Here is a 115,343-nt window from a genome sequence, read left to right as displayed (position 1 = left end):
TGATTTTCTGCACGCAGAAATCGAGAAATAGTTTTCAGTTAAAATTCTTATGTGCTAATTGATATATTAGGCTTGGCAAAGTCTTTATATTTATTTCTGGCGGTCCGCATTGACGAAACAGGTGCTTCGCCTTATATGTGTGATATCGGTATTTGGTAGTTAGTTAACAGTTTTATTGCGTCTCAGGCGCTCTGAAAGATCCTTCTTCAAAAATCGAGCTAAAAACTGCATGGCGCGTCGTGCCCTGTATTAAGATATTTCCATTGAAAGGGTTCATCATGAGCACTGGAACAGTAAAGTGGTTCAATTCCACAAAGGGCTTCGGCTTCATTCAACCTGATGACGGTTCGGCAGACGTGTTCGTTCACATCTCCGCAGTTGAGCGCGCTGGTATGCGCAGCCTCAATGACGGTCAGAAGATCAGCTTCGAATTGGTCCGTGACAACAAGTCCGGCAAGATGACTGCTGATCAGCTTCAGGCTGGTTGATTATAATTCGTCTTCGCGGTCTTTGACCACGGATGTACTGGCACTGATAGCAAAGATGAATTTGAGAAGGTCGGGTTTTCCCGGCCTTTTATTTTGCCTGGATTTCTGGCGGCCTTATACCTACGGTCGGCAGACTTTGTTCAACCGTCATTGCCTCACGCAGAATTTGCGGTCACGTCGGCGATGGACAGGTTTATGAACCCAAGCGTCTCGCTAGCTTTGCACCATGGCGCCCCGCTTCAACACGCTTGACGCCGCAAACTCTGGGCATCCTGGGAAAAGGCGGCATTCTCCATGACATTTCAGCGCAAGCACCAAGAAAACACTGGAAAGACTGCGTTCTAACCCACAAGGTACGATTCGGTTTGACAGCCTGCTTTTCGCGGCTGATGTGTGGTTCGAAGGAGTTCCCATTCATGAAAGTTCTCGTCCTTGGCAGTGGCGTCGTCGGTGTCACGTCGGCCTGGTATCTTGCGCAGGCAGGACATGAAGTTGTGGTGGTGGATCGCCAAGCGGGACCTGCACAGGAAACCAGCTTTGCCAATGCCGGAGAAATTTCACCGGGATACTCATCACCTTGGGCAGGTCCCGGTGTCCCGGTAAAAGCCATCAAATGGATGCTGATGCATTTTGGCCCGCTTGTCGTGCGGCCGAAATTCGATCCCTATATGGCGTTATGGCTGGCAAAAATGCTGCGCAACTGCACATCTGCACGCTATGCGCGCAATAAGGCTCGGATGGTGCCTGTTGCAGAATATAGCCGCGATAGTCTCAAGGCGCTTCGCGAAGAAACCGGCATCACCTATGATGAGCGCACGCAAGGGACGCTGCAGCTTTTCCGCACCCAGAGCCAATATGATGGCACCGGCGGTGATATTGATGTTCTGAAGCAGTTTGGCGTGCCTTATAATCTGCTTGACCCAGAAGGCTGCATTGCAGCCGAGCCCGCATTGGCCAATGTGCGCGGAAAGTTTGTCGGCGGCTTGCAATTGCCTGGCGACGAAACGGGTGATTGCCAGATGTTTACCGAAAAGCTGGCGGCGCGTTGTGCCGAAGCGGGTGTGACCTTCCGGTTCAACACGACGATCACGTCCATTAATACGAGCACGAACAAGATCGCCAGTGTTTCGACGGAAACAGAAGAACTGACCGCTGATGCCTATGTGATCGCGTTTGGCAGCTACTCTCCCTTCCTGCTACGTCGCATCGGGGTGCATATTCCCGTCTATCCGGTGAAAGGCTATTCCATTACCGTTCCGATCACCGATCCTGCTGGCGCGCCGGTTTCGACCGTCATGGATGAAAGCTACAAGGTTGCAATTACTCGCCTTGGTGATCGTATTCGCGTCGGCGGCACCGCTGAGATTTCCGGCTATGACCTGACATTGCGCGAAGCACGCCGGGGAACATTGGCTCATTCGGTCGGCGATCTGTTCCCCAAGGGCGGCGATATTTCAAAAGCAAGTTTCTGGACGGGCCTGCGCCCAATGACGCCCGATGGTCCGCCAATCATCGGCGGCGGGACAAAATATTCCAATCTTTATCTCAATACCGGCCATGGGACGCTAGGATGGACCATGGCATGCGGGTCGGGCCGCGTTCTCGCCGATCTGGTATCTGGCAAATCCCCGGATGTCGACCCATCGCCACTTAACATCAGCCGCTACGGCTGATGTTAAGACCACGTTCAATCCGCACTAAGTGCTTTAAAACATTACAAATTGTTTAGGTTCACATTCAGTTTTCGTTCATCTCGCCAGAGATACAACCATTGCGTGTCTGAATAATCATGGTCTTTCCCAAACCATGCAGCTCACGAGGAAACGAAAATGAAAAAAATCGCTCTGGCAGCAATTGCCATATCACTTCTAGCCCCGCCCGCAGCTTTCGCCCAGCAGCGACACGACCAAGGTCGCCATTACGACCAGCAACGCGAACATGTCGTCAAAAAGCGCATCGTTACCAAGAAGGTCGTTGTGAAGAAAACACGCTGGTCGCGCGGTCATGCACTACCGTCAAGCTATCGTCGCAACGTGGTGCGCGACTATCATCGCTATCACCTGCGGACCCCGCCACGTGGTTATCACTGGGTAAGAGCTGACGATAATTACGTACTGATCGGCATCACATCCGGCATCATTTCGGCGCTGGTTCAAGCCCGATAAACAGAAGACTGAAAAGCGGCGACCTCCAGCGCCGCTTTTTCAGTCTATGAAAACGCGAACAGTAGCCGCCCGCCCCATCGAATCGACAACCGTCAAAGTCGAATATCCTCCACCATCCGGCGTCCATTGATTGACCCGTCTGCGCGACATATCCGGCAAAGGCTTGCCATTGGCCAGCCAACGGAACGGCGCTCTGCCGCCTTGCAGCTTCAATATGAGCGGGTTTATCTGGCCTCCGTGCTTGGCACCAAGATCGACTCGCGCACCTTCCGGTGGATAAATTATCTGCGGCGCGGGTTCCCGTGTTGAAGAGGCGAGAAGCCCGCTTGGCGTCATGGAAAACCGGCGTTGACTTATGGGCAATTCCGCCTGTGCAACTCGCGCTGCTCCAGCCGGTGCACGGGCCAAAGGCGTTATTGCAATGCCGGATTTGGCAAAACCCTCAAACAGGATAGGCGCTGCGGAGGCGAACCCTGTTATGCCCGGGACAGCCCCATTATCCGGCCGCCCTACCCAAACACCAAGTACATAAGCCCCATCAAAGCCCACTGACCAAGCGTCACGATAACCATAGCTTGTACCAGTCTTGTACGCGATGCCACGCTGGCCCGCGCCCAAAGGCGGCATGACGCCGGACAGGATATCGGCAATATGCCAGGCAGCGACAGGTTCAAGCAAAGGCTCACCCTCAATGACCGCGGGCTTTTCCCGGATACCGTCCCCTAACTGTACTGGCCTGCCCTGATTGGCCAGCGCAGCATAGAGCTGGACAAGATCTTTCAACGTCGTACCGACGCCGCCAAGTCCAATTGCTAATCCGGGGGCCTCATTGGCTGGCAGAACCGGACGCACGTCAGCGCGGCGGAAACGAACCATCAAACGCGTTGGCCCAACCACATCGAGCAGACGCACCGCTGGCACATTCAGCGACAATTGCAATGCCTGCCTGACGCTGACATCACCTTGATAGCTCATATCGAAATTGCGCGGCCGATAGCCGAAAAAGTCTGTGGGACGATCTTCAATCATCGTTTCCTGGCTGACCAGACCATCTTCAAAGGCAAGCCCATAAATGAAGGGCTTCAGCGTCGATCCCGGCGAACGATTGATGCGCGTCATATCTATCCAGCCCGAACGGCTGGCATTAAAATAATCGGCGGAACCAACTTCTCCAACGATTTCGCCAGTGCGGGCATCAGCCATCACCATGGCGACAGACAGTTTCGGACCGAGCTTCACAGCTGCATCACGCGCAACAGTTTCCAGTCCCTCCTGAACCTTACGGCGCAGGGTGGTCTGATGACGTTTGACTTGCGGTTCTTTTTTTGCGGCAGCTTCTGCAAGGTGAGCTGCAAGGGCGGGGAGTTGCAGACGGCGGGAGGAGACGGGGATCAAGCCTGCGCGTTCAGCCTCGCCCTCCCCGACAATTTTTTCCACCGCCATGCGTTTGAGAACGCGTTCTCGCGCATTTGTCGCCGCACCAGCATTACGGTCTGGCCTTCGCTTTTCCGGTAATTGCGGCAGGGCAACCAGCAATGCTGCTTCCGAAACGCTCAAGCGACGTGGTTCCTTGCCGAAATAGCTCAAGCTTGCCGCGCGAACGCCTTCAAGATTACCTCCGTAAGGAGCGCGCGTCAGATAGAGATCGAGAATCTGCGATTTGCTTAAGCGGCGCTCGATCTGCAACGCCCGCACGACTTGCTGAAACTTTGCCGTAAGCGACCGGCCTTCACGAGGCTCGATAAGCCGGGCAACCTGCATTGATAAGGTAGACGCACCAGAGACGATGCGTCCATTAGTGACCAGCTGGAAGGCAGCCCGTCCCAAGGCCAGAGGATCAACGCCCCGATGGTCCATGAAGCGCTGATCCTCATAGGCGATCAGCATACGCACAAATTGCGGGTCAACATCCTTGGTTTTTGTACCCAGTCGCCACCGGCCTTCAGTAGTTGCAAAGGCACGCAACAACTGGCCATCCGCGTCAACCACTTCAGTTGAGACCTCGCGCGCTTTTTCAAGAGGCGGCGGGAACGCATGATCCGCCGCGTCGAGTCCAAAGGCCAACAGGGTCGCCAACACAAGATTGGCAGAAACGCCGATGCAGAATGTCCGCCACGTAAGCATTATTGTGCTTCGACGACCTCCATGCGGCCAGAGGCAGTGCGGGCAGAAAATTGCGGGCGATACATGTCCTCGACGCTAGCGGCAGGATGGCTGTAATTGCCCGGTGTGACGGCGCGAACAACGTAAGCAAGCGTAATTTCGCTATTATCGCTGGCGACCCTATCAAACGCAGCAACGAAACGATCACTACGGAACTCCGTGTGAGCCGCCTCGACCTCACCTATCCAGTCAAAATTGGTCAAGCTGGCACTATTGACCAAGCCGGGATTGTCGATCTCAAAACCAGCGGGCAACAGATCCGTAACCAGAACACGCGAGGGCCATCTATTGTTCTCTGTTATCTTCAAAACAACGACATAGCGCTCATTCTGCTTGGCCTCTGTGACGTTGGCCTCGCTACCATCAAGCGTGTAATAGGTGCGTTCAATATTAAACCCATCACCGCCCGCCGGCAGGGGCTGCGACGGTGCAGCAACCGTAGTGACAACTGCGGAAAGCGGAGCGGAGCTAGTGTTCGTAACTGTCACGGGCGACGCAATCAGTTCTTCGCCTGTAAGCTGTGATGCATAACTACCTGCATGGGCTACACCGTTAATATCGAGCTTCAGATCGCTGTCTCCGTCTTGAATTGCACGCGCAGCAAGGAGCATCCATGTCTGTTCCTGGGTGCTGGTGTACCGAGCGCTTTCCCATTGTTCAGCAACGATTTTTGACAGTTGCGGAATGATAGCCGGAACCGGGCGGCTCTCGGCTGCCAGAGCAAGAACGGCAGCGCCATCACGCAAGGATGAACCATAATCGGAGCGCACCAGGCTGACATTGCTCAACAACGATGTCTTACCGACAATATCGGTGAAAATGCTTTGCGAGCGCTGACCATCGCCATAAAGCGAAAGCGCAGCAGCTATATGTGCTTTTGCAAGGGGCGTCGGAAACTCCGAAAGCATCGTATCGGCATAGTAGCGAAGATCGCTGATTGCGGCCTTGCGATTGCGGGCCAATACGTAGAGCGCATAGGCTATTTCATTTCCTTGATCCTTGACATTCACGTCATAGCTCAACGAATTCTGGAGATTATCCAGCGCCTGAACCAGCGCCTGTTCCGGCACGTCATATTTCTGTTCGCGTGCTCGTGTCAGGAAATCCGTGACATAGGCATCGAGCCAAAGATCGCCCGAACCTGGGCTCCACAGGCCGAAACTGCCGGACGAAGACTGATAGGCAAGCACGCGGTATATGGCTTCCTGAACGCGTTTTTGAACATCGCCATCATCAGTTATACCCGATTTCTTTGCCAGTTCGCTCATATATAGCAAAGGCAAGGCGCGGCTGGTGGTCTGTTCGGCGCAGCCATAAGGGTAGCGATCAAGCGTCATCAGCAGAGCAGGAATGTCGAACGCCGTTGATCGTGTAACGTTGAGGCTAACCGAAGCGCCCTGCAGGATACTCCCGGCAAGCAATTCACTGTCCACTTTGACACTGGCATTGGGTGCAAGCTTGATTGGCTTGCGCACAGTCATCGGCAATGTTGCTGGACGAACCGGAAGATTGAGCGTTTGTTCAAGCGACATGCCGGCGGTATTTGACAGTTTCACCGAGACAACGCCATCGCCGGGATGAACGCCAACAAGCGGCAAGGTAAGGTCGAATTTGCCGCCAGCGGTCAGGTTGATCGCCTGCGATGCGCCGGGCTGCTCTACCTCGACGGCAGGATTGCCGGTGACCTGCACCTGATATTCACCAGCAGGCGCGTCGGTATTGGCTATATCAAGCCGCAAGGATGCTTTGTCGCCAGGCGTCAGGAATTTTGGCAGGCTTGCTGTCACTACCACCGGGTCACGGATAATCACGTCAGAGGTGGCATGCCCAACGCCGGATTTGGACCAGGCGACAGCCATGACCCGCGCCGTGCCATTGAACTGCGGGATATCAAAACTGACGTTCGCCTTACCTTCCGCATCAAGCTTTACGGGCCCGGAGAAGAATGCGACGAGCTTTTCAGTTGGAGGATTACCCTGCATCGGCATTTGAGCGCCGTCGCCGCCGGTACGCAGTTTCCCTGTTGCGCCCTGCGAACTATCAATCAGACGCCCATAGAGATCGCGGATTTCGAGCCCAAGCTGACGCTGGCCAAAATACCAGTTATCAGGATCAGGAGCCTCGTAACGAGTCAGATTAAGAATTCCGACATCCACTGCAGCCACGGAAACAAATGCGTTCTCATTTGCGCCAGCGCCTGCAACCTGCAATGCGATGTTGAGTGGTTGGCGTGGCTCGGTTTTTTCCGGAGCTTCAAGCTTGACTGCCAGCTTGCGATCGCCGGGATTCACATTCAGCCACTTAATACCGATGGCTCGCATGGGCATATGCGTTTCCTGTGCATCGCCCGGACGGAACAACGTGGCCGTGACATAGGCTCCTGCACCCCAATCGGCGGTGACAGGAATATCAACTTCGCCGCCTTCCGCGCCAATGCTGGCTCTGGTCGTTGCCAGCAGGCTTTCAGCGCCGACTGTCACCAGCAATTCGCCAGCGAAACGCGAGGAAACTTTCAGCTTGGCGGTATCACCAGGCGCATATTGCTCCTTGTCCAGCGCAATTTCGAGGCCGTCAGGTGTTTCCGTCGATGCGGCTTCAACATAGTAACCAGCGTCGAATTCGACGCTTGATGTGGGACCATCCGCAGCAGCTGTTTCCACTTCCAACCGGAAACGTCCCCATGTCACGGGAACTGAAATCGCCCCGCCATCCGTGGTGGCATCAACTGTGCCATTGGCAACCTGCTTGGTCGACAAAATAGGCTCGTACTTCCACGAGCTACCGTCGCGATACCACTGATAGTTCCGCTCGACGCTCAGCAGCTTCCATGACAGACCTTGCATGGCCTGCTTCTGCCCATTTGCATCAAGCGCTATGACGTTAAACTTGCCAACGGAATTCTCGCTGAGATCGCCGGAAAACTCCGGCTTGATCCCAATCATCGAGCTTTCGGATTTGACTGGCAGCGTCAATGAACGCTCAACAGCGCGTCCGCCTGCTTCCTTCAATCGTACAACCACATTTGCATTCAATAATTGTGTTGTCGAAGGAGCATCGGCAATGGTCACGTCAAACGTCGCCTTGCCGTTTTCGTCCAATGCTTCGGCAGCTTCGATCGGCACGGATACTGGTTCACTTGCCTGTTCGTCGGCCAACCCGAAGAAGTACCCTTTGAAATCCTCTCTTTCGCGCGTGGGCTTGAGAATGACCTCGCCTTCCGCAAACAAACCCGCAGCAGGAGCGCCGTATAGATAGCGCCCGTCAATAGTGACAGATGCGGGCTGGCCGATCTCCAATGATTTGGCGTCGCTTGTCAGATCGAACTCGATACGGTCGGGCACGAAATCCTCGACCATGAATTGCTTTTCCGCAATTGAAGACCCCTTTGGGTCGGTGAATATCTGCATCGTCCACGTGCCGCGCATGGCATTGGCCTGCAAAGCCAGATCCAGCGTGTGGCCGCCCAAATTCTCTCCATCACTAACCATCCGGCGATCTTCTACGCCATCTGGACGCTTGAATACGAAAGTGAGTGGCAGTTTCTCGATAGCATTTGCAGCGTTGTCACGCGCGAGAGCCGAAACGTGGACCGTTTCACCTGCCCTGTAGATGCCACGCTCGGTCCAAGCCAGAATATCGATAGCGCCAGGAGCCGCGCGGCCCGTAACACCGCGATCCGAAAGGTCGAAACCGGCTCGGGTCATGTCCAGAAAGACATAATCGGCATCACCGTTGCGGGCGGTGATTACGGCGGGAACCATGGCCGCAGTGCCGCGCATTAGCCCCGCACTGAACGTTGCACGACCATCCGTATCGGTTGTCGCGGTGCCGAGAATTTCGTTGTTCTTGGCAAGCAGCTGCAACTCAACGCCGATAAGCGGCTGGGCACTGGCAAGCGAGCGCACAAATACGTTCAGACCATCAGTACCTGTATATGTCGACAAACCAATATCTGAAACGACGAACCATTGGGTTGCCAGCGCTGCCCAATCATCCTGCTTTGCTTCAGGTGATACGGCAGTTAGCACATAAACGCCGGGCTTGCGCTGCGGCAAGGCCTCATCGACAGGGAAGCTGGTGACAACGTCCTTGTTCAAGTCGGTCTGAATATCAATCGTGCCTTCCCAAATGGCTTCACCTGCCTCGTCCTGCAGTCTTTGAGCACTGTAACCTTCCAATTGCGTAAGGAATTGCGAACTCGTCAGCAAAGGCGCAATACCGCGATCGCCGATGCGGTAGAGTTTCAGCTTGGCGCTGCTGGTATTGACAGACACAATAGGAATGCCGCGACGGGCCGTGCTGGGCAAAACGAAACTGTCACCCGTAAACCGAACCATGGCTGTGCGGTCCTTGACGTAAATATCAAGGTCGACTTGCCGCTCCAAAGATTCACCCACCGATGAAGGAAGACCGGCACGCAGCGCGAGCTTGTAGCGTTCACCATGTGTCAGACCTTCGGCGCAGATCTCACTACCCTTGGCTTCAACGCTTTTCGCCGGCACGCCGTTCAGTGTGACGAAGGGCGTGTAATCCGTCCCCATTTTTACCAATGGTTCTGAGAACTGAACGCAGGCACGTGCTGTCGCACTGTCAGCATCAATTGTGTGATTGACCACGCGGAAGCCCTGACGCGCCTGCAGATCATTGAGTGCTGCCCGAACTGTCTTTGCTTCAACCAGTTCCAAGCTTGCCTTATAGGCATTGATTGCCGCCCGGTAATTTTGCGCAATCTCCAGGGACGTTCCCAAGACGGAAAGGTCTTCTGCGCGGCTTTGTGTGGTGCGTGACAATTGATAGGCATTAAAAGCAGCTAACGCAGACTGACCACCCCTGTAGCGATCGCCTCCAACATTTCCAGCTTTTGCAAGCTCCAGCCATATGTCTTCATTGCCGGGTGCGAGCGACAAGGCAGCCATATAATTCTCGAGGGAGGTAGGAACTGCGCTGTTTCTTGCAAGCTCGATAAGCTTGTCAAAACCCATCGCTTTTTGAGCATCGGTTGCCGACAGATTGGCTTTGATCTCACGTGCATCGGTGATGAACTGCTCCGAAACAAACTGCACTTTAGGAGCGGCGCCAATATCCGGTTCGACTGAGGTCTCCACGACCTTTCCGGCAAAGACACCCGGGAAGCTCTTGAGCTCCTTGAAGTCTGATTTCAGGAAGCACCACTTTACCTTGGGGTTGTAGGTGAAGGCTTTACACGCCTGATCTGCAAGACAGACGGTTTCGCATTGATCCAGCGTAACATCTTCCTCTGTGCGCAGATCAAACCCGAAATAATCGCTATCCTTCGTAGTGACGATATCGCGGTTAATTTCCGCGGCCCCCGCCGGTAAGATGGGGGTAAAAAATGTGAGGAGAAGAGCCAGAAGCCCAAACCTTGCGCGCACAGACATATCGTCCTCCCAACGCCACTACTGATCCTGATGTTGGGCACTCTTTAAACTTCGTCGTGACTTGTCAACAGACCATGCAACTTACGGCTGAAATCTATGACATTGTTACAGTAAAAAGGCCCCGAAGGGCCTTTTTACTTCGAGCTGGAGCAATTGCTCACTGGAAGAGAATGATGGCCTGTTTGATGGTAACCCAAACACCCCACAGGATCGGGATCCCAACAGCTGCCCAGGCAATTGCCGCCTTTACGTCGAGACCGCCATGACCTATGCCGAATGATCCGCTTGTGCCCGCTTCCACGACCTTTGTCTTGGCCTGTAGCGCAGCAACTTCTGCATCCGACATGAACCATTTGTCTGCCAATGGCCGCACGAACAGATTGGCTACCAAACCGAGCGCCAACATGCCAGCCAGGATATACATTGTTCGATCATAGACCTGATCACGCGGGACACCCGCACTGATCTGGAATTCACGGATGTAATTGACCACGACGGGTCCCACGATACCGGCAGTCGCCCAAGCGGTCAGCAAGCGGCCATGAATAGCTCCAACAAACTGCGTTCCAAATATATCGGCTAGGTAGGCCGGTATAGTAGCAAAGCCACCGCCATACATCGACAAGATCACGCAGAAAATAGCAACAAACAGCGCCTGGCTTCCCATATGTGCTGCGGTCGGTGCCAAGGCATACAGCGCTATGCCCAGCGCAAAGAAGGTGTAGTAGGTTGCCTTACGGCCGAGACGGTCGGAAAGTGACGCCCAGAAGAAGCGTCCGCCAATGTTGAACAGTGAAAGCAAACCGGTAAAACCAGCCGCGATAGCTGCTACCGCAGTTTTTTGCGATGCGTCCAGTTGCGTAAAACTGACATCGGGGAAGCCAATCAGCTTGCCTGCAAATATCTCCTGAAGCATTGGCGAAGCCATGCCGATCACGCCGATGCCAGCCGATACGTTGAGGCATAGTACGGCCCAAATGAGCCAGAATTGCTTGGTCTTGTGCGCATCCCGCAAATGGACGTGACGCGTGGTAATCATGGCCTTGCCGTTAACGGGCGGGGTCCAGCCCTCTGGGCGCCAATTTGCAGGAGGAATACGATAGCCAAATGCGCCGCACATCATGAAAACAAAATAACCGGCGGCCATGACAAGCAAAGTCTGCCAAACGCCAACAGATTCCGGTGTCTTGAAGTAATTCATCAGAAGATTGGCCAGTGGCGCTCCGATCATCGCACCGCCACCAAAGCCCATGATCGCCATGCCTGTTGCCATGCCGCGTCGATCCGGAAACCATTTGATCAAGGTCGACACCGGAGAAATATAGCCAAGCCCAAGGCCGATACCGCCGATAACGCCAGCGCCAAGCCACATCAGCCACAATTGATGTGTCATGATGCCGATGGCTGCTATGACCATGCCGCCGCACCAGCAGAGGGCTGAAACAAGACCCGCCTTGCGAGGGCCTGCGCGCTCCAGCCAACCGCCCCAAATTGCTGCGGAACAGCCTAGGAGCACAAAGAACAGCGTGTATATCCAGCCGAGATCGCTGACACGCCAGTCACAACTGGTCGTAAAGAGAGCCGTTACAAGGTTGAGATCAGCACAGGCGACGGATTGTTCAATCCCGATCGAGCGGGACAATGGCAGCCAGAAAACACTGAACCCATAGGCCATGCCGATACATAAATGAATTGCCAAAGCGGCTGGCGGGACGAGCCATCGATTGAAACCCGCCTTGGCGATAATGCGCTCGCGGTCGAGAATTCCAGCGGTTCCTACCGAACCTTCTGCTGTTTGGTCAATTGCCGACATACAATGCCCCTCCCAAGGTTTGCATTAGAAAACAAGCGATTAAATTGGATCAGGCCGAAACGGTGCCCGGCTTGCGTATCTGCTTTGCAGCTTCAAGGACCAAGGGATCCAGACCGTTGTCCGGCTGTTCCAGTATGCCGAAAAGCTGCTGGCGCATGCGCGGTTCCCAGAAGTGGTTGATATGCTCGGCAACACCCGCCGCTGCCTCATCCATCGGTTGAGAGTGAAAGAAGGTTGCAATCTGATTGGCCATATAGACCAGTTTTTCCGCCGTGGTTTTATGGCTTTCACTATCCATATTGCACCAATCTAACAGTTGGACTTTGTATAAGAGTCGAGGCAGCAGGATCGGGATTGAGATGCGGCCGCTGCGGCTTTTCATCTGTGTCGGAGCCGATTTGCGCTGCGGCGACCGGGATACGTTCCGGGCGCGTAAACACATCAAATTCATCGCCGCGAACCAAGGCAACGAGCGTTAGTCCGGCGGCATGGGCCGTGCGAATAGCAAGCGCTGTCGGGGCAGAAACCGCAATCAATACTGAAGCACCAATGATCGCTGCCTTCTGGACCATTTCAATGGAAACCCGGCTGGTTATCACAATAGCACCGCTGCTGCCTTCAATGCGCGAGCGGCACAGATTGCCAGCCAATTTGTCGAGCGCATTGTGTCTTCCGACATCCTCACGCGCCGCTACAATGCCTTTTCCCGGTTGATAGAAACCAGCGGCATGAACAGCTCCCGTTTCCTTGTGAAGAGGTTGTATTTCTGAAAGCAGCCTTACTGCTTGCGCAATGTCATCTGGTGCCAGTTCCAATTTCACCTTGTCGACAGAGGAGACCGGTTTCAATGCCTGCTCGATTGATTCAATTCCGCAAAGACCGCAACCAACGGGCCCCGCCATGCGGCGGCGGCGATCACTCAAATCCTGTCCTGCCTCGCCTGCAAGCCTGATCTGGATATCAATGCCTTCAGCATGGTCTTCAATGTTGATTTCATCGATCTGTTCAAGCCGCGAGATAATGCCTTCGGAAAGACTGAAACCAACAGCAAAATCTTCCATGTCAGAAGGGGTTGCCATCATGACCGCATGGGTCGTGCCATTATAGCTGAAGGCGACCGGTGTCTCTTCCGGCACGGCACGGTCGCCGCTGGCATAGCTGGCGACTGCGCCATTCAAGCGGCGAGTGATCCGCGGTACGAGTTGGCGTGCGGGGCGCTGTTCCACGTTTATTCTGCCGCGTCGAGTATTTTGATCCGGCGACTTTGGCGGGCCTGTTCATCATATTGAACCTGCCAATCGCTTGGTCCGTTGGACGCACCGACCTGAACCGCAGTAACCTTATACTCCGGACAGTTTGTTGCCCAGTCGGAGAAGTCGGTCGTGATCACATTTGCCTGCGTCGTGGGATGGTGGAAGGTCGTGTAGACCACGCCGGGCGAGACACGATCCGTAATAAGCGCGCGCAAGGTGGTTTCGCCGGACCGGCTGCTGATCTTCACCCAATCGCCATCACGGATGCCGCGATTTTCCGCATCATGCGCATGAATTTCCAAACGGTCCTCTTCATGCCACATGACATTGTCTGTGCGGCGTGTTTGTGCGCCGACATTGTATTGCGACAGAATGCGGCCTGTTGTGAGCAAAAGCGGGAAACGCGGTCCCGTCCGCTCATCAGTGGCAACATATTCGGTACGAATGAACTTGCCCTTGCCCCGTGCAAAGCCATCAATGTGCATGATTGGCGTACCAAGAGGGGCCTTTTCATTGCACGGCCACTGAACCGAACCTTCTTTTTCAAGCAGCTCATAACTGACACCAGCAAAACTGGGTGTGGTCATGGCAATTTCATCCATGACCTGTGACGGATGGGTATAGTTCCAATTGAGGCCCATCGCTTTGGCAAGATTTTGTGTAACTTCCCAATCCGCATAGCCATTGAGCGGGCTCATAACCTTGCGCACGCGATTGATGCGGCGCTCGGCATTGGTGAAAGTGCCATCCTTTTCGAGGAATGTAGAACCCGGCAGAAACACATGGGCGTAGTTTGCAGTTTCGTTCAAAAACAGGTCATGGACGACTACACATTCCATTGCTTCCAGACCGGCAGCAACATGTTTCGTATCGGGATCTGACTGCAGGATGTCTTCACCCTGAATGTAAATGCCCTTGAACGTGCCGTCGACGGCGGCATCCAGCATGTTTGGAATGCGCAAGCCCGGCTCGTCCTGAATTTTGACGCCCCACAGCTTGTCAAAAATATCTCGTGTCGATTCATCGGAAACATGGCGATAGCCGGGAAGTTCATGCGGGAATGAACCCATATCGCAGGAACCCTGCACATTATTCTGGCCGCGCAGAGGATTAACACCGACGCCCTTGCGGCCGATATTACCGGTTGCCATTGCCAGATTGGCGATGGCCATGACCGTAGTAGAACCTTGGCTATGTTCTGTTACGCCAAGGCCGTAATAGATGGCTCCATTGCCACCAGTGGCGAACAGGCGTGCTGCTTCGCGCAGGGTTTGCGGGTTCACACCTGTCAGTTCTTCAATGGCTTCCGGGCTATGTTCCGGGCTGGAAACAAATGCAGCCCAATCCTGAAATTCTTCCCAGTCGCAACGCTCGCGAATGAACTTTTCGTCGAAAAGACCCTCTGTAACAACCACATGAGCCAGCGATGTGACCACAGCGACATTCGTGCCCGGGCGCAGTTGCAGATGTTGGGCTGCAGAGACGTGGGGCGAGCGCACCAGATCAATTCGGCGTGGATCGACGACGATGAGTTTTGCGCCCTTGCGCAAACGCTTCTTCAGACGCGAGGCAAAGACAGGATGACCATCGGTCGGATTTGCACCAATGACCATAACGACATCCGTATGCTCAACGCTGTCGAAATCCTGCGTACCCGCAGATGTACCAAAGGTTGTCTTGAGACCATAGCCGGTTGGCGAATGGCAGACACGGGCGCAGGTATCGACATTATTGTTGCCGAAACCGGCGCGGACCAACTTTTGTACGAGGTATGTTTCTTCATTGGTGCAGCGGGACGAAGTGATGCCGCCAACGGAATTGCGCCCATATTGATATTGCAGACGGCGGAATTCATTAGCGACGTACTTATATGCCTCGTCCCAGCTCACTTCGCGCCAAGGATCTGTAATTTTCTCGCGGATCATTGGGTTGAGAATGCGATCCTTGTGTGTGGAATAACCATAGGCAAAGCGGCCTTTGACGCAGGAGTGACCACGATTGGCTTTGCCATCCTTGTAGGGAACCATGCGAACAAGTTCCTCACCACGCATTTCTGCCTTGAACGAGCAGCCAACGCCACAATAGGCGCAGGTCGTGACTTTGGAGTGCTCGGGTTGTCCTATCTGGATGACCGATTTTTCCGTCAGTGTCGCGGTAGGGCATGCCTGCACGCAGGCACCGCAGGAAACACATTCACTATCCAGAAAGTTTTCGTGCATGCCCGGAGAAACGCGACTGGAAAAACCACGGCCCTCAATCGTCAGTGCAAATGTGCCCTGCACTTCTTCACAGGCACGGACACAGCGCGAACAAACGATGCATTTCGTCGGATCATAGGTGAAATAGGGGTTGCTTTCATCCTTAGGCATCCAGCGATCATTGGCGACGCCCTCTGCCTTGGTGAAAACATGGTTGTCGCCTTCATAACCATAGCGAACATCGCGCAACCCCACCGCACCTGCCATATCCTGCAACTCACAATCGCCATTGGCAGCGCAAGTCAGGCAATCGAGCGGATGATCGGAGATATAAAGCTCCATCACGCCTTTGCGGATATCCTTCAGGCGCTTGGTCTGCGTATGGACCACCAGACCTTCCATTGCAGGCGTGGTGCAGGAAGCCGGAGTACCGTTGCGGCCTTCGATTTCAATCAGGCAAAGACGGCAGGAACCAAATGCATCAACCATATCGGTGGCGCAGAGTTTCGGCACCTGAATGCCTGCTTCCATCGCAGCACGCATCAGGGAAGTTCCTTCGGGAACCGTCACCTCATTGCCGTCGATGGTAAGCGTGACCATCTTCTCCGAAAGGGAAGCTGGCGTGCCGTAGTCGATCTCGTGAACCAGTGACATGGTGAACTCCTATTCCGCCGCAACGGCAATTGGTGCCGGGCGAAAATCTTCAGGAAAATGATTAAGAGCGCTCAAAACGGGATAAGGCGTGAAACCGCCCAAGGCACAGAGCGAGCCGAATTTCATCGTATTGCAAAGATCAGTGAGAACCGCGATTTGCTTTTCCGGCTCGATATTGGCTGAAAGGCGATCCACAACCTCAACGCCGCGGGTAGAACCGATACGGCATGGCGTACACTTGCCGCAGGATTCCACAGCGCAGAATTCCATGGCAAAGCGTGCCTGTTTCAGCATATCGACACTGTCGTCAAAGACGACCAATCCGGCGTGACCGATAAGACCGTCCTTGGCTGCAAAGGCTTCGTAGTCAAACGGCGTGTCGAAAAGCGAACGTGGGAAATAAGCACCCAGTGGACCGCCGACCTGCACCGCTTTTACCGGACGGCCCGTGGCAGTGCCGCCGCCAATATCATCCACGATCTCACCAAGAGTAAGACCAAAGGCAGCCTCAAACAGACCGGCATATTTGACGTTGCCAGCTATTTGCAGCGGAATGGTGCCACGTGAGCGGCCCATGCCGAAATCTTTGTAGAACGCCGCCCCCCTGTCCATGATGACAGGCACCGAGGCCAAGGAAATCACATTATTGATGACGGTAGGTTTGCCAAACAGGCCCTTATGCGCGGGAAGCGGTGGCTTGGCGCGTACGATACCGCGACGCCCTTCAAGACTTTCAAGCAAAGCCGTTTCTTCGCCGCAGACATAGGCCCCGGCGCCGACGCGAACCTCGATATCGAAAGCATATGACGAACCGAGCACAGAGGCTCCCAGTACTCCAGACTTCCGCGCAACTTCGATGGCTTCATTCATTACTGCAATGGCATGCGGATATTCAGAACGAATGTAGATGTAGCCCTTGGTCGCCTCAACGGCGATGCCGGCAATCGCCATGCCCTCGATGAGAACAAAGGGATCGCCTTCCATGATCATACGATCAGCAAAAGTGCCGCTATCGCCCTCATCCGCATTGCAGACAATATATTTTTGCGGTGCCAAAGTATCGAGCACCGTTTTCCATTTGATGCCGGTCGGGAAGCCAGCACCTCCGCGTCCCCGCAATCCGGATTCGGTTACCTGAGCCACGATCTCGGCCCGCGATAAGGTCAGAGTGTTCTGCAGCCCCTTCAAGCCATCATGGGCGCGATAATCATCAAGCGAGACTGGATCAGTGATGCCACAACGCGCAAATGTCAGGCGTGTCTGTTTGGACAAGAACGGGAGATGCTCTGTAAGACCAAGCCAAAGCGGATGCACCCTGCCCTCGGCCAACCCGCCATCGAGCAAGGCTGCAACGTCAGAGGCCTTGACCGGCCCATAGGCTACACGGCCGCCGGGCGTTTCGACCTCGACCATCGGCTCAAGCCAGTACATGCCACGCGATCCATTGCGTATGATTTTTGCATCCAGCTTGCGTGCGGTGATTTCGTTTTCGAGCGTCTTTGCGACTTTTTCAGCGCCGAGTGCCAAGGCACCGGAATCACGCGGGACATAGAAGGTGATGCTCATAGCCGCACCTCCGCAGCAATTTCATCGAGGCGCTCAGCGTCCAGGCGACCAATAACTTCGCCATCCAACATCGCGGCCGGCGCACAGGCGCACAGGCCAAGGCAGTAAACCGGTTCGAGCGTTACCGCGCCATCTGTCGTGGTGCCATGCCAGTCAATGCCAAGCAACTGGCGCGCGCGGTCCGCCAATGCATCGCCGCCCATTGATTGACAGGCTTCAGCCCGGCAAAGCTTCAGGACATGTCGGCCACCTGGATGATCGCGATAATCATGATAAAATGAAAATACGCCGTGAACTTCGGCACGGGAAATATTGAGGGCATGTGCGATCAAAGGAAGCGTTTCCTGTGGCACATAACCAAACTCACCCTGCAACTCGTGCAAGATGGGCAATAGCGGCCCTTCTTTGCCCTTGAATTGATCGATAATGCCTATCGCTCTAGCTGCGATATTGGTACTTGCGCTCTGCATTTTGTGCAGCGCCCTCCCTAATTTCTCCTCGTGACTTAGAACAGATCAAAAAACTGATATATAATCAATATCATTGTCTCGTTGAACGATAGAATATTTCTATCAAAAAACTTCCATTGTGAGTGCCAAAGCGCGTGCCTCATGAAGGAGGGCTGATACAAGCGGCGTGTGAGGCTCCCGATCTGCCGTGACCAAACCCACCAAATGACGCGCATCCGGCTCCACAATCGGAATGGACCGGATTGGCTCGGCAAAACCCAAGGTCTCAGAGAGGTTAAGCGGCATGATGCTAACCCATTTTCCGGTGCGGATATGGGAAAAGAGGACAATCATCGAATTGGATTCGAGTGTCGGGTGAACCTCCACGCCAGCATCCTGCAAGTGCTTGTTGATAAGCCGGCGGTTCTGCATATCTTTCGTAAGCAAACATAGCGGCAGTTGACCCACCTCGGCCCATGTGACGGACGTCCTGTCCGAATAGGTATTGCCCGCTGCAGTAATCAATTGATAGCGCTCGGAATAAAGCGGGACCGAGGTCACACGCCCGAGAGGTTCATTATCAAGATAACTAATACCGGCATCGATCTCGAAATTACTGAGCAGCGTCAAGACTTCCAATGATGTTCGCGACGTAATGGAAAAGGTGACATCGGGGTGCTTCTCTCTGAAAGGCGTGGTGAGCTTGGACACCATGGCCAATGCGGTTGGAATGGCGGCAATCTTCAGGTGTCCGGCCAGTCCAAAATGCGCTGCGCGGATTTCTTCACGCATTGTTTTCGTGTCGCCAACAATTCGCCGCGCCCATTCGAGCACGCGCTGGCCTTCGGATGTCAGACCGTTGAACCGCGAGCCGCGCTGAACAAGAACAGCGCCCAGCGTATTTTCAAGCTGACGAATTGCTGCTGAAAGCGTCGGCTGTGTTACACCGCATTCTTCCGCAGCGCGGCCAAAATGCTTATGGCGAGCCAATGCGATAAAAAATTCCAACTTGTCGATCATCCAGACTCTCCTCCACAAAGACTCTAGAGCAAATGAGCAAGCCTTCTAATGCTGGGCCGCTTTGGTCTGGCAAAGAGTTTTGTTTGATGTATGTTGCGCTCAACATCCACGATTTCCAAGGACATGAAAATGGATATTCGTCAGATTGACGATCGCTACGCCGTGACGGGTCAGATTTCACCAGACGACGTTCGCGATATCGTTGCCGCTGGCTACGGCGCGCTCATCTGCAATCGGCCGGATGGCGAGTCGCCAGACCAGCCAGATTTTGCAGAGATCGCCAAAGTCGCAGAAAAGGCCGGTATTCCCGTTTATTACGTACCGATTATAGCCGGACAGCTAACGCAAGATGATGTCGATGCCATGGCTTCCGCGCTTGAACAAGCTGAAGGCCCGGTTCTCGCCTATTGTCGCTCAGGCGCCCGCTCAACCAATATTTACGGGATTGTGCAACAGCAGAAGGGTTAGAGTTGGTGCGCCTGTTCGGCACGCTGACTGTGGTCTTCTTTATGACGCTGCCCGTTGTTGCTGGCAGCGCACAGGAGAAACCATTTTCTGCCGACGATATAGATAATATGCTGGAAAACAGCGCTCCAATGCCGCTGGCGAGCGGCACTGTCGAAGATCGGTTGAAGCAAGAGATTCAGGCGTGCTGGGTTCAGCCCATCTTCAAGCGGGGCGATACTCTGCCAGAAATAAAGGTAGCTGTGAGCGTCGGGAAAGACGGGACGCTACTCAAAGACCCCAAAGTTTTGAAGACCGGAAAGGGCACCATGGGCAAACAGCTTGCTTTAAGCGCCGTGCGTGCCATCAAGCGCTGCGCACCCTTCAAAACGGTAAAAGATAATCCCGGTTCTTATGAAAACCTTCGAAGAATTATACTCAACTTTCAGCCGTCTTCGCTGTAATTGCTCACTGACTAGAAAAACGCCTGAATGCCAGTCTGTGCACGACCCAGAATGAGAGCATGCACATCGTGCGTACCTTCATAAGTATTCACCGTTTCGAGATTTTGCGAGTGCCGCATGACATGATAGCCGATCTGGATTCCATTGCCGCCATGCATATCGCGAGCCATGCGCGCGATGTCCAAGGCCTTGCCGCAATTATTGCGTTTAACCAGGCTAATCATTTCCGGCGCCATGCGGTCCTCGTCCATGAGACGGCCAACGCGCAATGAAGCCTGCAAACCAAGCGTAATTTCGGTCTGCATATCGGCAAACTTCTTCTGGAAAAGCTGTGTCGCAGCCAGTGGTCGACCGAACTGCTTACGGTCGAGGCCATATTGTACCGTGCGCTGCCAACAATCTTCAGCGGCACCCATGACACCCCAGGAAATGCCGTAGCGAGCGCGATTAAGGCATCCGAATGGACCTTTCAGACCAGCCACATTCGGCAGCAACTGTTCTTCTCCAACAATAACGCCATCCATGACAATCTCACCGGTGATCGAAGCGCGAAGGGAAAGCTTGCCGTCAATCTTTGGTGCGGAAAGCCCCTTCATGCCTTTCTCCAGCACGAATCCCTTGATCTGGCCGTCATGCGCGTCGGACTTGGCCCAAACGACAAAAACGTCGGCAATAGGGGAATTTGAAATCCACATCTTCGAGCCGGAAATACTATAGCCATCCGCAACTTTGGTCGCACGGGTCTTCATACCCGCCGGGTCGGAGCCTGCATCCGGTTCTGTCAATCCAAAGCAACCAATCCATTCACCGGACGCCAATCTCGGCAGATATTTCTTGCGCTGTTCTTCCGAACCATAGGCATAAATAGGATACATGACCAAGGAGGACTGCACGCTCATCATCGAACGATAACCACTGTCCACACGCTCCACCTCGCGGGCAACAAGTCCGTAAGCAACATATGACGCACCTGCCGTGCCATATTCCTCCGGCAAAGTGACCCCGAGTAATCCTGATTGTCCCATAAGACGGAATAATGCAGGATCAGTCTTTTCCTGCATATAGGCTTCCTCGATACGCGGCTGAAGTTCGCTTTGGGCAAAGCTACGCGCGCTGTCGCGAATCATCCTTTCGTCTTCTGTCAGTTGGTCTTCCAACAAAAAGGGATCCGTCCAGACAAAGGATGGCTTGGAGTTTGCCATAGGTATTCTCCTCAAATAGGCGACAAGACCTAGCATCAAATCCGCACCGGTGACCAGATCGCGGCATTGCTAAAATTTGCTTGGATGATGAGCGACGCGCATGATTTGCGCATTTCGATACGCAGCCGAATCCACTATATCTGTGTAATGGCCATTAAACATCTCACCGAAACAATCATCAATCAGATCGCGGCGGGCGAAGTTATCGAGCGGCCAGCCAGCGTGGTGAAAGAACTCGTTGAGAATGCAATCGATGCCGGCGCAACACGCATTGATATTGTCACTGCGGGCGGTGGAAAGAACCTTATCCGCATAATTGACAATGGTTCTGGCATTCCCGCCGATGAACTTTCATTGGCGGTTTCCCGCCATTGCACGTCGAAACTGACCGATAATGTGCACGATATCAGAGCGCTTGGTTTTCGCGGCGAAGCACTTCCTTCCATTGGTTCAATTTCGCGATTGTCACTAAAGTCGCGTGTGGCCGATGCCGATTCTGGATTTGAGATCTCCGTTAATGGCGGGCGCATGGACGGCCCGCGCCCGACGGGCATGAATGGCGGAACAATCGCGGAGGTGCGGGATCTTTTCTTTTCCACACCCGCACGCCTCAAATTCATGAAAACGGACCGCGCTGAAGCCTCTGCGATCAGCGATGTGGTCAAACGTGTTGCCATCGCCTTTCCGCATATTCGCTTTTCCATGACCGGGAGCGACCGGACACCATTTGAAATGGCCGCAACGGGGGTTGGCTCAGAGGGGATGCTGGAGCGAATCTCGCAAGTGTTGGGCAAAGAGTTTCCAGAAAATGCCATAGGCATTGATGCAATGCGCGATGGCGTTCGGCTAAGCGGTTTTGCCGGTATTCCTGCTTTTAATCGTGCAAATAGCCTTCATCAATTCGCCTATGTGAATGGCCGCCCGGTTCGCGACAAGCAGATATGGGGCGCAATTCGCGGAGCTTATGCGGATGTTATGTCGCGCGACCGTCACCCCGTTGTCGTTCTTTTCCTCAATCTCGATCCGGAACTCGTCGATGTGAATGTCCACCCAGCAAAAGCCGATGTGCGATTTCGCGATCCTGGTCTTGTTCGCGGCTTGATAGTTGGAGCAATACGGGAAGCGCTCGGGCAATCCGGTATTCGGGCGACGACCACGGGTGCTGAAGCCATGCTGCACTCTTTTCGACCTGGCGGCGGATTCGAACCTCGCTCAACAGCGCCAATATGGGGCAAGGAAACTGTCTCTCCCGGTAATCTGAACTATTCGGTGCAGCAATCGCCGTTCCGTCCTTTTGAGAGTGTCGCCAGCGCCTCGAGTCACGGCAACGGGTTTGCTGAAACCGTGCAGGAATTCCTCTATGATGGCGCTGCCGCTCTAAGCGCTGATGCCCGCGCCAGCACGATCAGTGCTCCGCCAGAATTGCTTGCCATGCCGCTCGGCGCTGCCCGGGCACAGGTTCACGCAAATTATATCGTCTCACAAACTGACGACAGCCTCGTTATTGTTGACCAGCATGCAGCGCATGAGCGCCTTGTCTATGAGGCTTTAAAAAACGCTCTGCACTCACGTCCTTTGGCGGCGCAGATGCTGCTTATCCCGGAGATTGTCGATCTTCCCGAGGAAGATGTGGGGCGGCTTGTTGCCCATGCTGAAACGCTGCAACGCTTCGGGCTTGGTCTGGAAGCTTTCGGCCCAGGTGCTGTCGCCGTTCGCGAAACCCCCTCCATGCTGGGCGAGATCGATACGCAAAAGCTGGTGCGAGACCTTGCAGATGAGATTGCAGAACACGACACGTCGGATGGCTTGAAAGCCATACTCGACCACGTGGCTGCTACCATGGCGTGTCACGGTTCAGTCAGGGCTGGACGGCGGCTTAAGCCCGACGAGATGAATGCGTTACTTCGTCAAATGGAGGCAACGCCGGGTTCAGGTACGTGCAACCACGGACGCCCGACCTATATTGAACTGAAGTTGACGGATATTGAACGGCTGTTTGGCCGGCGCTAAAGCGTTTTCCATTCTATGGAACCATTCAGGCAGACCTTGACCGCGAAAGTCGCAAAGCCGTAAATAGCGGTAAATGAACGAACTGGAACAAATGCAATGAACCGATTTGAAGGCCCCGGCTCTCGCGAAGCCAAAATTCGCTATCTAGACGGTGACTTTCAAGTCCTGTCTCCGGGGGCCTATGTCTTGTGCGCCGTCACTGGGGAAAAGATTGCTATTGATGAATTGAGGTACTGGAGCGTCGCGCGGCAGGAGCCCTATGTGGACGCACATACTTCTTTCAATCGGGAGTTGCAGGAAAATCCTGACCTGCGTCAGCGGAACAAGGCTTGAGCGTGTATAATCGTCGAACCCTCCTGCTTTCGCTCATCGGCATTGGCCTTACCATTAGCGGTTGTGCCACCAGCAAGGAGCCGCCGACCTATAGCGGACCAACCAAGACTATTCGCGGTTATTTGCAGGGACCGCCTTATGCCCGGCTTGGTGCAAGCACCGTTGTTTTCATAACGGCTTATGATGCGACAGGTGGCGCTACAGGTTCCATGCCAAAGATCGGCGCGACAAGCTTTACCCTGAATCGCAATGGCTATTTCCCGATTGCCTATGAGATCGAGATTCCCGCGAGTCATGCCGCTCCCCGCATTTCGCTTGCCGTTGAAATGCGCCAATATGGCAGGGTAACATTCACCAATGATCGACAATATAGTCAAACGACCGGACGTAATCTCGACATACCCGTGAGAGAAGCACCGCCAAGGGTCAGAACGCGCAACTATCTATAGAGTTTTAAGGATGCGCGCCTTAGCGCGTTCCCTTGTATCGCGAACAATATTATGCGCGGTTTGCGGATGGCTGAAAACAAGTTCCACATCCAGAACGAGCGTTTGCGTCGCCAATTCCTTGGTCACAGCACTTCCGTCAAACAATCTGACATGATCCTTTGCGGTCGTGATCAAGGTAAGTTGCTCTTTGGCTGCGTCCTTCATCAAATCAGCAGCGTCCTCATCCGTATAGGGATGGTGATCTGGAAAGGATTTGGTCTGTGCCACATCTAGTCCGGCTTCGTGCAAGGTCCTGAAAAACTTGGACGGATCGCCGATGCCAGCAAAAGCCAATAAGCGCCCCTGGCTTATCTGCGCAATGTTTTGTGGTTGAAGCACAGACTCATAAATCGGTTTTGCCGCCCTCGCAGCGCTGCGAACAAGCTGGTCGGCACCGCTGGCAGTGCCTATTCTGAGCAAGGCATCGGTTCGGACCAATTGGTCCGTGAGCGGTGCTCGTAGCGGCCCGGCAGGCAGGACTTTCCCGTTGCCAATTCCCCGGCCCGCATCGACCACCATAAGCGCATAGTCAAAATGCAGGCGGGCACTCTGAAAACCATCATCCATGATGATGAAATCACAACCCGACGCGATAAGCGCTTTCGCGCCAGCCACACGGTCGGCGCACACGACAACGGGTGCATGACGCGCCAGCAGAATCGGCTCATCGCCAACATGGCGCGCGCTGTCTTTATCCGGGTCGACTTTGTGCAAGCCGGAGAATGCACCGCCATAGCCACGCGATACAATTCCTGGCTTCAGGCCCATTGAGGTCGCTGCTTTGGCGAGAGCAATCGATGTTGGTGTCTTGCCCGCACCGCCAACAGTAAAATTACCGACGCATAGCACCGGAACAGAGACGGATGGCGGCTTGGCGCGCCGAAGACGGCGACCGGCAACTGCGCCGTATATGTTGGCAAGAGGACTCAAGGCTCGCGCACGCCAATCCGGCTTTTCCCACCAGAATGGAGGCGCTTCTGACGTCATTTCCAAGCGCTTTCGCGATTGGAGAGTCGAGCCTGCAGCACCAAAGGCTGCAAATAGGGCTCAAGGGCTGTCATGGTTCGCGACAGTGATCCGCGCATGTCCTCGACTGTCTTCAGCCCCGCATCAATCATAATCTGCCGTTCTGCCGGATTGTTGAACAGGTAGTTTACCGCCCCTGCCAGCATATCCTTGTCGCGTACAAGTTTGGCAGCGCCATTTTTGATCAAGCGTTGATAGGAGTCACGGAAATTCTGCACATTGCGACCCGAGAGAATGGCCGATTTCAGCATAGCCGGTTCAAGAGGATTTTGGCCACCTTGCGCAGTCAGAGAGCGGCCAACGAAGGCAATCTCTGCCATCCGCAGATAAAGACCCATATCGCCGATTGTATCGCCTATGAATATATCGGTGTCCGCATCGATCGGATCATTGCGGCTGCGCAATGCAACCTTCATTCCCATCGTTTCTATCAGAGCTGCTACCTCAGCAGCGCGATCCGGATGCCGGGGCACCAGGATCGTCAGTAAGTCGCGATGCCGGGCCTTGAGCATCTGATGCACCTGAGCGACGATTTCCTCTTCGCCCTGATGCGTAGAGATGGCAGCCCATGTCTTGCGCGGGCCGATCATCTTTTGAAGTGCGGCCAATTGCGAATTGTCCACCGGCGGAACGGCCGTATCAACCTTCAAATTGCCTGATACTGTCACCGGCCGTGCGCCAAGCGTACGGAACCGCTCACCGTCAACATCTGACTGCGCGACAACGTGAGCGAGATTTTCAAACAGCGCCTCTGCGATCGATGCACGCTTGTTCCACGCCGCGAAGGAACGGTCCGACAGGCGTCCATTAACGAGAACCTGCGGCACACGTCTTGTTCCAAGCTCGAGGATCGTCATCGGCCATATTTCAGACTCGCATATTACCGCAAGATCAGGCTGCCAGTGGGTCAGGAAACGGTCAACCGCAGGCTTGAGATCAAGTGGCACATACTGGTGAATGACACGATCCCCAAGACGATCCTGAACCATTTTCGCCGAAGTCACCGTGCCGGTGGTCAAGACGACATGGATGCCCATTTCGACGATTGCTTCGACCAATGGCGTGACAGCCGATGTTTCGCCAACGCTGGCGGCATGAACCCAGACCAATGGTCCAGAGGGTCGAGCCACGCTGGCAACACCATAGCGCTCGCCTTGACGACCGCGCTCTTCCTTGCCCTTGCTCGCACGGAAAGCAACATAGGCTCCCACTACGGGGAAAATTATAGCACCCGCCCACCGGTAGGTGCTGAGTGCCAATCTGGCCCACTTCTCACTCATATCGCGCCATCCACCAGTGTGTGAACGCGAAGCGTATTCGCATTCAGGCTGTCCGTCAGTTCAACGCGCTTAGCTTCAAGCATGGCATCATCAGCATCCTGGGGAACGAAAATCGGATCTCCGACAATCAGTCCTGACTTGCCGAAAGGCAATGGAACAGTTGTCTTATCCCAACTCTTTTCAAGAACTTTCCGTCGCGAGGTCAGGTAGCAAATTGGGAGAATTGGACGGCCCGATAATTTTGCAAGCAGAATAACGCCTATGCCTGATTGGCGAGGCGTACCATGGGGGATATCAGCAATCATTGCAGCAGTCTTGCCATCCTTCAATGCCTTTTTTAGGGCAAGCAATGCACGTGCACCGCCTTTTTCAGCCCCCTTTGCGCGGTCCCTACCGCCTGAACCGCGAATGATCTCAACACCGAAACTTTCAGCGACGCGCGCGTTCAATTCGGCATCCTTGCTGCGCGAAAACATTGCAACAAACCGGACATTGCGGGGCATGAGAAACGGCGCCATCAAATGCTGGCCGTGCCATGCAACCGCAATAAAAGGTTCGCCGCCACGCTTCATATCTTCGACATCAGACGAACCGGCGAGCCGAGGATTTGTAGCATTCACCAGCCGGAAAAACTGGGTAATAAGCCAAACTATCATCGTCCGCACAACCGGCGAATTTGCCAAAGGACCACGGACAGAACGCCAGAACCGCTTCAGCAACCCGTTTTTCTTCTTAGGCGAAGATTTGGAAGCTAACATAATTTCGCTGGTCGGCATTTCATCGTTTTGTCGTGTCACACGATCAACCTGATTTGCCCGTTACCGGATCAAGCAGCTTGTGCATATGGACGATGAAATAACGCATATGCGCATTATCGACTGTTTGCTGTGCCTTGGATTTCCAGGCGCGCTGTGCGGTTTCGAAGTTCGGATAAATTCCGACAATATCGAGATTGTCGAGATCGCGGAACTCGACGCCGCCTAACTTCTTAAGCTCCCCGCCGAAAACCAGATGCAGCAGTTGTTTTGTATCCGAGGTTTCTTCGCTCATAATTATTATCCAGATGATTTGCCAGATTGGAAGATGTCAGTCTGTTTAACCGAAGGCAGTGTCCGCTACAATGTTCAGCATGTTATCCATTAGTAGACCACTTGCCGCAACCAAAGCGCCGTGCCGGTAATCGCCTCTTTGAGTATTGCGCAGACCGTAGGTGAGTGCTTTGCCTTTTGCTGTCAAGACATTACCGCCCGCTTCAGACAAAATGAGATCGGCAGCCGCCAGATCCCAATCATGGGAGTTCGGTCTTACGAAGGTCCCAGCAAGGTCGCCCCGCGCTACCATCGCCAGCCTATAGGCAAGCGACGCTATATGAGGGGCGCGTTCAATAGAGCCAAGAAATGATTCCGGCAGCTTATTGAGAAATCCTCCCGGCGCAGCAACTTTGAATGGCCGGCTTTCCGCCTGGGCATGGATGGGACTGCCGTTCTGATCAGCGCCCTCACCCGGCAAGGCACTTATCGTCTCATGACGAGCCGGACACTCAAGAACGCCCGCCACCGGACGGCCATTCTCAATGACGGCGACACTGACGCACCAAACATCAACACCTTCTATGAAAGCACGGGTTCCATCTATTGGATCGACAACGAAAAAGCGTTGCCTGGGTGAATCTATACGCTCATCAAGCGTCTCTTCAGATATCCAGCCATAATCAGGCCGTGCGGTCAGCAGCACATCCTTGAGATATTTATCCGCGGCAAGATCCGCTTCGGTAACAGGGGAATTACCGGTCTTGAGCCATATCTGGGGCGATTGCCCATAAAAGGACAGGGCTACGCGGCCAGCGCCTATTGCTGCCTCACGAATCAGGTCAAGATCTGCTCTGTTTTGGTCATTTTCCGGCAAGAGTCATGCCTTCTATAAGGAGCGTTGGGCTGGCAACACTGAAATTGCGATCAATATCATTGGCTACCGTTAAATTAAGGAACATTTCTTTCAAATTCGATGCCAGTGTTACCTCGCTTACCGGGTAAGACAGCTCACCGTTTTCAATCCAGTATCCGCTAGCGCCACGGCTATATTGGCCAGTTATCATGTCAACACCCTGCCCAAACAGTTCCGTGACATAAAACCCTGTGCCAACGGCGCGGATTAATTCGTCCGGCGTTTTTTCGCCAGGCTCGATAGCAAAATTGGTAGATGACGGCACGACAGTCGAGCCCGAGCGTGTGCCGCGCCCGTTCGTGGTCAAATCCAATTCTTTGGCTGTAGACGTGGAGAGCAACCAGTGCTTCAGCACCCCATTTTCAACCATGTTCAATGGAACGCCCTCAAGGCCTTCGCCGTCGAAAGGGCGAGATCCAGAGCCCCGCACCCGCAATGGATCATCAGAGACGTAAATAGCGTCGCTGAGAATTTTCTCTCCCATGCGATCTTTTAGAAAGCTGGTTTTGCGGGCAACCGATGCTCCGTTGATGGCGCTCGCCAAATGCGAGGCAATGCCACGCGCCACGCGCGGATCGTAGACGACATTGACGCGCCCCGTCTGCGCCTGACGTGCATTCAGCCGCTTGACAGCGCGCGCGCCAGCGGAGCGTCCGATAGCGGCAGCATCTTCCAGCTCACCATAATAAATACGCGACGAGAAATCATAGTCGCGTTCCATCGCGGTTCCAGTGCCTGCGATAGCACTCACCGAACGTGAAAAACGTGAGCCATTATAATACCCGGCAAACCCTCCCGAAGTGACCAGAACCAACCCGCCCATGCCGGCAGATGCCGAGCCACCGCCAGAATTGGTAACGCCTTCGACGCTGAGCGCTGCTTCCTCTGCGGCAAGCGCAGCTTCAGTCAATTGTGCGGCATCGACATTGGTTGGATCGTAGAGCTCAAGATCACGAATATTGCGCACGAGCTGTTCTGTTGCCGCTAATCCTTCGTAGGCATCATCCGGCGAAACCTTGGCCATTGCGACAGCTCGTTCAGCCAGAATCTTGGGATCAGAGCCCGTATTTGCGGAAATGCTCGCGATCTTGCGGCCGACAAAGACCCGCAACGAAAATTCGTCACTTTCCGAAGATTCGGTCGACTCCACTTTGCCCAACCGCACGTTAACGCCAGTCGAGCGGGAGCGCACCACAACGGCATCTGCCGCATCAGCACCAGCACGCCTTGCGGCCTCTACCAACGCTGTGGCACTGTCTACAAATTCGCGGGAATTTACCGGCTCGACCATATTCATCTCTAAGGTTGATTGCATGAGAGGATGCGAGGACTTATCTGACAAAGCCAGACGATGTACTCCACCCTATATGGTGCAAATCAGGGTCTATCAAGGCAAACGCGCGCAACATTTTTTAAGGTCCGGATCACGAGCACATGCTTTCACAGAGCGGCAACCTCTACTATCAGGCACTTGCACTTCTTGCAGGGGCGATTATTGCGGCCCCGCTTTTCAAGCGTCTCGGTCTGGGGACCGTGCTTGGCTACCTTGCCGCCGGGCTGCTGATAGGCCCCCTTGCCAATCTGATCACGGATGGCGAACAGGTCCTTCACTTTTCAGAACTCGGCGTGGTTTTCCTGCTTTTCGTCATCGGCCTTGAACTCAAGCCATCTCGTCTTTGGACATTGCGACATGCAATTTTTGGTCTCGGCGCAGCGCAGGTAATCGTTACCGGCGCTCTTTTGACCGGCTTGATCGTTGCGCTTGCCCTTATGAATTGGCAGGCCGCCTTGATCACGGGATTTGGCCTTGCCCTCTCATCGACAGCCTTTGCCATGCAGATTCTGGAAGAGCGCGGCGAAACGACCATGCCTCACGGACAGACATCATTTGCAATTTTGCTGTTTCAGGACCTGGCAATCGTCCCGCTTTTGGCCATGGTGCCTGTCCTTGCACCGGGCTCAGCAACGCATGAGGCAGATCCGCTGGGCAAATTTCTCATCGCCGTTATCTGCGTTGGAGCGATCATTGCCGTTGGTCGCTATCTGCTTAATCCACTTTTCCGGTTTATTGCCAATACCGGCGCACGCGAAGTCATGATCGCAGCAGCCTTGTTCGTGGTTCTGGGGGCGGCGACGCTGATGCAATTTGCCGGTCTATCAATGGCTATGGGTGCATTCATTGCCGGTGTACTCTTGGCTGAATCTTCCTATCGCCATGAGCTTGAAGCCGATATCGAACCCTTTCGCGGCGTGTTCCTCGGCCTTTTCTTCATGGCTGTCGGCCTGTCTCTCGACCTTGATGTCATTTTGCAAAATTGGCAGGCAATTCTTTTGGCTGTACCGGTTTTCATGGCAATCAAAGCTTTGGTAGTTTACCTGCTCGCCCGGATATTCCGCAACAATCACAATGATGCGATCCGTGTCGCGTTTTTCCTGCCACAAGGCGGTGAGTTTGGTTTCGTCTTGTTTTCGGCAGCAGCTGCCGCAGGCCTTATGACCGGTTCGGCTGCCTCAGAACTCGTTGCGGTAACAACGCTTTCCATGGCGGCAATGCCTTTATCGGTTGCCCTTGGGAATCGTTTTCTGGTCGATCACAACAAGAAGGATGAGATTGACGAGGACTTTGACGGGGCTGGTGCCGACGTCATGATGATCGGCTTCTCGCGCTATGGGCAGATTGCAGCGCAAATTCTTCTGGCGGGCGGCAGCGACGTTACTGTTATCGATGCCTCAGCCGACCGTATACGCGCGGCGAGCAAATTCGGATTCCGCATCTATTTCGGCGATGGAACCCGAAAGGAAGTGCTGGAAGCTGCCGGTATAAGACGGGCCAAGATTGTGGCAGTCACCACGCATAAGAAAGAAACGACAAACCAGATTGTTGAAATGATTCAGGCCGAGTATCCGGATATAAAGCTTTTTGTACGATCTTACGATCGCGTACATACGCTGAAGCTACGCGCTCGCGGCGTCCACTATGAGCTGCGTGAAACCTTTGAATCCGGCCTGGTGTTCGGGCGGCGAGCGCTCGAGGAACTCGGCGTTAGCGAAGATCTCGCCTACGAAATAGTGCAGGACATTCGCCAACGCGATGAGGACAGGCTACACCTGCAGGCGGCAGAAGGCCTGTCTGCAGGTAATGATCTTCTTCTTACGCGACCGGTAACACCCGAGCCTTTGGTCAAGCCAACACGTGAGGCTCAACGTATAGACACAGTTCCGGACGAGGAGATCGACGCCAAACCTGTGCCAACGCCGGCTGAATAAACTCAGGATTGCGGCGGCCCGACGATCAACACGGCAGGGCTCGTCAAAAGCAGTTTTTGTGCCGCAGCCTTGACCTGCTCAAGCGTTACAGAGTTGATAAGATCAGCGCGTCTGTCGATATAATCACGACCAAGCTTTTGATCCTGCAAACCAACAAGAGTGCTGGCCACCGCTGACGATGAATCCAGATTGTTTACGGCATAAGAGCCAACCAGATACTTCTTCGCCTCAACCAGTTCTTCTTCTGTCGGCCCATCCTTGGCCATGCGCGCAACCTCATCTTTCAGAATTTGCAAAGTCTCATTAGACCGATCAGCACGTGTCGCGGTCGAGATTATCAGCGCGGACATATGGTCCTTGGTCGCAAGGGTCGAACCCGCGGAATAGGCAAGGCCACGCTTTTCACGAACTTCATTGTAGATACGTGAAGAGAATGTGCCGCCACCCAGAATATGGTTCATGATGAAAACCGGAAAAAAGTCCGGATCCTGACGGCGGACGCCCGGATAAACCATTGAAATTGACGTCTGGGGCAAGACATAATCCACCCGCGTGGTTCGATCCAAGCCCAGCTTTGCGTCGCTGACGGGTTCAAGCTGTGCCTTCTCAGGAAGATCGCCAAATACCTTGTCCAGCAAAGCAGCGAAATCCTCAGGGCTGATGGAGCCGACCGCTGCAACAATCAGATTATCGCGGGCAAAATTACGTTTGTGGAACGTGGCAAGATCATCATGCGTGATAGTACCCAGCGTCTCCACTTTACCTTCCGACTGACGGCCATAGGGATGCGAACCATAGAGGGCTTCAGCAAATTTGCGCCCTGCTATAGTGTTGGGATCGCGCTCGGACGCCTTTATTCCAGCCACAACCTGCTGGCGGATACGGTCAATAGGAGCTTGATCGAAGCGTGGCTTATTGACAGCGAGAGCAAGCAAGTCGACAGCAGCATCACGTCTGTCCGAAAGCATACGTACTGTGCCGGAGATCGCATCATCATCGGCGCTGAAACTCATTTCAGCACCGACATCATCGAGCTGTTGCTGAAATTTTTCGGAATCCAGATCGCCCGCGCCTTCGTCAAAAAGGCCGGTCATCAGATTGGCTATCCCATCCTTACCTGATGGGTCTTGCGCAGAACCGCCTTTGAACGAAAAGCGCATGGAGATGAGCGGGACGAAATCGTCCTGCACCAGCCATGCCCGAATGCCTTTGGGCGATACTACTTCCTTGATTTCGACGGCATAGGCAGGCGCGATGGTAATGGCGGCGAGCACAAACGCAGCGGCAAATCGCTTCATGATGGATGCACTCATTGGACAACTCCCTGCGCTGGTGCTTCACCCTCGCCTGCATTCTGCGTCTGGTTTTCAGTTTTTTTATCGGGCGTGCCCGCTTCCGGCATCAGATAGCTCGTGACTGAACGGCTATCGACGAGATATCGCTTGGCCACGTCCTGGATATCCTGAACTTTCACCGCCTTTATGCGATCCGGCCACTCTTCGATATCTTTGATGGTTTGGCCCGTAGATAGTGTCGAGCCGTAAATGCGAGCCATACCGGTTTGACTGTCTCGCGCGAAAATAACGCTTTTCAAAAAGCGGTTTCTGGCTTTTTCCAGTTCGTCTTCAGTAACGCCATCCTTGATAATCCGGGCAACCTGCGCATCGATGCCATTTTCGACATCTTTTAGTGTGGCATCGCCACGGGGCGATCCATAAACGCCAAAACTGCCATCATCGAGCGAAGAGCCCTGATAATATGCGCCAGCGCTCGCCGCTGAGCCATCCTTGACTACCAGTGTCTGGTAAATACGGCTGCGCGCAGAGCCACCAAGAATTTCGCTGAGCAAATCAAGTGCCTCTGCTTCGCCGGGTTTTGCATTGGTATAGGACGGAGCAAGCCACATCTTCTGGAAGCTGGGTTGAGAAACACGCGGGTCGGCCAGCGAAACCGTACGTTTGGTATTCTGTTCAGGTTCCTGCGGACGCTCGCGCTTGCCGGGCTCTGCCCGCCGGGGAACCTTGCCATAGGTCTTTTCCGCAAGTGCCTTAACGGTAGCGCTGTCTACGTCACCAGATACAACAAGCGTCGCATTATTGGGTGTGTAATATTTTTGATAGAAGGCCAGAGCATCTGTCAGATTGAGCTTCTCCATCTCATGCAGCCAGCCGATTACCGGCATCCGATATGGATGGTTCTGATAAAGCGTGGCATTCACTTCTTCCGAGAGCAATGAAGACGGATTGCTATCAACGCGCGATCGGCGCTCTTCCAGAACGACATCCCGTTCCGTCTTGACCACTTCATCGTTCAGGATGAGATTTTCCATCCGGTCAGCTTCATAGGCCATAGCCATTTCCAGAGCCTGTGGAGCGAGCTGCTGGTAGAAGGCCGTATAATCGTAGGATGTGAACGCGTTTTCCTGTCCGCCAATCTCGGCAACCTTGCGCGAGAACTCACCGGCCGGATAGGTCTTGGTCGCCTTGAACATCAAATGCTCAAAGAAGTGGGCAATACCAGATTTTCCGGGCTCCTCGTCGGCAGATCCGACATGATACCACAGCATGTGCGTGACAACGGGAGCACGGTGGTCGGGAATAACAACAACTTCCAGCCCATTTTCGAGATGGAACGAGCTGACATCATTCTTGATCGAGGCGTTAGCTGCAACCAATGTTGCAGTCTTTGTTTCCGCTCGCACTGGAAGGGTTGAAAACGAGGCGAAAACCACGCCCGACAAGACAAATGCCGCAACAAGGCGGCCTTGAACAAGAAGCATTCAGATCAATCCAATTCTGTTTTGCAGACACTGCAATGATGGACTTCCCAAGCTATTACGACTTCAATGTGACAAGCCTTATGATTGTTCCGCCGTAAGAACGCTCTTCGATGATTTCAAAGCGGGCGTCAAAAGCAATGACAGCTTCAGCTTCTTCTTCGAGGATCAGCAACGCGTCCGGCTTTAACCACCCGCCATCAAGAGCGGCCTTGAATGCACGCTCGCCCAAACCTTTGCCATAGGGCGGATCAGCAAAGACCAGGTCAAAGGGCTCGACATTGCCTGCATCGCCAAGCTTGGTTGCATCACGGCTGAACACTTTGGTGTTTCCGTTGAGTCCAAACGCCTCAATATTCGTGCGAATCAAACCACGCCCTTGGGCAGATTCTTCAATGAAGATTCCATAGCGTGCGCCGCGAGACATAGCCTCCAGTCCCAAAGCGCCTGTGCCGGCAAATAGGTCGAGCACACGCGTGGACTCGAACTTTTCCGGGTAGTTATGCGCCAGTACATTGAAAAGGCTTTCACGCGTCCGGTCCGTTGTCGGCCGGATCGCGTTTGTTTCTGGGGTCGCCAAGCTGCGTCCGCGAAATTTTCCGCCAACAATCCGCATGTGAGGCCTTAGCTTTTAGGCTTGCCGCCGCGTGGTGGCCTGCTTCCGCCACCAGGGCCGCTACGCGGTGCACCCCTGGGTGCGGCTTTCGGTCCACCATAGGGGCGGTCGCCGCTGCGGCCATCCTGCCTGCCGGGCGCGCGCGTTGGCTTGCCGCTTGCACCATAGGGGCGTTCCGAGCGGTTTGGCCGGTCACCGTGTGCCGGCACGTCGCCGCGTGCTTCACGTTCCTTGAGTTCCGCACGCTCGCGCTTGCCAACCCGTGGGGGACGCGGTGCATTGCGGGAACCTTCTGGACGGTCTGAGCCGAATGAACGCTTCGGACGTTCCGCATTATCGCCGCCTTCACGCGGTGGACGCGGAGAATAACTGCGCGGCTTGTCACCGGAATACCCCCCCGGCGCACGAGCACCTGGCCTTTCACGGTCTTCCCGAGGACCATCCGAGGCCGGACGATCAGAGCCCCGAGCTGGCCGGCTCGCGCCTTCGCCAGCACGCGCCGGTCTTTCCGACCTTGCGCTTTCCGCGCGATTTCTTGCTTCACGCGATTCTACCGCCTTTGCCCTCGCACTGCCCATGGGACGGGCACCCGGAGCCATCCACACATTCGCGGAACGCGAACTGCGCGGTGCCATAGCCTCGTCTTCCTTGCGCTCCCGATCCGCTTTCGAGCTAATGCCGCGCGGCTTCTGATCGTTGTCACGAGCCGCGCGAGTTGGGCGCTCTTCGCGTGGTCCACGTGCAGGCCGTTCGTCACGACCGGTTCGCGGTGTGGCTGGGCGGTCAGTACGATCTGTCGACCAGCGGGAAAGGTTTTCTTCGCGCTGTTCATCCTTGGATTTACGAGGCGCGCGTCGTTTTTCTACCGGTGCGCTGGAAATCCACTCCGAGCGGCGTGCCGGAGCCGGACGTTCGGCGGGCTGCTGAACAGCTTCGCCTTTCACGGCATCATTCGAGAATACATTGATGATCGGCGCATCAAAATCAGCGCCGGATTCTTCGATCAGGCGTTCGCCAAGCTGGTCGCGAAGCGTGCGGCCATTCATTTCGCGAACAGAACCTTCCGGCAAATCGCTCAACTGGAATGGACCATAGGAAATACGAATGAGCCGATTAACAGACAGACCCAACGCACCCAGGACGTTCTTGACTTCGCGGTTCTTACCCTCACGAAGCCCCATCATGATCCAGACGTTAGAGCCCTGCTCACGTTCCAGATGGGCCTCAATTGCACCATAAAAGACGCCGTCAACGGCAATGCCATCCTTCAATGTATCAAGCTTTTCCTGGGTGACACTGCCATGAGCCCGAACGCGGTAACGGCGAAGCCAACCAGTCGACGGCAATTCCAGAGCGCGCGACAAGCCACCGTCATTCGTGAGCAAAAGCAGCCCTTCGGTGTTGATGTCGAGACGGCCAACGGACAAAACGCGCGGCATATCTTTCGGCAAGGATTCGAAAACGGTCTGTCGGCCTTCGGGATCGCGATTGGTCGTCACAAGACCAGCTGGCTTGTGGTAAAGCCACAAGCGCGTCCGCTCTTTTTCAGGCAATGGTTTTCCATCAACCTCGATGCGATCACTGCGCATGACGTTGATAGCGGGACTGGAAAGTCGTTTGCCATTGACGGAAACACGGCCCGCCGCAATCATCGTTTCGGCTTCGCGGCGGGATGCTATTCCCGCGCGTGCCAAACGCTTGGCTATGCGCTCGCCCTCTTCGAGCGGCGCTTCTTCTTTACGCGGTTCAAAACCGCGCTTTGCCGGAGCAGCATTGTCGAACTTGCGGGGTCCTTTGGGACCATCATTACCGCGCTTGTCGAAACTGCGCTTTTCAAAGGGGCGTTTGCCGCCCTTGCCGTCATCATTTGAGCTTGTCATGGAATGTTTGCCTTTCAGCAGGGCTCACTACCAGCTATGGAGTGTGCTTGCGAGTAAATTCTGGATGATGAGCCGCCCGTGAACCAAAAAACTGATCCTATGAGCCTGGCTTTGGCACAAGCACACGCGGCAGCGGCCCGAGGAGAGGTACCAATTGGAGCCGTCCTGGTCAAAGACGGAGCCATTATTTCGGCAGCTGGCAACCGGACCCGAGAGCTTAATGACCCGACTGCACATGCTGAAATTCTGGTTATTCGGGAAGCTTGCCAGATCCTTGCAGATGAGCGCCTGACCGGATGCGATCTCTTCGTTACCCTTGAGCCTTGCACCATGTGCGCTGCCGCAGTTTCCTTTGCTCGAATTCGCCGACTTTATTATGGCGCACAGGATATAAAAGGTGGCGGCGTCGAAAACGGGGCTCGCTTCTTCACGCAACCAACCTGCCATCACGCCCCAGAAGTCTATTCTGGTTTTGGCGAAGCCGAGTCAGAAGCTATGCTAAAAAAGTTTTTCAAGGCAAAGCGTCTCTAGTGCCGTTAATCGCTGCGTATTCTTGCCGAAAAATCAGGTGACGTGTCTGCATTTATCGCACGCTGATTGCTCAAGGCAGACTTTTCCACCTCACTTAAAGGCTTCTGATTATCTATCGCGCCAAGATCATAAAGATAGCTTGGCAGATAACCGGAGAAAATGACCCGATAATCAATGGGAATATCCGGCGTGATGGCCCGTATCATATCAAAAATAACCGTCGTGCAATTCGCGGTCACGGTGTTATAGAAGCTGGCTTTTTCCGCCAGGCGATTGGCATTGTCGACATAGGACAGGAACAATGCCTGGCGCATCTCCGGCTTCATATTGATACGATAACGATACACATCTTCCTTGCGTATATTGGTGCGCAACCGAACGATATCGCGTTCGTCGGCTGCGATCATTGCCAGTTCAAATTCTTTGAAAAAACCGCCGATCTCAGAAAACGCTTCGTGCCGCTCCTTCCGGATTTCAGCAGAAAAGACAACATGCTCGCCATTATTAAAGCCAAAACTGACAAGCGTATGCGCGATGGCGGGATTGGACCAATAGGAAAGGAATACATCGACCGATGCCAGATCTTCCATATTATACGTGCGCACTTCCCAGCGCGGCGTGAAATCCTCGCGCGTTCTCCATTCGAAGTTGCGCACATTGGACAAGGTGACCTGATTGCCTGACAAAGTTCCGGTGACCGTCTGTGCAACATCGTCAGCCCAGATGCGCGTGAGCGATGGTGTAATCGTGCTCCACCAATAGAGCAGTCCAAGCAATATTGGCACAAGAACAATTAATGCCCTAAATGACCGGCCCTTTATTTCCAGCCAAAGCACAGAAAAGGCAATCGCTATCCAGACTATAAGACAGCCGATGGTGCCGAAAACGCCAAAGGGAAGCTGATACCAAAGGGCAAGCCCGCCCCATATAAAAACCAGAACCGAAACAGGGACGAGGATAATCCGTCCGATCAATCTTAAAATGAACAATTGGGAGAATCCTCGACTGGCGTAGGTTAACTTAACGAAACGCAAGCATATCTGTTCCCAAACTTTCGGAACAGATTGCGGAAACACGCTTTAAGCGGCAACCATTACGACAGGTAAGGAGCAGTAATTCTGGATCAGTTCCAGGGAATCAAGTTTTTGAAGCTGAAGCCCTTATCCTTCCGGGCTGCAGCTTTCCGCTCACGTTCTTTCTTGACCTCGTCTTTGCCAAGATCATCCGTGGCCGCAGTCGGTGCGGGCGCCCTATATTCCAACGGTGGTTCGCTCAAATATCTGCGTGTGGTCGGTGAGCCAGCCGTTGAGGCGAGCTTGCGCGCACGAAACTCGCTGCTCTGATCGGTTTGCGGCGAGCCGGCGGGCACAACCTTCGGTGCCTTATCATTGTAAACGCCATACTCATCCCATTTTGACGACTTGGTAGCGGCAGGAATATCGTTTTCAACTTCCGGAACAAAATTCGGGTTGTTCTGGTTGGCAGTTGCGGTATCGCGAATGCGCTTGCGCCGCTGTTCTGGCGATTCTGGCCAGTTGGCGCTGTTTTCAGATACAACATTGCCCTGCGGCTGCGGCAACTGGGCGTTTGCAGAAGCGCCAGCGGGTGGACGAACAAGCTCCGGCCTTGGATTATACGCGATCGTATTTTTCTTTTTACTGAACGAAGCAATGTTTGATACGTCGTCAAGCAATTGCGCGCCGGACGTTTTGTCGGTGCCATAGGTGGGCGATGTGCTGCAGCCAGCTATTGCCAGCGATGCAAACAATGCACTTAGAACCGTGATGCGTCCGTTCAAATTCATACTCGCCACTTCCACCCAAGCCTGAGCACTGATGCCCGCCAAAAAATACGCTTGATCTATGCCCTGCCTCTAAATTCAGGCAACTCAATGGCAAGCCTTTTACATGAGGCCTGTAGCATTAAGCAAGTCGAGGCTCTTTCTTGTTAATAAATCCGCGGATTATCTCAAGGGATAACCCGCAGATTTGATTCAGGCATCAAGTTTTCCCAACTTCGCCAGTTCATGTAGCGCCGCTGCATCCCGCGCCGATACATCAGGATAGGCCGGATCTGATCCAACATCATGTGTGTATCGCCATGACCGTGCGCATTTTGTGCCGGTTGCCCGTTGCGATACGACCGCGACGCCTTTGACGTCATCAGCAACAAAGGCATCTGCTGGCGCTGCTCCGTCCGTGATGGTTATGGCACTGGTGATGCATATCTCGGCCATATCAAGACCCTTCACCGCTTCGAACAATTCAGAATCGTTGATGAAAACCAGCGGGGCAGCCTCAAGTGATGAACCCAACGTTTTCTTGGCGCGCTCCAACTCCAGCGCACCCGTAACTACGCGGCGAACATCGCGCACCTTGCGCCACTTTGCGGCCAGCGCTTCGTTCTTCCACTCTTTTGGCGTGTCCCTGAACTGCTCCAGATGAACAGAAACGGCATTCTTGTGCAGATCAAGCCATGCTTCCTCCGTTGTAAATGGCAGCATGGGAGCCAGCCAAGTCACGATACGGTCGAACAGATGCCTGACAACTTGCAGTGCAGCTTTCCGCTTGATGCTGGAAGGCGCATCGCAATAGAGTGCGTCTTTGCGGATATCGAAATAGAATGCTGACAATTCCACATTGAGGAAATCGATCAATGCGCGCGTGATCCGCTTGAATTCGAAGGCATCATAGCCCGAACGCACAAGTTCATCGAGTTCCGCGAGTCGATGCAGCATTAGCTGCTCGAGTTCTGGCATATCCGCATAGGCAACTTCATCGCCTTCGTCATGAGCCAAAGTCCCTAGCATCCAACGGATCGTATTACGCAGCTTGCGGTATGAGTCGATATTTGTCTGGATGATGTTTTTACCCAGACGTTGATCTTCCCAATAATCGGTTGTCATGACCCAAAGGCGAAGGATGTCTGCCCCGGAATCCTTGATGACATCCTGCGGCGTGACAGTATTGCCGAGCGACTTCGACATCTTGCGCCCCTCTTCATCCATGGTGAAGCCATGGGTGACAAGAGTATTATATGGAGCGCGTCCGCGTGTGCCGCAGCTTTCAAGCAAAGACGAATGGAACCAGCCGCGATGTTGATCGGAACCTTCGAGGTAAACATCCGCTGGCCATTTCAGATCAGGGCGATCCTCGAGAGTGAAGACATGGGTCGAGCCTGAATCAAACCAGACGTCGAGAATATCGCGTACTTGTACCCAGGGTTCATTGGCTTTTTCGCCAAGGAACCGCTCACGGGCACCTTCGGCAAACCAGGCGTCAGCGCCTTCCTGCTCAAAGGCCTCAAGAATGCGGGCGTTGACCGCTTCATCCTTCAAGACATTGCCATCTTCGTCGGCAAAAACGCAGATTGGCACGCCCCAGGCGCGTTGGCGCGAAAGCACCCAATCGGGACGGTCCTCAATCATTGCACGCAAGCGGTTTTGCCCACCAGCAGGGACGAAACGTGTCTCGTCGATGGCGGCAAGAGCGCGCGAACGCAATGTCGTCTGATCGCCAAGATCTTTGTCCATATAGACAAACCATTGCGGCGTATTGCGGAAAATGACCGGCTTTTTCGAACGCCACGAATGCGGATAAGAGTGTTTGATACGACCGCGTGCAAACAGCATGCCGCGATTGATCAGCTCTTCAATAACAGCCTTGTTGGCATCGCCCTTCTTGCCATTATCGTCGATGACGCGCGCGGCACCTCCTTCACGGTCCGGCCCAAATCCCGGTGCATCCTTGGTGTAGTAACCCGCATCATCAACGGTGAAGGGGATTGCCGAGGAAATACCGCGTGCTTCAAGATCGCTGCGGGCATCCATCCACGCATCGAAATCCTCACGACCATGGCCGGGCGCTGTATGGACGAAGCCTGTCCCTGCATCGTCGGTTACGTGATCCCCGCCAAGCATCGGCACTGCAAATTCATAACCACCGCCAAAACCTTTGAACGGGTGGGAGAGAGCGATGCCTGCAAACTCATCGGCTGTTATGGCTCTGATACGCTTGAAAGTCAGCTTGGCTTTCGTGGCCGAATCTTCCGCCAACGCATCTGCAAAAATCAACATCTCGCCCGGACGCGGGCCGAAATCATTCTCTGCCGTTTCAACCTCGTAAAGTCCGTAGGCTACGCGAGGTGAGTAGTTGACCGCCCTATTTCCAGGAATGGTCCAAGGGGTCGTCGTCCAGATGACGACATAGGCCGATGCGAGATCACCTTCGCCATTGACGATCGGAAACTTGACCCAGATCGTATCGCTTTCAACGTCGGCATATTCCACTTCGGCCTCGGCCAAAGCGGTGCGCTCAACAACCGACCACATGACAGGCTTGGAACCGCGATAGAGCTGGTCCGACATGGCGAACTTCAGGAGTTCCCCAGCAATGCGGCTTTCTGCATGAAATGCCATCGTTGTGTAGGGATTTTCGAAATCGCCTTCGATACCAAGCCGTTTGAACTCGGCAGATTGGACCTTGATCCAGTTGGCGGCAAATTCGCGGCATTCCTTGCGGAACTCGTTGATCGGCACCTGATCCTTGTCTTTGCCTTTGGCGCGGTACTGTTCCTCGATCTTCCATTCGATTGGCAGACCGTGGCAATCCCAACCCGGGACATAATTGGAATTGTAACCGCGCATCTGGAAGGAGCGCGTGATGACGTCCTTGAGAATTTTGTTCAGTGCATGGCCGATATGGATATTGCCATTGGCATAGGGAGGACCGTCATGCAGCACATAAAGCGGACGATCTTTGCCGTCTTCACGCAGCTTCCGATAAAGGTCCATGTCCTGCCAGCGCTGGACGAATTCCGGTTCCTTGGCTGGCAAACCAGCACGCATCGGAAAATCCGTCTGCGGCAGATATAGAGTTTTCGAATAGTCGATTGGCTTAGGCGTATCGTTCATTTTTCTTGGCTTTTCTTGGGCCCGCGCGTTATCGCTGCAAGCAAGGATTTGAAGAAATCGAAATAAGGCGCAAAGGCGCCGCCCGGACCTTCAACACCACGAAGCAAATAGCTTCAGGTTCAGGTGAAGGCCGGGCCAGTAATTCGTATCTGAATCGGTACGGACTTGGGAAAAGCCCCGCAAACGGTTTTCATGACCGCGCTTTTAGCAACCACGCTCGCGAGAATAAAGGGGCAGATGCAATAAACTTCGTCTGTATCTGCCATAATGCTTATAACGAGAAGTCGAAGCGATAAGTCGCTTGCAGGCCGAACGTTGCCTGATTGGCTGACCCACGCTCTTTGACCAGACTTGAATCGGCCGCGGGTCCCATCAAACGGTTATACTCCGCATAGGCGCTTGTCGTGATCTTGTCTGTGGTCTTCCAGGTAATTTGTCCGCCGATTCCGAGCGACTTCAGCCCCCCTCCTGGCCGGTATTCCTTAAGGCCAGACGCAGCAGACTCTGCTGGATTAACACCGTAATATTCACGGAAATAATCTTTCGTCGCGACAGTAGCGCGTGGACCGGCGGACACACGCACCGTTGGAGTAATATCCGTAAAGGCATCAACAGCGAAATCTGCAACCACGCCATCATGCGCGCCAATGCCACGGCGAACTTCAACGCGGCCGCGGACATTATCTGTCGGATAGAATTCGGCAAACCCGCCAACTTCTACGCCCCAATCGGTATCATGCAGTCCCTTCAAATCGCGGGAGTCATCATCGTCGCGCCCGGAAACCAGCTTGCCCGTCAGACCGGCGCGAAACACGCCGGTATCGATAAAGCCGATGGAAGCATTGTCATTCAGGGACGAGAATTTTTCAGACTTGCCAGCGCGTCCAAGTGAAATAACCGGAGCGGCCAGCAGGCGATAATCGCTTGCGCCATCATAGCGCGGCGCAACAAATCCCTTTGCTCCCAATGTCAGATACCAGTCGCCCGACCACCAATGATCGCCTCTTGAGCTGCTGGCCGGTGTTTCCGCATCACTATAATATTCATCCGCAAGCACTATGGCGGGGGACGCGAAAAATACTGCGCCAGCAAGGGCGCCAATCAAACGAACAGACATATCTTGACTCCGAAATTTGCCTTGGGAGACGGCAATTCCAGGCCAAGCTACGAAAGGATAGATAAAATTGGATTTATTCTTATGGTAAACGATTTGCCATTTCAGACAAAATTAATCGTGTTATCCAGCGGCGAGAGCGGCTTCACACCCTGTAAAAGTCCCCGTGCCTCTTCTTCATCCCTTCTGATCTGAAGCATCATAGGCTCCAGCCCATCGAATTTTTCTTCGCCACGAAGGTATGCAAAGAAGGAAACAGCGCAGATCTCACCGTATAGATCGCCGGAAAAATCGAAAACGTACGTTTCCAAAAGTGGCTCGCCATCCGTGTCAACTGTGGGTCTGCGTCCGAAGCTGGCCACGCCATCGTAAAGGGTGCCATCAGCCCGGCGAAAGCGAACCGCATAGATGCCGTGCTTCAAATGAGTTTCCGGGGGCAGAACCATATTGGCAGTAGGATAACCGATGGTCCGACCAAGCTGCTTGCCGTGAACCACTTTTGCCCGAATGCGATGGCGATATCCCAACAGGCTGGCCGCCTCTACAACGTCGCCCTCCCCGAACAGCGAGCGAATGCGGCTGGATGATACGGCCTGTCCGCCTTCATCGCGAAACGCATCAACCAGCGTGACATGGAAACCGCGCTTGTCACCGGCCTCCATGAGAAAAGCGGGGCCGCCTTGGCGATTTTTGCCAAAATGAAAATCAAAGCCGGTGACGATGCGGCTTGCATGCAGGGCACTGACCAGAATCTGGTCAACGAAGTCATCGGCAGTCAATTGCGAGAATTCGCGCGTGAACGGGCATTCCACCACGGCGTCGAAGCCCAAAGCCTCCAGAATAGTAGCTTTTTCAGCTGCCGGTGTCAGCCGGTCCACGGGTTGGTCCGGCACAAAGACGCTGCGTGGATGCGGCTCGAACGTTAAAACCAGCGAGGGCCTGCCCGCAGCCTGAGCCGCTTCCAAAGCGCGTTCGAGAACTGCTTGATGCCCACGATGCACCCCGTCAAAGTTACCAATCGCGACTACAGCGTCTCTTAAATCAGCTGGCAGCTGCGTGGGGTCCGTCAAGCGCAAAATTGGCATAGCTGCTTGTCCTCAAGCCAGAGCAGGCATCGTAGCAACAGGATTGCTTCCGTGTTTCTTCAGGAATTCCAGCAGCTTTTCGACATCGTGAACGCCACCATGGACATAATCACCCGCGTGAATGCCACCGGATATATATAGGACATCTATGCCAAAGAGATCAGCACCTTTGACATCCGTCAGCATACCATCGCCTATCGCAATGACACGGTTAAGGTCCACAGGTTTACCACGCACCTCTTCAGCTGCGGCAATGGAAGCCTCATAAATCGGTCGATGCGGCTTGCCGGCGATCAAGGTCCGGCCACCAAGCTGGCCATAATCGCGGGCCAAAGCACCGGCACACCAGATCAGACGATCTCCGCGCTCAACGACAATATCAGGATTGGCACAGATAAATGGCAGATCGCGCGAACGGAAACGCGTCAGCATTTCGGCATAATCAGCCGGTGTCTCCGTTTCGTCATCAAAATAACCAGTACAGACGACGACATCAGCCTCCCGCTCTTCCACAAGCTCAACGTCCAGTCCTTCGTAAAGCGTTTCATCACGCTCCGGTCCAAGATGGAAGACCTTACGCGGCGAATTGCGGATCAATTCACGCGTAACATCGCCTGATGTAACGATCCGGTCATAGGCATCTTCGGGCACACCCAAGCCATGGATTTGCGCTGCCACGCTATCGAAGCGTCGCGGGGCGTTGGTTATCAGGACCACGGTCAAACCAGCGGCTCTCGCGCGAGCCAATGCTTTTGAAGCGGAGGCAAACGAATCGACACCATTGTGCAAAACACCCCAGACATCGCAAAGAAGCACGTCATAACGATCCATCAAGTCGTCCAGACTTGCCAAATGTACCATGTCGGTCATGCCGCTCTTCTCCATGCCAGTAATCGAGTTGCACCTCGCTTACCTGATTGCAGGAAAACTGTCACTCGGGATCATCATCAAAAGCTGCATCGACCGGTTGACAGTAAACACATGAACAAATATTGATATGTTTGTTATCAAACGAGGTTCAAATGGCGCATTCCCACGGCACGCACGGGCACGATCACGCACATGATCATGCTCCCAAAATAACGGCTGACAATGAGCGCAAGGTCCTGATCGCCTTCCTGATCACATTCACGTTTATGATTGTGGAAGTCATTGGGGGCCTTTTATCGGGTTCCTTGGCATTGATTGCCGACGCCGGACATATGTTGACGGATGCTGGGGCTCTCGCACTGGCCTATGCAGCATTTCGTTTTGGCAAACGCGCGGCTGATGAACGCCGCACATTTGGATATCTGCGCTTTGAGGTCATTGCCGGCCTTATTAATGCGCTCGCACTTTTCGCCATTCTTGTCTGGATCGCCATCGAAGCCTTTGAGCGGTTTCGCAATCCCGGCGAGGTCCTCGCGGGTCCAATGTTTATCGTCGCAACGATAGGACTGCTCGTAAATATCGGCGTCTTCTGGATTTTGACCCGCGGCGACAAGGATCACGTCAACATCAAAGGTGCGATCTTGCACGTTCTTGGCGACCTGCTTGGTTCCGTAGCTGCCATTACGGCATCGGTCATTATCTATTATACTGGTTGGACACCAATCGACCCGATCCTTTCGGTCTTCGTGTGCTTGTTGATCCTGCGCAGCGCTTGGGCACTTCTGCGCAATTCCCTGCATATTCTGCTTGAAGGCGCCCCGGAAAATGCCAAGCCGGAAGAAATCGAACAGCACTTGATGAAAACGGTCTCCGACCTGGCTGGCGTACGCCATGTCCACGTCTGGATGATCACATCCGGCAAGGCGCTGGCAACCTTGCATGTGAAGCCAAAAGAGGGCAGCGATCCGCGCCTGCTGGTGAAAGCCGTCGAGGCGGAGCTGATCAAAAAATTCGAGATCGAGCATTCGACCATTGCCATCGATTTTGCCGATGCTACCGGCGACTGCTGTCTTGGCATCGACACCTCCGGCGAACATGACCACGATCACGGGGAGGATGACCATAGCGGCCACGGTGATCATGATCATGCAGCGCATGACCATAGCCATGAAGGTCACAAACATTGAGCAAAATAACGATACCATCCCAGCTTGATACGACCATCCTCGCCGAGACATTCAAACTGCTTGGCGACCCGACGCGACTACGAATCCTGTTCTTTTGTCTCGAACACCCACGCTCCGTCGGCGACATTGCGGCAAGCCTGGATTTGTCGCAATCATTGGTCAGTCACCACTTGCGATTACTGCGTGGGGCGCGTCTGGTGCGCGGCAACCGGCAGGCAAAGCAGATTTTTTATGAACTTGCTGACAAACATGTCAGCGACATGCTTGTCGATATGGCGCATCACGTATGCGAGGATAGTGACGACTAAAACTGCTTCATCGGATCGTTTTATACTTCAGGTAAGGCGCTCACCAAAGTTCTGGGCTCTTTTTCAAAGGACAAGTTGCCGCAATGGCGCGCAATCAAAGACAGCACATGCACATTGCTCGAGCGCTGGATGGTGAAATAGCGATGGAGCCTACCGGGGCCCTGCTATCTGAGTATGACGGCGTCCAACCTGGAACTTCGAATCCACCAATGTCATGAAAATTTCATCGCCTTTCCCTTGACTCTTTCGACCCCTCCCACTATCTCCGGCTCCAGTTAGCACTCACTATCAACGAGTGCTAATAACGCGAATGGCACAACTGTTTGCGAAACCGTTTTGACACCAACATCAAGGGTTCTAACCATGGCCAAGACCAAGTTCCGCCCGCTTCACGACCGCGTCGTAGTACGCCGCGTTGAATCGGAAGCAAAGACTGCAGGCGGCATCATCATTCCGGATACTGCCAAGGAAAAGCCACAGGAAGGCGAAATCGTCTCCGTAGGCACAGGCGCTCGTGACGAAGCTGGCAAGCTCATACCGCTCGATGTCAAGGCAGGCGATCACATCCTGTTCGGCAAGTGGTCCGGCACGGAAGTCAAGATCGGCGGCGAAGATCTGCTGATCATGAAGGAATCCGACATTCTCGGCATCCTCGGCTAATCACCGTCACCCAATAATATTTCGATCAAACCGGGTTAAATCCCAGGAGAGATAAAATGGCTTCTAAAGAAGTAAAATTCGGCCGCGACGCGCGTGAGCGCATGCTGCGCGGCGTTAATATCCTTGCAGATGCAGTCAAGGTAACGCTCGGCCCGAAAGGCCGTAACGTTGTCATCGACAAGTCCTTCGGCGCTCCACGCATCACCAAGGACGGCGTGACTGTTGCCAAGGAAATCGAACTTGAAGACAAGTTCGAAAACATGGGCGCACAGATGGTCCGTGAAGTCGCTTCGAAGACGAACGACATCGCTGGCGACGGCACCACGACTGCTACTGTTCTTGCTCAGGCAATCGTTCAGGAAGGCGGCAAGGCTGTTGCTGCTGGCATGAACCCGATGGATCTGAAGCGCGGCATCGATCTTGCTGTTGCAGAAGTCGTCAAGCAGCTCGGCAAGAGCGCCAAGAAGATCAAGACTTCGGAAGAAGTTGCGCAGGTTGGCACGATCTCTGCCAATGGCGAGACCGAAATCGGCGAAATGATTGCCAAGGCAATGCAGAAGGTCGGCAACGAGGGTGTCATCACCGTTGAAGAAGCCAAGACCGCTGAAACCGAACTGGAAGTCGTTGAAGGCATGCAGTTCGATCGCGGCTACCTGTCGCCATACTTCGTCACCAACCCTGAAAAGATGGTTGCTGATCTTGAAGATGCTTACATCCTTCTTCATGAAAAGAAGCTCTCGAACCTTCAGGCTCTTTTGCCAGTTCTCGAAGCTGTTGTTCAGACTTCCAAGCCACTCGTCATCATTTCTGAAGACGTAGAAGGCGAAGCTCTTGCTACGCTCGTTGTCAACAAGCTGCGCGGCGGTCTGAAGATTGCGGCTGTAAAGGCTCCTGGCTTCGGCGATCGCCGCAAGGCAATGCTTGAAGACATCGCTATCCTTACTGGCGGTCAGGTTATTTCCGAAGACCTCGGCATCAAGCTCGAAAGCGTTACGCTCGACATGCTCGGCCGCGCCAAGAAGGTGTCGATCACCAAGGAAAACACCACGATCGTTGACGGTCATGGCAAGAAGGGTGAAATCAACGCCCGCGTCGGCCAGATCAAGCAGCAGATCGATGAAACAACTTCCGACTACGACCGTGAGAAGCTGCAGGAACGTCTTGCCAAGCTCGCTGGCGGTGTTGCAGTTATCCGCGTTGGCGGTGCAACGGAAGTTGAAGTGAAGGAAAAGAAGGACCGCGTTGACGACGCTCTCAACGCAACGCGTGCTGCTGTTGAAGAAGGCATTGTTCCTGGCGGTGGTGTTGCTCTTCTACGTGCCTCTGCGAACCTTACTCTTAAGGGCGCAAATTCCGATCAGGATGCAGGCATCAACATCGTTCGTCGTGCTCTGCAGGCTCCGGCTCGTCAGATCGCAACAAATGCTGGCGATGAAGCTTCCATCGTTGTTGGCAAGATTCTTGAAAGCAAGAAAGAAACCTACGGCTACAATGCGGCCAATGGTGAATATGGCGATCTGATCGTCATGGGCATTGTTGATCCAGTCAAGGTTGTTCGTACTGCTCTGCAGGACGCAGCATCGGTTGCAGGTCTTCTAGTCACCACCGAAGCCATGATTGCCGAAGCTCCTAAGAAGGACAATGGCGGTGCTCCCCAGATGCCAGGCGGCGGAATGGGCGGCATGGGCGGCATGGACTTCTAAGAAGTCCTCTCCCTATAGAATACGGAAAAGGCGGGTTTCGACCCGCCTTTTTTGTTGTACGAGTAAGCGTTTTTATTCGGCAGCTTGAGCGAAAGGCGGAGTGATTTCCGTAGCCTTGTTCGCGGAATCGAAGCTGGCCCGCGCATTGGCGATACGCGTTTCATTTTGGATGGCGAAGTCAGCAAGGTTGCGCACCGGCACAAGCAGATCGCGTCCAAGATCGGTAAGCTCATAATCCACACGCGGCGGGATTGTCGGAAACACCGTTCTCGTTACAAAACCGTCGCGCTCCAAGCCACGCAAAGTGCTGGTAAGCATTTTTTGAGAAATGCCATCAATCGAGCGTTTCAACTCGTTGAACCGCATTGAACCAGCGCCCAAATAATTAACGACCAGCACGGTCCACTTATCTCCGACACGGGAAAGAATCTGGTGGACCGCACCACAGGCAGGAGTTACCTCAAAGTGCTTCGGTTTCAAAAAAGTGCCTCCTTGCTAGAACTTTTAACAGTCACCTATATAGCTCCGGTCACAAATAGTTACCATCCCAAGATAAGGATTTCTGAAAATGGCAAAACTAAAAATCGGCGTCATCGTCGGCAGCACGCGCATTGGCCGGTTCGCCGAGTTTCCTGCCAAATGGATCGCTGACGTTGCAAGCCAACGCGATGATTTAGAGGTCGAGATTGTCGACCTGCTAGACTATCCTATGCATTTCTTTGGTGAAGAACGCAGCACGACGGCGGAAAGCGAAACCGCCGAGCGCTGGAAGAAGAAGATGCGCTCTTTCGACGGATTTATTTTCACTGTCGCAGAGTACAACCACGCGCCAACTGCCGTGCTGAAGAATGCGATAGATCTTGGTGAGTTCATTCAAAAGCCAGTCGCTTTTGTGGGATATGGTGGTGTCGGCGGTGCACGCGCCGTTGAACATCTGCGTCTTATATTCGTTGAAATGGGTGCGGCATCTGTCAAGACCGGCGTCCATATTTCCTTCCCCGAATATTTGACTGTCGTTAAAGGGGAAAAGAAGCTTAGCGATTATCCGCACCTCAATGAGGCGGCAGGCGCCCAGCTTGATCAGCTTGTCTGGTGGGGCAACGCCTTGAAAGCTGCACGCGACGCCTAATGCTATTCGGCGGCTGCTTGTGCAGCCGCCTCCTTACTTGTCCGACCAGACCGCCAATTCGTAGCCTTCCGGATCAACAAAATGGAAGCGCTTCCCTCCGGGAAATTCAAATATCTCTTTTGAAATTTTTCCGCCCGCTTTTTTGACACGTTCCAGCGTATCCGCAAGATCATCGGCGAAAAGAATAACCAATGGGCCGCCAGATCTCACCCCCTCAGAATGAGCAAAACCGCCCTTGAGATTGCCGTCCGAAAACTCGCAATAGGCCGGGCCATAATCGGTGAAGGTCCAGCCGAATGCGGTGCCGTAGAAATCCTTCGCGCGCGAAATATCCTCGACGTTGAACTCGATATAGTTGATCTGTTTGTCTTGACCTGAACTATTGCTCATCCCTTACTCCAGCAATTGCGCTTCCAGCAAATCTCTCAGTTTCTGTAAGTCGCGCATAACCCATGCTGCGTCCGCAGTAAACTTTTCATCGTCAATGCCGGGCAATCGAAACAAGGTGAATATCACTTCGGAAGCATTGCCATTGGCAACGACGCGCAGGGGAATATAAACATTCTCTCCGGTTTCCGTTATTACCCAATGGTCTAACACGCCAAACTCATTATCGGGCGCAAACCGAAGACGCAGCTTTCCGGCGGGACCGTCAGCCACCCATTCATTTCCGGACTTCTGCAGGCCCGAAGTCAATCCCGATGCCCACTCCGGCAAATGCTCAGGCAAGCTTGCATAGCGGTAAACATCCTTCCAATCGCGTTGAATGGCGATCTGAAGAGTTCGTGCTTCCAGTGCTGTCATAGCTTGACCTCCCACCAGTGCTATAATCGATTTTATCTTAGCACCTTACGAAATCCAGACCAACATTCCGTGCTGGAACCTTGCCTCCCGGACCGCTTCGCAGTAGTCATTGCGCCAACTGTCACAGGAAAAATAGACGATGACTTCTACACGCACCGAAACAGACACGTTTGGTCCAATCGAAGTAGCTGCCGACAAATATTGGGGCGCACAGACCGAGCGCTCTTTGCATAATTTCAAGATCGGCGGCGAACGTATGCCCATCCCATTGGTTCGGGCACTTGGTATCGTAAAACGCGCTGCGGCAGAAACCAATATGGCTCTGGGCAAACTGGATGAAGTCACCGGCCGCGCAATTACAGTTGCCGCCGAAGAGGTTATCGAAGGCAAGCTCGATGATCATTTCCCGCTCGTCGTATGGCAGACTGGTTCCGGAACACAGTCCAATATGAATGCAAACGAGGTTATCTCTAACCGTGCTATTGAAATGCTCGGCGGAACGAAGGGCTCGAAGAAACCGGTCCATCCGAACGATCACGTCAATATGAGCCAGTCGTCAAATGACACGTTCCCGACGGCCATTCACATTGCAACGGCGGTCGAAGCGACCGAGCGTCTCTATCCTGCCCTGGCCCATCTGACAGCAGCGCTTGCCAAAAAGGAAAAGGCCTTCGCCGACATTATCAAGATTGGCCGTACGCACACTCAGGATGCGACACCTGTAACACTTGGACAGGAGTTTTCGGGGTACCGCGCCGCGCTTGAATACGCCCGCAAACGCATCGAACAGAGCTTGGCGGACGTTTTCCTGCTGGCGCAGGGCGGTACTGCCGTCGGCACAGGGCTCAATGCTCCGGCTGGCTTCGATACCGGCTTTGCTGAAGCTGTGTCAGACATAACGGGATTGCCGTTCAAGACGGCTCCAAACAAATTTGAGGCTCTGGCGAGCCATGGCGCGTTGGCGAATTTCCATGGCAGCCTGAATGCGCTTGCTACTGATCTTTTCAAGATTGCCAATGATATTCGCTTTCTCGGATCGGGGCCCCGTTCGGGTCTCGGTGAGTTGAAATTGCCAGAAAACGAACCTGGTTCCTCGATTATGCCAGGCAAGGTCAACCCGACCCAGGCAGAAGCACTGACGATGGTTGCAGCACAGGTTTTCGGTAATCAAACTACCGTTACAGTGGCAGCGAGCCAAGGCCACTTTGAACTGAATGTGTTCAAGCCTGTTATCGCGCTCAATGTACTCCAGTCCATTCGCCTGCTTGCCGATTCGATGGTGTCCTTTGCCGACAATTGCGTCGAGGGCATCGAAGCCGACGAAGTTCGCATCAAGGATTTGCTCGAACGTTCGCTCATGCTCGTCACTGCGTTGGCTCCGGCCATCGGATACGACAATGCGGCCAAGATCGCCAAGACAGCGCATAAGAACGGGACGACTTTGCGTGAGGAAGCGCTTGCCAGCGGACATGTGTCAGCCGAGGACTATGATCGTCTTGTGCGGCCGGAACGGATGATCGCTCCGGAATAAGCAGTGGATTTGATGAACAATCTGTTGTCGAAAAAGTGACTTTAGTAAACAGTATGCATCGCGTACTGACCGCGCAGTCACTTTTTTGGAGAAAAATCTATGTCTAACAATGGCATTCTGGTTCTGATCGGTCGCATTCTGCTTTCGGTCATGTTTATCATGGCTGGCTGGGGCAAGCTAACAGCTATCGGCGGTACTGCTGCCTATTTTGGCGGCATGGGTTTGCCAGCGCCAACAGTTGTTGCGGTTCTTGTCGGTCTGCTTGAATTCTTCGGGGGCATTGCAGTTCTCGTTGGCTTCCAGACCCGTATTGCGGCTCTCTTGCTTGGCCTCTTCACTTTGGCCGCCACGGCGACTGCTCATCTAAACTGGGCTGGCGATGCCGGCATGACCCAATTCATGTTCTTTCAGAAAAACCTGGGCGTAGCTGGTGGTTTCTTTGTCCTGGCTGCTTATGGAGCTGGTGCACTTTCAATCGACGCAAAGCGCGGTTAAACGAAAATATCATTCGCTTATAAAGGCCGCTTCACGCGGCCTTTATTTTTATTGTTGCGTCAATTGGTAGGCTGGACTTCACTCACAAGCACCGGCTTTTCCCGATATTCCTGCGGAAAGAGCTTGCTCAAGTTTTTGATCTTGGGCAGATCATTGTAAACGATATAGGGCTGCGTCGGATTAATGGTCGCATAATCCTGATGATAGGCTTCTGCCGTGTAAAAAGCCTTGAGAGGCTCGACCTTGGTCACTATCGGATCTGAATAGACCTTGGCTTTGTCGAGCTGGTCTATATAGGCCTTCACCACTTTTTCTTGATCTACACTGGTCGTGAACACTGCAGAGCGATATTGCGTGCCCGTATCTGGTCCTTGCCGGTTCAGTTCGGTTGGGTTGTGAGCGACAGAAAAATAGACCTGTAAAATCTTGCCCAGGCTGACGGTCTTTGGATCAAACGTGACCTCAACCGCTTCCGCATGGCCGGTATCGCCGCCACTCACAAGATCATAATTCGCAGTGCCCTTTTCTCCACCCGAATAACCTGACACAGCGTTTGTGACGCCCTTCATGTGCTGGTAAACACCCTGAACGCCCCAAAAACATCCGCCGGCAAGCACGATTTTTTCAGTTCCGGCCGCTATTGACTGATCCATCGCTGGCGGAGGCACCATCGTGACGCTTTCCGCGAATGCCATAGCTGGGGCAAATAGCAAGGTGGTTGCAAGTAACAAGTAACGAAGTTTCATTTGTTTTTCCTTCGAAATAGCTTAGGCAGCAGCGGGCATGAATTTCATGGCAACACCGTTCATGCAGTAGCGAAGACCGGTGGGTTGCGGACCATCGTCGAAGACATGCCCTAGATGGCCACCGCAGCGATGACACTCCACCGCCGTACGCACCATGCCGAACGAGTTGTCGGATTTCTCGATCACCGCACCTTTTATCGGCTGCCAGAAGCTGGGCCAGCCAGTACCACTGTCAAACTTCTTTTCGGATTCAAAAAGCTGCTGATCACAGCCAGCGCAGGCAAATATGCCTTTACGTTTTTCATGATTTAACGGGCTGGTGAAGGGCGCTTCCGTGCCTTCCTGACGCAGCACATCATACTGCTCCGGCGTCAGAAGTTTCTTCCATTCAGCATCCGTGTGTTCAATTTCGAATGTACCCGTAGCGTGAGCCTTGGGCATGGTCGCAAAGCGCGCGGCAACAACTGCACCAAATGTGGCCACAGCGCCTCCGAACAGGGTTCGACGTGTCATCATGGATAAGCTCCCTGCATGATGATACCGAATTATTTCGGCTTCATGCAGGGAAATACGAAGGAAGAACCCAAAAGGTTACGTTCAACCGGACGGATCACAGAGAGTTGATGGATTTACAGCTAACCGAGCGCTGCCTTTATGCGCTGCGATAGTTCTGATACAGCCTTGGCGTCTGCTGCCGCACGCGAAGAAATCAAACATGCCTGCGACTTCAGGATGACGCCATCTTCCAGAATTTTGAGCTGATTGGCACGCAGCGTAGACCCTGTCGATGTAATATCGACGATGATATCTGCCGACCCGGAGGCAGGAGCACCTTCGGTTGCGCCAAGGCTCTCAACGATGCGATAAACCTGGATACCGTGCATCTGTGAGAAAAATTGCTGGGTTAACCGCCAATATTTTGTTGCAATACGCAAACGACGACCGTGGCGCTGACGGAAATCGGCAGCAACGTCATCAAGGTCCGCCATGGTAGATACGTCGTACCAAACCTCTGGCACAGCGACGATCACATCCGCATGGCCAAAGCCAAGCCGTGCCTCGATTTGCACCCGATCATCGGCGGAAGACAGGGTTTCACGAATGAGGTCTTCGCCGGTTACACCAAGATCGACGCTGCCATATCCCAGTTCACGGGCAATCTCGGAAGCAGAAAGGAAAAGAATGTCAATTTGGCCCTCGCCCGCTACCTGCGCCCTGTAGTTACGCTGATCACTCGGAAGGAGGACTTCCAAACCGGCTTTCCTGAGTACTTCAAGAGCCTGCTCCTTAAGCCGCCCCTTTGATGGAAGTGCTAATGTGATGGTCATTTGGCATCTCCAGCTATCTGCTCGAGACGGTCAAGCCAGATGGAAAAGCCCACACCCGGGATCGAACCGACAGCACCAAGCATCGTCAGCAGCCGATCATAACGGCCGCCGCCAACGATAGCACCAAGTTCGGCATTGCTCACTGCACGGGTTTCGTAGACCAGACCCGTATAATAATCGAGCGGACGCCCAAACGAAGCGTCGTAGATAATGGTTTCATCTCCGATACCCGCTTCCACGATCGATACAGAACGCGCCTCGAATTGTTCCAAAGCTGGACCCAAATCGAATTCATTTGCGCGCGCATATCGCAACAGATGCCCCGCTGCTGATTGCAAAGGAATGCGGATCGCCAGAAAATCCTGAAGTGCCGAAATCGCCTTGGGCTGCAAGCGCACGGAAGCAAGGGCCACTTTTTCGATGAGACGGCGAGCAATTTCAACAGGTGTACGACCGGCCCCTGGAGAAATGCCAGCCGACTCCATATCCTTTTCCAATTCGGCGGCGAGCGCGGCCTCGTCACCTTTGGCAACCAGCGCTGCAAGATGGACCGGCAGATCGCCATTTTGTCTGTCGGATGACAAATCCTTCAACAAGCCCTTGAGCTGATCAGGATTGCCGAAAGCCCGGACAAGCTTTTTTTGCCAGCCGCGTGGCAGGCCGAGAGCTGCCAGAACCGCTTCAAAGATCGCTTGGTCTCCAAGCAAGGTTTCCAGCTGGGCATCGGGCGCAACGAGCCTTATAGAAGCCAGAGCGTCCGCTAGAGAGCGTGCATCGGCTCGGGCGCGATTGGCATCGCCCAAATCTTCAATACCCGCTTGGAAGAACTCATTGCCACCATCGCGCCGCTGGCGGAATACCTCGCCTAGATAAGCATACCGTTTTGGCGTCGCAGCATTGAGTTCGATATGATTGCGACAGACCGGGATTGTAAATTCAGGGCGCAGACACAGGCTTTGGCCTGTTTCATTCTCCGTGAGGAAAATCCTTCGGCGCAAATCTTCACCAGCCATATCCAGAAACTGGTCCGCAGGCTGGATGACAGGAATATCGACAAGTTCCGCTTCCCTGCTCGCGATCAACGCGGCAAGTCTATCGCTAAATAAAGGAGCACGGGAAGCAACCATTCGAGCTTACGAGGCCTTTACTGCGTTGACGCGATCTTGGGCCTGCGCATCGAGAATCTTACGCACCTCCGCGATAATATCGCCTTCCTTTGCCGTGATCTGTGCAGGGCGGCTTTCCCGCCAGGTAATATTATCCTCGATTTCGGCCGATAAACGTGCACCTTCGATCAAATCCTTGATCTGCACCTCGCCAAGATCACGTTCCTGCGAACCCTGAATGATGACGCAGGGAGCGCCGCGACGGTCCGCATATTTCATCTGCGGCTTCATGCCTGAGCCACCAAGATACATTTCGGCACGGATCCCGGCCTGCCGCAGATCGGATACCATTTTCTGGTAGCGGCCAAGGCTTTCCGTATCGCGGTCCATGACCATCACGACAACAGGTCCGATATTGTCGGACATATCGAGCTTTCCGAGATTTTTGAGCGCGGTCATCAGGCGGGAAACACCGATAGAAATACCTGTTGCCGGCACGGGTTCAGAGCGAAAACGCGAAACAAGTCCATCATAGCGTCCGCCGCCTCCCACCGAGCCAAAACGGACAATCTGGCCATCTTCGTTTGGAATTTCAGCAAGAAGCTCCGCTTCGAAAACGGGGCCGGTATAATATTCAAGACCCCGCACGACGGATGGATCAATCTTGACGCGGCCATCATAACCAGCGGCAGAACAAAGCGCTTCTATTGTACCCAGTTCAGCGACGCCCTCTGCGCCTTTATCATTGCCGGTGACAACTTTTTCCAGATTGGCAATAGTAGCACTGCCCGTCGCAGCGCCTGCCGCAGTGAAATCAAGAACCTGCTTGATAGCGGCCTCATCCAGGTTTGCACCTTTGGTGAAATCGCCGCTTTCGTCTTTGCGGCCTTTTCCAAGCAACTCACGAACGCCCTCGACACCGAACTTATCAAGCTTGTCGATGGCGCGCAGCACAGTCAGGCGTCTGCCTGCATTCTCATCGCCGCCGAGCCCAATCGCCTCAAGCACCCCATCAAGAACCTTGCGATTATTGACCCGGATTACGTAGTCGCCGCGCTGAATGCCGAGCGCCTCCATGACGTCAGCCATCATCATGCACATCTCGGCATCGGCCGAGACATTGGGCGCACCCACCGTATCCGCATCGAACTGCATGAACTGACGGAAGCGGCCGGGGCCTGGCTTTTCGTTACGGAATACCCATCCAGCCCGGTAGCTGCGATATGGCTTCGGGATGCTTTCGTAATTTTCGGCGACATAGCGCGCCAACGGCGCGGTCAAATCATAGCGCAGCGAAAGCCATTGCTCATCATCGTCCTGAAACGAGAACACGCCTTCATTCGGGCGATCCTGATCAGGAAGGAATTTTCCAAGCGCATCGGTATATTCAATCAATGGCGTTTCAACTGGCTCAAAACCATAAAGCTCATAGACTTTGCGGATTTCCGCCATCATTTTTTCGGCGGCGCGCAAATCATCCGGTGTCCGGTCCACGAAACCGCGCGGCAGCCGCGCTTTTACCCTGTCTGCCTTGGTTGCCATGATGATGATCCGATATCCTGAGATGAAGCTGATTGCCGAAGCGGGTTTGCTCTAGCTTATCAGGCTCCCAAGGGCAAGGATTGAACGTTATTTGGGCCTTTTGAAACTTGCACGGATGGTTTCAATTTCCTGACGACATTTGCAGCCCTCGATATGATCATTCACGAGACCCATCGCCTGCATATGCGCATACATTGTTGTTGGCCCCACGAAACTCCAGCCGCGCTTCTTCAAATCCTTGGAAAGACGCGTTGACGTCGGTGATGTGGGATTGGCCACGAGGGTTGCATAATCGACAATCTTGGGGCGCTCGTCTGCGGGCGGCTCAAACGACCAGAAATAGGCGGCAAGCGAGCCGGTTTCTTTAACCAGTTCGATAGCGCGATTGGCATTGTTGATAGCAGAATTTATCTTGCCGCGATGGCGGATAATGCCAGCATTACCAAGCAGCCGTTCGACATCCTTATCGGTATACCGGGCGATCTTGTGATAGTCGAAACCATCAAAAGCTTCGCGAAAATTCGCGCGCTTGCGCAGAATTGTCAGCCATGAAAGCCCGGATTGAAAACCTTCGAGGCATATTTTTTCAAACAGTCGCGTGTCGTCCGTTACCGGCCTGCCCCATTCATTGTCGTGGTAGCGAATATATTCAGGCAAAGCACCAGGCCAGAAACAGCGCGTAGCGCCGTCATCACCTTTTATCAGGCCGGTCTTCACGGGAACATCTTCAGTCATAACCAGTCCTCTTTACTTTTTACCGGCGATTAACCAGCTTGCAACACGCTTCGGTAACCATACCAAATGGTTTCCGCCCAAAATTGCGCTTTATCGATTCTCGTTCACTTTTTTCTACCCTGCCACTGGCAAACTCAATCCGAAACCTGACAAAACCTGTCAGCAGAGTTATATTACGAGACTGAGTTCCATGAAGTCTGCGCGCCTGCTTTTGCTATCCTGCATTGGCCTTACCATCGCCTCCGGCGCATTTGCCAGCGAACGTTATGCTACCCGCCCGCCTGTGGTCATGAGTCCTGACTTATCGGCTCCATGGGTTATGCAACTACGCCAGCGACCTGTCGGCACACCAGTCAATCCGCGCGGATATGTTGTCTTTGACGAGCAGCCCAGCCCGCGTGCCAAGCAACGCGAACGCCGAGCAGCGCGTAAAAGCCTTAGCTCCAATCCTGCTGTGCGCGAAGTTTCGTTTCAGCGCCCCACCGCTCCATCAACTGATGCTAAACCAAAAAAACGGGAAATGGACGCGAAGTTCCTGCCGCAGAGCGTAGCTTATGATGGTCCTGAGCAACCCGGAACAATTGTCATCGATACGGCGCAACGTTTTCTCTACCTGGTCGAAGCCGGTGGAACGGCGCAGCGATACGGCGTCGGCGTTGGCAAAGAAGGCTTTGGCTGGTCCGGTACGAACACGATAAGTCGCAAAGCAGAATGGCCGTCTTGGTACCCGCCAGCCGAGATGATCAAACGTGAGAAACGCAAGGGCCGTATTCTACCTGCGCATATGGAGGGTGGCGTTGAAAATCCTCTTGGCGCCCGAGCGCTCTATCTAGGATCCACGCTTTACCGTATTCACGGGACAAATGCGCCATGGACGATCGGTCAGTCCGTGTCGAGCGGCTGTATTCGCATGCGCAACGAAGACGTCACCGATCTCTATGAGCGGGTGAATGTTGGTACAAAAGTTATCGTCAGATAAGGTTACGGGGGCCGGCATCAGGGGTGGTGCCGGAAAAGGCAGCGGCGCATTTTTGAATGCGTCGCTGCCCTTTATTCAGCAATGTTAAGCACAGGCTTGGCTTGCGGGACGCATGAAGGTTGCGGACCGCCATAAGCCCAATCCAGCAACTCTACCGTATGGACAATCGGCAATCTGGTTCCACTCGCAATCTGGGTAATGCAACCTATATTGCCCGTTGCAATCAAGCTGGCTCCGGTGGCCTCTATATTCTTGACCTTGCGGTTCCGAAGCGTGCGGGCGATTTCGGGCTGCATGATGTTATAGGTGCCAGCCGAACCGCAACAGAGATGACCTTCAGCGGGTTCCTTGACAATAAAACCGGCGGCCTTCAGCAAATCCTTAGGCTGACGGGTAATTTTTTGGCCATGCTGCATGGAACAGGCTGAGTGATAGGCGACTGTGACCCCCGTTTGATACGCAGCCTCTGGTAAATCCAGCATTGTCAGATACTCGGTAACATCTTTTGCCAAGGCAGAGATGCGTGCGGCTTTCTCTTTATAGGCAGCGTCAAGTCGCAGCATATAACCATAATCCTTGATCGTCGTCCCGCAGCCTGAAGCCGTGATGACGATCGCATCAAGGCCACCATTCTCAAGCTCGCGCGTCCATATATCGACATTCCGGCGAGCATTTTCCAAGGCAGCTTCCTCGCGTCCCATATGGTGCACGAGCGCGCCACAACAGCCCTCGCCTTTTGGTACAGTTACCTCAATGCCAAGCCGGGTCAGCAGCCGGATCGTTGCCTCGTTAATTTCGGGGGCAAGGACTGGCTGCGCGCAGCCGGTTAAAATGGCGACTCGTCCCCTTTTTGCTGTTTTCGCCTTGTGCGTACCCGCTTCTGCATAGGACGATTTTGCAGCAAGCGATTTGGGTGCAAGTTCCAGCATTGCAGCCATGGGCTTCAAAGCCGCAGCAGATTTGAACAGAGGGATCAACGGCCTGCCAAATCTGGCTGCCGTCACTGCAAGGCGGAAACGCGACGGATAAGGCAGAACCAGCGCAAGCAGGGCGCGCGTCAGACGATTGATGAATGGCCGTTTATAGGTTTTCTCGATATGCGCCCGGGCATTGTCCACCAAGTGCATATAATTTACACCGGAAGGACAGGTTGTCATGCAGGCAAGACAGGACAGACACCTGTCCACGTGCTTGACGATCTGCTCATCCGCCGCCCTCCCATTTTCAAGCATGTCCTTGATCAGGTAAATGCGCCCACGCGGGCTATCGAGTTCATTGCCAAGCGTGACATAGGTAGGACAGGTCGCGGTACAAAATCCGCAATGCACACATTTGCGCAGTATCTTTTCCGACTCTGCGACACCGGGATCAAGCAATTGCTCGGGAGTAAAGTTGGTTTGCATCCTACACTCCTGCAACCATGCGACCGGGATTAAATATGCCGCTGGGGTCAAACTGTTGTTTCAACCTTTTCGACAGGGCTGCCAAGGGCGCGGGTTGCGGTTCGAATACGGGCAATGCGGCACGCAGAGCCACTGAAGCACGCACCAATGTTGCGTGACCTCCGCCATACTTTGCAACAAGCGCACGGACAGCCTCTGCCTCCGGATCGCCTTCCATCCGCAGCCAGATCAAGCCGCCCTGCCAGTCATAAAACGCGTCGACCGCCGCGCCCATGCGAAGAGAGGCAACCAGTTTGTAAGCCTCCATCGGCGCCATCGACACCCGCCAGACCGGATGCTCCGTTCCATCCGCGAATGGTATGACATCGCGGATTTCGCGCCACAGGTTTCGGGATATATCTTCGCTCAACGTGTCAACCGTTCCCGCTGACGCCAATAGTTTTTTTAGCATTTCCGCGCGATCGGCGACGGAAGGCGCAAAACCTTCAAGACGAAGCAAAGTCGAGGCTTCACCTTGAAGGGTACCGCCAATCACACGGCTGGCGACATTGCCGGGTAGATGCGCCGCGGAAGCCACCTCTCCACTTGAACCCATTGCAATCGCCATCGCCCGGGCGGCTTCATCGTCGGCTAATCCGCGCAGTACCAGAGTGGTCTCAGCTTCGGGCTTGGGCAGAACTTTAAATGTGATTTCTGTTGCAACACCCAAGGTTCCCCACGAATGTGCCATGCCTTTCGAAAGATCATAACCCGTCACGTTTTTGACGACACGGCCACCTGACTTGAACAATTCGCCTCGCCCAGAGACAACCCGCACACCCAAGACGTGATCGCGCGCTGAGCCCGCCTTAAGGCGGCGGGGGCCGCAAAGATTTGTCGCAAGCAGGCCGCCAAGACTGCCCTGCCCCGCAGCTTTACCAAGCAATGGCCCATAATCCATTGGCTCAAACTGAAATACCTGACCGCTGGCAGCAAGCAGTGCTTCCAGTTCAGCCACCGGTGTTCCGGCCTTTGCCGCCAGCACGAGCTCGTCGGGCTCGTAGAGTGTCACGCCCGAATAGGTTGATAAGGCGATCGTGTGTTCCGTTTGCAAAGGACGTCCGAGTTCGCGCTTGGAGCCCTGACCGATGATCTCAATCGGGGCTTGTTCAGACAGCGCCCATTGCACGATCTCAACAATCTCATCTTCAGAATGGGGATTGAATGTGCTCAAGTTCAGAATCTCGGTATATCTGGAAATGGCACCTGACCTCGATGCACATGCATCCGGCCAAGCTCCGCACAACGATGCAGCTGCGGAAAGACTTTGCCGGGATTTAACAAGTGCCGTTCATCGAAAGCGCACTTGACGCGGATCTGTTGATTGAGATCGATTTCGTTAAACATTTCCGGCATGAGGTCACGCTTCTCGACACCGACTCCATGTTCGCCGGTCAATACGCCCCCGACTTTCACGCAAAGCCGCAATATATCCGCACCAAAGCTTTCTGCCTTGTGCAATTCGTCCGGGATATTGGCGTCATAAAGGATGAGCGGGTGGAGATTGCCATCGCCTGCATGGAAAACATTGGCAACGCGCAAGCCATATTTCTCGGAAAGCTCGCGCATCCCGGCAAGGACTTTCGGCAGCTCTTTTCGCGGGATTGTGCCATCCATGCACAGGTAATCGGGCGAAATACGACCAACCGCCGGGAAGGCAGCCTTGCGCCCTGCCCAAAATGCCATGCGCTCCTCTTCGCTCTGCGATATGACGCAAGTCGTCGCGCCATTCTTGCGCCCGATGGCTTCAACCATAGTGATGAGGTGGTCAACCTCGACGGCCGGCCCGTCCAATTCGATAATGAGCAATGCTTCAACGTCAAGAGGGTAGCCCGCATGAACGAAATCTTCGGCTGCGTGGATCGCCGGCCGATCCATCATTTCCATACCACCTGGAATTATCCCCGCTGCAATAATTTCTGCCACGCATTGCCCGGCCTGCTCGCTTGTAGGAAAGCCTACCATAAGCGCACGTGCTGTCGTTGGCTTTTGCAAAATGCGAACGGTAACTTCAGTGACAACCCCGAGCAAACCCTCCGAACCGGTCATGAGTCCCAAGAAGTCATAGCCTTCGCTATCGAGATGCTTACCGCCAAGCCGAATGACTTCCCCGGTTATCAGCACCATCTCCAGACCCAGAACATTGTTTGCTGTCAGCCCGTATTTCAGACAGTGAACGCCGCCGGAATTTTCTGCAACATTGCCTCCAATCGAACAGGCAATTTGCGAAGAAGGATCAGGCGCATAATAAAAACCTTCATGTTCTACTGCCTTGGTTATTCCCAGGTTGGTGACGCCCGGCTGCACAACAGCGGTTCTGTTGGGGTAATCAATCTCAAGAATGCGGTTGAAGCGGGTCATGACCAGAAGCACCGCATCTTCTAGGGGTAAAGCCCCACCAGACAATGATGTGCCAGAGCCGCGCGGAACAACCTTCACATTGTTTTCATAGCAATATTTGAGAATGAGCGAGACCTGCGCCACGGTCTGGGGAAGTACCACAACAAGGGGCAACTGGTGATAAGCAGTCAGCGCATCCGATTCGAATACGCGCATTTCGTTCGTGGCATCAACGACGCCTTCGCCCGGAACAATTGCCTGCAGGGCTGCAACAATAGCTGCACGACGCGACATGGTTGCTTCGTCAGCCTTTGGCATAACAAGTCCCGGCATTGTTCCTCCCAGTCACAGTCTTCTGAAAGAGCTATAACATCCCAATGATCCGCTTAGACTGCGTCATGCTGTTCCAGTGGTCAATTCAGACATTCATATTTGTCAAAGCATCAAACCGTGCCAAGATTTGATTTCGAAACAGCTTTCAATGACGGATCATGAAAACAGTCGATTTCAAACATGCCCGGGGTCCCGATAAATTGCGCATCTATGCCATAGGCGACGTGCATGGCAGGCTTGATCTTTTGCAAGAGATGCATCGACGTATCTACATGGAGAATGAAAAGTCACCGCCCTTTGATTGGGTGGTTGTGCATCTTGGCGATTATGTTGATCGGGGACTACACTCCTGCGGCGTCATCGATTTCCTGATCAATGGACAACGCAAAAATCATCGAATACTTGCCCTGGCCGGTAATCACGAAGTTGGTTTTGTTGATTTTCTCAATACTGGCGACGCTTACGGTGTTTTTGCTCGCTGCGGCGGTCGCCAGACGGGGTTGTCCTATGGTGTGAATATTGATTTCAACAATGAACTGTCGGTCGCATCAGGTCATGAAGCATTGAAGCGCGCTGTGCCGAACAGCCACGTGGATTTTATCAGACGGCTACCCCGATCAATGATCTTTGGAGATTTTTTCTTCTGCCACGCCGGTATTCGCCCCGGCATTGCGCTTGAACGACAGAGTCAGGAAGATTTGATCTGGATCAGGTCCGAATTTTTGGATGATCAACGGCCTCATTCCAAAATCATCATCCACGGGCATACGCCAGCGACCGAGGTCGAAATCAGGCCAAATCGAATTAATTTAGATACTGGTGCTTATGCCAGCGGACGGCTTAGCGCAATTATGATCGATGGGCCGAACAAGACGTTTCTTGAGGCGACCGTATAATCGAGGCTATCGGCGAAACGACGTGCTGATCCCGTATCCATCGCTCGATACCGGATGCCCGCCAGCATCAACGGAAAACAAACCAACGCCCATGAACAAAATAGCTGACAGCATAAAGGCGGTCAAAAGGGCGGCACTTTTGGTGGTCATCTTAGGCGTTTCCATTGCTAGCTTTGTTCTGGCTTGATGCCAGTTGTGCGTGTGCCCACTAAAGGACACACTCGTTACCAACTAGTGAATTGAAGACACGTTCCACATATTTGAGCAGCGTTGAAGCGATTCAGGATACACATGTTGCATAGCTGCAACTAAAGCCGGATGCCCGCTATCGGATCAGCGCTACCCACGCACGAGCCAGAGCGAGCCCTGCTGCGTCTGCAGCAGCACCATCCTTCGCAACGTTACCGGCATAATTAGCAAGCCAATCCGGATAACTTTCAACTATCTGGTCATGGAACACGTGTTTCCATTCGTCGACAAGGCGCGTGTCAGCCTCAAAGTGAAATTGGATACCGTAGACTGCCCGACCAATCCGGAAGGCTTGATTGGTTGTCATCTGGCTTAGGGCGAGATGTGTTGCCTGCTCCGGCAGCGTAAAAGTATCGCTGTGCCAATGAAAGATCGGAAACCGCTCTTCGACGGCGGAGAGCACCGGATCCGACGCAGCCTCAGCCGTGCAGATCACGTCGTGCCAGCCAAATTCCGCTGGACGGCCAAGAATGTTGGTAGCGCCATAGCCCCGCGCCACCAATTGGCTACCAAGACATATGCCAAGAACCGCCTTGTCCGCATCGCCAAATTTTTTGATGAGATCAGCGAGTTGCGGGAGATAGGGATATTCTTCGTCAGCCAGGGCATTTTGATCACCGCCAAGGACGACAATCGCGTCATGATCGTCATGGCTGATCGGCAAAGCTTCGCCAAGATAGGCGCTGCGAAGGTCAATCGAGGCATTGGCCTCATTTAACGCGGTGCCAACCTGTCCAAGTCCGGTATTGTGATAATTCTGAACGACAAGAACGTGCATGGCGACCCTGATGTGTATTGACTATGTTCCCGGATAGCATGAGGACTCAATGACCGGAAGCCGCAAGATGCCCCTGCAAAATCGTGTCACACCCTTTGGCGACATTATTGCTGTAACACAACGCGGCTCGCTGATGGGAAACCGCGGCATTATCCATGACCCCGCTACGAAAACGCTCTTAAAAAGGCGATGGTCATCGCGCGCCTGGATCATCTGCGTTTGCCAGTTCAAGAATGTACGGCGCGATGTGATGGCGCGCCGAAGCTGGACTGAGCTGTTCTTTCTCGATGAAGCTACCGCTCTTAGCGCGGGGCATCGCCCCTGCTTCTACTGCCAGCGGCAAAGAGCCAAAGAGTTTCAAGCGGCCTGGGCTGATGGAAACGCAACCGAGCTGCCATCTGCGCCACAGATGGATGCAATACTCCACGGCGAAAGGCTTGATCAAAAGGGCCGCAAAAGACACCACCCACTCAAAAGCGCAGTTCGCGACCTGCCCGATGGAACCATGCTGGCCAGCGGAGCCAATGCTTTTCTGGTCAGAAAGGGCGAGACCCTGCTCTGGTCTTGGGAAGGCTATTCATCGGCTGAAATCGAATTATCCAAGGCAAGCTTGCTCACACCGCCTTCCACAGTTCGGGCTCTCAGAGCAGGCTTCACACCACTTGCGAGATAAGACTTCAAATTTTTGCATTGACAATCACCAGCCTGCGAAAGCTCCAGCCCAGACTTGTTCCGGCGGCGGCAATCAGAATTATCGCTGAGCCTAGTAGCTGACTTGCCTGCAAGGCATGACCGAAGGCAAAATAATCAACCAGAATGGCGGCCACCGGATAAATGAAGGATAGCGAGCCAGTAATGTGAGTGGGTAGTCTTTGTATAGCGCTGTAGAGCAGGATATACATCAGCCCAGTATGCACGATGCCTATGGTTATGATGCTCGCCCACTCGCCCGTACTTTGTGGCAGAGTAGTAAAATCGGCAAGGGGCGCGAGCATCACAATGCCGACGCTCACTTGGATCAGCGCTATCAAATGCGGCGGGGTGCCTCTCAACCGTTTGGCGACGATCGCTGCTATGGCATAGAGAAATGCCGCGCCGAGCGCCAAAGCAATACCGGCCATGTAGTCAGATCCGCTATAGATTCCGCCTGGCTTCGCCTGCACGATCAACAACATGCCCGCAAATGCGAGTGCCAGCCACGCCAGCTTTGTAACTGTGAGCTTTTCCTTGAACATTAAGGCTCCCAAACCGACGAGCATGAACGGCTGTACATTATAAACTGTGGTGGCGATTGCGATGGATGCGCGCGGGTAGGCAGCAAACAGCAGAACCCAATTAAGCACAATTGCGACACCGCCTATCATGGCCAATCCCAGAATTTTCAACGAGATCACATTAGGGCGAAGCAAACCCAAAGCGCTGCAAATAAGCAGCAATGTCAACGCGCCTATGGCGCAGCGCCAGAACACCACGGAGAAAACAGGTTGACCTGACATCAATACGAACCAGCCAATCGTACCGGAAATGACCATTGCTGCAGTCATTTCCAAACTGCCTCTGACGATATCTCTTTCCATTGCCTGTTCTCCTTAGCTGTTAAGGAACAGACTATGCGGCGGCTTCGAGATTTGATATGATTTTGAGACAGGAATATTGGCGTTCAACCTTTTTAATGAAGGCTATTTTAGCTAAGAGCCTTACGGAAGAAACATGCTTGATGAACTCGACAGGACCATTATCGAAATTCTGGTTGACGACGCGCGTATCTCTTTGAAAGAGCTCAGCCAAAAAGTGGGTCTATCATCGCCGAGCGTTTCAGAACGACTGCGACGACTGGAAGAAAGGAAGGTCATCCGCGCCTTCACTGTCGATATTGACCCACAGACATTAGGCTATAATCTGACTGCAATTGTGCGGGTACGGCCGCTCCCCGGCATGATCCACATCGTGGAAAAGCTGATCCAGGAAACACCGGAAATTACCGAATGCGATAAGGTCACGGGTGATGATTGCTTTATCGGCAAATTACAGTTCCGAACAATGCAGCAATTGGACAGCATCCTTGACCGCTTGGCCGAAAAGGCTGAAACAAACACTGCAATTGTCAAATCCTCGCCGGTAAAACGCCGCTTGCCACCCCTCGCCTGACGCCCGGAGCCAATGATGCGCGCAAACTATAAGATGCAACGGCTTTTTGTTGCTGCGGACTTGAGAACGGGAAGCAAGGCTGATGCTGCACCGGAAGCAGTCAACTATCTAGTCAATGTTCTGCGGATGACGGATGGCGATGAGATTCTTATCTTCAACGGCCGCGACGGGGAATGGCGTGCCGTCTTGCGGTTCGAGAGCAAGAAAAAGCTGTATTTTGAGCCCGTAGAATTGACCCGTGAACAGCCCGCAATCCCTGATTTGATCTACTGTTTCGCTCCACTGAAGCAGGGGCGGCTCGATTATCTGGTGCAGAAGGCCGTTGAAATGGGTGCCGGCATTCTGCAACCAGTGATAACCCAACATACGCAAGTGGCGCGTATCGGCATTGAGCGCATTGAAGCAAATGCAATTGAAGCAGCTGAACAATGTGGAGTTTTGGCGATACCTGCAGTGCGCGAACCTTTGAAACTGGAAAGATTGCTCGATGAATGGGACCCCGCGCGGCGGTTGATCTTCTGCGACGAGGGACACGACACACATAATCCCCTACCTCTGTTGGAATCATTGCCTAAAACACCTCTTGGCGTGATCATTGGACCAGAGGGCGGCTTCTCCGATCAAGAGCGGCAGAGATTACGCACCTTGCCTTTTGTAACGGCAATTCCGCTTGGTCAGCGCATCTTGCGGGCAGACACTGCGGCGGTAGCTGCACTCGCCCTGATTCAGGCGACAATCGGAGATTGGTGAGAAGCAATTTCTGTTGATCGATCTATCAATGAAATTTGCTTGCGCTCTCATGCAAAAAATGGCCAATCACGCCCAACAATATTTCAATAATGGAAACACCAGTCATGGCGCGGGACACGACAGACGAAACACGGATCGCCAATACAGAAGAATTGGCTGCGCATCTCGCGGAAGGATCAAAGCCGGAATCTGCCTGGCGGATCGGGACGGAACACGAGAAATTCCCCTTCTACACCGAGCATAACAGCCCGGTTCCCTATGACGGGCCACGCGGCATTCGCGCGATTTTGGAAGGCATGCAGTCTAAACTCGGCTGGGAACCGATCATTGACGAAGGTAATATTATCGGCCTGGTTGAGCCAACAGGACAAGGGGCAATTTCGCTTGAACCGGGCGGGCAGTTCGAGCTTTCCGGCGCACCGCTTCTTTCCATCCATCAGACTTGCCGCGAATCCAACGCTCACCTGGCTCAAGTCCGCGAGATTGCCGAACCACTCGGCATTCGTTTTCTGGGTCTTGGCGGCAGCCCGAAATGGACGCTTGCCGAAACACCGCGCATGCCCAAATCCCGGTACAATATCATGTCCAATTATATGCCAAAGGTTGGCAAGGATGGACTGAACATGATGTACCGCACCTGTACTATCCAGGTAAATCTGGACTTCTCATCAGAAACCGATATGCGGCGCAAGATGCAGGTTTCGGTCAAACTGCAATCCATCGCTACCGCACTGTTCGCCATGTCGCCTTTCACGGAAGGCAAGCCAAATGGCCTGCTTTCGTGGCGTTCGGAGATATGGCGGGATACCGATAATAATCGCTCGGGCGTCCTGCCCTTCATCTTCAACGAAAATTTCGGCTTTGCCGACTATGTTGAATGGGCGCTGGATGTCCCGATGTATTTTGTCATGCGTCACGGGCGCTATCACGACTGTACCCATGTGACGTTCCGGCAATTCATGAATGGTGCGCTTAAGGATTCGATACCGGAAAGCACGCCCAATATGGGTGATTGGGCCAATCATCTTTCAACGCTTTTTCCCGAGGTTCGGCTGAAACGCTTCCTCGAAATGCGCGGCGCAGATGGTGGACCATGGCGGCGTATCTGCGCCCTGCCCGCGTTCTGGGTAGGTTTGCTCTATGATGCCGAGGCTCTCAATGCAGCGGAAGCCATGACGCGTGACTGGAGCTACGAAGAAGTTCAGGCATTGCGCGATGAGGTTCCCGCCAAGGGCCTTCAGGCCAAATTACGCAATCGTTCCGTCCACGAAATAGCGCGCGACGTGCTGGCTATTTCGAAGCTTGGCCTTCGAAACAGAGCGATGCTCAATAGTGAAGGTTTCGACGAGACGCACTATCTCTCTTCGCTGGAAGAAGTCGTTGCGCGTGGTACAACATCAGCCGAACAGATGTTATCCCAGTACAACACAGTTTGGGGCAGTTCCGTCGAACCCGCATTTCTGGAATATGCCTACTGAGCAGAGGAAAAAGCCCGATGGCAAAGACAATTCTGATCACAGGCGGGAGCCGCGGTATTGGTCGTTCAGCCGCAATTCTCGCTGGTCAAAAGGGCTGGTCCGTTGGCGTAAACTACGCAAGCAACAAAGCTGCTGCTGACGAAGTGGTGGAGGCCGTCATCGCAGCTGGCGGCAAGGCATTAGCCATTCAGGGAGACGTAGCCGTTGAGGCTGATGTCATTTCAATGTTCGAGCAGACCAAGCAGCTCGGCAGACTTGATGGCGTTGTGGTCAATGCGGGTATCGTGGCTCCGGCTTCCAAACTCATGGATATGGACAGCGACCGCATGCGGCGTGTCTTCGACGTGAATGTATTTGGAGCCTATTTGTGTGCCCGCGAGGCTGTACGCTATCTCGCACCGTCGCGCGGCGGCAATGGTGGCTCCATAGTGCTTTTATCTTCGGCAGCGGCCCGCATCGGTGGCCCTTTCGAATATGTGGATTATGCCGGATCAAAAGGCGCAATGGACAGCCTGACACTTGGTCTTGCAAAAGAGGCTGGCTCTGAAAATATTCGCGTCAATGCAGTGCGTCCGGGATTGATCGAGACCGACCTTCACGCCAGTGGAGGGCAACCCGACCGTGCGCAACGGCTTGGAGCCACAGCCCCACTCGGCAGGGCTGGAACCGCAGAGGAAGTTGGGGAATCGATCGTCTGGCTACTAAGCGATGCATCATCCTATGTCACGGGCGCATTGCTCGACGTGACGGGTGGACGTTAAACGTTCATATCGACAATTAGGACTCCCGTTGCGCGCTATATGTGTTATGCGGAGCAATCTCATTCACGCGGATTGACGAACCATGGCAAAACACAAAGCGCTGTCCGAAGCCTTTATCCCCGAGCTTCCAAATTACTATAAAGGCAAAGTTCGCGAGAATTACGATCTTGCGGATGGCACGCGCATCATTATCGCTACGGATCGCATCAGTGCGTTTGACCGTATATTGGCCTCGATACCGCTCAAAGGGCAGGTTTTGACGCAAACGGCGCGTTTCCAGTTTGAGCAAACGCAGGATATTTGTCCCAACCACGTTATTGAATATCCCGACCCAAATGTTTTGCTCTGCCGCAAGCTTACTATCTTGCCGGTCGAAATCATTGTGCGTGGCTATCTCGCCGGAACAACGGGCACGTCAATCCTGACACTATACAAGTCCGGCCGACGTGAAATGTACGGCTTCACCCTTCCGGACGGCATGCTGGACAATGAAAAGCTGCCGGAGCCAATCATCACGCCAACTTCCAAAGCATTTGATGGCGGTCACGACGAGCCTTTGACTGCTGAAGATATAATCGAGCAAAAGCTGCTGACCAAAGAACAATGGGAGACAATCTCATCCTACGCTTTGAAGCTCTTTGCACGCGGCCAGGAAATTGCGACAAGCCGGGGTCTGATCCTTGCCGACACCAAATATGAATTCGGTACGGATGAAGCAGGAAATATCGTTCTTGCCGATGAAATCCATACGCCCGATTCCAGCCGTTACTGGTTTGCCGATAGCTACGAAGCGGGCAAGCGCCCTGTCAGTTTTGACAAGGATTTCGTGCGAAATTGGGTCGTTGAGCGTTGCGATCCATACAAGGATGATATTCCGGAAATTCCTGAAGACGTCATTGATGCGACGACCAAGGTCTATATTCAGGCCTATGAGAAAATCACTGACCGTAAATTTGAAGCCGGTGATGCTGCAACAGATCCATTGCAACGCATCAGGGAAAATCTGAAGCGCTTTTTCTAGACTCACAAATCAGTTGATGTTCGCATTATTACGGCGGTAGTCTTCCTCAACACCAAGTGTGAGGGAGGACAGCGTTATGAATCTCGTGGACATGTTTCTAAAGGGTGATGGGGGGAAAAATATTGAAGCGCTTTCCCGGCAATTCAATCTTTCCCAACAGCAAACGCTTGCCGCTATCGAAGCGTTGATGCCCGCATTTTCGCAAGGGCTGCAGCGCAACACTGCCGATCCCATGGGCATGGGCGCTTTCGTGCAGGCACTTTCATCGGGTCAGCACGCCAATTATTTTGATGATCCTTCTGCGGCATTCAATTCGTCTGGTATAGCTGACGGCAATAATATTCTGGGCCATTTGTTTGGCTCCAAGGATTTGTCACGGGCTGTAGCTGACCATGCCGCTGCCACGACCGGCCTAGCGACTACGACGCTAAAGGAGATGCTTCCCGTTATCGCTTCCATGCTGATGGGCGGGCTCTATAAGAAGTCTACGGGCCAATTTGCCGCCTCCGGTCTTGGCGGCGGAAATGTAATCGGCGATCTGATCGAGCAGATGATGCGGCAAGGGGGCGGAGGCCAGACTGCCAGCACGCAACAAAATGCACCCAGCGCCAATCCTTGGGGGCAGATTCTCGAAGGAATGCTGGGGGGCGCAACGCAGCAACCACAAGGGCAAGGTGGTACCACCGGTAATAACCCGCTCGGAAAGATCTTTGAGGAAATGATGCGTGGGGGAATTCCTGGCAGTGCAGCTCCAAAAACCTCACAGCAAAACCAACAGCAGCCGGGCGCAGGCCAAAATCCCTTTGGCGATAATCCTTTCGGCAAAATCTTTGAAGAAATGCTTGGTGGCGCGACGCAAAAGCGATCGACTCCGCAGCCAGAACCCGCGCCAGAGCCGGAAACTGCGTCTGCGCGTCCTTCCGATAATCCTTTGAAAGATATTTTAGGCCAGATGTTCGATACGGGCCGTAAGACCAACGAGCAATATCAGAAGGGCATGGAATCCATTTTCGACCAATATATGCGGGGAATGGACCGCCACAAATAGGTCAGGCGCGATAAGAAAAAGCCCGGCCAAATTGCATATGCAAAATGGGCCGGGCAGGAGGCAGGCGGAGCGCCGGGAGGGGATTCCGGCGTGAATGGGCGCCTGCTAAACAGTCAAATCATACTATCTGGTTGCACTACGAACGCGTGAGCGCACGTCTGCAAGCGCTCCCAGCCTTTCGCTCGGATCATCCAGCAGCGATGTTCCAATGGCGGAATGGAGATCCGCACGCGTGACACCAATGTCATGCAGCATTGAATCGTTCCATTCGCCAAGACTCAAAATCGTTTTACGGTTCCGGCGGGCAACAATCATTCGGTTGACAAAGCTGACAGCCAGCGACGCAAGCGATGCGATCGTGCCGGTGAAACCAGTTACTTCAGTCATTCTCGTTGTTGTTGTCATCGCCCGTACTCCTTTGAACGGCAGCGATCAGAAGTTAAATCACGCGAAAAACCATTTTCCGCGCAGCACGCTCAATGTCCGTTAGACACCAGCGTTTCCTGAACATCTTTAGAATGATACAGAAGGATTGATTATTCAAACGAATGTTTTTAATGTAAACGTTCAATAATAATGATGAGTCAACAGCCTTGGGAACCTGTCATGAGCGCACCGCTTGATCTCGACCAGTTGCAGACATTCACAGCCATAGCCGACTTGGGAAGCTTCACCAAGGCAGCCGATAAGGTCAACAAGACTCAATCGGCTGTATCGATGCAGATGAGGCGCTTGGAAGAACGTGTTTCGAAGGCGCTTTTCGAACGCGATGGCCGCACGAACCGTCTGACCGAGGATGGCGAGCGGCTTCTTGCATATGCACGGCGCATGCTGCAGCTAAACAATGAAACCATTGCAGCTTTTGATGATACGCAGTTGCAGGGTCATATCCGCATCGGCACTCCAGACGACTATGCAGATCGTTTTCTGCCCGAAATCATGGCGCGTTTCTCGCGCTCGAATCCGCGTGTCGAACTATCCGTTGTCTGTGAGCCAACGGTCAATCTTGATGAGATGATCCGCAAGGGCCAGTTGGATATTGCGCTGGTTACTCAATGCGACGAACAGCGCCGCTCTGAGGTCGTGCGTAGCGAACAGCTCCTATGGGTGACGTCCGCAAATCATAATGTGCATGAGGAGGTGGTTCTGCCGCTGGCAGTGGGTCGACCCACCTGCATATGGCGCGCAGCAGCTGTCGATGTGCTCGACTCGATGCATCACGACTATCGCATTCTCTTTACCAGCTGGTCCGCAACAGTTCTTGCCGCGGCTGTTCTCGCCGGGCTTGCCGTGTCAATTCTACCGGAATGTGCGTTGCGACCGGGTATGCGGGTTCTAACGGAGGCTGATGGATTTGGCCGTCTTCCAGAGTTTGGAATCGGCATCATGCGCGGTCACACGAAGCCCTCCGCCATTGTTGATGCGTTGGTGCAGCACATTGTTGAAAGTCTTGATAATCTGTCCATGCCAACGCCGGTCAGCATGACACAAGCGGCAGTTCCAGTGCCGGTCAATCAGCGCATGAGACAAGTCCGCTCGACCGAACTTGTCCCGGGTTGGTAATTATAATCCGCCCTGCCAGGCTTTGATTGCATCAAGCGGATAGAGCAACATGACAATATTAAGGGTGAGGTTGTCGCGGATAACCCACCCAGCCAGCAACTCAAATATGATTGCCAGAACGATTGTCAGCCAGATTGGCGCACGCGCGGCAAAGAAAAAGCCGAGCACCATAAACAGAATATCGCTGACGGAGTTCAGCACGCTGTCACCAACATAGCCAAGCGCAATGGTCGCTTCGCGATAGCGGCTTATGACCATCTCGGTATTTTCAAATATTTCCCAGGCTGCCTCTATGAAAATGGCTCCGAGAAGACGCTGACCGACTGGCCTTTTGCGGGCTGCAAGCCAGAGAATCCCGTAAAACAGAAAGCCGTGAATGATATGGGAAAGCGTATACCAATCGGCGATATGCTGCGAATTGTCCGAAGAGTTTGTGTCACTGACCCATAATTTTACAGTCCCACAAGTGCATATCGGATTGCGGCCCATGAGCAGCAAAATCACCGCAGCACCCGCAATCATGAGCGCACCCAACAGCAAATAGTAACGCAAATTCGGGCTTTTTTTCTGTATATATGCAACTGCAGGCATATGGTGTTCCCTCTTTCCCCTATACATTCTCCCATAGGCGTTATTCGTCTGCCGCTGAGAATGCAATCGGAGATTATGGAAGGTTGATTTCCGCCATCGTCCCGATAGGAATGGAATATGACTGAAAAACTCGAAACCACATCCAATGTTGCCGAATATACCGTGTCTGAAATTTCGGGGGCGTTGAAGCGTACCGTCGAGGATACATTCGGCCATGTTCGGGTTCGGGGTGAGATTTCCGGTTATCGGGGACCGCATTCTTCGGGGCATGCCTATTTTTCCCTGAAGGATGACAAGGCGCGTATTGAAGCTGTTGTTTGGCGCGGCTCCATGAGCCGTATGCGCTTTCAGCCTGAAGAAGGCATGGAAGTGATCGCTACCGGCAAATTGACCACTTACCCCGGTTCTTCAAAATATCAGATTGTCATCGAACAAATGGAGCCAGCCGGTGCCGGGGCTCTGATGGCGCTTCTTGAAGAGCGGAAACGCAAGCTTGGTGCAGAAGGACTTTTCGACAGTACCGCCAAGCAGCTTTTGCCTTATATGCCACGGATTATCGGCGTCGTGACGTCACCTACAGGTGCAGTCATTCGCGATATTATTCACCGCATAACAGACCGCTTTCCGCTGCACGTTCTGGTCTGGCCGGTGCGCGTACAAGGTGAGACTTCCGGCAATGAGGTTGCCAATGCTGTCAATGGTTTCAATAGCTTAGCCAATAGCGCTGTTTTCCCGCAGCCGGACGTCCTGATCGTGGCGCGCGGAGGAGGAAGCCTTGAAGACCTTTGGGGCTTCAATGATGAGGTGGTGGTGAGAGCCGTCGCTGCCTCGCATATACCTGTCATTTCCGCTGTTGGTCATGAGACCGATTGGACATTGATTGACCTGGCCGCCGATGTTCGCGCCCCGACACCCACTGGGGCCGCAGAGATGGCAGTGCCTGTAAAAGCCGACCTGGTTGCCCATCTTGCAACGCTTGGCGCAAGGCTTTCCTCAGGCATGTCGCGCTATCTCGACCGGCGGCGGCAGGCTCAAAGAGCCTTGGCGAGAGCCCTGCCCTCGGCAGACCAGTTACTGGCATTGCCAAGACGGCATTTCGACGAAACCGCGGCGCGCTTAGGCCGTGCGTTGCAAGCCAATACGCAGAAGAAACGCGGAGAGTTCGATGGTGCCGCGCGGCAATTATCACCGCGCCTTCTCGAACAGCGCTTTCGGGAAAAGCGACGTGAAATCAGCGTGTTATCTGCTCGCCTGCCGCGTGGTCTTGCAATTCTTATTCGTGACCGAAGAGCCTATTTTGAACGGCGTTCGGTAAGACTGTCGATTGAACAGACAGCACGTCTGGCGGAGCGCGGCAGGCAGCATTTGCAGCAGCTCGACCGACGCCAGATCCAAGCTGTAAAGCTCCTGCTTGACCGCGCCAAACGCCGCAGGGACGAACAATGGCGGCTGCTGAACGGCTTGTCCCACACGAGCATTTTGGAGCGTGGTTTTGCCATCGTTCTCGATCCTTCCGGAACGCCGATCAAGCGCGCCTCGGGTATCGCTGCTGGCGATGATTTGACGCTCCGGTTTCAGGATGGAGACATTCAGGCATTGGCAAAAGACGGCGCTGCAAAGCCCGCACAGCCAAAAATCGAGAAGCCCGCAGCCATCAAGAAAACACCTGTTCCGGGCGGTTCGCAGGGATCACTTTTTTAGCTCTACTCGCGTCGCCACAACTATTTTACTCGCCATGATGGAAATTTTTCAGCAAAAATCAGCCATTCTTCGGCAAAAAGCTTCGAACTTTGTCTGAAATGTAGTTGTTTGGCGCAAAACCTGTGTGAGACAGGGCTTACAGCTAGCTAAAAGCCAAACATTGATTTTCCAAAACCGTTTTATCTATTCCCGATTCCATGAAGGGCTGTTCAATTCAATCAGTGATTGCGACCAATCATCAATGAAACGCTGCCGTTGCGCTCTGTCCTGCACCGCCAGCAAGGCAGGTCCAATGCGGATCGGCTGCGCAATACCCGACTCCTTCAAGTTTTGCGGGCCATCAACACCGGGCGGCAGGCTGCCGGTTTCGGTAAAGTAAAACGCATTGTTTTTTGCAACCGATTGCCCCTGCTGCGAGAGGAGATAATCCAGAAATCTTGCGGCAAGATCGGCACGTTTCGCGCCTTTCGGAATCAGGGCACCACGACTCAACACCAAAGTGTAATCACGAGGAACGACAACTTTTAATTGCGGATAGCGGCGTGCCGCCTCATAGGCATAGGAACCGAGCATATTATAGCCGATATAGAGATTGCCCTTGGCAACTTCCTCAAGAATTTCGCCCGTGCAGCAACGAGCCACGGCAGAGGCGCGCGCCATGCCTTCCAGCAACCGGCCAAACACGGCTGTTGTCTGACGGGCATCATTAAATGCCAACAAATATCCAATGCCGGACAGGCGGATATCATAGGTTCCGACACGTCCACGATAGGTATCGAGTTTCTCGCGCAGCAGATCTGCAAGCTCGACATGGGTGCGCGGCACGTCGCCCGGCGGCACCTTGACATTATTATATACAAAGACGGCCGGTTCGTAAGTGAACCCAAAAACCTCATCCCTCCAATTTGCCCAGTCGGCAACGCGAGCGGTTTCGGGTGAGGTATGGGCCGTTGCACAGCCATCATTGGCCAGTTTCACAAGTTGATCCACGGATGATGACAGCAGAAGATCGCCGAGCGGTTGCTGTTTGCGGCAGGCCTCGGCAGCACGCACGCTGAGCTCATTGGTCAGGTAATCGATAACGTCGACAGTTACGTCCGGCCAAATGGTTTGAAAGTCATCAATCAACGGCTTCATGACAACAAGGTCTGTGGCCGAATAAATGGTCAAGCGACCGGTTTCTGTCTGCAAGGCAGGAAAGCGGATTGTGTTATCTGCGGCAAAGGCGGGCGCCGCAATGAATGCTGCGGCTAGCGCAACACATAGGCGTTTGATCATCTTCCGGCTCCCAGCCAAGTTGCCAATATAGGCATATACGAGGTTGCTGTTCAAAAGCGCAAGACAAGCTCAGGATGGCAAGGGCGTTATGCGTGGTTCGACGGAGCCCACCATGAGGAAAGTGGAGATTGGCAAGGAACTCGTACTGTTAGCGCATAGTACAATCCCAATCTCGCTCATCAGTTTGGCGAGAACTTTAATTCCGCATTGAATACGGTTTTTGCAGTCCTCAACCTTCCTCATGGTGAGCCCCGTCGAACCACGCACAAAGTTGGAGCCAATGGCAGATTTGAAGGTGGCTGTATGATCCCATCTCAACTCCCCCGCAACCTGGTCCCCGCTGCGGCAACTTGGAGGCCCTTCGGGGCCTGTCTTTTTTATCAGCAATGGTGAGGACTAATCTGCGGCTTGCTCTTTCTGGTGGAGCGGCAGTGTTAAAACCACAACGAAACCGCGTTCATTGCGTGGACGGAAACTCAGGCTTCCGCCATGGGCCTTGGCAACTTCCTGTGCGATCGCGAAGCCGAGTCCGGAGCCGCCTTCGTGGGATTTCGATGTAGAGAAACGCTGCATCGCCTTTTCCCACCCTTCCGGTGGGATGCCTGGCCCATCATCTTCGACCTCGACAAAGGCGTGCGTTTGGTCCGCATTGACCCGCACTTCCAGACGATTACGAGTGCCATGACGCAGCGCATTATCAATGACGTTGACAATCGCCTCGCGAAGGCTGACCGCATCGCCCAGGACAAAGGGGCGATCCTCCGGCGCCTCGAAGGAAACGACAATATCCGGATCAACAGTAATGGGCACAGCCGCACGCCAAGCGCGCCGAGCCACATCAACGAGACTGATGGGTTCCAGTTGCACAGAATCGGCGCGGTGAACAACCATGGCATGACTGAGCAATTGATTGGTCAAGCGGGATAACTCGTCCGTGCGTTCCTTGACGCGATCAAAATGCTGGCGGTCGGCTTTACTCATTTTCCCTGAACCAAGCAGATCAATCTGGGCATTAAGTGCGGTAAGCGGGGTGCGTATCTGATGAGCGGCATCGGCGATGAAGCGCTGCAGCAGGTCGACCCGCTCACCAAGACGACCCATAAAATGATTGATTGAACCGACAAATGGATCAAGTTCGCGCGGCACATCGACAGAAACTGGTGTCAAATCATGGGGATCGCGGCCGCGGACTTCCGTCCCCAAATGTTCGACAGGCTTGAGCGCATAACGAATGGCAAGCATGGCCCCGACAAATGCCAGAAGGCTCATGACGATCACCAATATAGTCGCGCGCAAAGTGAGTTCGCGGGTCAATGCCGATCGCGCTTCATTTGTCTGTGCGACGATGACATAGGCGCGGCCCGTAACGGCTGGATCAGCGAGAACGCGGGTGGCGCGGGTAATACGAACATCCTCTCCCTTATAAGTGCCCTCTTCGACACGCATTGCATCATCATTGCCTTCCGGAGCGCGCGGACTCTCAAGGTCGTCATAGCCGGTAAGCGTTTCGCCATTGGTATCAATGACGCGGTAGAAAATCCGGTCACGATCGGCAAGACCTAGGAGCTCGAAAGCCGAGGCCGGAAGGCGAACACTGAGCTTTCCATCTTCAACTGCCAGGCTTTCCGCCATTTGCAGCGCAGCGCCCACAAGCAGACGGTCATAGGCCTTGTCCGCGGCGGTGTCGGCATAATACCAGGCGGCGCTGACCAGCAGAGCTGCCCCAACACCAAGAACCAGCGAAATGCGCCTTGCAAGGCGCGCGAACAGCGAAGGTTGGGTTGCGCGCATTTCAGGCAGCATCGCCGGACACCAATTGATAACCCAAGCCGCGAACAGTGACGATGCGGGCTTTGGCTCCATCAAGTTTTTTGCGCAAACGGCCAATATAGAGTTCGATGGCATTGGCATTGGCCGCCTCATCGAATCCGAAAATCTGGTCGAGCAATTCATCCTTGCTGAAAACGCGGCCCGGCCTGGCGACCAATACCTCCAGCAAAGTCAGCTCGCGCCGCTTCAACTGTATTTCACGCTTGCCCACATGGACAGAACGCGTGGCGCGATCCACGGCAATATCGCCGCATTTGATAAGGTTGGTCGCTTCCCCGCCACCATGGCGACGCATTAAAACGCGAGCACGGGCCTCCAATTCGCGGAAGTCGAATGGCTTGACCAGGTAGTCGTCCGCGCCAAGATCAAGTGCGCTCACGCGGTCATCAATTTCCGATCTGGCCGTGAGGATCAGCACGGGAACGGCATTTCCCGACTTGCGGATGGATTTGAGAATTTCAAAACCGTCCATGCCCGGCAGCATGACGTCAAGAATGATGAGCGCGTATTCGGTAAAATCAATTATTTCCGCCGCATTGCGCCCGTTGGTTTCCCAATCGACGGCATGGCCAGTCGCTTCAAAGCGCTTGACGATCGCTTCTCCCACATCGTGCGTGTCTTCTACCAGCAATATGCGCATGGTGTTTCATTGGCACGAAACAGGAAAGCCCGCAAACAGTATCGATTGCCGCCCGCGCAACTGCTCAACCCAGCCAGCATAGATGATTGCAACCCTGCATTCGTTGCAGCACGTGTGAATTCAGGCGATGGGTCAGACGCTTATTCGATTTTGAGCGCAGAAGCAGCAGCATTGAGCCAGCCAGTGCATCAAGGAAGATAGGCTTCCTTGACTGCGGCATCAGCCTTGCTCTCAAACTTGGAGGTAAGCTATGTGGCCAAAACCGCTTAGCATTACCCTCATCGTAAAAAGAACCCGGACCGGCTGGCAGCTGGTGATCCGGGTTCACTTTACGAAATGAGGAAAGGGGCGGACGAAAGTTCGCCCCACTCCAAGAACAAATATAGCATCTCATCGACCATTGCTAAAGTGTCAATTCGTCTAATGCGAAACTCTTCAGGGCTGGACGGCGGCAGGCAGAGTATTATTCTGCAATTTCAAAACAGGCTAGGACTCACAGACAATGCACATGAATTTGAGCAGCCGCACGCCAGGGTTGCAATGGCTGGCTCTGCTTGCCCTATCCCTGCTCTTTTTTGTAATTTTTCAGGCCATGCGCCTCCCCGCAGCGCTGCTTCTTGGCCCCATGGCAGCGGCGATTGCGATTGCGGCGGCTGAAGGCGCCATTCGTGTTCCGGTACGTCCTTTCATCCTATCTCAAGGTGTAATCGGTTGTCTTATTGCCCATAGTATCGAACCCTCGACGCTGAAAGAAATGGTGCATGACTGGCCGATTTTCCTGATGGTCATTGCATCTGTAATTTTTGCCAGCAACACGCTCGGCTGGTTTCTCGCACGTTGGCAGGTACTGCCAGGTACGACGGCAGTCTGGGGTTCGTCGCCGGGTGCAGCTGCCGCGATGACCCTGATGGCCGAAGCCTATGGCGCGGATATCCGCCTCGTCGCCTTCATGCAATATCTGCGCGTTGTTTTCGTAGCAGTGATCGCCTCGCTCGTTTCCCGCATGTGGATAACAGGTCCGGCCGCCGCAGCACCTGAATTCATCTGGTTCCCACCACTCGACTGGTTAGGCTTTGGCCAGACCTTGATTCTGATCATAGGAGGAAGTTGGCTCGCGGTCAGGTTGCGTATCCCGGCTGGACCAATGCTGGTGCCGATGATTCTCGGCATTATTCTTCACAATACCGGCCTGATGACCATCGTACTGCCGCCCTGGATGCTTGCAGCCAGCTATGCGCTGATCGGCTGGAACATCGGCTCACGGTTTACGCGGCCGATCCTCGTTCATGCAGCGCGCGCCCTGCCCCGCGTGGTTGCATCCATCCTTACACTCATCACCATATGCGGCGGCATTGCAGCCTTGCTGGTTTATTTCGCCGATATTGACCCGCTAACAGCCTATCTTGCAACCAGCCCGGGCGGTGCCGATTCCATCGCTATTATTGCCGCCTCAAGCGATGTGGATTTGCCATTCGTCATGGCCATGCAAACAGCGCGTTTTCTCATCGTGCTTGTAACAGGCCCAGCCATCGCCCGCTTCATAGCAAAGCGCACGGGGCTGACCGGCAGGAATGATCTTTGATAATGTGGGAAAAATGGTACGGACGGGTGGATTCGAACCACCGACCTCAGGAGCCACAATCCTGCGCTCTAACCAACTGAGCTACGACCGCACACCGTCAAGTTTTTGACTTGGCGTCACATACGGAGAATTGATGCTTTTTGCAAGCGCTTGATGCAACAAAAGGCAGGGACATTCCCAAAAAAACGCCAAGCTACCTCCAGAAAAGAAAAAAGGCCGGGGGGAGGACCCGGCCTTTTCCATAAATGCGAGAATGGCTGGGAGGAGATGCCGGTTCTCGCGTCTCCGGCGGCTGGGAGGAGGAATGCCGCTGGAGAATATCTGGATCGCCTAACGCCTTTGCAGGCAAAAATTGCGATCCGCAGGTGCCTGATCAGGCTACCTTTACGTCCTTGATTGCCTTCTCTACAGCCGACTTGACCGGTGCGGAGATTTCTTCAACTGCCTTGGAAGCAACAGCCTGAAGCTCTTTGGCCTGGCCGGAGATTGCTTCAGCCTGCTTGCGAACAAATGCAGTCTGCAGTTCGATAACTTCGCCGAACGACTTTACGCCGAACAGAGCTTCGATATGTGCAAAGCCAGCTTCTGTGTTGGTGCGCAGGGCAGCAAGCGCCTTCAACGAAAGAGCCGTGCCATTGGACTGGGCAGTTTCGAAAGTTGTTTCAAGAGTCTTCTGTGCAGCTTCAGCCTGATCCTTGATCTTGGCATAGGCTTCCTTGGACTGGGCAACACCCTTTTCAGTGAATTCGCGAACCTGATCGGTTACAGCGGTAGCGTCGAAGGCAGGCATTGCAAATGCGTCGGCAGTCTGTTTAGCAGTCTTGCTCATAATAAAGCCCTTCCTTGGTGCAGATGTTTGTCTCTGCAAGTGATTTGATAGGCCGAATATAATACATTTATTGTGCATTGCAACATTTTTCTTGCAGCGCACCATTTCCCGTTGATTTTCCAAGGAAATTATTCTGGGGACCATTAAAAGGCGCTGATCGAAGTTAACTAAACCAAGAGAAAGAGCTGGCAGATAAGAGGCAGCCAGTGGACGCGCGCCGTTGTGGCTATTATTAATAAAGTATTAAGGACGTCGCATGGATGCGGTGGTCCGCTACGGAGCTGCTAAACAATAATGGCGTCTGGAACATACCCGTTCATCGACATTGCCGTTCTCGATGAAATTCGCGAGCATTTTGCCAATGGCGATGCGCTTGTGGTCATTTCACCCGATCTTGCAAATGTCATCTGGGCCAATGGCCAGGGCGCCTCCATGCTTGGATATGCGACAGTCGATGACATATTGACTGCTGGCACGGTGCTGGGCGTTCAGGCACAGCGGCAGTTGAAGGCGCTGGACGGCTTTCCTTCCATCGGGCATGGGCGCAGTGTTTCGCTTCGCATTGCATTCGGGCTGACCAGCCGCATTCTAACCTTTCAGGCCAGCGATATTATTCTGCCGCGCGGCGAACAGGCTATCGTGCTTTCAATCGCCAATAATGACCGCGTGAGTTCCGAGGAGCAGATCGCAGCTCTGGCGATAAAAGGCTTTGGTGACGAAACAACCCATGCCGCCATGGTCGATGGATCAGGCGTTATCATCGCAGCATCGCAACAATTCTCAACGCTTGGCTTTAATGACAAGAGCCTTGGCGACCTGGTGCGCGAAGTCCGCCATGAGCGTAATCGGCTGGTGAAGCGCGCTGTCACGACGATAAAGGGTATCGTGCCGACAGGTATAGCCCGGCTGACTGATAGCCCTGCCCTGCATTTATTGCTGGCTATCGAACCTGAGAATGTCGGGCTGGTGGCGCCTGCCGAGAATGTAATCCCCGCCGCACCTGTTCCAGATGCCGAAGTGAAGGACATGCCGCAGGCAAGTCTGTCATTCGAACCGATTGCGCCTGCCATAACTGCCGAAGATAAACAGACGGCAGTAAGATCAAGCGAGAGCGAACCAGTTTCCGAGACGTTTCAATATAGGCCCAGTGACACATCCGCCCGTTTTGTCTGGAAAGTGGATGCGCAGGCCAATTTCAGCGAGATTTCGCCGGAATTCGCGGCAGCAGTCGGGCCGGTTTCAGCCGATATTATCGGCAAATCTTTTCGCGACGTGGCCGCCCAATATGGTTTTGATGCGGATGGCGAAATAGCCGGGCTGCTTGAACGGCGCGATACATGGTCAGGGCGGGCCGTGCTTTGGCCAATCGAGGGCACCAATCTGCGCGTGCCAATTGAACTTGCAGCATTGCCCATCTATTCGCGTGAGCGGGTCTTTTTGGGCTTTCGCGGCTTTGGTGTAGCCAAAATGGCAGAGGTCGTTGAGGACTTGACCGTCATCGACACGCCATTGGACTCGAGCGGGCTGGAAACTTCGGTCGATCCGATAGCTGCCAGCGAGCCCGATTCATTTGGGGGCGAACCGCCGGCTCTTGCCACCGCATCATCAGAGCCCAGCAATGTTGTAGCGCTGAAAACCCAGCGGCCCTTGCAGAATGATGGCCGCTTGAATGATGCAGAACGCAATGCATTTCGTGAGATTGCCGAGAGGCTGCGCCGGGAGGTTCTTGCAGAGCCCGCTTCTGTTAACGCAGAAGAAGCCGTTACTGATCGGGAAGAAAAAGCGAAGCCTGTAGCCGCGAAAGCCAAGGTGCCTGAAGCCGAGATTGTTGGGCCCGGATTTGCCGCTGACGCGCCGTCGAAGAGTTTTGCCAGCGACATTCGCGAGCAGGTGCGCCAGGGCGTCGACACATCGATTCTGGCAGCCTTGCCGCTTGCTGTTTTGATCCATCGTGAAGGCCAGATTCTTTATGCCAACAAAGCCATGCTTGATGCGACGGCTTATGAGAGTGCAGAAGAAATCAATGTCGCTGGCGGATTAAGCACCCTTTTCGCCGACGGCCCTGAAGGCGAAGACGAGGATGAAGGCGGCATGAATTTGCGCCGCAATGACGCTTCGACGCTCCGTGTTGAAGCACATTTACAGGCTGTGCGCTGGAATGATGAAAACGGCGATGGGTCACGCGCCCTGCTTCTGGCTTTGTCGCCCCAAACAAAGGCCAATCATTTCGACGAAAGCGAACGACTGCTGCTGCAGACGCGGATCGATGAGCTCAACGCCATTCTCGATACGGCTACCGATGGTGTGATCCTGCTTGACTCCGCAGGTTCCATCCGCTCGATCAATCACTCTGCTTCCGCGCTGTTTGGCTATGAACCGGAAGAGGTCAACGGCAAAGCATTCTCGCTCCTGTTCGCTATCGAAAGCCAAAGAGCGGCGATGGATTATCTCAACAGCCTTTCCAATAATGGTGTTGCCAGCCTGCTGAATGATGGGCGCGAAGTGATTGGCCGCGAATGTCAGGGGCGTTTTATTCCGCTGTTCATGACAATCGGCAAGCTGGACGCTTCCAAAGGATATTGTGTCGTGCTGCGCGACATAACCCACTGGAAACGCGCGGAAGAAGAACTGCTAAGCGCCAAGCGCGAGGCTGAACGCACGTCCACCCAGAAAAGTGAATTTCTGGCTCGCATTAGCCATGAGATCCGCACGCCGCTGAACGCCATAATCGGTTTTTCCGAATTGATGGCGGATGAAAAATTCGGTCCCATCGGCAGCGAGCGTTACCGCGACTATCTGCACGATATCAGCCGCTCGGGTAATCACGTGCTTTCGCTGGTCAATGATCTTCTGGATATTTCCAAGATCGAGGCTGGCGCTGTCGAGATGAATTTCGAGGCAGTCTCCTTGAACGACGCCCTGACGGAAGCTGTCGCGATCATGCAGCCACAAGCCAATCGCGAGCGCGTCATTATCCGGTCAAGCCTGACCTCGCGCTTGCCGGACATCGTGGCGGACAACCGCTCCATCACGCAGATCGCGCTGAATTTATTGTCAAATGCCGTGCGTTTTACCGGCCCCGGCGGGCAGGTCATCGTTTCGACAAGCTATGAAGCCAGCGGCGATGTTTTGCTGCGGGTACGCGATACAGGCATCGGCATGACCCGGCAGGAGGTCGAGCAGGCTCTGCGCCCCTACAAGCAGATTACAACACCGGGGAATGTTCGCAGCGACGGAACAGGTCTCGGTCTGCCGCTCACCAAAGCGATGGCGGAAGCAAACCGGGCGAGTTTCAATATTGATTCCAGCCCGGGCCGCGGAACGATGGTCGAAATTACGTTCCCTTCAACGCGGGTGCTGGCCGAGTAATCTTCCATCTTCGAATAAAGACACCCCTGCTGATATGCAGGGTATGGTCCTTATTGATCAGGCGACGATTTCAACGGGGCCATGATCATCGCAATGATCGCCATGTGGATGATGCAAATGCCCATCCACGAGATAATCAATATGATCCCCGTGGGGTACGGCCTCGTGGCCGCAGCCAGGACCATGCACATGGTCAGCATCGTGGCCCGAGCAATGATGTTCCGGTGTGCAGCGATCAGGATTCTTAGCGCTTACCTCAAGCACGTGCTCATCAATATGGTCGCCATGAGGGTGATGCAAATGGCCATCGTGAAGGTAGTCCACATGATCGCCGTGACGAATGGCGGTGTGGCCGCAATTAGGCTCATGCTTGTGATCATGATCGTGGTGATGCGGAAAAGAGCAGTTGCTCATAATTCATTCCTTTCAAAAAAACTTGGTGGTTAATGTTGCTCGATCGCATTCTCGATAAGCTTCAGGACGTGATCGTCGGCAATTAAATAGATCACGGTCTTACCGTCCTTACGTTCTCCGACCAGACGCGCGCCTGTCAATTTGAAAATGCGCGCGCACGGGATTAAACAGGAGCTTAGGCAATAAAATTGCGCCAAAGCCGTTTTATCGACTTGAATTGCTGCCCATGATGGCTAAACCGTTGATAGATAGTGCAATAGCACCATGAGCTTTGGCTCACTGGCTGTAAATCGGAATACTCATGTTCTGGCTGAGACCGAGAAACCTTTTGGCGACAATCCTGCTATTGGCATTTATCGCCGGTGGGATACTCGTTGCTTTGCCCAGCCTTGTCAGCACGGATCTCATTCGCGAGCGTTTGGCTCAAGAAATCAGCAACTGGACTGGCTACAGCGTCGAAGCAAGTCAAGAGCCTCACATTTCCTTCTTTCCAACATTCACCGCGTCAATGGGCAATGTGACCATCCGCAACCCATGGGCTACGGAAGGCCAACCCTTCATGCAGGCAGAGCGGATCGAGGTTGATCTTTCCCTGCTCTCGGCGTTGATGGGAAAAACCGAATTCACCGAGACCAAAATCATCAGGCCACGGTTTGTCCTCGATGAGCCAATTAAAAGCCTTGCAGATATTGGTGAAGCGCTTGCCAGGAGCGATGGGCGCATCGGCGATGTCGTGCGCGAGGCAAAGGCCGCTATCGTGGCCAACCCTGCCAAGCCGGATATGAGCACAGTGTCGTCGCAGCCATTCGGGCGTGTGCGGCTGGAAGATGCAATGGTCACGTTCAAAAGGCCCATCAACGGCGCTGAAGAACAGATTTCAAGCATAAGCGGTGTGTTTGACTGGCCGCAGACATCTGGCATTGCCAGCTTTCAGGGCAAAGCAATCTGGCATGGCGAAGAGACTGAAATCGACAGCTCTGCCAGCAAGGCGCTGCTGCTTCTGGCGGGCGGGTCAAGCCCGATGCAGATCAATCTGAGTTCGACGCCATTGACCCTTTCTTTCAATGGCTCCGCCAATATTGCCAAGGACCGTTTTTTTGAAGGGACACTATCCCTCACCTCACCATCGCTGCGACGCACGCTCGAATGGTCCCGAATGGCGGAAATCCCGACGGCGCCCATTGGCAGCTTTACGCTTGATGCTTCCGTTACCGGCTCCTCTTCCCGTGTGAAACTGGATAATCTGACGGCCACGCTGAACGACAATCCGGCAAAGGGTGTGATCGAAATCACGCTGAATAACGCGGCAACGGGCACTCCGCTTGGTATCAATGGAACGCTGGCATTCGAGACGTTGGACCTTCGCTCGGTTTTCTCCGGCATCATGCCGCTGCCGGATGGCTCAGCCAATTCCGACGCTGAGATAAACACGGCCTTTCTTAAACAGCTCAATCTTGATCTGCGGGTTTCGGCGCAAAAGGCAACGGCGGGCAATGTCAGCCTGACAAAGGTGGCGGCGACTGCACAAGTGCGGAATGGCCGCGCCATATTTGACATTGGCGATGCCACTGCTTTTGACGGCTCGGTTGCCGGAAGCTTCCAACTTGCCGACGAACCTGAAGCCGGGACAACCGGGGAGTTGCGCTTGAATGGAACCGATGTAAACAGCGCTTCCATTGCCTCGCTGCTCGGACTTGGAAATCGCTTTGAGCTTGGCAAGGGCACCGTGTCACTGGTGCTGAAGGGGCCGATAACACGCTGGTCCACAGCCTTGAGCAGCGCCAAGGGCACGCTATCCATGCGCTTCGGCAATGGTCAAATCCGTAGTCTCGATCTCAATCGCTTGCTTAGCAAAGCAAAGACAGATCGATTTTTCAGCCTGAACGAAAAGACCGATGCATGGCTTAGTCTCGACAGGCTGGAGCTTAAGGCAAATATCATGGACGGAGTCGCGGCGCTCGAAACGGCGCAGATCCAGAACAAGCTTGGCACCTTTACCTTTGCAGGCATTGTAACGCTTGTGAGCAAGAGCCTGGCACTCACCGGTGACTTCGCAGCACCGATCGCTACGCCCGCGCCTGCGGAAGGCGCGCCTGCTGATGCGCCAAAGCCGGAACCTATGTTCAATCATACGCGGTTCTTCATCGGCGGCTCGTGGGACAATCCATTCATCTCGCCAATCATTTCACAATAATTCGCCTATCCCTCTGGTGGAGAGAGAAAGGTTCGCGCTTTTTTTGCTGTTTACTTACGCTGCAAACAACAGCATTTCCTGCATCAATTCCGTGCGGCGGCCTGTTCATCGCGGGCGCGGTTGACCTCACGGCGCTTATTGGCAATCGAAGCGATGATTACTCCCACAGCAACAATGGCGATAAGGATCGTGCAGGCAGCATTGATCTCCGGTGTCACGCCAAGACGCACCTGCGAATAAATGCGCATCGGCAAGGTGGTTGCCCCTGGTCCAGAAGTGAAGCTGGAAATAACCAGATCATCAAGCGAGAGGGTGAAAGCAAGCATCCAGCCAGAGACGACAGCAGGAAGGATAACGGGCAATGTCACCTTGAAGAACGTCGTGACGGGCGTTGCGCCAAGGTCCATCGCCGCTTCTTCCAGCGAACGATCAAAGGTGACAAGGCGCGACTGAACCACCACGGCCACGAAGCACATGGAAAAAGTGATATGCGCGAGCGTGACTGTCAAAATGCCCCTGTCGAGACCGATGGCGACAAAGAGCAACAGCAGTGACAGACCTGTGATGACTTCAGGCATGACCAGCGGCGCATAGATCATCGCGGAAAAGAGCATGCGCCCCCGAAAGCGCGTGTAGCGGGTCATCGCCAACGCACCGAGCGTGCCAAGAATGGTAGCAAAGGTCGCCGAAATCAGGCCGACACGGATGGTAACCCAAGCCGCATCGATAAAGGCTTGGTTGTGGAAAAGCGATACATACCATTTGGTCGAGAAACCGGCCCAAACGGTGACGAGACGGGACTCGTTGAACGAATAGATCACCAGCAGAACGATGGGCAGATAAAGAAAGGCAAAGCCCAAAACCAGCGAAGCAATGTTAAAGCGGGACCAGGTTGTGTTCATTTTATTTCCCGCTTTCCTGGGCTTTGGCTTCGGACCGCTGGAACAGCACAATGGGCACGACCAGCAGCAAAAGCAGGACAACCGCAACCGCCGACGAGACAGGCCAATCGCGGTTTGAGAAGAATTCGCTCCACAATGTCTTGCCGATCATCAGCGTAGACGAGCCGCCCAAGAGATCAGGAATGACAAACTCGCCGGTAGCCGGAATGAAAACAAGGAAGCAACCGGCAATGACACCGGGCATTGAGAGTGGAAATGTGATCTTCCAGAACGCCATGAGCGGCGGGCATCCAAGATCTTCGGCAGCTTCAACCAACGAATAATCCATCTTTTCCAAAGCCGAATAAATCGGCAGGACGAGGAACGGCAGATAAGAATAGACGATACCGATGAAAATCGCCGTATTGGTGTTGAGAATATTCAGCGGGGTATCGATGACATTGGCCCACATCAGAAACTGATTGAGCAATCCTTCGGGCTTCAAAATGCCTATCCACGCATAAACGCGAATAAGAAAACTGGTCCAGAATGGAAGAATGACAAGCATAAGCAGAGTCGGGCGAACGCTTGCAGGCGCGCGCGCCATGCCATAGGCGATTGGATAGCCTATGATGAGTGTCAGAAGGGTTGAAACCGCCGCTATGAGCAGGCTGGAAATATAGGCCTTATAGTAAAGCGGATCCTCGACCAGCCAGATATAATTATCCCAGGAGAACTGCGATATGCTGTTGAAGACAGACCTGATACCCGCCGTAATATCAAGCACGGGCGTATAGGGCGGAATGGCCATCGCCACTTCGGACAGGGAAATCTTGAATACGATGAGGAATGGAACAAGAAAGAAGACGAGCAGCCACAGATAAGGGACGCTGATGACCAACCGGCTTGTGACGGATGCTATCAATTTTTGCATCGGATAGCCCTCCTCACGCGGTTAAAAGAATACCGGCATCGGTATCGAAATTGACCCAGACCATATCCTCATATCCAAGCGGGTCTTCCACCGTGCGCACTGCATTCAGGCTTGCCGCCTTGATGATACGGCCATTTTCAAGCCGCACATGGAAAACTGTCATGTCACCGAAATAGGCAATGTCGTAAAGCTCGCCATAAGCGGTGTTAACTGAGGAGTTTGCAGGCTCCTTACGGCTGATCCTGATTTTCTCCGGCCGGATTGCGAAACCGACCGTTTGCCCGACAGAACAGTCGCGCGTCGCCTCCGTTCGGATCGTCATTTTATCGGTCGCAACGTCAATATCGATCTTGCCCTTTTCGACCGCCGCCGCCGTACCCTCGAACATATTCACATTGCCGATAAAGTCTGCGACAAATTTCGAATTAGGTGCTTCGTAAACTTCTGCAGGGGTCGCCACTTGCTTGACCTTGCCCTTGTCCATGACCGCGATGCGATCTGACATGGTCATTGCCTCTTCCTGATCATGCGTTACCACGACGAATGTCAGACCAAGCTTCATCTGCAGGTCCATGAGTTCGAACTGGGTTTCCTCGCGCAGCTTCTTGTCGAGTGCGCCCAGAGGCTCATCCAGAAGCAAAACCTTTGGCCGCTTGGCGACACAACGCGCCAAGGCAACGCGCTGGCGCTGCCCGCCAGAAAGCTGGTGCGGCTTGCGCTTGGCAAATTGTTCGAGCTTGACCAGTTTGAGCATCTCGGCAACGCGGGCTTCGATCTCGTTTTTGGGCATGCCATCCTGCTTGAGGCCAAAGGCGATATTGCCCTCGACTGTCATATGCGGAAACAGCGCATAGGACTGGAACATCATATTGACCGGACGCTTATACGGCGGAATGCCGCTCATATCCTGGCCATCAATCAAAATACGGCCCGATGTCGGTGTTTCAAAGCCAGCCAGCATGCGCAGCAGCGTTGACTTGCCGCAACCCGACGCGCCGAGCAGCGCAAAGAACTCACGATTGTAGATATTCAGGGAAAGATCGTCGACCGCGGTGAAATCGCCGAATCTCTTGGTAACGTTCTCGACAGCGATGAAGGGCTTTGCTTCCGGATCATTCCAGGGTGCAAATTTGCGGCGAAAACTTCCCAATGACTTCATAATATGCCCCGATATTCTGTCGCTTTTGTTAAAAGACCCCGGCAATTGCTGCCGGGGTCTTTGTTGATTATTGGCCTGTGACGACTTTGGTCCACAGGCGCGTCACCACACGCTGAATTTTGGTATCGTAGGGCGTGACGGTAAACAGTTTCGACAGAACTTCAGGCGTTGGATAAATCGCCGGATCATCCATGATTTCCTTGCTGACGAATTCCTGCGAGGCCTTGTTGCCATTGGCATAGAAGACCACGTTGGAAGCCTTGGCGGCTACATCCGGACGCATCAGATAATTGATGAGTTCGTGTGCTTCGGCCACATGCGGCGCATCGGCAGGAATGGCCAGCACGTCGAACCACATTTGCGCAGCACCCGGAATGGAATAGCCGACTTCAACACCGGCCTTGGCTTCCGCTGCGCGGTCGCGGGCCTGGAAAATATCGCCCGAATAGCCAAGTGCAAGGCAGATATCGCCATTGGCCAGTCCATTAATATATTCTGACGAATGGAACTTGCGGATATTGGGGCGGGTCTTTTCCAGCAACTCGCCGGCCTTTGCCAGGTCGTCTGGGTTCTTGCTGTCCGGATCAAGACCAAGATAGGCAAGAACGGATGGCAGGACATCGGTTGCCGAGTCGAGAACATGAATGCCGCAATCCTTGAACTTGGCAGCCAGTTCCGGCTTAAACAATGCATCCCATGTCGGCGGCTCATCATTGCCCAGGATTTCCTTGGCTTTGGCTACGTTATAACCAAGGCCCGTGGTTCCCCACATCCAGTCAACCGCATATTCATTGCCGGGATCGTATTTCTGGACGCGCTCGGAGATGACGTCCCACATATTGGAGAGGTTTGGCAGCTTTGACTTGTCGAGCTTTTGGAATACCCCGGCAGCAATCTGGCGCTGGAGAAAGGAGGCTGTCGGAACAACAACATCATAGCCGGTTCCGCCCGCCAGAAGCTTGGTTTCCAGAATTTCGTTGGAGTCGAAGGTGTCATAGACGACCTTGATCCCTGTTTCCTTGGTAAAATCTTCAAGAGTGGTCGGGTCAATATAGTCTGACCAGTTGTAGACATTAACGACGCGTTCCTGCGCCCACACGGATGTGTTCAGCCCCAGCGCAAGCGTTGCGGTTAACAATATAGTTTTGATACCCATTATTTTCTCCATGCTGCCAGCACCTTCTACAATGCCGCTCGTTCCCAGATCGACGCTTTACTGTATCTTTGTGCATCCGCGAAGGTGCACCGCACAGGTAAGTTTCCCCTACCTTTTTAGATTGCGATGACTTCGTCAACTGGGATCGCGCAGGTCTTATGCAGAAAGTTGTTTGGGCATGAATTTTTTTGCATCAAACTCCGTGGTGTTACGCACCTTTGCCCCGGAAAAACACAGAACGTATCAGTGTAAAAAAGCGATTAAGCAACAGGGAAAGCCGGCTTGGTGGTCCACCGTACTTTTCATAAAACTCATCCTCCGACATCCGGCACCTTTGATTCCGGCTTATTAGCTGATGGGCCGTACCCCACAACAGGTAAAAATCGCCACTCATATTTATCTCCAGTAAAAAACCGTTTGCACATGAGAGAAGAATGGGCAGATTAATGGCTGTTTTCTACGAGCAACGATGAAACAGATTTTTCAAAAATGAAAAACGAGAATTGGGATGACCTGAAACTTTTCCTGCATGTTGCGCGCGAGGGTGGCTTAACCGGCGCATCGGAAAAAACCGGTGCAAGCCCGGCGACAATAGGACGGCGGCTATTGGCTTTGGAGCGCCAGATGGGGCGCAACTTTTTCATACGGCGGCAAACCGGTTATTCGCTGACCAAGGACGGACAAGCGCTGCTCACACATGTTCTGGCGATGAACGAAGCCGCCCGGTCTATCGGCGCCTGGAATGAAGGCGTCAATGAGCTTCCGACGGTGCGTATTTCAGCTGGCAGCTGGATGTCGCATTTCATTGCGGTCAATCTGGCGCAGCTATGGACGCCTGACGACCCATTCCGTCTTTGTTTCAAGACGGCGGAAATCCGTCTTGATCTGGCGCATCGCGAAGCGGAAATCGGCATTCGCAACAGCTTTCCGGAAAGCAGCAATCTGGCGGCGCGACCGATCGGCGATGTTGCCTATGCACCCTACTGCGCCAGCCATTTCAACATGGTGCGTGACTGCAACTGGGTGGGGATCGGGGCTGATGACGCGGTCGCACCTTCTGCGCGCTGGCTGCTTGCTCAGACAGACCTATGGGTGACGATCTGGGCAAATAATCCGCGCATGCTGCATGATCTTCTGCGTAGCGGAGCCGGACGGGGAGTGCTGCCGTGCTTTGTTGGCGATACTGACCCTTCGCTGGTGCGGGCCGGCGAGGAGATCAAGCCGCTTTATCACCGGCAATGGCTGGTGATGCATGATGATGACAGGCGGCGCCCGGAAATCCGCACCTTGGTCGAGCGGCTTGCGCAACTGATCGAAAAACAGCAGCCGCTGTTTCGTGGCCAAAGGCCGAGAGGATGATTACTGAAAATCAAACGCGCTCAAGCCTGTGACCATTTCATCAAGGCCGAGCGGGCGTGTAACCGGTGGTTCGGCACGGGAAAGACAGGCCGAACGCTCGCACAGGCGGCAGGCGGGCCCGACAGGCGTGAGGCCAACAAACTTGCCAAGAGGCGCGGCACTAATGCTGCGATTTCCCAGCGCGCTGCCATAGACTGTCTCATCGGCAAAGCTGATGTCACATCCCAGCAGAAGTGCAGTACGACGCGGACGCTCATTGAAAGCGCCTTGCGGACCTTCGAGCGTGCGCGCGATGGTCAAAAACTCTGCACCATCCGGCATTTCCACCGCCTCAACCAATATTTGACCGGGCTGCGCGAAGGCCGAATGAATGGCGAGTTTGGGACAGTCGCCGCCAAAGCGCGATTGTGGAAAACCCTGCGCGCCCGCCCTGCGGAAACGGTTTCCCGCATGATCGACTTCGAGCATGAAAAAGGGAATGCTGTTACCGGGTGCGGCAAGCGTGGTGAGCCGGTTTGCCGCTTGTTCGAACGAAACGGAGAAACGAGAGCGCAGCACATCAATGTCATATCTGGCGCGTGCAGCGGCTGTCTGGAACGCCTGATAGGGCATCATCAGCGCATGGGCGGCGTAGCGGCCAAATTCAAAGCGGGCGATACGGCGGGCTTCGTCGGATGAGAATTTGAGATCCTGAATTTCGGCGGCAATGACCACCTGCATGCGGATCAGCGCCGCCTCCATGGCCAGTTCACGCAACTGGTCGAAAGGCGACAGGCGCTCTGACAGAAACAGGCGCTGCGAGTGACGATCATAACGACGGCGCCAGTTGGGCATGGTCGCGACCGGCAGGATGCGAACTGTGGTGCCATATTCGCTTTTCAGCCAGGCCTTCAGCGCTCCTGAAAGATCATCCCCGGGCTTTATCAGACTGAGGAAGCTATCTACCTCTCCTTCAATGCGCGGGAAATAATTGGCGCGGCGCTCCATCACCTCGCGCACTTCATTGAGCGGCAGGCGCGTGCCGGAAAGCGATGGCGCCTGCCCGTCCTTGGCCAGAAGCGCCGAAAGATCCGACAGGCGCTCTTGCTGTTCGCGATAGGCGCGGTAGAGCTTGATCATGCCGGTTGCAGCATTGGGCGCAGCGTTGGAAATCTCGATCAGTTCCTGATCACCCGGCAGTTCTCCATTCAACAGCGGATCAGAAAATACCTCTTTAAGCGACGCCATGGATGATCCGGTTTCAAGCTGCAGCGTATCCAGCTCGATCTTATAGGTGGAGGATAGCTTGAGCAGGAGTTGCACGGTGAGCGGACGTTGATTGCGCTCGATCAGATTGAGATAGGAAGGCGAAATGCCGAGCGCCTCGGCCATGGAGGTCTGCGTTAAACCTTGCTCATTGCGGATGCGCCTGATGCGCGGACCTGCGAAGATTTTCCCCTCAGCCATCACAACTCCCGCATTCTGTGACAATATTTACATTAAAGCGCTCTTTGCAGCCTATTACAACATTTACAGATTTACAATCGCGATCTGTAAATCCCATTACAAGATAACTCGAAATATCGGCATAAAATGGCGATATTTCTCGCTTTCATCGCAGTGCAATGTAAATTTAGTCAAACAGAAGCGGCTATCTTGCTTCCTGATTTGGTCGCCGTGAGTGTTTACATCTATTTTTGGAGACGACAATGACTGATTTTTACAACCTTGTACCGAATGCGCCAGCTGGCCGCTTTGACAATATTGAGCGTCCATATACCGCTGAAGACGTCAAGCGGCTGCGCGGTTCGGTTCAGATAAAGCACACGCTGGCGGAAAACGGCGCGAACCGGTTGTGGAAACTCATTCACGAGGAGGATTTCGTCAATGCGCTTGGCGCGCTCTCCGGCAATCAGGCCATGCAGATGGTTCGCGCCGGGCTGAAGGCGATCTATCTCTCGGGCTGGCAGGTTGCCGCAGATGCAAATACAGCCTCATCCATGTATCCGGACCAGTCACTTTATCCGGCGAATGCGGCTCCCGAACTGGCAAAGCGCATCAACAAGACGTTGCAGCGTGCCGATCAAATCGAAACCGCCGAGGGTAAAGGTCTTTCGGTCGATACATGGTTTGCGCCGATCATCGCCGATGCGGAAGCAGGTTTTGGTGGCCCCCTGAATGCTTTTGAGATCATGAAAGCCTTTATCGAGGCAGGCGCGGCGGGCGTTCACTATGAAGATCAGCTCGCTTCGGAAAAGAAGTGCGGCCATCTTGGCGGCAAGGTTCTCATCCCGACAGCAGCGCATATTCGCAATCTCAATGCAGCGCGTCTGGCTGCGGACGTGATGGGTACGCCAACACTGGTTATTGCCCGCACGGATGCGGAAGCTGCAAAGCTGCTGACTTCAGATATTGACGAGCGCGATCAGCCTTTCGTTGATTATGATGCGGGGCGGACAACAGAAGGCTTCTATCAGGTCAAGAATGGCCTCGACTCCTGCATTGCCCGTGCTGTCGCCTATGCACCACATGCGGATCTTATCTGGTGCGAGACATCCAAGCCTGATCTGGAACAAGCACGACGCTTTGCCGAAGGCGTGCACAAGGAACATCCGGGCAAGCTACTGGCCTATAATTGTTCACCTTCCTTCAACTGGAAGAAGCATCTGGATGAAGCAACAATTGCCAAATTCCAGCGCGAACTCGGTGCGATGGGCTATAAATTCCAGTTTATTACGCTGGCCGGCTTCCATCAGCTGAACTTCGGCATGTTTGAACTGGCACGTGGCTACAAGGACCGGCAGATGTCCGCCTATTCGGAACTGCAAGAGGCTGAGTTTGCCGCTGAAGCAAATGGCTACACCGCCACCAAACACCAACGCGAAGTTGGCACAGGCTATTTTGATGCGGTTTCACTGGCGATCACAGGTGGCCAGTCTTCAACAACTGCAATGAAGGAATCAACGGAAACCGCGCAATTCCGCCCGGCTGCCGAATAGAGATAACAAGAGGAGAACGATCATGGCTTCCATTTCACGCGTAAAAGAACGGGCTGAGGAACAGGCTTCCTCCATGAATACAGACCAGCAGGCTGTTATTCGTATGGTTGCCAATGATCTCCATCGCCTCAACCAGTCTGTCATGAAGGCGGTTGATGCCGGAGTTTCGGTCGAGCTGGTCCGCTCTGCCCGTCATCATGGCGGCGATGGAAACTGGGGAGACCTTTTGATCCCCGTCGTTGTAACCCGGCAGTAGAGATCAGGACCGTAATTCTGATCGGTAAACCGGTTCCCACTTTTCCTGGAAATAAGCTTTGTCTACGCAATTCCGGACGGAAAACCGGTTCCCACTTTTCCTGGAATTGCTCTGCTGTGGCCTTCTCTGGTTTCGGTCTGGGGACCAGCACGGCAGCGCAGAACCGCCCGCGAGAAATTGCGGGCGGTTTTGTTTTAACGGTTTCCAAAACGCATCACCTCGCCCGTCATTCTCTGGCTTGACCCGCGAACCCTAAGAACAGGAACGGCGCTATCAATGTGTGGATCCTCGGATATCCGCGCCACTTGCCGTGAGAACGCCGAGAAAATTGAAGAAGCCGGACCAGATGACGGCAATCTCGGCGGGAAGCGAGTTTGTATAGATGACTGTCGCGACGGCATTGGCAGTATCGTGGAAGCCGTTGACGAACTCAAAGCCCAATGCTGTGACCAGCGCCAGCCCCAAAAGTATCCATGGCACAGCGACAGAGCTCGTTAGATCCTGCGTCAGCGACCAGCCCACGTAGAACATGCCGCCAATGAAAATGGCAACCACGGCATAATTGGGCAAATTTCCGAGCTTTGCCAATGGGTGATCAACGCCCATTCCCATGTTGGTTGTATCGGGTCATTGTCATCATGAAAATTCCTCATCGAAATGACAAATCACTAGGACAATGGCATGAAGCTTTAATGACAATGGGTCTCATTTGCTCTATCGCTTTTTGAAGAAGAAAAACTCTGGAAACGCCCATGCATAAAGTCGTCATCAGCGGTACAGGCGTTTTCACGCCGGACCAGTCCATCAGCAATGCCGAACTTGTTGAGGCGTTCAACACTTATGCAACGCGGCAAAACGAGCTGTATGCGGGCGAAATCGCTGCTGGCACGCGCGATGCGATGACTATGTCAAACGAAGATTTCATTGTCCGCGCCTCGGGCATTGAAAATCGGTATGTGCTCAATAAATCGGGCATTCTGGATCCCGACATCATGCATCCCGTCTTGCCCGAACGCAGCGATGAAGATCTTTCCGTCATGGCGCAAATGGCCGTCCATGCTGCCACTCTGGCTTTAAAAAAGGCCGGGCGTGAAGCATCGGAAATTGACGCCGTCATTTGCGCGGCGTCGAACCATGAACGCGCCTATCCGGCGATCGCCATCGAAGTGCAGCAGGCTCTTGGTATTGAAGGCTTCGGTTTCGACATGAATGTGGCTTGCTCATCGGCAACATTCGGTATTCAGGCGGCCGCCGACATGATCCGCTCCGGCTCCGCTCGCGCAATTCTCATGGTCAATCCGGAAATTTGCTCGGCGCATCTTGAATGGCGCGATCGTGACTGCCATTTTATCTTTGGCGATGTTTGTACGGCAGTATTGCTCGAACGCGACGATCTGGCCACCGCAGAAGATCGGTTTGAGGTCGTCTCAACGCGCTGTCTGACGCAGTTCTCCAACAATATCCGCAACAATAATGGCTTTCTGCGCCGTACACGCGAAGGTCACATGAGCGATCGCCGCGATATGCTTTTCAAGCAGGAGGGCCGCAAGGTTTTCAAACAGGTCGTGCCTATTGTTTCCGATCTTATCCTGACACATCTCGCCGATGAGAATATCGCGCCTGCGCATCTTTCACGCCTGTGGTTGCATCAGGCAAATAAGGGAATGAACGATTTGATCGGGGTGAAAGTGCTTGGCCGTGAACCGGAACCTGGCGAACAGCCCAATATCTTGCAGGATTACGCCAATACATCATCGGCAGGCTCGATCATCGCATTTTCGAAATATTCCGATGACCTTGCGCCGGGAAGCCTTGGCGTTATCTGCTCATTTGGAGCGGGCTATTCCGTGGGCAGCGTGATTGTGCGGAAGATTTAGGCTACTCTTGTTGCAAAAGCACGTTAAATCCGGTCCACCAGAGCGTACCAGCTGAGCGCCAGAAACAGCATGGGCGAACGGAATGTTCGCCCACCCGGAAATGCCGGGACTTTGAGGTCTTCCAGAAGCTTCAGCCGGTCGCGATTGCCAGCAACAGTTTCCGCATAGAGCTTGCCGACGAAATTGGACAGCATGACGCCATGGCCCGAATAACCGCCGGCGGAAATCACATTGGGCATGACCTCCCGCACAAAAGGCTGGCGTGGCATGGTGATTCCAACCGATCCGCCCCAGGCTTGAGTCATCTCCACATTGGCAAGCGCCGGATAAATCTCGGCGATCTGGCGGCGAATATGGGTGCTTATATCTAGCGGATTGTCGGCTGTATAAGCCTCACGCCCGCCGAACAGCAGGCGGCCATCCTTTGAGCGGCGAAAGTAGCGCACTACGAAACGCGAATCGTCCACGCTTTCGCCACCCGGCAGCACCGGGCTATCGTCACCCAATGGCACTGTTGCGCCTATGAAGGAGCGTATCGGCATGACATGCGACGCGCTGATGGGTTCAAGGTTACCGCCATAGGCATTGACCGCGATCAAGGCCTTTGCCGCAGTGACGGTACCGGTCGCAGTGGTGACACGCACCTTGCCGTTCTCGGATTTAATGCCGGTAACCTTGGTGTTCTCATAGAGATGAGCACCTGCCCTTGCCGCTGCGCTGGCGGTGCCGACAACAAGTTTCATCGGCTGGATATGCCCGGTTCCTTTGTCGTAAAGGCCGCCGAAATAGCGGTTGGAGCCCAGCCGTTCGGCAGTCTCATCGGCTTCCATATAGTGAATATGCGGATAATTGAATCGTGTCGTCATAAGCTCCGCATGTTCGCGGTAGCTCTTGAGGTAACGCTTCTTGTGCACAACGGACATCTGGCCGGGCACATATTCAATATCGATCTGATGGGTTTCAGCAAATTCCAGCAAATGGCTCTTTGCCTCTTCGGCAAGCTCGAACAGGGCTTTGGCGCGTTCAAAACCATATTGAGCCTCGAGCTCTTCCGCCCATGCACGCTGACCCGTACCAAGCTGGCCGCCATTACGCCCCGACGCCCCATCACCAAACCGGAACGCTTCCAGCAGAACAACATCAACACCTGAAGACGCCAGATGCACGGCTGCCGACAGGCCGGTGAATCCGCCGCCAATAATCACAACGTCAGCCGTGCGAGAGCCATCCAGAGGTGGATATTCCGTACGATCAGAAATCGTCGTTTCGTACCACGATATGCCGGGCGAGATGGGAGACTGGTAAGCCATATATTGATGCAATCTTGTTCACTCTTGAGGCAAAAACGCCGTGCGTGGTTCGACGGGACTCACCATGAGGAAGGTATTGCCCTGCAAGTTAATTGCCGAACAGTTTCAGCACCGCAATCAATCACTTCCCTCATGGTGGCCCCTCCCCAGCTTGTCGAATGGCGGACCACGCACGAAGATGCTGCTGCCAAACTCAAACGTTCAGCAGCAGAAATTCACGTTCCCAAGGACTGATAACCTCCATGAAGGTTTCGAACTCTGCACGTTTGATGGCGGCATAGGTGATCGCGAAAGACTCACCCAGCATGGCAATCAAATCCTTGTCCTGCTCGAACAGCAAGGTGGCCTCGATCAATCCGCGAGGCAGCTCGATCAAATTGTCATTAACCGTCGTGGAAGCGGGTGCGTCGGGCTCAATCCGGTTGTTCATACCGAGCAACCCGCAAGCAAGCGATGCTGCCAGCGCCAGATAGGGATTGGCATCGGAGGACGGAATACGATTTTCCACGCGACGCGCCGCCGGGTCGGAGCGCGGCACACGGAATGCCGTGGTGCGATTATCATAGCCCCATTTGACGTTGACTGGTGCCGAAGCAGCCGGTGTCAGGCGGCGATAGGAATTCACATAGGGAGCAAACATGACCAGCGAAGCCGGAACGTGCTTCTGCATACCACCGATGAAATGCCTGAACGCTTCGCTTTCCGTACCATCCGGATTGGAGAAGACATTGCGTCCGGTCTTCTTGTCGACGATGGACTGGTGGATATGCATGGCAGACCCCGGTTGTCCCTGAATGGGCTTGGCCATGAAAGTCGCATACATATCGTGCTTCAGCGCCGCTTCTCTGATCGTGCGCTTAAACAGGAAAACCTGATCGGCAAGTTCGACCGGATCGCCATGACGCAGGTTGATTTCCAGCTGCGCTGCACCTTCTTCATGGATCAATGTATCGATCTCAAGGCCCTGGCTCTCGGAGAAATGGTAGATGTCATCGATCAGTTCGTCGAATTCGTTGACGCCCGCAATTGAATAGCCCTGTCCGCCGCCGATAGCGCGGCCCGACCTGCCAACTGGCGGTGTCAGCGGATAGTCAGGATCGGGGTTTTTCTTGACGAGATAAAATTCGATTTCAGGCGCAACGACGGGCTTCAGCCCCTTCTTGTGATATGCCGCCACCACGCGCTTCAATACGTTGCGCGGCGTAAACTCGACCGCATGCCCATCCTTGTTTACCAGATCACAAATGACCTGAGCAGTAGGGTCGCTTTCCCATGGCACCTCCGACAGGGTGGAAAGGTCTGGCATCAGTTTAAGATCGCCATCATCTTCAGGATAGGCGAACCCATGGCCATCTTCCGGATAAGAACCGGAAATCGTCGCCATGAAAACAGCCGATGGCAGTGCAAGCGATGTGTTTGAAGTGAATTTCTTCGAGGGCATCATCTTGCCCCGCGCCACGCCAGCTTGATCGGGCGTGATGCATTCTATGTCTTCGATATCCCGCCAGGCCAGCCATTCGGCAGCTTCACGCCAGTTTTTTACTCCGCGTGTGGCTTTGACATAGGCAGGCGTACGCGGCCGCTTCGCTGAGGTTCGCGCGGATTTCTTTTCGGGAGTTTCGGAAGGCATCAATCACCAGGATTAGTTTCGGTGACAGGATGATAGCGCATAAAACAGGCCGATGGGAGGCTGGGCCCGAAAATTGTTTTAGCAAACTCGTGAAGGATGCGGCCACGCGAATATCTCGTCCGAAATGCGCGCGTGGCCCTTCAAACTATTGCTTTGGCGCGTCCGCGCCTATGCTCACTTCAGCCCAAGCATCGAAATCGCGTTGCATTTCCGTGATTTTTTCGCGAGCGCCATCAAGGGCGATCTTGCCAAGCAACAGACGCAGCGGCGGATCGTTCGCCTCAACCGCCTTGACGATTGCCTGCACGGCTTTCACCGGATCGCCCGGCTGATTGCCGCTCGCTTCCCTGATCTGGCGCATACGCTCCCCGGCAGAGGGGCGATAATCTTCGATGGTTTCCGACGCTTCATTGGCAGAACGACCGGCCCAATCGGTACGGAATCCGCTCGGCTCTACGATCAGCACCTTGATACCAAGATGCGCGACTTCCTTGGAGAGCGCCTCCGACAATCCCTCGACAGCAAACTTTGTCGCATTATAAAAACCGACCGCCGGAAAGCCCCTTAATCCGCCAATCGAGGAGATATTGACCACGGTGCCGGAGCGTTGCTTGCGCATGCCCGGCAGAGCAGCGCGGGTCATGTCCATAAGACCCCAGATATTGATGTCGAACATCTTGCGCGCTTCGGCCAGATCGCTTTCTTCGAGAGAGCCAAAATAGCCGATGCCCGCATTGTTCACCAACACATCTATGTGTCCGAAGCGCGCTTCGGCAGCCTTGACTGCAGCGGCGACTTCTTCCGGCTTGGTGACATCAAGCTTCAGGACAAGAGCATTGTCTTCGTGACCCTTGGCGATATCTTCGACCTGCGCGGGGTTGCGGGCGGTGACAACAGTCGGATAACCGAGCGACAATGTATATTGGGCGAGCTCGCGGCCAAAGCCGGTTGAACAACCAGTGATGAACCAGACAGGTTTCGATGTCATGATGATATCCTTGAAAAAGCATAACGCCAGAGCGGCAGCTTGGCCGGGCAGCGCTTATTAAAGGGGGAATACATCAAAGATGTAGACCCCTATCTCATTGATTCAAGGGTAAACCCCACTTTTATATGCAACGCCCGCCGTCGACCTCGAGCGCAACGCCTGTGATGAACTGGGCTTCGTCGGAAGCCAGATAGAGCGCTGCATTGGCAACATCGAGAGGTACAGACAGACGGCCGAGAGGAATGGTGGCCTTGAATTGCGCCCGGCGTTCTGGCGTATCCTCACCGAGAAACAGCCCGAGCATGGGTGTTTCGCCTGCCGCAGGGCAGAGGCAATTGACGCGAATATTCTTCGGGCCAAGCTCGACGGCCATGGATTTTGTAACGCTGATGGCCCAGCCTTTTGAGGCATTGTACCAGGTTAGACCCGGACGCGGGCGCAAGCCAGCAGTCGAAGCTGTCGTGATGATCGATCCACTGCCCTGCCGCTCCATGATCGGCACAACAGCAAGAGCGGTATAATAAATGGCCTTCATGTTGATCGCGGCGATGAGATCATATGTATCTTCATCTACGCCAAGCATGGACCCGTTTCGGTGGGAATAACCGGCATTATTGACCATGATGTCGATGCGACCGAACTTGTCCATGGTGGTCTGCACCATGGCGTCAATTTCTTCCTTGCGCGTCACATCCGTATGCACGGCAAGAGCGTTTTCACCGAGGGATTGAGCGACGGCCTCCGCTCCGACAAGATTTAAATCAGCAACAACGACATTGGCGCCCTCCTCGGCAAAACGGCGCGCCATTGCCTCGCCAAATCCTGATGCCGCACCGGTAATGATCGCTGTTTTGCCTGCCAAACGGGCCATGTTCTATCCTCCATCTACTGTGATTTGTTTTATGGGATTCAATCGTGGCGGAAAACGATCGTCTTGGTTGCAGACATATCGTAAAGCGCCTCAAACCCCTTTTCGCGGCCATGGCCGGAACGCTTGAAACCGCCGAAAGGCAGCTCCACGCCACCGCCAGCGCCATAGGAATTGACATAGACTTGCCCTGCACGCACGCGCTTGGCCACACGATGCTGACGCGCACCGTCACTGGTCCAGACCCCCGCGACAAGCCCATATTCAGTGCTGTTGGCGAGGCGAATTGCTTCCTCCTCATCATTGAAGGAAAAAAGCGAAAGTACGGGGCCGAATACCTCTTCTTGCGCCAGAACTGCCGCCGGCTCGACCGCACCGAACAGAACCGGCGCGACGTAGAAACCGGAGAGCGGCGCATCCACATGGATTGAGCCGCGCGCCACGACCTCAATCCCGGCTTCGGCAGCGGCTGTTATATAATTTTCCACGCGGCGCTTTTGCGCTGCATTGATCATGGGTCCAAGGTCGAGATCCGCGTCATGTGGCCCGGCGACAAGATTGTTGAACCTTGCCGCCAACTCTCCCGCAACTTCGTTATATATAGAATGCTCAATGAGAATGCGGCTTCCTGCCGAGCACGTCTGGCCGCCATTCTGAATGATGGCATTGACGAGGACCGGAAGGGCCTTGCCAATATCGGCATCGGCGAAAACAATTTGCGGTGATTTACCACCAAGCTCCATCGTTACGCCGCGATTATTGGTGGCCGCCGCCTGCTGGATCGCAGTGCCAGTCACGGGTGAGCCGGTAAAAGTGACGTAATCAACGCCGGGATGCGCAGACAATGCCGCTCCTGCTTCACCCCCAAACCCGGTGATGATATTGAGCACGCCATCTGGAAACCCCGCTTCAATGGCGAGTTCGCCGATGCGGATAGTGGATAGCGAGGCATCTTCGGCGGGTTTGATCACCAGTGTATTGCCCATGGCAAGCGCTGCTCCAACTACCCGCGCCATGATTTGCATCGGATAGTTCCATGGGGTGATACCGGCAACAACGCCGTGCGGCTCGCGTAATGTCAGGGCCGTGTAGCCATCCAAAAAAGGTATCGTATCGCCGTGAATCTTGTCGGCTGCACCGCCATAAAACTCGTAATAGCGTATCGTTGCAGCAACGTCAGCCTTGCCCTGTCTTATCGGTTTTCCGGTATCGCGCGCCTCAAGGGCAGCGAGTTCATCACCATGTTCTTCTACGAGCTGCCCAAGACGCGTCAGCAAGCGCCCGCGCTCAAAGGCAGGCATATGCGACCAGGCTCCCTCTTCAAAAGCCAGCCGGGCCGCGCTGACAGCGCGATCCACATCGGTTGCGTCGCAAGCGGGGATAGTGGCGAAATCCGACCCGTCCGAAGGGCATGCCACAGCTATGGTTTTTCCCGTGACTGCGCCGACACGTCTGCCATTGATGATGTTCAGGAAATTCTTATCCTGTGCGATAATTCGCGAGAGATTCTGTAACATGGCTGTTTCCCGTTCGTGATAGTCGTACCGGAACTTCAGCGGATTGGAAATGCAATTTGACGCAGTTTGCGCTAAAGGACTGGTCATTTTAAATCGATTAGATTATAGAAACCATGCGCTTCGGAGCTACACTTTGTGTTGCGCAATTCAGGCATAGCGAGACTCTATTCATGACAAGTCAGATTATCCCGGTTGAACCATTTGATTGCATTGTTTTTGGCGGAACCGGCGATCTTGCCGAACGCAAGCTGATCCCGGCGCTGTATCAGCGCCAGCGGGATGGCCAGCTTTCCGAACCAACCCGTATTATCGGTGCGTCACGTTCAGCCATGTCGACTGAGGATTATCGCAAGTTTGCCCAGGCTGCGATCAAGGAATTCGTCAAGGCTGATGAATATGACAAAGCGCAGGTGGAGCAATTTCTCCAGCGCATCAGCTATGTCGCGGTTGACGCGACCTCGGATGCCGGATGGGAAGAGCTGAAGAACGAAATCGGCAATGACTCCAAGCGCATCCGCGCTTTTTACCTCGCGGTAAGCCCTTCACTTTTCGGTGATATTGCGAGCCGCTTGAAGAGCAACAAACTTGTTACCGATCACACGCGCATCATTGTTGAAAAGCCTATCGGCCGCGACCTCGATAGCGCCATCGCGCTCAATGACACAATCGGCCATGTGTTCAGCGAACAGCAAATCTTCCGTATCGATCATTATCTCGGCAAGGAAACCGTGCAGAACCTCATGGCGCTGCGCTTTGCCAATGCGTTTTACGAGCCGCTATGGAATTCCGCCCATATTGATCACGTTCAGATCACTGTTGCCGAGCAGGTGGGTCTTGAAGGCCGTGCCGGTTACTATGACAAGGCCGGTGCGCTGCGCGACATGGTGCAGAACCACATCATGCAGCTCCTGTGCCTTGTCGCAATGGAACCGCCCGCATCCATGGATGCCGATGCCGTTCGCGATGAAAAGTTGAAAGTGCTGCGCTCGCTGAGCCCCGTCACCTCGAAAAACGCCGAAGAACTGACCGTACGCGGCCAATACCGTGCCGGTGCTTCATCGGGCGGCGCCGTCAAAGGCTATCTCGACGAACTTGGCTCTCCAAGCAGCACGGAAACATTTGTCGCCATCAAAGCGGAAATTGCCAATTGGCGCTGGGCTGGTGTGCCGTTCTACCTTCGCACCGGCAAGCGTCTCGGCGCGCGCGCATCGGAGATCGTCGTTTCGTTCAAGCCGATTCCTCATTCCATTTTTGGCGAGACAGCCGGACGCATTGTTGCCAACCAGCTCGTCATCCGCCTGCAGCCGGATGAAGGCGTGAAGCAGTGGATGATGATCAAGGATCCGGGTCCGGGCGGCATGCGCCTGCGTCACGTTCCGCTGGATATGAGTTTTGCCGAATCGTTCAAGGTTCGCAGCCCTGACGCATATGAGCGGCTGCTGATGGATGTTGTTCGCGGCAATCAGACATTGTTCATGCGCCGTGACGAAGTGGTTGCGGCCTGGCGCTGGATCGACCCTATTCTCAAAGCCTGGGCCGAGACCGAGCAGGTGCCTTCGGGCTATACCGCCGGAACATGGGGCCCCTCATCCGCTATTGCACTTATTGAGCGTGATGGCCGCACATGGCACGAGCCGGAATAGGGCGCAATTCCATGGCGACAGATGAACGATTGAACAGTTTTGAGAATGGCGACGCTCTGGCCGAGGCTTTGGCAACAACTGTTGCGGGCCACCTGCGGGCGGGCTGCGAGGCAAATGGCAAGGCAGTGCTGGCTGTTTCCGGTGGCACAACCCCGACCCGCTTTTTCAAGGCTTTATCGCTCAAGGATTTGCCGTGGAACAAGATCACGATAACGTTGGTGGACGAGCGCTTTGTGCCGCCCACCAGCGAGCGCTCAAACGAACGTCTGGTGCGCGAAGCGCTTTTGCAAAATGCGGCAGCTGGCGCAAATTTTGTCGGGCTGTATCGCGAAGCTGTTGACGCGGATCAAGGCGCGAAAATGGCGGCCGCTGAAATTGCCAGGCTCGGACAACCTTTCGATGTGGTAGTGCTTGGCATGGGCGGTGATGGCCATACGGCGTCATTTTTTCCCGGCGGCGACAATTTGAAAGCAGCAATTTCCAAAGATGAGAAAGCTTTGGTTTTGCCAATGTCCGCAGAAAATGCAGGCGAGCCGAGATTGACGCTGACACTGCCTGTCATCATAGCCGCGCGTTTCATCGCGTTGCACATTGAAGGTGCCGGCAAGATGACCACGCTGGAAGCAGCACTTGGCGAGGGTGAGGTCGAGGACATGCCTATCCGCGCCGTGCTATCCTCTCAGCCGATTGATCTTGAGATTTTCTGGGCGCCGTAAACGCCCGGATGCGTGATCGCCGGGAGGCTCCCAAACTCACCGGCAGACGCTACAAGGAGAGAACACATGACCGTCATGCAACGGGTGAAAAGCATTACAAATCGCATCCGCGAACAGTCAAAGCCAACGCGTGATGTGTATCTCGATCATTTGCGCGAGGCCGCATCGCGCAAGCCAAAACGCTCCGCTCTTGCCTGCGCCAATCTCGCCCATGGTTTTGCCGCATGCAGCCCTTCCGACAAGGCGGCGCTTGCGGGCGATGTGGTGCCAAACTTAGGCATTATCACTTCCTATAATGATATGCTTTCCGCGCATCAGCCATTCGAGACTTATCCGAACCTGATCAAGCAGGCAGCAAAGGAAGCAGGCGGCGTGGCGCAGGTTGCGGGCGGCGTGCCTGCCATGTGCGATGGCGTGACGCAGGGCCAGCCCGGCATGGAATTGTCGCTGTTCTCGCGCGATGTCATCGCCATGGCGACAGCCATCGGCCTATCGCATGATATGTTCGACGCGGCGGTCTATCTTGGTGTTTGCGACAAGATTGTTCCGGGTCTGGTCATCGGTGCGCTGACTTTCGGTCATTTGCCAGCCGTGTTCATACCTGCGGGCCCCATGACCACTGGACTGCCGAATGATGAGAAGGCCAAAACACGGCAGCTCTACGCGGAAGGCAAGGTCGGGCGCGACGAATTGCTTGAATCGGAGTCAAAATCTTATCATGGTCCCGGCACCTGCACCTTCTATGGCACTGCAAATTCCAACCAGATGCTGATGGAGATCATGGGCCTGCATATGCCCGGCTCATCTTTCATCAATCCGGGCACGCCCTTGCGTGATGCGCTGACGCGTGAAGCCGCCAAGCGCGCACTTGCAATCACGGCGCTCGGCAATGAATTCACGCCTGTCGGCGAAATGATCGACGAGCGTACTATCGTCAATGGCGTTGTGGGTCTGCATGCAACCGGCGGCTCAACCAATCACACGATGCATCTGGTTGCAATGGCTGCCGCCGCTGGCATCAAACTCACATGGCAGGACATTTCCGACCTTTCCGATGTCGTGCCACTCTTGGCACGCGTCTATCCGAATGGTCTTGCCGATGTAAACCATTTCCACGCGGCGGGCGGCATGGGCTACATCATCCGGGAATTGCTTGATGGCGGATTGCTGCATGAGGATGTCAAGACGGTCTGGGGCGGCAGCGATGGCTTGCGCGCTTATACAATCGAACCCGCGCTTGGCGAAAACGGTACTGTGGTTCGCAATCCTACGCCAGCCGAAAGCGCCGACAAAAAAGTGCTCTCGACCTGCGTAGAACCGTTTCAGGTGACTGGCGGACTGAAGATGCTCAAGGGCAATCTTGGCACTGCCGTTATCAAAACTTCCGCAGTCAAAGCCGACCGCCATATTATTGAAGCACCGGCTTTGGTCTTTGACAGCCAGGCGGCGCTGCAAGACGCCTTCAAGGCCGGAAAACTCAATCGCGATTTCGTAGCGATTGTGCGTTTTCAGGGTCCGCGTGCCAATGGCATGCCGGAACTGCATAAATTGACCCCTGCCCTTGGCGTATTGCAAGATCGCGGTCACATGGTTGCGCTTGTTACCGATGGCCGTATGTCCGGTGCATCGGGCAAGGTGCCAGCCGCTATTCATGTCACGCCAGAGGCTCTGGACGGCGGCATCATCGGCAAAATACGCGATGGCGATATAGTGCGGCTAGACGCTGAGATCGGCACGCTTGACGTGTTGGAAGACCCGGCAGTGCTGGCGGCGCGTCCGGAGCCGGTCGTCGATATCAGCCATAACAGCTATGGAATGGGACGGGAACTCTTTGCTTCCTTCCGCAATGTCGTAGGCCGCGCGGATGCAGGCGCATCGGTGTTTGGACTTTAGGGTCAGCACGTGCCTATCCTGACCAAGGATGCTGGTTTCGCACTTACCGATATCGAAACAATCGGGCCGGCGAAAAATCAGTAATTGGTACGGCGCTCGTCGGAAGGTGAGCGCCCGAATTGCGCGCGATAGCTTTGGGCAAAATAAGAATGTGATGTGAAGCCGGTGGCCAGCGCTACATCCAGAATGGGCGAGTGGGTTTGCCGCAAAAGCTCGCGCGCGCGCTCAAGGCGCAGGCTCATATAGTAGCGTCCGGGCGTCATATTGAGATGACGCAGGAAGAGCCGCTCTACCTGACGAACGGACAATCCAACGGCCTTGGCCAACCGCACGGCAGATTTCGGCTGCTCCAGATTATCGGCCATAATCTCGACGATCTTGCGCAATTTCTCCGATTTGCCGGTGAGATCGCGCTCAGGGCCGATGCGCTGTCGGTCTGTTTGAGAGCGAATACGCTCATGATGAAACTGGTTGGCCACCTCATTGGCAAGGGCCGGGCTGAAATCCTGCTTGATGATTTCCAGCATCAGATCGATCGATGTAGTGCCGCCTGCACATGTATAGCGCTTGCGGTCAATCTCGAAGACATTTCCCGTGCATTCAATCTGCGGAAAACGCTCCTGAAAACCAGCCCGGTTTTCCCAGTGAATGGTGCAACGATGCCCTTCCAATTGGCCCGCCTCAGCAAGGATATAGCTGCCAATATTCAAACCGCCCAATGAGGCGCCGCGTCGTCCAAGATTGCGTAATGTCGCGATGACTTTCGGCTTGTCTTCAAATTCGGTCGTCAATCCGGCACAGATGAAAAATATGTCGGCCGAGGGCAGATCAGCAAGCGCATATTCCACATTGATCTGAAGACCATTGGATGCAGTTACAGCTGCTCCGGTCGCCGATACAGTGATCCACGAATAAAAGGTCTCTTCGGACATGCGATTGGCCGTGCGCATTGTATCGATAGCAGCCGCAAGGCTGAACATCGGAAATTTGTCGACGAGCAGAAAGGCGAAGGTTCTGCCGACCTTGATTGTTTCGGCCATACGGTGTTGTAACGAGATTCCCTATTTGAGCAAATGGATCAGAAGCGCGGCGGCGTTTTTCCAGCGGAGCGATAGGCGGCGACAAGCGTATTTGCCATAAGCATGGCGATTGTCATGGGACCAACGCCACCGGGCACCGGGGTGACCGCCGCAGCAACCGTCGCAGCATCGGCAAAATCCACATCGCCCACAAGCCGTGTCTTTCCTTCGCCTCGCTCAGGAGCTGGAATACGATTGATGCCAACGTCAATGACCGTCGCTCCGGGCTTTACCCAATCGGCCTTGATCATTTGCGGCCTGCCGACAGCGGCCACAAGAATATCGGCAGTGCGGCAGAGAGCTGCCAGATCTTTCGTTTTGCTATGGGCGATAGTGACTGTCGCATTATGTGCAAGAAGCAAATTGAACATGGGCTTGCCAACAATATTGGAACGACCAACCACCACAGCATTCAAGCCGGAAAGATCGCGCCCGAGAACCCGATCGATCAACAGCATCGAGCCAGCAGGCGTGCAGGGAACAAATGCAGTGTCGAGTTCGCCGGTGCCCAATTTTCCGACATTGATAAAATGGAAACCATCGACATCCTTGTCCGGCGATATCGTCTGGATAATGCGGCCCGAATCAATGTGCTTGGGCAAAGGGAGCTGTACCAGAATGCCGTGGATCAGCGGATCAGCATTGAGCTTCTCTACCAGCGTAACAAGGTCTTCCTCGGAGGTTTCCGCAGGCAAGGTATGTTGCTCGGAATGAAACCCGCATTCGCGCGCTTTTTTGCCCTTGGATGCAACATAAACCTGACTGGCAGGATCTTCGCCAACGATGACAACGGCGATCCCCGGTGTAATGCCCGTGCCCTCAATCAGCTCGGCGGCAGATAGCTTGACCTTCGAAACCACATCCTCGGCAATCTCCTTGCCATTGATTGTCACTGCCATGTGCTGCTCCTGAAACTCTTACTTCGCGGATTGAGCGTCATTCTCTTGATTTTACGCCCAAACAATACCGTCAGAACGGCGTTCCCTGACGCAATAGCGAAAGCGATACAGAACCGCAATGCGATGATACGTTGCAGGGCTTGGCTAACGCAGCAAATCCAAGCATGATTGTGAACACCTTACCGATTCCGGGAATTCAAATGCGCTATTCAGCCTTCAGCCTGCTTAAAAATGCCCTTAACGGCAACAAGGACTGGAAGCCTGCATGGCGTAAACCTGATCCGAAACCTGCCTATGATGTGGTTATAATCGGGGGCGGCCACGGACTTGCGACGGCCTATTATCTTGCAAAGGAACATGGCATCCGCAACATAGCCGTGGTGGAAAAAGGCTGGCTCGGATCGGGCAATATCGGCCGCAACACCACCGCTATCCGCTCCAATTACCTCCTTTCCGAAAATCAGCATTTCTATGAAGCGTCGATGAAGTTGTGGGAAACCATGTCCCATGACCTCAACTATAATGTGATGTTTTCGCAGCGCGGCGTTGTTAATCTCGCTCACTCCCTGCCGCAGCTCGACGTCTATGCAAGGCGCGGCAACCAGATGCGGCTGAACGGTATAGACGCAGAACTGGTGACTCCGGTCCAGATCAAGAAATTGATACCGGGCCTCGATATCAGCAGTTCGGCGCGCTTTCCCATTATTGGCGGCTTGATGCAGCGCAGCGCGGGTACGGCGCGGCACGATGCCGTGGTTTGGGGCTATGCGCGGGCTGCCGATCAACTTGGCGTCGATATTATCGAGAACTGCGAAGTGACCAGTTTTCTGAAAGACGGCGATCAGGTTACCGGCGTCATGACAACCCGCGGACCGATCAATGCCAAAAAGGTTGGCTGTGCGGTGGCGGGCAATACGAGTGAACTCATGCGCCGTGCAGGCATTGATCGTTTGCCGCTTGAATCACATGTGCTGCAAGCGTTTGTTTCGGAAGCGCTGAAGCCCGTCGTCGATACGGTTGCAACTTTTGGCGGGGGGCATCTTTATTTCAGTCAGTCCGACAAGGGCGGGCTGGTTTTTGGCGGCGACATTGACGGTTACAATTCCTATGCGCAGCGTGGCAATCTTCCGGTTGTTGAAGATGTCATGAGCGAATTCGTCGCGCTTATCCCGGCTCTGGCGCGGGTCAAGTTGCTGCGTTCGTGGGGCGGTATCATGGATATGAGCATGGACGGCTCACCTATCATTACCACGGGACCACTTCCTGGCATGTATCTGAACACCGGCTGGTGCTATGGCGGCTTCAAGGCAACGCCGATTTCCGGCAAATGTTTTGCCTGGACAATTGCCCGGGATGAGCCGCACCCTCTCTCCGCGCCCTTTACGCTGGATCGTTTCTATCGTGGCTATGTTGTAGACGATAAGGGGCAAGGCCCCACGCCAAGGCTGCATTAGAGCTGATCGGAAAACGCTGGAACTACCTAAGAAGCCTGCCGCTCGGCTTCTTCACGCAATATCTCGCGCAATGCTGCAATCTCGTCCAGCATCTCTTCGATATTGGAATTGTCGTGTTCACGGGGGGCAATATGGGCGTCGGCATAGGCATAAAGGAACTCGGCGATTGCCACTTCATCCTCAAGCTCGGATGAGGTTCCGCTGCTATGCACACGTTCAATGGCAGCACCCAATCGCGACTTCTCCGGCGAGGTAGCCTCATCGCTGGGCAAAGGTTTGGTCCGCCTGCCATTTCCTGTTGGGCGAGGCTCCGTTGGCGAATTTCCCGCACGAAAACTTTCAATCATGCCAAGCAGGATCGCGATACCAAGGCCTGCGAAAAGCCCCCCGAGCAAACCTGCGACAGCCACAAGCTTGCGCGACCCGCCCGTGCTTTCGAGTGCAGGCCGTGCAGGAGAAATCACGCGTATATTGGTGGTGTTGACGCCTTCAAGCTCACCGGTTTCCTTGGCACGCAGGAGAAACGCTTCATAGACTGCACGCTTGGCCGCAACTTCGCGCTCAAGTTCACGTAGTTTGACCATCTCCTCATTGTTGGAGGCGGTGCGCGCCTTTAACTGGTTCAGGCGTGTCATCAACTCCTGTTCCTGCTGTTGAGAGCGCTTGAGTTCCGTTTGCACCGATGAGACGATGCGCTGCAATTCATTGCGGATTTCACTGCGGATACCGCTGACTTGCGATTGCGCCTGAATGAGCTGCGGGTGGCGCGGTCCAAGCTTGGTGGCAAGGCCATCGGCCTGCTGCTTTAACGCACCATATTGCGAGCGCAGGGCGACAATGACGCCTGAGCGAAATTCTTCCGGCAGAGTATTGCCAAGCACACCCTCAACAGAGGTACTGCGAATAGATGCTGCCTGCGCGTTCAGCCGGATTGTCTGGTTGCGCGCGGCTGTCAATTCATCATTGGTGCGCGTGATTTCGTCGTCGCTGATCAGCCGTCCCTGAACATCAACGAGATCATTTTCAGCCTTGAACTTTTGAACGGCGTTTTCAGCCTCTTCGACCCCTGCCCGCAGGTCATTCAGCCGGGCTGTCAGTGCCTCTGTGGCCTGTCTTGCCGTATCGGACTGAATATTGCCCTGCTCTTCACGGAAGACATCCGACACGGTATTGGCGATGAGTGCGGATTTTTCCGGATCGCGTGAATCGACCGTGATGTTGAAAATGTAGTTCTTGGTGCTGCGCTCGACGTTCAAATGCTCATAAAGATTGCGAAGAAGCAGAGTCTCTCGTGTCGTGGCATCAGGCGTGCTGTCAGTGGAAAACAATTCCCTTATCGTAGCAACCAGCCCGCGCTCTTTCAGATCACCATTAAACTCCGGATCTTTGGCAAGACCGGCCCGGTCTATCACTTTCGTCAACACGCTGCTCGACTGGATGACACGCAATTGACTTTCAGCAACGGCAAGCGAGGCGTCGAGAGGAAGTTGGGTTGACGAAATCTCTTTGTCGACGATTTTGAGGTCACGAGGGTCAACAAGCAATTCAACCGTGGAGGAATACAGCTTGGGCAGGGTCATGGCGTAACCGACGCCCAGCAAAGTCCCAATGAGCGTCGTCGCCACGATCAATGATTTAGACCGGCCAACTCTGTTTATGACAATACGCGGATCGACCAGAGGCCGCCATTCATCATCCTGATAACTGGTATTTTGAGGTTCTGACCGGGCTGGTTCCGGCCGCCGCAAAGGAGAAAATACCGGCTTCTCAAACGGCACCGGCTCTTCAATTACCGGCTCGGTAATTGGGGGAATGGGGACTCGAGGCACGTCCGCAGGCTTGTTGTTC

General features: G+C 54.1%; 100 protein-coding genes, 1 tRNA gene and 1 pseudogene (1 of these 102 cut by a window edge). 39 read left to right on the top strand and 63 right to left on the bottom strand.

Annotated features, from left to right (window positions below; translation table 11 throughout):
• Window positions 1-278 precede the first annotated feature (278 nt).
• From ACTJI9_RS09935 to ACTJI9_RS09925, 3 genes are all read left to right on the top strand, one after another.
• Entirely contained in the window at window positions 279-488 is a 210-nt protein-coding gene (locus ACTJI9_RS09935) for a cold-shock protein (protein ID WP_091881096.1), read from the top strand.
• Window positions 489-904: 416 nt separating this feature from the next.
• Window positions 905-2,161, top strand: coding sequence for a D-amino acid dehydrogenase (locus ACTJI9_RS09930; RefSeq protein WP_336440531.1), 1,257 nt, complete (start codon window positions 905-907; stop codon window positions 2,159-2,161).
• Between the two features lie 156 nt (window positions 2,162-2,317).
• A complete protein-coding gene (locus ACTJI9_RS09925) occupies window positions 2,318-2,653 on the top strand; it encodes an RcnB family protein (protein ID WP_440807634.1) in 336 nt (111 codons plus the stop codon).
• Window positions 2,654-2,692: 39 nt separating this feature from the next.
• On the opposite strand, the gene pbpC is transcribed toward ACTJI9_RS09925, so the two are convergent.
• The 9 genes from pbpC to ACTJI9_RS09880 all read right to left on the bottom strand — a co-directional run bounded on the left by pbpC (window position 2,693) and on the right by ACTJI9_RS09880 (window position 19,168).
• Entirely contained in the window at window positions 2,693-4,777 is a 2,085-nt protein-coding gene (gene pbpC, locus ACTJI9_RS09920) for a penicillin-binding protein 1C (protein ID WP_115055185.1), read from the bottom strand.
• A complete protein-coding gene (locus ACTJI9_RS09915; RefSeq protein ID WP_440807631.1) occupies window positions 4,777-10,215 on the bottom strand; it encodes an alpha-2-macroglobulin family protein in 5,439 nt (1,812 codons plus the stop codon). The genes pbpC and ACTJI9_RS09915 overlap by 1 nt, the downstream gene beginning before the upstream one ends.
• Window positions 10,216-10,372: 157 nt before the next feature.
• Window positions 10,373-12,028: an OFA family MFS transporter gene (locus tag ACTJI9_RS09910; protein ID WP_440807628.1), complete on the bottom strand. Its 1,656-nt coding sequence runs from the start codon at window positions 12,026-12,028 to the stop codon at window positions 10,373-10,375.
• A gap of 49 nt (window positions 12,029-12,077) precedes the next feature.
• Window positions 12,078-12,326, bottom strand: coding sequence for a formate dehydrogenase subunit delta (locus ACTJI9_RS09905; protein ID WP_440807626.1), 249 nt, complete (start codon window positions 12,324-12,326; stop codon window positions 12,078-12,080).
• Entirely contained in the window at window positions 12,319-13,254 is a 936-nt protein-coding gene (fdhD, locus tag ACTJI9_RS09900; protein ID WP_435530068.1) for a formate dehydrogenase accessory sulfurtransferase FdhD, read from the bottom strand. The genes ACTJI9_RS09905 and fdhD overlap by 8 nt, the downstream gene beginning before the upstream one ends.
• A gap of 2 nt (window positions 13,255-13,256) precedes the next feature.
• Window positions 13,257-16,133, bottom strand: a complete 2,877-nt coding sequence (fdhF, locus tag ACTJI9_RS09895; protein WP_440807622.1) for a formate dehydrogenase subunit alpha — start codon at window positions 16,131-16,133, stop codon at window positions 13,257-13,259.
• Between the two features lie 9 nt (window positions 16,134-16,142).
• Window positions 16,143-17,699 (bottom strand): formate dehydrogenase beta subunit, encoded by a 1,557-nt coding sequence (locus tag ACTJI9_RS09890; protein ID WP_440807619.1) that lies wholly within the window; start codon window positions 17,697-17,699, stop codon window positions 16,143-16,145.
• Window positions 17,696-18,169 carry a formate dehydrogenase subunit gamma gene (locus ACTJI9_RS09885; RefSeq protein ID WP_440807617.1) on the bottom strand — a complete coding sequence of 158 codons (474 nt, stop codon included), beginning with the start codon at window positions 18,167-18,169 and terminating at the stop codon, window positions 17,696-17,698. The genes ACTJI9_RS09890 and ACTJI9_RS09885 overlap by 4 nt, the downstream gene beginning before the upstream one ends.
• Before the next feature lie 102 nt (window positions 18,170-18,271).
• Window positions 18,272-19,168: a LysR family transcriptional regulator gene (locus ACTJI9_RS09880; RefSeq protein WP_115055193.1), complete on the bottom strand. Its 897-nt coding sequence runs from the start codon at window positions 19,166-19,168 to the stop codon at window positions 18,272-18,274.
• 129 nt (window positions 19,169-19,297) lie between these two features.
• Between ACTJI9_RS09880 and ACTJI9_RS09875 the strand changes: the two genes are divergently transcribed.
• A complete protein-coding gene (locus ACTJI9_RS09875) occupies window positions 19,298-19,636 on the top strand; it encodes a TIGR01244 family sulfur transferase (protein WP_336440539.1) in 339 nt (112 codons plus the stop codon).
• 2 nt (window positions 19,637-19,638) lie between these two features.
• The gene (locus tag ACTJI9_RS09870) at window positions 19,639-20,076 is read left to right on the top strand and encodes a cell envelope integrity protein TolA (protein ID WP_440807615.1); all 438 of its coding nucleotides are present in this window, start codon (window positions 19,639-19,641) and stop codon (window positions 20,074-20,076) included.
• A gap of 11 nt (window positions 20,077-20,087) precedes the next feature.
• Here the strand turns inward: ACTJI9_RS09870 and ACTJI9_RS09865 are convergent, their stop codons facing one another.
• A complete protein-coding gene (locus ACTJI9_RS09865; protein ID WP_440807612.1) occupies window positions 20,088-21,278 on the bottom strand; it encodes an acyl-CoA dehydrogenase in 1,191 nt (396 codons plus the stop codon).
• Window positions 21,279-21,425: 147 nt separating this feature from the next.
• Here ACTJI9_RS09865 and mutL point away from each other — a divergent pair, with 147 nt between their 5' ends.
• From mutL to ACTJI9_RS09850, 3 genes are all read left to right on the top strand, one after another.
• Window positions 21,426-23,288, top strand: a complete 1,863-nt coding sequence (gene mutL / locus ACTJI9_RS09860) for a DNA mismatch repair endonuclease MutL (RefSeq protein ID WP_440807610.1) — start codon at window positions 21,426-21,428, stop codon at window positions 23,286-23,288.
• A gap of 96 nt (window positions 23,289-23,384) precedes the next feature.
• Window positions 23,385-23,621 (top strand): DUF2093 domain-containing protein, encoded by a 237-nt coding sequence (locus ACTJI9_RS09855; RefSeq protein ID WP_307283027.1) that lies wholly within the window; start codon window positions 23,385-23,387, stop codon window positions 23,619-23,621.
• A complete protein-coding gene (locus ACTJI9_RS09850; protein WP_440807605.1) occupies window positions 23,618-24,070 on the top strand; it encodes a hypothetical protein in 453 nt (150 codons plus the stop codon). Before ACTJI9_RS09855 ends, ACTJI9_RS09850 begins: the two co-directional genes overlap by 4 nt.
• On the opposite strand, the gene lpxK is transcribed toward ACTJI9_RS09850, so the two are convergent.
• The 6 genes from lpxK to ACTJI9_RS09820 are packed head-to-tail and all read right to left on the bottom strand — an operon-like array spanning window position 24,065 to window position 29,650.
• Entirely contained in the window at window positions 24,065-25,096 is a 1,032-nt protein-coding gene (gene lpxK / locus ACTJI9_RS09845; protein ID WP_440807604.1) for a tetraacyldisaccharide 4'-kinase, read from the bottom strand. The two genes, ACTJI9_RS09850 and lpxK, sit on opposite strands and share 6 nt — an antisense overlap.
• Complete coding sequence (waaA, locus tag ACTJI9_RS09840) at window positions 25,093-26,415, bottom strand: lipid IV(A) 3-deoxy-D-manno-octulosonic acid transferase (RefSeq protein ID WP_336440545.1); 1,323 nt, start codon at window positions 26,413-26,415, stop codon at window positions 25,093-25,095. The genes lpxK and waaA overlap by 4 nt, the downstream gene beginning before the upstream one ends.
• Window positions 26,412-27,173 (bottom strand): DUF374 domain-containing protein, encoded by a 762-nt coding sequence (locus ACTJI9_RS09835; protein WP_115055271.1) that lies wholly within the window; start codon window positions 27,171-27,173, stop codon window positions 26,412-26,414. Before ACTJI9_RS09835 ends, waaA begins: the two co-directional genes overlap by 4 nt.
• A 43-nt stretch (window positions 27,174-27,216) precedes the next feature.
• Window positions 27,217-27,465: a DUF4170 domain-containing protein gene (locus ACTJI9_RS09830; RefSeq protein WP_115055200.1), complete on the bottom strand. Its 249-nt coding sequence runs from the start codon at window positions 27,463-27,465 to the stop codon at window positions 27,217-27,219.
• Window positions 27,466-27,510: 45 nt separating this feature from the next.
• Entirely contained in the window at window positions 27,511-28,320 is an 810-nt protein-coding gene (locus ACTJI9_RS09825; RefSeq protein ID WP_307283013.1) for a 3'(2'),5'-bisphosphate nucleotidase CysQ, read from the bottom strand.
• Window positions 28,307-29,650, bottom strand: a complete 1,344-nt coding sequence (locus ACTJI9_RS09820; RefSeq protein WP_440807601.1) for a TldD/PmbA family protein — start codon at window positions 29,648-29,650, stop codon at window positions 28,307-28,309. Before ACTJI9_RS09820 ends, ACTJI9_RS09825 begins: the two co-directional genes overlap by 14 nt.
• A gap of 143 nt (window positions 29,651-29,793) precedes the next feature.
• Between ACTJI9_RS09820 and ACTJI9_RS09815 the strand changes: the two genes are divergently transcribed.
• A complete protein-coding gene (locus ACTJI9_RS09815) occupies window positions 29,794-31,626 on the top strand; it encodes a monovalent cation:proton antiporter-2 (CPA2) family protein (RefSeq protein WP_115055202.1) in 1,833 nt (610 codons plus the stop codon).
• Window positions 31,627-31,628: 2 nt separating this feature from the next.
• Here the strand turns inward: ACTJI9_RS09815 and ACTJI9_RS09810 are convergent, their stop codons facing one another.
• The 4 genes from ACTJI9_RS09810 to ACTJI9_RS09795 are packed head-to-tail and all read right to left on the bottom strand — an operon-like array spanning window position 31,629 to window position 36,898.
• The gene (locus ACTJI9_RS09810) at window positions 31,629-32,939 is read right to left on the bottom strand and encodes a M16 family metallopeptidase (protein ID WP_435530069.1); all 1,311 of its coding nucleotides are present in this window, start codon (window positions 32,937-32,939) and stop codon (window positions 31,629-31,631) included.
• Window positions 32,936-34,405 carry a M16 family metallopeptidase gene (locus tag ACTJI9_RS09805; RefSeq protein WP_440807597.1) on the bottom strand — a complete coding sequence of 490 codons (1,470 nt, stop codon included), beginning with the start codon at window positions 34,403-34,405 and terminating at the stop codon, window positions 32,936-32,938. Before ACTJI9_RS09805 ends, ACTJI9_RS09810 begins: the two co-directional genes overlap by 4 nt.
• A 55-nt stretch (window positions 34,406-34,460) precedes the next feature.
• Complete coding sequence (rsmD, locus tag ACTJI9_RS09800) at window positions 34,461-35,018, bottom strand: 16S rRNA (guanine(966)-N(2))-methyltransferase RsmD (RefSeq protein WP_115055205.1); 558 nt, start codon at window positions 35,016-35,018, stop codon at window positions 34,461-34,463.
• Window positions 35,019-35,026: 8 nt separating this feature from the next.
• On the bottom strand, window positions 35,027-36,898 hold the full coding sequence (locus ACTJI9_RS09795; RefSeq protein ID WP_440807595.1) for a pseudouridine synthase: 1,872 nt from the start codon (window positions 36,896-36,898) through the stop codon (window positions 35,027-35,029).
• Window positions 36,899-36,997: 99 nt separating this feature from the next.
• On the opposite strand from ACTJI9_RS09795, the gene ACTJI9_RS09790 reads away from it, so the two are divergent.
• On the top strand, window positions 36,998-37,429 hold the full coding sequence (locus ACTJI9_RS09790) for a nucleoside deaminase (protein WP_440807725.1): 432 nt from the start codon (window positions 36,998-37,000) through the stop codon (window positions 37,427-37,429).
• Window positions 37,430-37,434: 5 nt separating this feature from the next.
• Here the strand turns inward: ACTJI9_RS09790 and ACTJI9_RS09785 are convergent, their stop codons facing one another.
• The 6 genes from ACTJI9_RS09785 to ACTJI9_RS09760 all read right to left on the bottom strand — a co-directional run bounded on the left by ACTJI9_RS09785 (window position 37,435) and on the right by ACTJI9_RS09760 (window position 45,401).
• Window positions 37,435-38,418 carry an Lnb N-terminal periplasmic domain-containing protein gene (locus ACTJI9_RS09785; RefSeq protein ID WP_440807593.1) on the bottom strand — a complete coding sequence of 328 codons (984 nt, stop codon included), beginning with the start codon at window positions 38,416-38,418 and terminating at the stop codon, window positions 37,435-37,437.
• Window positions 38,419-38,552: 134 nt separating this feature from the next.
• Window positions 38,553-39,233 carry a hypothetical protein gene (locus ACTJI9_RS09780; protein ID WP_115055209.1) on the bottom strand — a complete coding sequence of 227 codons (681 nt, stop codon included), beginning with the start codon at window positions 39,231-39,233 and terminating at the stop codon, window positions 38,553-38,555.
• Window positions 39,234-39,422: 189 nt separating this feature from the next.
• Entirely contained in the window at window positions 39,423-42,341 is a 2,919-nt protein-coding gene (gene ileS, locus ACTJI9_RS09775; protein ID WP_440807590.1) for an isoleucine--tRNA ligase, read from the bottom strand.
• Window positions 42,342-42,612: 271 nt separating this feature from the next.
• Window positions 42,613-43,458, bottom strand: coding sequence for a MipA/OmpV family protein (locus tag ACTJI9_RS09770; RefSeq protein WP_307282988.1), 846 nt, complete (start codon window positions 43,456-43,458; stop codon window positions 42,613-42,615).
• Window positions 43,459-43,559: 101 nt separating this feature from the next.
• Window positions 43,560-44,540: a bifunctional riboflavin kinase/FAD synthetase gene (locus ACTJI9_RS09765; protein WP_115055212.1), complete on the bottom strand. Its 981-nt coding sequence runs from the start codon at window positions 44,538-44,540 to the stop codon at window positions 43,560-43,562.
• A 12-nt stretch (window positions 44,541-44,552) separates the two neighbouring features.
• Window positions 44,553-45,401: a TIGR01459 family HAD-type hydrolase gene (locus ACTJI9_RS09760; protein WP_354343501.1), complete on the bottom strand. Its 849-nt coding sequence runs from the start codon at window positions 45,399-45,401 to the stop codon at window positions 44,553-44,555.
• A gap of 161 nt (window positions 45,402-45,562) precedes the next feature.
• On the opposite strand from ACTJI9_RS09760, the gene ACTJI9_RS09755 reads away from it, so the two are divergent.
• The 4 genes from ACTJI9_RS09755 to groL all read left to right on the top strand — a co-directional run bounded on the left by ACTJI9_RS09755 (window position 45,563) and on the right by groL (window position 49,268).
• Complete coding sequence (locus ACTJI9_RS09755) at window positions 45,563-46,597, top strand: cation diffusion facilitator family transporter (RefSeq protein WP_440807586.1); 1,035 nt, start codon at window positions 45,563-45,565, stop codon at window positions 46,595-46,597.
• Window positions 46,594-46,905 (top strand): ArsR/SmtB family transcription factor, encoded by a 312-nt coding sequence (locus tag ACTJI9_RS09750; RefSeq protein WP_115055215.1) that lies wholly within the window; start codon window positions 46,594-46,596, stop codon window positions 46,903-46,905. Before ACTJI9_RS09755 ends, ACTJI9_RS09750 begins: the two co-directional genes overlap by 4 nt.
• 363 nt (window positions 46,906-47,268) lie before the next feature.
• The gene (groES, locus tag ACTJI9_RS09745) at window positions 47,269-47,565 is read left to right on the top strand and encodes a co-chaperone GroES (RefSeq protein WP_115055216.1); all 297 of its coding nucleotides are present in this window, start codon (window positions 47,269-47,271) and stop codon (window positions 47,563-47,565) included.
• A 56-nt stretch (window positions 47,566-47,621) separates the two neighbouring features.
• Complete coding sequence (gene groL, locus ACTJI9_RS09740; RefSeq protein WP_115055217.1) at window positions 47,622-49,268, top strand: chaperonin GroEL; 1,647 nt, start codon at window positions 47,622-47,624, stop codon at window positions 49,266-49,268.
• A gap of 72 nt (window positions 49,269-49,340) precedes the next feature.
• On the opposite strand, the gene ACTJI9_RS09735 is transcribed toward groL, so the two are convergent.
• The gene (locus ACTJI9_RS09735; protein WP_115055218.1) at window positions 49,341-49,748 is read right to left on the bottom strand and encodes a winged helix-turn-helix transcriptional regulator; all 408 of its coding nucleotides are present in this window, start codon (window positions 49,746-49,748) and stop codon (window positions 49,341-49,343) included.
• Between the two features lie 88 nt (window positions 49,749-49,836).
• On the opposite strand from ACTJI9_RS09735, the gene ACTJI9_RS09730 reads away from it, so the two are divergent.
• Window positions 49,837-50,397, top strand: coding sequence for an NADPH-dependent FMN reductase (locus ACTJI9_RS09730; RefSeq protein WP_115055219.1), 561 nt, complete (start codon window positions 49,837-49,839; stop codon window positions 50,395-50,397).
• 33 nt (window positions 50,398-50,430) lie between these two features.
• Here ACTJI9_RS09730 and ACTJI9_RS09725 read toward each other — a convergent pair whose 3' ends face one another.
• Both ACTJI9_RS09725 and ACTJI9_RS09720 read right to left on the bottom strand, forming a co-directional pair.
• A complete protein-coding gene (locus ACTJI9_RS09725; protein WP_440807581.1) occupies window positions 50,431-50,787 on the bottom strand; it encodes a VOC family protein in 357 nt (118 codons plus the stop codon).
• Between the two features lie 3 nt (window positions 50,788-50,790).
• Window positions 50,791-51,201, bottom strand: coding sequence for an SRPBCC family protein (locus tag ACTJI9_RS09720; protein ID WP_115055221.1), 411 nt, complete (start codon window positions 51,199-51,201; stop codon window positions 50,791-50,793).
• A 139-nt stretch (window positions 51,202-51,340) separates the two neighbouring features.
• Between ACTJI9_RS09720 and fumC the strand changes: the two genes are divergently transcribed.
• The gene (gene fumC, locus ACTJI9_RS09715; RefSeq protein WP_440807579.1) at window positions 51,341-52,732 is read left to right on the top strand and encodes a class II fumarate hydratase; all 1,392 of its coding nucleotides are present in this window, start codon (window positions 51,341-51,343) and stop codon (window positions 52,730-52,732) included.
• A 99-nt stretch (window positions 52,733-52,831) separates the two neighbouring features.
• Window positions 52,832-53,227, top strand: coding sequence for a DoxX family protein (locus tag ACTJI9_RS09710; protein ID WP_115055223.1), 396 nt, complete (start codon window positions 52,832-52,834; stop codon window positions 53,225-53,227).
• 59 nt (window positions 53,228-53,286) lie between these two features.
• On the opposite strand, the gene msrA is transcribed toward ACTJI9_RS09710, so the two are convergent.
• From msrA to ACTJI9_RS09680, 6 genes are all read right to left on the bottom strand, one after another.
• Window positions 53,287-53,973: a peptide-methionine (S)-S-oxide reductase MsrA gene (msrA, locus tag ACTJI9_RS09705; RefSeq protein ID WP_370878802.1), complete on the bottom strand. Its 687-nt coding sequence runs from the start codon at window positions 53,971-53,973 to the stop codon at window positions 53,287-53,289.
• 21 nt (window positions 53,974-53,994) lie between these two features.
• The gene (gene msrB / locus ACTJI9_RS09700; protein ID WP_115055225.1) at window positions 53,995-54,489 is read right to left on the bottom strand and encodes a peptide-methionine (R)-S-oxide reductase MsrB; all 495 of its coding nucleotides are present in this window, start codon (window positions 54,487-54,489) and stop codon (window positions 53,995-53,997) included.
• Between the two features lie 119 nt (window positions 54,490-54,608).
• A complete protein-coding gene (hisG, locus tag ACTJI9_RS09695) occupies window positions 54,609-55,301 on the bottom strand; it encodes an ATP phosphoribosyltransferase (protein ID WP_307282961.1) in 693 nt (230 codons plus the stop codon).
• Window positions 55,298-56,428 (bottom strand): ATP phosphoribosyltransferase regulatory subunit, encoded by a 1,131-nt coding sequence (locus ACTJI9_RS09690; RefSeq protein ID WP_440807574.1) that lies wholly within the window; start codon window positions 56,426-56,428, stop codon window positions 55,298-55,300. The genes hisG and ACTJI9_RS09690 overlap by 4 nt, the downstream gene beginning before the upstream one ends.
• Window positions 56,429-56,434: 6 nt before the next feature.
• Window positions 56,435-57,949, bottom strand: coding sequence for a histidine--tRNA ligase (gene hisS / locus ACTJI9_RS09685; protein ID WP_440807572.1), 1,515 nt, complete (start codon window positions 57,947-57,949; stop codon window positions 56,435-56,437).
• An 87-nt stretch (window positions 57,950-58,036) separates the two neighbouring features.
• Window positions 58,037-58,684, bottom strand: coding sequence for a DNA-3-methyladenine glycosylase I (locus ACTJI9_RS09680; RefSeq protein ID WP_307282953.1), 648 nt, complete (start codon window positions 58,682-58,684; stop codon window positions 58,037-58,039).
• Window positions 58,685-58,874: 190 nt separating this feature from the next.
• On the opposite strand from ACTJI9_RS09680, the gene ACTJI9_RS09675 reads away from it, so the two are divergent.
• The gene (locus tag ACTJI9_RS09675) at window positions 58,875-59,663 is read left to right on the top strand and encodes a L,D-transpeptidase (protein WP_115055230.1); all 789 of its coding nucleotides are present in this window, start codon (window positions 58,875-58,877) and stop codon (window positions 59,661-59,663) included.
• 71 nt (window positions 59,664-59,734) lie between these two features.
• Here ACTJI9_RS09675 and glcF read toward each other — a convergent pair whose 3' ends face one another.
• The 3 genes from glcF to ACTJI9_RS09660 are packed head-to-tail and all read right to left on the bottom strand — an operon-like array spanning window position 59,735 to window position 63,778.
• The gene (glcF, locus tag ACTJI9_RS09670; RefSeq protein ID WP_440807568.1) at window positions 59,735-61,066 is read right to left on the bottom strand and encodes a glycolate oxidase subunit GlcF; all 1,332 of its coding nucleotides are present in this window, start codon (window positions 61,064-61,066) and stop codon (window positions 59,735-59,737) included.
• A gap of 1 nt (window position 61,067) precedes the next feature.
• Window positions 61,068-62,279, bottom strand: a complete 1,212-nt coding sequence (gene glcE, locus ACTJI9_RS09665; protein ID WP_440807566.1) for a glycolate oxidase subunit GlcE — start codon at window positions 62,277-62,279, stop codon at window positions 61,068-61,070.
• A 2-nt stretch (window positions 62,280-62,281) separates the two neighbouring features.
• Window positions 62,282-63,778, bottom strand: a complete 1,497-nt coding sequence (locus ACTJI9_RS09660) for an FAD-linked oxidase C-terminal domain-containing protein (protein WP_440807564.1) — start codon at window positions 63,776-63,778, stop codon at window positions 62,282-62,284.
• A 158-nt stretch (window positions 63,779-63,936) separates the two neighbouring features.
• Here ACTJI9_RS09660 and ACTJI9_RS09655 point away from each other — a divergent pair, with 158 nt between their 5' ends.
• Window positions 63,937-64,674 carry a metallophosphoesterase family protein gene (locus tag ACTJI9_RS09655; protein ID WP_354342472.1) on the top strand — a complete coding sequence of 246 codons (738 nt, stop codon included), beginning with the start codon at window positions 63,937-63,939 and terminating at the stop codon, window positions 64,672-64,674.
• A gap of 6 nt (window positions 64,675-64,680) precedes the next feature.
• Here the strand turns inward: ACTJI9_RS09655 and ACTJI9_RS09650 are convergent, their stop codons facing one another.
• Both ACTJI9_RS09650 and ACTJI9_RS09645 read right to left on the bottom strand, forming a co-directional pair.
• Complete coding sequence (locus tag ACTJI9_RS09650) at window positions 64,681-64,824, bottom strand: hypothetical protein (RefSeq protein WP_336440565.1); 144 nt, start codon at window positions 64,822-64,824, stop codon at window positions 64,681-64,683.
• 175 nt (window positions 64,825-64,999) lie between these two features.
• Entirely contained in the window at window positions 65,000-65,701 is a 702-nt protein-coding gene (locus ACTJI9_RS09645) for a type 1 glutamine amidotransferase (protein WP_115055235.1), read from the bottom strand.
• A gap of 67 nt (window positions 65,702-65,768) precedes the next feature.
• Here ACTJI9_RS09645 and ACTJI9_RS09640 point away from each other — a divergent pair, with 67 nt between their 5' ends.
• A complete protein-coding gene (locus ACTJI9_RS09640) occupies window positions 65,769-66,374 on the top strand; it encodes a hypothetical protein (protein WP_440807722.1) in 606 nt (201 codons plus the stop codon).
• 4 nt (window positions 66,375-66,378) lie between these two features.
• On the opposite strand, the gene ACTJI9_RS09635 is transcribed toward ACTJI9_RS09640, so the two are convergent.
• Window positions 66,379-67,278 carry a DMT family transporter gene (locus tag ACTJI9_RS09635; protein WP_440807560.1) on the bottom strand — a complete coding sequence of 300 codons (900 nt, stop codon included), beginning with the start codon at window positions 67,276-67,278 and terminating at the stop codon, window positions 66,379-66,381.
• Between the two features lie 133 nt (window positions 67,279-67,411).
• Here ACTJI9_RS09635 and ACTJI9_RS09630 point away from each other — a divergent pair, with 133 nt between their 5' ends.
• The 6 genes from ACTJI9_RS09630 to ACTJI9_RS09605 all read left to right on the top strand — a co-directional run bounded on the left by ACTJI9_RS09630 (window position 67,412) and on the right by ACTJI9_RS09605 (window position 72,907).
• Window positions 67,412-67,849 carry an AsnC family transcriptional regulator gene (locus ACTJI9_RS09630; RefSeq protein ID WP_115055237.1) on the top strand — a complete coding sequence of 146 codons (438 nt, stop codon included), beginning with the start codon at window positions 67,412-67,414 and terminating at the stop codon, window positions 67,847-67,849.
• 15 nt (window positions 67,850-67,864) lie between these two features.
• A complete protein-coding gene (locus tag ACTJI9_RS09625; protein WP_440807720.1) occupies window positions 67,865-68,599 on the top strand; it encodes a 16S rRNA (uracil(1498)-N(3))-methyltransferase in 735 nt (244 codons plus the stop codon).
• A 104-nt stretch (window positions 68,600-68,703) separates the two neighbouring features.
• Window positions 68,704-70,077: a glutamate--cysteine ligase gene (locus tag ACTJI9_RS09620; protein WP_115055239.1), complete on the top strand. Its 1,374-nt coding sequence runs from the start codon at window positions 68,704-68,706 to the stop codon at window positions 70,075-70,077.
• 17 nt (window positions 70,078-70,094) lie between these two features.
• Window positions 70,095-70,838, top strand: coding sequence for an SDR family oxidoreductase (locus ACTJI9_RS09615; RefSeq protein ID WP_440807558.1), 744 nt, complete (start codon window positions 70,095-70,097; stop codon window positions 70,836-70,838).
• Window positions 70,839-70,920: 82 nt separating this feature from the next.
• The gene (locus ACTJI9_RS09610; RefSeq protein WP_336440572.1) at window positions 70,921-71,859 is read left to right on the top strand and encodes a phosphoribosylaminoimidazolesuccinocarboxamide synthase; all 939 of its coding nucleotides are present in this window, start codon (window positions 70,921-70,923) and stop codon (window positions 71,857-71,859) included.
• A gap of 76 nt (window positions 71,860-71,935) precedes the next feature.
• Window positions 71,936-72,907, top strand: coding sequence for a DUF937 domain-containing protein (locus ACTJI9_RS09605; RefSeq protein WP_440807555.1), 972 nt, complete (start codon window positions 71,936-71,938; stop codon window positions 72,905-72,907).
• Window positions 72,908-73,030: 123 nt separating this feature from the next.
• Here the strand turns inward: ACTJI9_RS09605 and ACTJI9_RS09600 are convergent, their stop codons facing one another.
• Window positions 73,031-73,312 carry a DUF1127 domain-containing protein gene (locus ACTJI9_RS09600; protein ID WP_307282911.1) on the bottom strand — a complete coding sequence of 94 codons (282 nt, stop codon included), beginning with the start codon at window positions 73,310-73,312 and terminating at the stop codon, window positions 73,031-73,033.
• Window positions 73,313-73,513: 201 nt separating this feature from the next.
• Here ACTJI9_RS09600 and ACTJI9_RS09595 point away from each other — a divergent pair, with 201 nt between their 5' ends.
• Entirely contained in the window at window positions 73,514-74,470 is a 957-nt protein-coding gene (locus tag ACTJI9_RS09595) for a LysR substrate-binding domain-containing protein (protein WP_115055244.1), read from the top strand.
• Here the strand turns inward: ACTJI9_RS09595 and ACTJI9_RS09590 are convergent, their stop codons facing one another.
• Complete coding sequence (locus ACTJI9_RS09590) at window positions 74,471-75,061, bottom strand: DUF2585 domain-containing protein (protein ID WP_354342481.1); 591 nt, start codon at window positions 75,059-75,061, stop codon at window positions 74,471-74,473.
• A gap of 117 nt (window positions 75,062-75,178) precedes the next feature.
• On the opposite strand from ACTJI9_RS09590, the gene xseA reads away from it, so the two are divergent.
• Window positions 75,179-76,762 carry an exodeoxyribonuclease VII large subunit gene (xseA, locus tag ACTJI9_RS09585; protein WP_440807551.1) on the top strand — a complete coding sequence of 528 codons (1,584 nt, stop codon included), beginning with the start codon at window positions 75,179-75,181 and terminating at the stop codon, window positions 76,760-76,762.
• Between the two features lie 183 nt (window positions 76,763-76,945).
• Here xseA and ACTJI9_RS09580 read toward each other — a convergent pair whose 3' ends face one another.
• The 3 genes from ACTJI9_RS09580 to ACTJI9_RS09570 all read right to left on the bottom strand — a co-directional run bounded on the left by ACTJI9_RS09580 (window position 76,946) and on the right by ACTJI9_RS09570 (window position 80,510).
• Window positions 76,946-78,040, bottom strand: a complete 1,095-nt coding sequence (locus tag ACTJI9_RS09580; protein WP_115055247.1) for an extracellular solute-binding protein — start codon at window positions 78,038-78,040, stop codon at window positions 76,946-76,948.
• 396 nt (window positions 78,041-78,436) lie between these two features.
• A complete protein-coding gene (locus tag ACTJI9_RS09575; protein WP_336440575.1) occupies window positions 78,437-79,843 on the bottom strand; it encodes a sensor histidine kinase in 1,407 nt (468 codons plus the stop codon).
• On the bottom strand, window positions 79,833-80,510 hold the full coding sequence (locus ACTJI9_RS09570) for a response regulator transcription factor (protein WP_115055249.1): 678 nt from the start codon (window positions 80,508-80,510) through the stop codon (window positions 79,833-79,835). Before ACTJI9_RS09570 ends, ACTJI9_RS09575 begins: the two co-directional genes overlap by 11 nt.
• Window positions 80,511-81,012: 502 nt before the next feature.
• Here ACTJI9_RS09570 and ACTJI9_RS09565 point away from each other — a divergent pair.
• Entirely contained in the window at window positions 81,013-82,092 is a 1,080-nt protein-coding gene (locus ACTJI9_RS09565) for an AbrB family transcriptional regulator (RefSeq protein WP_440807548.1), read from the top strand.
• Between the two features lie 14 nt (window positions 82,093-82,106).
• On the opposite strand, the gene ACTJI9_RS09560 is transcribed toward ACTJI9_RS09565, so the two are convergent.
• Both ACTJI9_RS09560 and ACTJI9_RS09555 read right to left on the bottom strand, forming a co-directional pair.
• A tRNA-His gene (locus ACTJI9_RS09560) sits at window positions 82,107-82,183 on the bottom strand.
• A gap of 282 nt (window positions 82,184-82,465) precedes the next feature.
• The gene (locus tag ACTJI9_RS09555; protein WP_115055277.1) at window positions 82,466-82,921 is read right to left on the bottom strand and encodes a phasin; all 456 of its coding nucleotides are present in this window, start codon (window positions 82,919-82,921) and stop codon (window positions 82,466-82,468) included.
• 294 nt (window positions 82,922-83,215) lie between these two features.
• Between ACTJI9_RS09555 and ACTJI9_RS09550 the strand changes: the two genes are divergently transcribed.
• Complete coding sequence (locus tag ACTJI9_RS09550; protein ID WP_440807546.1) at window positions 83,216-86,290, top strand: histidine kinase dimerization/phospho-acceptor domain-containing protein; 3,075 nt, start codon at window positions 83,216-83,218, stop codon at window positions 86,288-86,290.
• A 57-nt stretch (window positions 86,291-86,347) separates the two neighbouring features.
• Here the strand turns inward: ACTJI9_RS09550 and ACTJI9_RS09545 are convergent, their stop codons facing one another.
• Window positions 86,348-86,704 (bottom strand): hypothetical protein, encoded by a 357-nt coding sequence (locus ACTJI9_RS09545; protein ID WP_440807544.1) that lies wholly within the window; start codon window positions 86,702-86,704, stop codon window positions 86,348-86,350.
• Window positions 86,705-87,005: 301 nt separating this feature from the next.
• Between ACTJI9_RS09545 and ACTJI9_RS09540 the strand changes: the two genes are divergently transcribed.
• Complete coding sequence (locus tag ACTJI9_RS09540) at window positions 87,006-88,898, top strand: AsmA family protein (protein ID WP_307282886.1); 1,893 nt, start codon at window positions 87,006-87,008, stop codon at window positions 88,896-88,898.
• Window positions 88,899-88,981: 83 nt separating this feature from the next.
• On the opposite strand, the gene ACTJI9_RS09535 is transcribed toward ACTJI9_RS09540, so the two are convergent.
• From ACTJI9_RS09535 to ACTJI9_RS09520, 4 genes are all read right to left on the bottom strand, one after another.
• Window positions 88,982-89,800: an ABC transporter permease subunit gene (locus tag ACTJI9_RS09535; protein WP_115055256.1), complete on the bottom strand. Its 819-nt coding sequence runs from the start codon at window positions 89,798-89,800 to the stop codon at window positions 88,982-88,984.
• Window position 89,801: 1 nt separating this feature from the next.
• Window positions 89,802-90,713, bottom strand: a complete 912-nt coding sequence (locus tag ACTJI9_RS09530; protein WP_307282883.1) for an ABC transporter permease subunit — start codon at window positions 90,711-90,713, stop codon at window positions 89,802-89,804.
• 13 nt (window positions 90,714-90,726) lie between these two features.
• Complete coding sequence (locus tag ACTJI9_RS09525) at window positions 90,727-91,872, bottom strand: ABC transporter ATP-binding protein (RefSeq protein ID WP_115055258.1); 1,146 nt, start codon at window positions 91,870-91,872, stop codon at window positions 90,727-90,729.
• Window positions 91,873-91,939: 67 nt separating this feature from the next.
• Window positions 91,940-93,028, bottom strand: a complete 1,089-nt coding sequence (locus ACTJI9_RS09520; RefSeq protein WP_440807539.1) for a polyamine ABC transporter substrate-binding protein — start codon at window positions 93,026-93,028, stop codon at window positions 91,940-91,942.
• 489 nt (window positions 93,029-93,517) lie between these two features.
• On the opposite strand from ACTJI9_RS09520, the gene ACTJI9_RS09515 reads away from it, so the two are divergent.
• Window positions 93,518-94,387: a LysR family transcriptional regulator gene (locus ACTJI9_RS09515; protein WP_440807537.1), complete on the top strand. Its 870-nt coding sequence runs from the start codon at window positions 93,518-93,520 to the stop codon at window positions 94,385-94,387.
• On the opposite strand, the gene ACTJI9_RS09510 is transcribed toward ACTJI9_RS09515, so the two are convergent.
• Window positions 94,388-95,833 carry a helix-turn-helix domain-containing protein gene (locus ACTJI9_RS09510; protein ID WP_307282876.1) on the bottom strand — a complete coding sequence of 482 codons (1,446 nt, stop codon included), beginning with the start codon at window positions 95,831-95,833 and terminating at the stop codon, window positions 94,388-94,390. It abuts the gene before it with no gap.
• Window positions 95,834-96,075: 242 nt separating this feature from the next.
• On the opposite strand from ACTJI9_RS09510, the gene aceA reads away from it, so the two are divergent.
• Entirely contained in the window at window positions 96,076-97,365 is a 1,290-nt protein-coding gene (aceA, locus tag ACTJI9_RS09505; protein ID WP_115051249.1) for an isocitrate lyase, read from the top strand.
• 22 nt (window positions 97,366-97,387) lie between these two features.
• Window positions 97,388-97,621: an SMc00767 family acetate metabolism repressor gene (locus ACTJI9_RS09500; RefSeq protein WP_115051250.1), complete on the top strand. Its 234-nt coding sequence runs from the start codon at window positions 97,388-97,390 to the stop codon at window positions 97,619-97,621.
• 297 nt (window positions 97,622-97,918) lie between these two features.
• On the opposite strand, the pseudogene ACTJI9_RS09495 reads toward ACTJI9_RS09500, so the two are convergent.
• Window positions 97,919-98,233: pseudogene (locus tag ACTJI9_RS09495) on the bottom strand (inorganic phosphate transporter); the annotation flags it as partial.
• Between the two features lie 140 nt (window positions 98,234-98,373).
• Here ACTJI9_RS09495 and ACTJI9_RS09490 point away from each other — a divergent pair.
• On the top strand, window positions 98,374-99,498 hold the full coding sequence (locus ACTJI9_RS09490; protein WP_440807533.1) for a beta-ketoacyl-ACP synthase III: 1,125 nt from the start codon (window positions 98,374-98,376) through the stop codon (window positions 99,496-99,498).
• A gap of 23 nt (window positions 99,499-99,521) precedes the next feature.
• On the opposite strand, the gene ACTJI9_RS09485 is transcribed toward ACTJI9_RS09490, so the two are convergent.
• From ACTJI9_RS09485 to ACTJI9_RS09465, 5 genes are all read right to left on the bottom strand, one after another.
• On the bottom strand, window positions 99,522-100,808 hold the full coding sequence (locus ACTJI9_RS09485; RefSeq protein WP_307282868.1) for an NAD(P)/FAD-dependent oxidoreductase: 1,287 nt from the start codon (window positions 100,806-100,808) through the stop codon (window positions 99,522-99,524).
• 193 nt (window positions 100,809-101,001) lie between these two features.
• Complete coding sequence (locus ACTJI9_RS09480) at window positions 101,002-102,438, bottom strand: glutamine synthetase family protein (RefSeq protein ID WP_115051253.1); 1,437 nt, start codon at window positions 102,436-102,438, stop codon at window positions 101,002-101,004.
• Between the two features lie 145 nt (window positions 102,439-102,583).
• On the bottom strand, window positions 102,584-103,426 hold the full coding sequence (locus tag ACTJI9_RS09475; protein WP_440807530.1) for an oxidoreductase: 843 nt from the start codon (window positions 103,424-103,426) through the stop codon (window positions 102,584-102,586).
• Between the two features lie 121 nt (window positions 103,427-103,547).
• On the bottom strand, window positions 103,548-104,297 hold the full coding sequence (locus tag ACTJI9_RS09470) for an SDR family oxidoreductase (RefSeq protein WP_115051255.1): 750 nt from the start codon (window positions 104,295-104,297) through the stop codon (window positions 103,548-103,550).
• 38 nt (window positions 104,298-104,335) lie between these two features.
• Entirely contained in the window at window positions 104,336-105,811 is a 1,476-nt protein-coding gene (locus ACTJI9_RS09465; RefSeq protein WP_440807527.1) for an aldehyde dehydrogenase family protein, read from the bottom strand.
• 170 nt (window positions 105,812-105,981) lie between these two features.
• Between ACTJI9_RS09465 and zwf the strand changes: the two genes are divergently transcribed.
• The 3 genes from zwf (at window position 105,982) to edd (ending at window position 110,063) form a co-directional block, all read left to right on the top strand.
• Entirely contained in the window at window positions 105,982-107,454 is a 1,473-nt protein-coding gene (gene zwf / locus ACTJI9_RS09460) for a glucose-6-phosphate dehydrogenase (RefSeq protein ID WP_440807524.1), read from the top strand.
• 11 nt (window positions 107,455-107,465) lie between these two features.
• Window positions 107,466-108,170, top strand: coding sequence for a 6-phosphogluconolactonase (gene pgl, locus ACTJI9_RS09455; RefSeq protein WP_440807522.1), 705 nt, complete (start codon window positions 107,466-107,468; stop codon window positions 108,168-108,170).
• A gap of 66 nt (window positions 108,171-108,236) precedes the next feature.
• Complete coding sequence (gene edd, locus ACTJI9_RS09450) at window positions 108,237-110,063, top strand: phosphogluconate dehydratase (RefSeq protein ID WP_307282848.1); 1,827 nt, start codon at window positions 108,237-108,239, stop codon at window positions 110,061-110,063.
• Window positions 110,064-110,140: 77 nt separating this feature from the next.
• Here the strand turns inward: edd and ACTJI9_RS09445 are convergent, their stop codons facing one another.
• Together ACTJI9_RS09445 and folD are read right to left on the bottom strand one after the other, a co-directional pair.
• Window positions 110,141-111,103, bottom strand: coding sequence for a GlxA family transcriptional regulator (locus ACTJI9_RS09445; protein ID WP_115051260.1), 963 nt, complete (start codon window positions 111,101-111,103; stop codon window positions 110,141-110,143).
• Window positions 111,104-111,141: 38 nt separating this feature from the next.
• Window positions 111,142-112,041 carry a bifunctional methylenetetrahydrofolate dehydrogenase/methenyltetrahydrofolate cyclohydrolase FolD gene (gene folD, locus ACTJI9_RS09440; RefSeq protein ID WP_336440585.1) on the bottom strand — a complete coding sequence of 300 codons (900 nt, stop codon included), beginning with the start codon at window positions 112,039-112,041 and terminating at the stop codon, window positions 111,142-111,144.
• A gap of 200 nt (window positions 112,042-112,241) precedes the next feature.
• Here folD and ACTJI9_RS09435 point away from each other — a divergent pair, with 200 nt between their 5' ends.
• Window positions 112,242-113,495: a sarcosine oxidase subunit beta family protein gene (locus ACTJI9_RS09435; RefSeq protein WP_307282845.1), complete on the top strand. Its 1,254-nt coding sequence runs from the start codon at window positions 112,242-112,244 to the stop codon at window positions 113,493-113,495.
• Window positions 113,496-113,521: 26 nt separating this feature from the next.
• On the opposite strand, the gene ACTJI9_RS09430 is transcribed toward ACTJI9_RS09435, so the two are convergent.
• Window positions 113,522-115,343, bottom strand: the 3' portion of a protein-coding gene (locus tag ACTJI9_RS09430) for a GumC family protein (protein WP_440807517.1). Its footprint extends 353 nt past the window's final position; only the last 1,822 of its 2,175 coding nucleotides appear in the window; its start codon lies off the right edge, out of view — the gene reads right to left on this strand; the stop codon is at window positions 113,522-113,524.

The organism is Phyllobacterium sp. 22552, assembly GCF_052044585.1.
Lineage (GTDB): Bacteria > Pseudomonadota > Alphaproteobacteria > Rhizobiales > Rhizobiaceae > Phyllobacterium > Phyllobacterium ifriqiyense.
This window is presented reverse-complemented; position numbering and strand designations above follow the sequence as displayed.

What these genes read in the sequence shown, in the direction of transcription:
- ACTJI9_RS09935 (WP_091881096.1), top strand. Translation starts at nt 279, where the DNA reads ATGAGCACTGGAACAGTAAAGTGGTTCAATTCCACAAAGGGCTTCGGC.
- ACTJI9_RS09930 (WP_336440531.1), top strand. Translation starts at nt 905, where the DNA reads ATGAAAGTTCTCGTCCTTGGCAGTGGCGTCGTCGGTGTCACGTCGGCC.
- ACTJI9_RS09925 (WP_440807634.1), top strand. Translation starts at nt 2,318, where the DNA reads ATGAAAAAAATCGCTCTGGCAGCAATTGCCATATCACTTCTAGCCCCG.
- pbpC (WP_115055185.1), bottom strand. Translation starts at nt 4,777, where the DNA reads ATGCTTACGTGGCGGACATTCTGCATCGGCGTTTCTGCCAATCTTGTG.
- ACTJI9_RS09915 (WP_440807631.1), bottom strand. Translation starts at nt 10,215, where the DNA reads ATGTCTGTGCGCGCAAGGTTTGGGCTTCTGGCTCTTCTCCTCACATTT.
- ACTJI9_RS09910 (WP_440807628.1), bottom strand. Translation starts at nt 12,028, where the DNA reads ATGTCGGCAATTGACCAAACAGCAGAAGGTTCGGTAGGAACCGCTGGA.
- ACTJI9_RS09905 (WP_440807626.1), bottom strand. Translation starts at nt 12,326, where the DNA reads ATGGATAGTGAAAGCCATAAAACCACGGCGGAAAAACTGGTCTATATG.
- fdhF (WP_440807622.1), bottom strand. Translation starts at nt 16,133, where the DNA reads ATGTCACTGGTTCACGAGATCGACTACGGCACGCCAGCTTCCCTTTCG.
- ACTJI9_RS09890 (WP_440807619.1), bottom strand. Translation starts at nt 17,699, where the DNA reads ATGAGCATCACCTTCTATGTCCCGCGTGATTCCGGTGCCTTGGCACTC.
- ACTJI9_RS09885 (WP_440807617.1), bottom strand. Translation starts at nt 18,169, where the DNA reads ATGCAGAGCGCAAGTACCAATATCGCAGCTAGAGCGATAGGCATTATC.
- ACTJI9_RS09880 (WP_115055193.1), bottom strand. Translation starts at nt 19,168, where the DNA reads ATGATCGACAAGTTGGAATTTTTTATCGCATTGGCTCGCCATAAGCAT.
- ACTJI9_RS09875 (WP_336440539.1), top strand. Translation starts at nt 19,298, where the DNA reads ATGGATATTCGTCAGATTGACGATCGCTACGCCGTGACGGGTCAGATT.
- ACTJI9_RS09865 (WP_440807612.1), bottom strand. Translation starts at nt 21,278, where the DNA reads ATGGCAAACTCCAAGCCATCCTTTGTCTGGACGGATCCCTTTTTGTTG.
- mutL (WP_440807610.1), top strand. Translation starts at nt 21,426, where the DNA reads ATGGCCATTAAACATCTCACCGAAACAATCATCAATCAGATCGCGGCG.
- ACTJI9_RS09855 (WP_307283027.1), top strand. Translation starts at nt 23,385, where the DNA reads ATGAACCGATTTGAAGGCCCCGGCTCTCGCGAAGCCAAAATTCGCTAT.
- lpxK (WP_440807604.1), bottom strand. Translation starts at nt 25,096, where the DNA reads ATGACGTCAGAAGCGCCTCCATTCTGGTGGGAAAAGCCGGATTGGCGT.
- waaA (WP_336440545.1), bottom strand. Translation starts at nt 26,415, where the DNA reads ATGAGTGAGAAGTGGGCCAGATTGGCACTCAGCACCTACCGGTGGGCG.
- ACTJI9_RS09835 (WP_115055271.1), bottom strand. Translation starts at nt 27,173, where the DNA reads ATGTTAGCTTCCAAATCTTCGCCTAAGAAGAAAAACGGGTTGCTGAAG.
- ACTJI9_RS09830 (WP_115055200.1), bottom strand. Translation starts at nt 27,465, where the DNA reads ATGAGCGAAGAAACCTCGGATACAAAACAACTGCTGCATCTGGTTTTC.
- ACTJI9_RS09820 (WP_440807601.1), bottom strand. Translation starts at nt 29,650, where the DNA reads ATGGTCGAGCCGGTAAATTCCCGCGAATTTGTAGACAGTGCCACAGCG.
- ACTJI9_RS09815 (WP_115055202.1), top strand. Translation starts at nt 29,794, where the DNA reads ATGCTTTCACAGAGCGGCAACCTCTACTATCAGGCACTTGCACTTCTT.
- ACTJI9_RS09810 (WP_435530069.1), bottom strand. Translation starts at nt 32,939, where the DNA reads ATGAGTGCATCCATCATGAAGCGATTTGCCGCTGCGTTTGTGCTCGCC.
- ACTJI9_RS09805 (WP_440807597.1), bottom strand. Translation starts at nt 34,405, where the DNA reads ATGCTTCTTGTTCAAGGCCGCCTTGTTGCGGCATTTGTCTTGTCGGGC.
- rsmD (WP_115055205.1), bottom strand. Translation starts at nt 35,018, where the DNA reads ATGCGGATTGTTGGCGGAAAATTTCGCGGACGCAGCTTGGCGACCCCA.
- ACTJI9_RS09795 (WP_440807595.1), bottom strand. Translation starts at nt 36,898, where the DNA reads ATGACAAGCTCAAATGATGACGGCAAGGGCGGCAAACGCCCCTTTGAA.
- ACTJI9_RS09790 (WP_440807725.1), top strand. Translation starts at nt 36,998, where the DNA reads ATGAGCCTGGCTTTGGCACAAGCACACGCGGCAGCGGCCCGAGGAGAG.
- ACTJI9_RS09780 (WP_115055209.1), bottom strand. Translation starts at nt 39,233, where the DNA reads ATGAATTTGAACGGACGCATCACGGTTCTAAGTGCATTGTTTGCATCG.
- ileS (WP_440807590.1), bottom strand. Translation starts at nt 42,341, where the DNA reads ATGAACGATACGCCTAAGCCAATCGACTATTCGAAAACTCTATATCTG.
- ACTJI9_RS09770 (WP_307282988.1), bottom strand. Translation starts at nt 43,458, where the DNA reads ATGTCTGTTCGTTTGATTGGCGCCCTTGCTGGCGCAGTATTTTTCGCG.
- ACTJI9_RS09765 (WP_115055212.1), bottom strand. Translation starts at nt 44,540, where the DNA reads ATGCCAATTTTGCGCTTGACGGACCCCACGCAGCTGCCAGCTGATTTA.
- ACTJI9_RS09760 (WP_354343501.1), bottom strand. Translation starts at nt 45,401, where the DNA reads ATGGTACATTTGGCAAGTCTGGACGACTTGATGGATCGTTATGACGTG.
- ACTJI9_RS09755 (WP_440807586.1), top strand. Translation starts at nt 45,563, where the DNA reads ATGGCGCATTCCCACGGCACGCACGGGCACGATCACGCACATGATCAT.
- groES (WP_115055216.1), top strand. Translation starts at nt 47,269, where the DNA reads ATGGCCAAGACCAAGTTCCGCCCGCTTCACGACCGCGTCGTAGTACGC.
- groL (WP_115055217.1), top strand. Translation starts at nt 47,622, where the DNA reads ATGGCTTCTAAAGAAGTAAAATTCGGCCGCGACGCGCGTGAGCGCATG.
- ACTJI9_RS09730 (WP_115055219.1), top strand. Translation starts at nt 49,837, where the DNA reads ATGGCAAAACTAAAAATCGGCGTCATCGTCGGCAGCACGCGCATTGGC.
- ACTJI9_RS09725 (WP_440807581.1), bottom strand. Translation starts at nt 50,787, where the DNA reads ATGAGCAATAGTTCAGGTCAAGACAAACAGATCAACTATATCGAGTTC.
- ACTJI9_RS09720 (WP_115055221.1), bottom strand. Translation starts at nt 51,201, where the DNA reads ATGACAGCACTGGAAGCACGAACTCTTCAGATCGCCATTCAACGCGAT.
- fumC (WP_440807579.1), top strand. Translation starts at nt 51,341, where the DNA reads ATGACTTCTACACGCACCGAAACAGACACGTTTGGTCCAATCGAAGTA.
- ACTJI9_RS09710 (WP_115055223.1), top strand. Translation starts at nt 52,832, where the DNA reads ATGTCTAACAATGGCATTCTGGTTCTGATCGGTCGCATTCTGCTTTCG.
- msrA (WP_370878802.1), bottom strand. Translation starts at nt 53,973, where the DNA reads ATGAAACTTCGTTACTTGTTACTTGCAACCACCTTGCTATTTGCCCCA.
- msrB (WP_115055225.1), bottom strand. Translation starts at nt 54,489, where the DNA reads ATGATGACACGTCGAACCCTGTTCGGAGGCGCTGTGGCCACATTTGGT.
- hisG (WP_307282961.1), bottom strand. Translation starts at nt 55,301, where the DNA reads ATGACCATCACATTAGCACTTCCATCAAAGGGGCGGCTTAAGGAGCAG.
- ACTJI9_RS09690 (WP_440807574.1), bottom strand. Translation starts at nt 56,428, where the DNA reads ATGGTTGCTTCCCGTGCTCCTTTATTTAGCGATAGACTTGCCGCGTTG.
- hisS (WP_440807572.1), bottom strand. Translation starts at nt 57,949, where the DNA reads ATGGCAACCAAGGCAGACAGGGTAAAAGCGCGGCTGCCGCGCGGTTTC.
- ACTJI9_RS09680 (WP_307282953.1), bottom strand. Translation starts at nt 58,684, where the DNA reads ATGACTGAAGATGTTCCCGTGAAGACCGGCCTGATAAAAGGTGATGAC.
- ACTJI9_RS09675 (WP_115055230.1), top strand. Translation starts at nt 58,875, where the DNA reads ATGAAGTCTGCGCGCCTGCTTTTGCTATCCTGCATTGGCCTTACCATC.
- glcF (WP_440807568.1), bottom strand. Translation starts at nt 61,066, where the DNA reads ATGCAAACCAACTTTACTCCCGAGCAATTGCTTGATCCCGGTGTCGCA.
- ACTJI9_RS09660 (WP_440807564.1), bottom strand. Translation starts at nt 63,778, where the DNA reads ATGCCGGGACTTGTTATGCCAAAGGCTGACGAAGCAACCATGTCGCGT.
- ACTJI9_RS09655 (WP_354342472.1), top strand. Translation starts at nt 63,937, where the DNA reads ATGAAAACAGTCGATTTCAAACATGCCCGGGGTCCCGATAAATTGCGC.
- ACTJI9_RS09650 (WP_336440565.1), bottom strand. Translation starts at nt 64,824, where the DNA reads ATGACCACCAAAAGTGCCGCCCTTTTGACCGCCTTTATGCTGTCAGCT.
- ACTJI9_RS09645 (WP_115055235.1), bottom strand. Translation starts at nt 65,701, where the DNA reads ATGCACGTTCTTGTCGTTCAGAATTATCACAATACCGGACTTGGACAG.
- ACTJI9_RS09640 (WP_440807722.1), top strand. Translation starts at nt 65,769, where the DNA reads ATGCCCCTGCAAAATCGTGTCACACCCTTTGGCGACATTATTGCTGTA.
- ACTJI9_RS09635 (WP_440807560.1), bottom strand. Translation starts at nt 67,278, where the DNA reads ATGGAAAGAGATATCGTCAGAGGCAGTTTGGAAATGACTGCAGCAATG.
- ACTJI9_RS09630 (WP_115055237.1), top strand. Translation starts at nt 67,412, where the DNA reads ATGCTTGATGAACTCGACAGGACCATTATCGAAATTCTGGTTGACGAC.
- ACTJI9_RS09625 (WP_440807720.1), top strand. Translation starts at nt 67,865, where the DNA reads ATGCGCGCAAACTATAAGATGCAACGGCTTTTTGTTGCTGCGGACTTG.
- ACTJI9_RS09620 (WP_115055239.1), top strand. Translation starts at nt 68,704, where the DNA reads ATGGCGCGGGACACGACAGACGAAACACGGATCGCCAATACAGAAGAA.
- ACTJI9_RS09615 (WP_440807558.1), top strand. Translation starts at nt 70,095, where the DNA reads ATGGCAAAGACAATTCTGATCACAGGCGGGAGCCGCGGTATTGGTCGT.
- ACTJI9_RS09610 (WP_336440572.1), top strand. Translation starts at nt 70,921, where the DNA reads ATGGCAAAACACAAAGCGCTGTCCGAAGCCTTTATCCCCGAGCTTCCA.
- ACTJI9_RS09605 (WP_440807555.1), top strand. Translation starts at nt 71,936, where the DNA reads ATGAATCTCGTGGACATGTTTCTAAAGGGTGATGGGGGGAAAAATATT.
- ACTJI9_RS09600 (WP_307282911.1), bottom strand. Translation starts at nt 73,312, where the DNA reads ATGACAACAACAACGAGAATGACTGAAGTAACTGGTTTCACCGGCACG.
- ACTJI9_RS09595 (WP_115055244.1), top strand. Translation starts at nt 73,514, where the DNA reads ATGAGCGCACCGCTTGATCTCGACCAGTTGCAGACATTCACAGCCATA.
- ACTJI9_RS09590 (WP_354342481.1), bottom strand. Translation starts at nt 75,061, where the DNA reads ATGCCTGCAGTTGCATATATACAGAAAAAAAGCCCGAATTTGCGTTAC.
- xseA (WP_440807551.1), top strand. Translation starts at nt 75,179, where the DNA reads ATGACTGAAAAACTCGAAACCACATCCAATGTTGCCGAATATACCGTG.
- ACTJI9_RS09580 (WP_115055247.1), bottom strand. Translation starts at nt 78,040, where the DNA reads ATGATCAAACGCCTATGTGTTGCGCTAGCCGCAGCATTCATTGCGGCG.
- ACTJI9_RS09575 (WP_336440575.1), bottom strand. Translation starts at nt 79,843, where the DNA reads ATGCTGCCTGAAATGCGCGCAACCCAACCTTCGCTGTTCGCGCGCCTT.
- ACTJI9_RS09570 (WP_115055249.1), bottom strand. Translation starts at nt 80,510, where the DNA reads ATGCGCATATTGCTGGTAGAAGACACGCACGATGTGGGAGAAGCGATC.
- ACTJI9_RS09565 (WP_440807548.1), top strand. Translation starts at nt 81,013, where the DNA reads ATGCACATGAATTTGAGCAGCCGCACGCCAGGGTTGCAATGGCTGGCT.
- ACTJI9_RS09555 (WP_115055277.1), bottom strand. Translation starts at nt 82,921, where the DNA reads ATGAGCAAGACTGCTAAACAGACTGCCGACGCATTTGCAATGCCTGCC.
- ACTJI9_RS09550 (WP_440807546.1), top strand. Translation starts at nt 83,216, where the DNA reads ATGGCGTCTGGAACATACCCGTTCATCGACATTGCCGTTCTCGATGAA.
- ACTJI9_RS09545 (WP_440807544.1), bottom strand. Translation starts at nt 86,704, where the DNA reads ATGAGCAACTGCTCTTTTCCGCATCACCACGATCATGATCACAAGCAT.
- ACTJI9_RS09540 (WP_307282886.1), top strand. Translation starts at nt 87,006, where the DNA reads ATGTTCTGGCTGAGACCGAGAAACCTTTTGGCGACAATCCTGCTATTG.
- ACTJI9_RS09535 (WP_115055256.1), bottom strand. Translation starts at nt 89,800, where the DNA reads ATGAACACAACCTGGTCCCGCTTTAACATTGCTTCGCTGGTTTTGGGC.
- ACTJI9_RS09530 (WP_307282883.1), bottom strand. Translation starts at nt 90,713, where the DNA reads ATGCAAAAATTGATAGCATCCGTCACAAGCCGGTTGGTCATCAGCGTC.
- ACTJI9_RS09525 (WP_115055258.1), bottom strand. Translation starts at nt 91,872, where the DNA reads ATGAAGTCATTGGGAAGTTTTCGCCGCAAATTTGCACCCTGGAATGAT.
- ACTJI9_RS09520 (WP_440807539.1), bottom strand. Translation starts at nt 93,028, where the DNA reads ATGGGTATCAAAACTATATTGTTAACCGCAACGCTTGCGCTGGGGCTG.
- ACTJI9_RS09515 (WP_440807537.1), top strand. Translation starts at nt 93,518, where the DNA reads ATGAAAAACGAGAATTGGGATGACCTGAAACTTTTCCTGCATGTTGCG.
- ACTJI9_RS09510 (WP_307282876.1), bottom strand. Translation starts at nt 95,833, where the DNA reads ATGGCTGAGGGGAAAATCTTCGCAGGTCCGCGCATCAGGCGCATCCGC.
- aceA (WP_115051249.1), top strand. Translation starts at nt 96,076, where the DNA reads ATGACTGATTTTTACAACCTTGTACCGAATGCGCCAGCTGGCCGCTTT.
- ACTJI9_RS09500 (WP_115051250.1), top strand. Translation starts at nt 97,388, where the DNA reads ATGGCTTCCATTTCACGCGTAAAAGAACGGGCTGAGGAACAGGCTTCC.
- ACTJI9_RS09490 (WP_440807533.1), top strand. Translation starts at nt 98,374, where the DNA reads ATGCATAAAGTCGTCATCAGCGGTACAGGCGTTTTCACGCCGGACCAG.
- ACTJI9_RS09485 (WP_307282868.1), bottom strand. Translation starts at nt 100,808, where the DNA reads ATGGCTTACCAGTCTCCCATCTCGCCCGGCATATCGTGGTACGAAACG.
- ACTJI9_RS09480 (WP_115051253.1), bottom strand. Translation starts at nt 102,438, where the DNA reads ATGCCTTCCGAAACTCCCGAAAAGAAATCCGCGCGAACCTCAGCGAAG.
- ACTJI9_RS09475 (WP_440807530.1), bottom strand. Translation starts at nt 103,426, where the DNA reads ATGACATCGAAACCTGTCTGGTTCATCACTGGTTGTTCAACCGGCTTT.
- ACTJI9_RS09470 (WP_115051255.1), bottom strand. Translation starts at nt 104,297, where the DNA reads ATGGCCCGTTTGGCAGGCAAAACAGCGATCATTACCGGTGCGGCATCA.
- ACTJI9_RS09465 (WP_440807527.1), bottom strand. Translation starts at nt 105,811, where the DNA reads ATGTTACAGAATCTCTCGCGAATTATCGCACAGGATAAGAATTTCCTG.
- zwf (WP_440807524.1), top strand. Translation starts at nt 105,982, where the DNA reads ATGACAAGTCAGATTATCCCGGTTGAACCATTTGATTGCATTGTTTTT.
- pgl (WP_440807522.1), top strand. Translation starts at nt 107,466, where the DNA reads ATGGCGACAGATGAACGATTGAACAGTTTTGAGAATGGCGACGCTCTG.
- edd (WP_307282848.1), top strand. Translation starts at nt 108,237, where the DNA reads ATGACCGTCATGCAACGGGTGAAAAGCATTACAAATCGCATCCGCGAA.
- ACTJI9_RS09445 (WP_115051260.1), bottom strand. Translation starts at nt 111,103, where the DNA reads ATGGCCGAAACAATCAAGGTCGGCAGAACCTTCGCCTTTCTGCTCGTC.
- folD (WP_336440585.1), bottom strand. Translation starts at nt 112,041, where the DNA reads ATGGCAGTGACAATCAATGGCAAGGAGATTGCCGAGGATGTGGTTTCG.
- ACTJI9_RS09435 (WP_307282845.1), top strand. Translation starts at nt 112,242, where the DNA reads ATGCGCTATTCAGCCTTCAGCCTGCTTAAAAATGCCCTTAACGGCAAC.